Origin of the sequence: Chitinophaga sp. 22620 (genome assembly GCF_052044405.1) — a bacterium.
In the GTDB taxonomy this organism is placed as follows: domain Bacteria; phylum Bacteroidota; class Bacteroidia; order Chitinophagales; family Chitinophagaceae; genus Chitinophaga.
In genome coordinates this window covers 173,015-288,357 of sequence record NZ_JBQEMV010000005.1, presented here as the reverse complement: position 1 = coordinate 288,357, position 115,343 = coordinate 173,015, and the positions used below count along the sequence as shown (strand labels likewise).

Annotated in this window: 85 protein-coding genes and 1 tRNA gene (1 of these 86 cut by a window edge); 29 read left to right on the top strand and 57 right to left on the bottom strand. The window is 52.9% G+C overall.

Annotated elements, in window-relative coordinates:
- Nucleotides 1-275: 275 nt before the first annotated feature.
- Nucleotides 276-740: a response regulator gene (locus ACTJIK_RS23795; protein WP_346317727.1), complete on the top strand. Its 465-nt coding sequence runs from the start codon at nucleotides 276-278 to the stop codon at nucleotides 738-740.
- A 169-nt stretch (nucleotides 741-909) separates the two neighbouring features.
- Entirely contained in the window at nucleotides 910-2,283 is a 1,374-nt protein-coding gene (locus ACTJIK_RS23790) for a dipeptidase (RefSeq protein WP_440650044.1), read from the top strand.
- 101 nt (nucleotides 2,284-2,384) lie between these two features.
- Here the strand turns inward: ACTJIK_RS23790 and ACTJIK_RS23785 are convergent, their stop codons facing one another.
- On the bottom strand, nucleotides 2,385-3,581 hold the full coding sequence (locus ACTJIK_RS23785) for a phosphoglycerate kinase (protein ID WP_440650043.1): 1,197 nt from the start codon (nucleotides 3,579-3,581) through the stop codon (nucleotides 2,385-2,387).
- A 93-nt stretch (nucleotides 3,582-3,674) separates the two neighbouring features.
- On the bottom strand, nucleotides 3,675-4,691 hold the full coding sequence (gene gap, locus ACTJIK_RS23780; RefSeq protein WP_440650042.1) for a type I glyceraldehyde-3-phosphate dehydrogenase: 1,017 nt from the start codon (nucleotides 4,689-4,691) through the stop codon (nucleotides 3,675-3,677).
- A 143-nt stretch (nucleotides 4,692-4,834) separates the two neighbouring features.
- Between gap and ACTJIK_RS23775 the strand changes: the two genes are divergently transcribed.
- Nucleotides 4,835-4,906: transfer RNA gene (locus ACTJIK_RS23775), tRNA-Glu, on the top strand.
- A gap of 141 nt (nucleotides 4,907-5,047) precedes the next feature.
- Here ACTJIK_RS23775 and ACTJIK_RS23770 read toward each other — a convergent pair.
- The 5 genes from ACTJIK_RS23770 to ACTJIK_RS23750 all read right to left on the bottom strand — a co-directional run bounded on the left by ACTJIK_RS23770 (nucleotide 5,048) and on the right by ACTJIK_RS23750 (nucleotide 11,787).
- The gene (locus ACTJIK_RS23770) at nucleotides 5,048-5,761 is read right to left on the bottom strand and encodes a hypothetical protein (protein ID WP_440650041.1); all 714 of its coding nucleotides are present in this window, start codon (nucleotides 5,759-5,761) and stop codon (nucleotides 5,048-5,050) included.
- Nucleotides 5,762-5,811: 50 nt separating this feature from the next.
- Entirely contained in the window at nucleotides 5,812-6,603 is a 792-nt protein-coding gene (locus ACTJIK_RS23765; protein WP_440650040.1) for a hypothetical protein, read from the bottom strand.
- 17 nt (nucleotides 6,604-6,620) lie between these two features.
- Nucleotides 6,621-10,061, bottom strand: coding sequence for a carboxypeptidase regulatory-like domain-containing protein (locus ACTJIK_RS23760; protein ID WP_440650039.1), 3,441 nt, complete (start codon nucleotides 10,059-10,061; stop codon nucleotides 6,621-6,623).
- A 97-nt stretch (nucleotides 10,062-10,158) separates the two neighbouring features.
- Complete coding sequence (locus ACTJIK_RS23755) at nucleotides 10,159-11,115, bottom strand: FecR family protein (protein ID WP_440650038.1); 957 nt, start codon at nucleotides 11,113-11,115, stop codon at nucleotides 10,159-10,161.
- Nucleotides 11,116-11,208: 93 nt separating this feature from the next.
- The gene (locus tag ACTJIK_RS23750; protein WP_440650037.1) at nucleotides 11,209-11,787 is read right to left on the bottom strand and encodes an RNA polymerase sigma factor; all 579 of its coding nucleotides are present in this window, start codon (nucleotides 11,785-11,787) and stop codon (nucleotides 11,209-11,211) included.
- A 274-nt stretch (nucleotides 11,788-12,061) separates the two neighbouring features.
- On the opposite strand from ACTJIK_RS23750, the gene ACTJIK_RS23745 reads away from it, so the two are divergent.
- The 4 genes from ACTJIK_RS23745 (at nucleotide 12,062) to ACTJIK_RS23730 (ending at nucleotide 15,821) form a co-directional block, all read left to right on the top strand.
- The gene (locus ACTJIK_RS23745; protein WP_440650036.1) at nucleotides 12,062-13,948 is read left to right on the top strand and encodes a tetratricopeptide repeat-containing sensor histidine kinase; all 1,887 of its coding nucleotides are present in this window, start codon (nucleotides 12,062-12,064) and stop codon (nucleotides 13,946-13,948) included.
- Nucleotides 13,938-14,579 carry a response regulator gene (locus ACTJIK_RS23740; RefSeq protein WP_440650035.1) on the top strand — a complete coding sequence of 214 codons (642 nt, stop codon included), beginning with the start codon at nucleotides 13,938-13,940 and terminating at the stop codon, nucleotides 14,577-14,579. Before ACTJIK_RS23745 ends, ACTJIK_RS23740 begins: the two co-directional genes overlap by 11 nt.
- 171 nt (nucleotides 14,580-14,750) lie before the next feature.
- Nucleotides 14,751-15,176 (top strand): hypothetical protein, encoded by a 426-nt coding sequence (locus ACTJIK_RS23735; RefSeq protein ID WP_440650034.1) that lies wholly within the window; start codon nucleotides 14,751-14,753, stop codon nucleotides 15,174-15,176.
- A 33-nt stretch (nucleotides 15,177-15,209) separates the two neighbouring features.
- Nucleotides 15,210-15,821, top strand: coding sequence for an SIMPL domain-containing protein (locus ACTJIK_RS23730; protein WP_440650033.1), 612 nt, complete (start codon nucleotides 15,210-15,212; stop codon nucleotides 15,819-15,821).
- A 98-nt stretch (nucleotides 15,822-15,919) separates the two neighbouring features.
- Here the strand turns inward: ACTJIK_RS23730 and ACTJIK_RS23725 are convergent, their stop codons facing one another.
- From ACTJIK_RS23725 to ACTJIK_RS23705, 5 genes are read right to left on the bottom strand one after another with little or no spacing between them, the layout of a single operon-like run.
- Complete coding sequence (locus tag ACTJIK_RS23725) at nucleotides 15,920-16,327, bottom strand: hypothetical protein (RefSeq protein WP_440650032.1); 408 nt, start codon at nucleotides 16,325-16,327, stop codon at nucleotides 15,920-15,922.
- A gap of 19 nt (nucleotides 16,328-16,346) precedes the next feature.
- Entirely contained in the window at nucleotides 16,347-18,197 is a 1,851-nt protein-coding gene (locus ACTJIK_RS23720; RefSeq protein WP_440650031.1) for a RagB/SusD family nutrient uptake outer membrane protein, read from the bottom strand.
- A gap of 18 nt (nucleotides 18,198-18,215) precedes the next feature.
- The gene (locus ACTJIK_RS23715; protein ID WP_440650030.1) at nucleotides 18,216-21,305 is read right to left on the bottom strand and encodes a SusC/RagA family TonB-linked outer membrane protein; all 3,090 of its coding nucleotides are present in this window, start codon (nucleotides 21,303-21,305) and stop codon (nucleotides 18,216-18,218) included.
- 32 nt (nucleotides 21,306-21,337) lie between these two features.
- The gene (locus ACTJIK_RS23710; RefSeq protein WP_440650029.1) at nucleotides 21,338-23,134 is read right to left on the bottom strand and encodes a RagB/SusD family nutrient uptake outer membrane protein; all 1,797 of its coding nucleotides are present in this window, start codon (nucleotides 23,132-23,134) and stop codon (nucleotides 21,338-21,340) included.
- Nucleotides 23,135-23,158: 24 nt separating this feature from the next.
- Nucleotides 23,159-26,098: a SusC/RagA family TonB-linked outer membrane protein gene (locus ACTJIK_RS23705; protein ID WP_440650028.1), complete on the bottom strand. Its 2,940-nt coding sequence runs from the start codon at nucleotides 26,096-26,098 to the stop codon at nucleotides 23,159-23,161.
- A gap of 395 nt (nucleotides 26,099-26,493) precedes the next feature.
- Here ACTJIK_RS23705 and ACTJIK_RS23700 point away from each other — a divergent pair, with 395 nt between their 5' ends.
- Both ACTJIK_RS23700 and ACTJIK_RS23695 read left to right on the top strand, forming a co-directional pair.
- Nucleotides 26,494-27,510, top strand: a complete 1,017-nt coding sequence (locus tag ACTJIK_RS23700) for a LacI family DNA-binding transcriptional regulator (protein WP_440650027.1) — start codon at nucleotides 26,494-26,496, stop codon at nucleotides 27,508-27,510.
- Between the two features lie 54 nt (nucleotides 27,511-27,564).
- Nucleotides 27,565-28,296: a DNA-formamidopyrimidine glycosylase family protein gene (locus ACTJIK_RS23695; protein ID WP_440650026.1), complete on the top strand. Its 732-nt coding sequence runs from the start codon at nucleotides 27,565-27,567 to the stop codon at nucleotides 28,294-28,296.
- Nucleotides 28,297-28,359: 63 nt separating this feature from the next.
- Here the strand turns inward: ACTJIK_RS23695 and ACTJIK_RS23690 are convergent, their stop codons facing one another.
- From ACTJIK_RS23690 to ACTJIK_RS23595, 20 genes are all read right to left on the bottom strand, one after another.
- Nucleotides 28,360-29,094 carry a CHAD domain-containing protein gene (locus ACTJIK_RS23690; RefSeq protein WP_440650057.1) on the bottom strand — a complete coding sequence of 245 codons (735 nt, stop codon included), beginning with the start codon at nucleotides 29,092-29,094 and terminating at the stop codon, nucleotides 28,360-28,362.
- 119 nt (nucleotides 29,095-29,213) lie between these two features.
- On the bottom strand, nucleotides 29,214-30,185 hold the full coding sequence (locus ACTJIK_RS23685; protein WP_440650025.1) for an NAD(P)-dependent alcohol dehydrogenase: 972 nt from the start codon (nucleotides 30,183-30,185) through the stop codon (nucleotides 29,214-29,216).
- 268 nt (nucleotides 30,186-30,453) lie between these two features.
- Nucleotides 30,454-31,593, bottom strand: coding sequence for a redoxin domain-containing protein (locus ACTJIK_RS23680; protein WP_440650024.1), 1,140 nt, complete (start codon nucleotides 31,591-31,593; stop codon nucleotides 30,454-30,456).
- Nucleotides 31,590-33,173, bottom strand: a complete 1,584-nt coding sequence (locus ACTJIK_RS23675) for a S41 family peptidase (RefSeq protein ID WP_440650023.1) — start codon at nucleotides 33,171-33,173, stop codon at nucleotides 31,590-31,592. The genes ACTJIK_RS23680 and ACTJIK_RS23675 overlap by 4 nt, the downstream gene beginning before the upstream one ends.
- 3 nt (nucleotides 33,174-33,176) lie before the next feature.
- The gene (locus tag ACTJIK_RS23670; RefSeq protein ID WP_440650022.1) at nucleotides 33,177-34,646 is read right to left on the bottom strand and encodes a TlpA family protein disulfide reductase; all 1,470 of its coding nucleotides are present in this window, start codon (nucleotides 34,644-34,646) and stop codon (nucleotides 33,177-33,179) included.
- Nucleotides 34,647-34,664: 18 nt separating this feature from the next.
- Nucleotides 34,665-36,029: a RagB/SusD family nutrient uptake outer membrane protein gene (locus ACTJIK_RS23665; protein WP_440650021.1), complete on the bottom strand. Its 1,365-nt coding sequence runs from the start codon at nucleotides 36,027-36,029 to the stop codon at nucleotides 34,665-34,667.
- 19 nt (nucleotides 36,030-36,048) lie between these two features.
- The gene (locus ACTJIK_RS23660) at nucleotides 36,049-39,603 is read right to left on the bottom strand and encodes a SusC/RagA family TonB-linked outer membrane protein (RefSeq protein ID WP_440650020.1); all 3,555 of its coding nucleotides are present in this window, start codon (nucleotides 39,601-39,603) and stop codon (nucleotides 36,049-36,051) included.
- A 4-nt stretch (nucleotides 39,604-39,607) separates the two neighbouring features.
- Entirely contained in the window at nucleotides 39,608-40,639 is a 1,032-nt protein-coding gene (locus tag ACTJIK_RS23655; protein WP_440650019.1) for a FecR family protein, read from the bottom strand.
- Nucleotides 40,640-40,759: 120 nt separating this feature from the next.
- On the bottom strand, nucleotides 40,760-41,353 hold the full coding sequence (locus ACTJIK_RS23650) for an RNA polymerase sigma factor (RefSeq protein ID WP_440650018.1): 594 nt from the start codon (nucleotides 41,351-41,353) through the stop codon (nucleotides 40,760-40,762).
- A 158-nt stretch (nucleotides 41,354-41,511) separates the two neighbouring features.
- On the bottom strand, nucleotides 41,512-42,279 hold the full coding sequence (locus ACTJIK_RS23645) for a sterol desaturase family protein (RefSeq protein WP_440650017.1): 768 nt from the start codon (nucleotides 42,277-42,279) through the stop codon (nucleotides 41,512-41,514).
- A 7-nt stretch (nucleotides 42,280-42,286) separates the two neighbouring features.
- Nucleotides 42,287-43,777: a S41 family peptidase gene (locus ACTJIK_RS23640; protein ID WP_440650016.1), complete on the bottom strand. Its 1,491-nt coding sequence runs from the start codon at nucleotides 43,775-43,777 to the stop codon at nucleotides 42,287-42,289.
- A gap of 7 nt (nucleotides 43,778-43,784) precedes the next feature.
- Nucleotides 43,785-45,128 (bottom strand): MutS-related protein, encoded by a 1,344-nt coding sequence (locus ACTJIK_RS23635; RefSeq protein WP_440650015.1) that lies wholly within the window; start codon nucleotides 45,126-45,128, stop codon nucleotides 43,785-43,787.
- A gap of 4 nt (nucleotides 45,129-45,132) precedes the next feature.
- Nucleotides 45,133-46,422, bottom strand: coding sequence for a MutS-related protein (locus ACTJIK_RS23630; protein ID WP_440650014.1), 1,290 nt, complete (start codon nucleotides 46,420-46,422; stop codon nucleotides 45,133-45,135).
- A 12-nt stretch (nucleotides 46,423-46,434) separates the two neighbouring features.
- Nucleotides 46,435-48,756: an ABC transporter permease subunit gene (locus ACTJIK_RS23625; RefSeq protein WP_440650013.1), complete on the bottom strand. Its 2,322-nt coding sequence runs from the start codon at nucleotides 48,754-48,756 to the stop codon at nucleotides 46,435-46,437.
- A gap of 2 nt (nucleotides 48,757-48,758) precedes the next feature.
- Nucleotides 48,759-49,694, bottom strand: coding sequence for an ABC transporter ATP-binding protein (locus tag ACTJIK_RS23620; protein ID WP_440650012.1), 936 nt, complete (start codon nucleotides 49,692-49,694; stop codon nucleotides 48,759-48,761).
- An 11-nt stretch (nucleotides 49,695-49,705) separates the two neighbouring features.
- The gene (locus ACTJIK_RS23615; protein ID WP_440650011.1) at nucleotides 49,706-50,446 is read right to left on the bottom strand and encodes a hypothetical protein; all 741 of its coding nucleotides are present in this window, start codon (nucleotides 50,444-50,446) and stop codon (nucleotides 49,706-49,708) included.
- 31 nt (nucleotides 50,447-50,477) lie between these two features.
- Nucleotides 50,478-51,950: a RagB/SusD family nutrient uptake outer membrane protein gene (locus ACTJIK_RS23610; protein ID WP_440650010.1), complete on the bottom strand. Its 1,473-nt coding sequence runs from the start codon at nucleotides 51,948-51,950 to the stop codon at nucleotides 50,478-50,480.
- Between the two features lie 10 nt (nucleotides 51,951-51,960).
- Nucleotides 51,961-55,362, bottom strand: coding sequence for a SusC/RagA family TonB-linked outer membrane protein (locus tag ACTJIK_RS23605; RefSeq protein WP_440650009.1), 3,402 nt, complete (start codon nucleotides 55,360-55,362; stop codon nucleotides 51,961-51,963).
- 302 nt (nucleotides 55,363-55,664) lie between these two features.
- The gene (locus tag ACTJIK_RS23600; RefSeq protein WP_440650008.1) at nucleotides 55,665-56,840 is read right to left on the bottom strand and encodes a FecR family protein; all 1,176 of its coding nucleotides are present in this window, start codon (nucleotides 56,838-56,840) and stop codon (nucleotides 55,665-55,667) included.
- A 70-nt stretch (nucleotides 56,841-56,910) separates the two neighbouring features.
- Nucleotides 56,911-57,504 (bottom strand): RNA polymerase sigma factor, encoded by a 594-nt coding sequence (locus ACTJIK_RS23595; RefSeq protein WP_440650007.1) that lies wholly within the window; start codon nucleotides 57,502-57,504, stop codon nucleotides 56,911-56,913.
- Nucleotides 57,505-57,738: 234 nt separating this feature from the next.
- Between ACTJIK_RS23595 and ACTJIK_RS23590 the strand changes: the two genes are divergently transcribed.
- Nucleotides 57,739-58,557 carry a sialate O-acetylesterase gene (locus ACTJIK_RS23590; protein ID WP_440650006.1) on the top strand — a complete coding sequence of 273 codons (819 nt, stop codon included), beginning with the start codon at nucleotides 57,739-57,741 and terminating at the stop codon, nucleotides 58,555-58,557.
- A 74-nt stretch (nucleotides 58,558-58,631) separates the two neighbouring features.
- Here ACTJIK_RS23590 and ACTJIK_RS23585 read toward each other — a convergent pair whose 3' ends face one another.
- The 8 genes from ACTJIK_RS23585 to ACTJIK_RS23550 all read right to left on the bottom strand — a co-directional run bounded on the left by ACTJIK_RS23585 (nucleotide 58,632) and on the right by ACTJIK_RS23550 (nucleotide 71,007).
- A complete protein-coding gene (locus ACTJIK_RS23585) occupies nucleotides 58,632-59,831 on the bottom strand; it encodes a thioredoxin-like domain-containing protein (protein ID WP_440650005.1) in 1,200 nt (399 codons plus the stop codon).
- A 28-nt stretch (nucleotides 59,832-59,859) separates the two neighbouring features.
- Complete coding sequence (locus ACTJIK_RS23580; protein WP_440650004.1) at nucleotides 59,860-60,945, bottom strand: redoxin domain-containing protein; 1,086 nt, start codon at nucleotides 60,943-60,945, stop codon at nucleotides 59,860-59,862.
- Between the two features lie 17 nt (nucleotides 60,946-60,962).
- Nucleotides 60,963-62,171, bottom strand: coding sequence for a redoxin domain-containing protein (locus ACTJIK_RS23575; protein ID WP_440650003.1), 1,209 nt, complete (start codon nucleotides 62,169-62,171; stop codon nucleotides 60,963-60,965).
- Between the two features lie 11 nt (nucleotides 62,172-62,182).
- Nucleotides 62,183-63,646 carry a RagB/SusD family nutrient uptake outer membrane protein gene (locus ACTJIK_RS23570; protein ID WP_440650002.1) on the bottom strand — a complete coding sequence of 488 codons (1,464 nt, stop codon included), beginning with the start codon at nucleotides 63,644-63,646 and terminating at the stop codon, nucleotides 62,183-62,185.
- A 26-nt stretch (nucleotides 63,647-63,672) separates the two neighbouring features.
- Nucleotides 63,673-67,062: a SusC/RagA family TonB-linked outer membrane protein gene (locus tag ACTJIK_RS23565; RefSeq protein ID WP_440650001.1), complete on the bottom strand. Its 3,390-nt coding sequence runs from the start codon at nucleotides 67,060-67,062 to the stop codon at nucleotides 63,673-63,675.
- 315 nt (nucleotides 67,063-67,377) lie between these two features.
- Nucleotides 67,378-68,517 (bottom strand): FecR family protein, encoded by a 1,140-nt coding sequence (locus tag ACTJIK_RS23560; RefSeq protein WP_440650000.1) that lies wholly within the window; start codon nucleotides 68,515-68,517, stop codon nucleotides 67,378-67,380.
- A 93-nt stretch (nucleotides 68,518-68,610) separates the two neighbouring features.
- Entirely contained in the window at nucleotides 68,611-69,174 is a 564-nt protein-coding gene (locus tag ACTJIK_RS23555; RefSeq protein WP_440649999.1) for an RNA polymerase sigma factor, read from the bottom strand.
- Nucleotides 69,175-69,303: 129 nt separating this feature from the next.
- Entirely contained in the window at nucleotides 69,304-71,007 is a 1,704-nt protein-coding gene (locus ACTJIK_RS23550; protein WP_440649998.1) for an arylsulfatase, read from the bottom strand.
- Nucleotides 71,008-71,169: 162 nt separating this feature from the next.
- Between ACTJIK_RS23550 and ACTJIK_RS23545 the strand changes: the two genes are divergently transcribed.
- The 6 genes from ACTJIK_RS23545 (at nucleotide 71,170) to ACTJIK_RS23520 (ending at nucleotide 78,720) form a co-directional block, all read left to right on the top strand.
- On the top strand, nucleotides 71,170-71,754 hold the full coding sequence (locus ACTJIK_RS23545) for an RNA polymerase sigma factor (protein ID WP_440649997.1): 585 nt from the start codon (nucleotides 71,170-71,172) through the stop codon (nucleotides 71,752-71,754).
- A gap of 122 nt (nucleotides 71,755-71,876) precedes the next feature.
- Entirely contained in the window at nucleotides 71,877-72,863 is a 987-nt protein-coding gene (locus tag ACTJIK_RS23540) for a FecR family protein (protein WP_440649996.1), read from the top strand.
- A gap of 79 nt (nucleotides 72,864-72,942) precedes the next feature.
- A complete protein-coding gene (locus tag ACTJIK_RS23535; RefSeq protein WP_440649995.1) occupies nucleotides 72,943-74,079 on the top strand; it encodes a TonB-dependent receptor plug domain-containing protein in 1,137 nt (378 codons plus the stop codon).
- Entirely contained in the window at nucleotides 74,076-76,187 is a 2,112-nt protein-coding gene (locus ACTJIK_RS23530; RefSeq protein WP_440649994.1) for a TonB-dependent receptor domain-containing protein, read from the top strand. Before ACTJIK_RS23535 ends, ACTJIK_RS23530 begins: the two co-directional genes overlap by 4 nt.
- A gap of 30 nt (nucleotides 76,188-76,217) precedes the next feature.
- Nucleotides 76,218-76,976, top strand: coding sequence for a hypothetical protein (locus tag ACTJIK_RS23525; protein ID WP_440649993.1), 759 nt, complete (start codon nucleotides 76,218-76,220; stop codon nucleotides 76,974-76,976).
- Nucleotides 76,977-77,208: 232 nt separating this feature from the next.
- Nucleotides 77,209-78,720, top strand: a complete 1,512-nt coding sequence (locus ACTJIK_RS23520; protein ID WP_440649992.1) for a TlpA family protein disulfide reductase — start codon at nucleotides 77,209-77,211, stop codon at nucleotides 78,718-78,720.
- Nucleotides 78,721-78,798: 78 nt separating this feature from the next.
- On the opposite strand, the gene ACTJIK_RS23515 is transcribed toward ACTJIK_RS23520, so the two are convergent.
- Nucleotides 78,799-79,695 (bottom strand): class I SAM-dependent methyltransferase, encoded by an 897-nt coding sequence (locus ACTJIK_RS23515; RefSeq protein WP_440649991.1) that lies wholly within the window; start codon nucleotides 79,693-79,695, stop codon nucleotides 78,799-78,801.
- Between the two features lie 188 nt (nucleotides 79,696-79,883).
- Between ACTJIK_RS23515 and ACTJIK_RS23510 the strand changes: the two genes are divergently transcribed.
- Nucleotides 79,884-81,383: a flavin-containing monooxygenase gene (locus ACTJIK_RS23510; protein ID WP_440649990.1), complete on the top strand. Its 1,500-nt coding sequence runs from the start codon at nucleotides 79,884-79,886 to the stop codon at nucleotides 81,381-81,383.
- Nucleotide 81,384: 1 nt separating this feature from the next.
- Nucleotides 81,385-83,634 carry an ATP-binding protein gene (locus tag ACTJIK_RS23505; RefSeq protein WP_440649989.1) on the top strand — a complete coding sequence of 750 codons (2,250 nt, stop codon included), beginning with the start codon at nucleotides 81,385-81,387 and terminating at the stop codon, nucleotides 83,632-83,634.
- Here ACTJIK_RS23505 and ACTJIK_RS23500 read toward each other — a convergent pair.
- The 3 genes from ACTJIK_RS23500 to ACTJIK_RS23490 form a co-directional block, all read right to left on the bottom strand.
- A complete protein-coding gene (locus ACTJIK_RS23500; protein WP_440649988.1) occupies nucleotides 83,603-84,361 on the bottom strand; it encodes a LytR/AlgR family response regulator transcription factor in 759 nt (252 codons plus the stop codon). The genes ACTJIK_RS23505 and ACTJIK_RS23500 overlap by 32 nt on opposite strands.
- A gap of 40 nt (nucleotides 84,362-84,401) precedes the next feature.
- Complete coding sequence (locus ACTJIK_RS23495; protein WP_440649987.1) at nucleotides 84,402-85,151, bottom strand: sensor histidine kinase; 750 nt, start codon at nucleotides 85,149-85,151, stop codon at nucleotides 84,402-84,404.
- A gap of 155 nt (nucleotides 85,152-85,306) precedes the next feature.
- Complete coding sequence (locus tag ACTJIK_RS23490) at nucleotides 85,307-86,524, bottom strand: serine hydrolase (protein ID WP_440649986.1); 1,218 nt, start codon at nucleotides 86,522-86,524, stop codon at nucleotides 85,307-85,309.
- A 219-nt stretch (nucleotides 86,525-86,743) separates the two neighbouring features.
- On the opposite strand from ACTJIK_RS23490, the gene ACTJIK_RS23485 reads away from it, so the two are divergent.
- Nucleotides 86,744-88,036, top strand: coding sequence for a DUF2268 domain-containing putative Zn-dependent protease (locus ACTJIK_RS23485; RefSeq protein WP_440649985.1), 1,293 nt, complete (start codon nucleotides 86,744-86,746; stop codon nucleotides 88,034-88,036).
- A 29-nt stretch (nucleotides 88,037-88,065) separates the two neighbouring features.
- Here ACTJIK_RS23485 and ACTJIK_RS23480 read toward each other — a convergent pair whose 3' ends face one another.
- A complete protein-coding gene (locus tag ACTJIK_RS23480) occupies nucleotides 88,066-90,660 on the bottom strand; it encodes a cation-translocating P-type ATPase (protein WP_440649984.1) in 2,595 nt (864 codons plus the stop codon).
- Nucleotides 90,661-90,773: 113 nt separating this feature from the next.
- Here ACTJIK_RS23480 and ACTJIK_RS23475 point away from each other — a divergent pair, with 113 nt between their 5' ends.
- Genes ACTJIK_RS23475 through ACTJIK_RS23455 form a run of 5 tightly spaced genes read left to right on the top strand, consistent with a single transcriptional unit; the run spans nucleotide 90,774 to nucleotide 92,657 of the window.
- Nucleotides 90,774-91,007 carry a hypothetical protein gene (locus ACTJIK_RS23475; RefSeq protein WP_440649983.1) on the top strand — a complete coding sequence of 78 codons (234 nt, stop codon included), beginning with the start codon at nucleotides 90,774-90,776 and terminating at the stop codon, nucleotides 91,005-91,007.
- The gene (locus tag ACTJIK_RS23470; protein ID WP_440649982.1) at nucleotides 91,000-91,752 is read left to right on the top strand and encodes a DNA-formamidopyrimidine glycosylase family protein; all 753 of its coding nucleotides are present in this window, start codon (nucleotides 91,000-91,002) and stop codon (nucleotides 91,750-91,752) included. Before ACTJIK_RS23475 ends, ACTJIK_RS23470 begins: the two co-directional genes overlap by 8 nt.
- Before the next feature lie 16 nt (nucleotides 91,753-91,768).
- Complete coding sequence (locus tag ACTJIK_RS23465; RefSeq protein ID WP_440649981.1) at nucleotides 91,769-91,984, top strand: hypothetical protein; 216 nt, start codon at nucleotides 91,769-91,771, stop codon at nucleotides 91,982-91,984.
- Nucleotides 91,985-92,033: 49 nt separating this feature from the next.
- Nucleotides 92,034-92,342 (top strand): GNAT family N-acetyltransferase, encoded by a 309-nt coding sequence (locus tag ACTJIK_RS23460; RefSeq protein WP_440649980.1) that lies wholly within the window; start codon nucleotides 92,034-92,036, stop codon nucleotides 92,340-92,342.
- Nucleotides 92,343-92,351: 9 nt separating this feature from the next.
- Complete coding sequence (locus tag ACTJIK_RS23455) at nucleotides 92,352-92,657, top strand: GNAT family N-acetyltransferase (protein ID WP_440649979.1); 306 nt, start codon at nucleotides 92,352-92,354, stop codon at nucleotides 92,655-92,657.
- A gap of 18 nt (nucleotides 92,658-92,675) precedes the next feature.
- On the opposite strand, the gene ACTJIK_RS23450 is transcribed toward ACTJIK_RS23455, so the two are convergent.
- From ACTJIK_RS23450 to ACTJIK_RS23425, 6 genes are all read right to left on the bottom strand, one after another.
- On the bottom strand, nucleotides 92,676-93,968 hold the full coding sequence (locus ACTJIK_RS23450) for an eCIS core domain-containing protein (RefSeq protein WP_440649978.1): 1,293 nt from the start codon (nucleotides 93,966-93,968) through the stop codon (nucleotides 92,676-92,678).
- A gap of 105 nt (nucleotides 93,969-94,073) precedes the next feature.
- Entirely contained in the window at nucleotides 94,074-95,696 is a 1,623-nt protein-coding gene (locus ACTJIK_RS23445) for a SusD/RagB family nutrient-binding outer membrane lipoprotein (protein ID WP_440649977.1), read from the bottom strand.
- An 18-nt stretch (nucleotides 95,697-95,714) separates the two neighbouring features.
- A complete protein-coding gene (locus tag ACTJIK_RS23440) occupies nucleotides 95,715-99,494 on the bottom strand; it encodes a SusC/RagA family TonB-linked outer membrane protein (RefSeq protein ID WP_440649976.1) in 3,780 nt (1,259 codons plus the stop codon).
- 122 nt (nucleotides 99,495-99,616) lie between these two features.
- Nucleotides 99,617-100,669, bottom strand: a complete 1,053-nt coding sequence (locus tag ACTJIK_RS23435) for a FecR family protein (RefSeq protein ID WP_440649975.1) — start codon at nucleotides 100,667-100,669, stop codon at nucleotides 99,617-99,619.
- A gap of 72 nt (nucleotides 100,670-100,741) precedes the next feature.
- A complete protein-coding gene (locus ACTJIK_RS23430; RefSeq protein WP_440649974.1) occupies nucleotides 100,742-101,254 on the bottom strand; it encodes an RNA polymerase sigma factor in 513 nt (170 codons plus the stop codon).
- A gap of 127 nt (nucleotides 101,255-101,381) precedes the next feature.
- Nucleotides 101,382-102,011: a class I SAM-dependent methyltransferase gene (locus ACTJIK_RS23425; protein ID WP_440649973.1), complete on the bottom strand. Its 630-nt coding sequence runs from the start codon at nucleotides 102,009-102,011 to the stop codon at nucleotides 101,382-101,384.
- A 139-nt stretch (nucleotides 102,012-102,150) separates the two neighbouring features.
- On the opposite strand from ACTJIK_RS23425, the gene ACTJIK_RS23420 reads away from it, so the two are divergent.
- Nucleotides 102,151-104,559, top strand: a complete 2,409-nt coding sequence (locus tag ACTJIK_RS23420; protein ID WP_440649972.1) for an ABC transporter permease — start codon at nucleotides 102,151-102,153, stop codon at nucleotides 104,557-104,559.
- A 74-nt stretch (nucleotides 104,560-104,633) separates the two neighbouring features.
- Here ACTJIK_RS23420 and ACTJIK_RS23415 read toward each other — a convergent pair whose 3' ends face one another.
- Nucleotides 104,634-105,143, bottom strand: a complete 510-nt coding sequence (locus ACTJIK_RS23415) for a TlpA family protein disulfide reductase (protein WP_440649971.1) — start codon at nucleotides 105,141-105,143, stop codon at nucleotides 104,634-104,636.
- Between the two features lie 353 nt (nucleotides 105,144-105,496).
- Here ACTJIK_RS23415 and ACTJIK_RS23410 point away from each other — a divergent pair, with 353 nt between their 5' ends.
- Nucleotides 105,497-105,931 (top strand): hypothetical protein, encoded by a 435-nt coding sequence (locus ACTJIK_RS23410; protein WP_440649969.1) that lies wholly within the window; start codon nucleotides 105,497-105,499, stop codon nucleotides 105,929-105,931.
- A gap of 74 nt (nucleotides 105,932-106,005) precedes the next feature.
- The gene (locus tag ACTJIK_RS23405; RefSeq protein WP_440649968.1) at nucleotides 106,006-106,698 is read left to right on the top strand and encodes a DUF1345 domain-containing protein; all 693 of its coding nucleotides are present in this window, start codon (nucleotides 106,006-106,008) and stop codon (nucleotides 106,696-106,698) included.
- 195 nt (nucleotides 106,699-106,893) lie between these two features.
- Here the strand turns inward: ACTJIK_RS23405 and ACTJIK_RS23400 are convergent, their stop codons facing one another.
- On the bottom strand, nucleotides 106,894-108,468 hold the full coding sequence (locus tag ACTJIK_RS23400; RefSeq protein WP_440649967.1) for a beta-N-acetylhexosaminidase: 1,575 nt from the start codon (nucleotides 108,466-108,468) through the stop codon (nucleotides 106,894-106,896).
- A gap of 75 nt (nucleotides 108,469-108,543) precedes the next feature.
- Here ACTJIK_RS23400 and ACTJIK_RS23395 point away from each other — a divergent pair, with 75 nt between their 5' ends.
- On the top strand, nucleotides 108,544-109,584 hold the full coding sequence (locus ACTJIK_RS23395; RefSeq protein ID WP_440649966.1) for an aminotransferase class I/II-fold pyridoxal phosphate-dependent enzyme: 1,041 nt from the start codon (nucleotides 108,544-108,546) through the stop codon (nucleotides 109,582-109,584).
- A 2-nt stretch (nucleotides 109,585-109,586) separates the two neighbouring features.
- Here ACTJIK_RS23395 and ACTJIK_RS23390 read toward each other — a convergent pair whose 3' ends face one another.
- From ACTJIK_RS23390 to ACTJIK_RS23380, 3 genes are all read right to left on the bottom strand, one after another.
- A complete protein-coding gene (locus ACTJIK_RS23390; RefSeq protein WP_440649965.1) occupies nucleotides 109,587-110,411 on the bottom strand; it encodes an RteC domain-containing protein in 825 nt (274 codons plus the stop codon).
- A gap of 35 nt (nucleotides 110,412-110,446) precedes the next feature.
- Nucleotides 110,447-111,646, bottom strand: a complete 1,200-nt coding sequence (locus tag ACTJIK_RS23385; RefSeq protein ID WP_440649964.1) for a hypothetical protein — start codon at nucleotides 111,644-111,646, stop codon at nucleotides 110,447-110,449.
- 228 nt (nucleotides 111,647-111,874) lie between these two features.
- Nucleotides 111,875-112,723 (bottom strand): hypothetical protein, encoded by an 849-nt coding sequence (locus ACTJIK_RS23380; RefSeq protein WP_440649963.1) that lies wholly within the window; start codon nucleotides 112,721-112,723, stop codon nucleotides 111,875-111,877.
- 282 nt (nucleotides 112,724-113,005) lie between these two features.
- Here ACTJIK_RS23380 and ACTJIK_RS23375 point away from each other — a divergent pair, with 282 nt between their 5' ends.
- Complete coding sequence (locus ACTJIK_RS23375) at nucleotides 113,006-114,133, top strand: FecR family protein (protein WP_440649962.1); 1,128 nt, start codon at nucleotides 113,006-113,008, stop codon at nucleotides 114,131-114,133.
- A 170-nt stretch (nucleotides 114,134-114,303) separates the two neighbouring features.
- Here the strand turns inward: ACTJIK_RS23375 and ACTJIK_RS23370 are convergent, their stop codons facing one another.
- A protein-coding gene (locus ACTJIK_RS23370; protein ID WP_440649961.1) for a fatty acid desaturase family protein crosses the window boundary here: on the bottom strand, nucleotides 114,304-115,343 show its 3' portion. 55 nt of this gene lie beyond the right edge of the window; 1,040 of the gene's 1,095 nt are visible here — the last part of the coding sequence; its start codon lies off the right edge, out of view; its stop codon occupies nucleotides 114,304-114,306.

Genomic DNA, 115,343 nt, shown 5'->3' with positions numbered 1-115,343 from the left:
TAACGGAAAGCGCAAAACAAGGTTCAAACCGGAACGGTTACCCGTCAACTTCCAGCGGTTACCAATTACATGTTGTCGCTCAGCAGAAAGTTGAAAACCGAATGTTAAAAAATATCTATGTTTGATGCAGATTTCCCGTGGATGTGCGCGATTCCGGCATTACGGAAGAAGTTAATAGAGAATGCAGGCCTGTGTTTCGGTTTTTACACTTGCGTAACAGTTCCGTTGTTTCTAACTCATTTATTTTTATTAACTTACATTACTACTTCGTGATAATGAGTGCACAACACATTCACATCCTCTATATCGATGATGAAATACATAACCTGAATGCATTTAAAGCATCGTTCAGGAGGATTTATACGGTTCAGACGGCCGAATCTGCGGATGATGCTTATAAATTGCTGGAAGATCATGATTTTCACATCATTATATCGGATCAGCGTATGCCCAAAATGACGGGGATCGAGTTTTTTGAGAGTATTCTCAATAAATACCCGGAACCGATACGCGTTCTGCTCACCGGCTATGCGGACATTAATGCCGTGATAGACGCCATCAACAAGGGACAGGTATACAAATATTTCTCCAAGCCCTGGAACGACGAAGAGCTTCGTCATAATATAGAAAAGGCTTACGAGGTATACGCGCTGCGTAAAGAGAACAGGGAATTGACCGAAAAACTGCTGGACGTGAACGAAAAGCTGGAGTTTCTGCTCCGGCAGAAATTGATCTCGTAACATCATTCTCCCTATATTACTGGACTGGAAGCGCTTTTGGGCGCTTCCTTTTTTTATGCGCGGCGATCACGGCCGGCGCGCCCCGGCCATCATTTTTATGGGGTTGAATAATGCCCGTAGTGCATTTTCCTTTAAATTGCGTCCATTGTGAACGTTTAATAGCTCAATCATGCAAGTTTGGAAAGATTACCAGGCCCAGCACAAAGACCGTTTTTTGAACGAGCTGCTGGAACTGTTGCGAATCCCCTCTGTTAGCGCGGATTCCCGGCATAATGAAGACACGAAGCGCTGCGCGGAAGCCGTAAAACAAAGACTCACCGAAGCCGGTGCGGAAAAAGTGGAAGTATGCCCCACCGCCGGCCACCCCATCGTATATGGCGAAAAGATCATCGATCCTTCCCTCCCTACCGTACTCGTTTACGGCCACTACGACGTTCAGCCGCCGGATCCGCTGGACCTCTGGACCAGCCCCCCGTTTGAGCCGGTGATCAAAGACGGCAAGATCTTCGCGCGCGGCGCCTGCGACGATAAAGGCCAGTTCTTCATGCATGTGAAGGCTTTTGAGACCATGATCAAAACCAACACCCTGCCCTGCAACATAAAATTTATGATAGAAGGGGAAGAGGAAGTAGGTTCCAACAACCTTGGCATTTTCCTGGATGAGAATAAAGACCGCCTGAAGGCAGACGTAGTACTGATCTCAGACACTTCCATGATCAGCCTCGACACGCCTTCCATCGATACCGGCCTGCGCGGCCTGGCTTACATGGAAGTGGAGGTGACCGGCCCGAACCGCGACCTGCACTCCGGCGTTTACGGCGGCGCAGTGGCCAACCCGGCTACCATCCTTGCCAAAATGATCGCGTCGCTGCACGACGAAAACAACCACGTTACCATCCCCGGCTTTTATGACGGCGTGCTGGAACTGAGCCCTGCGGAACGCGAGAACCTGAACAAGGCTCCTTTCGACGAGGCTGAATACAAAAAAGACCTGGGCGTGGACGAGCTCTGGGGCGAAAAAGGCTACACCACCATCGAGCGCACCGGCATCCGCCCGACCCTGGAGGTGAACGGCATCTGGGGCGGTTATACCGGCGAAGGCGCCAAAACCGTGCTGCCAGGCAAGGCTTTCGCTAAAATTTCCATGCGCCTGGTGCCGAACCAGGACTGGGTGAAGATCTCCGACCTGTTCAAAGCACATATCGAGAAAATAGCGCCCAAATCCGTGAAAGTGAAAGTGACGGCGCACCATGGCGGCTCTCCTTATGTAACGCCTACGGACCACCTGGCGTTCAAAGCGGCCAGCCAGGCCATTGCCGCCACCTTCGGAAAAGAGCCGATACCCGTGCGCGGCGGCGGTTCCATTCCTATCGTGGCATTGTTCGAAAAGGTGCTGGGACTGAAAACGGTGCTGATGGGCTTTGGGCTGGACAGCGACAACCTGCATTCACCCAACGAAAAATACGACCTGGCCAACTTCTACAAGGGCATCGAAACCATTCCGTACTTCCACCAGTTCTTCGCGGAAGGGAGCAAAAAATAATACCTGCTGCGGCAAGTATCTTCAAAAGATAACAAGCCGGCACAAACGAAAAAAGGCGCCACGAGCAATCGCAGCGCCTTTTTTATGTGGTAAGAACCCGTTTATTCCTTGATGGCTGCGATGCCGGGCAGCACTTTTCCTTCGAAGTACTCCAGCATGGCGCCGCCGCCGGTGGATACGTAGCTCACTTTGTCCGCCAGGCCGAACTGGTTTACCGCAGCCACGGAATCGCCGCCGCCTACCAGCGAAAAAGCTCCGCTGGCAGTGGCTTTCACGATAGCGTCCGCGATAGCTTTGGTGCCGCCCTGGAAGGCCGGCATTTCAAACACGCCCATAGGCCCGTTCCAGAGGATGGTTTTGGAAGCCGCGATCACCTCGCTGAATTTCGCGATGGATTTAGGCCCGATGTCCAGGCCCATCCAGCCGGAGGGGATATTGTCGTTGGAAACCTGCTGTGTGCTTGCATCTGCGGCAAATTTATCTGCCGCTACAGAATCTTCGGGAATGAGCAGCTGTACGCCCTGGGCTTTCGCTTTGGCCAGCAGTTCCAGCGCCAGGTCCAGCTTATCGTTCTCCACGAGGGAGTTGCCGATCTCTTTGCCCTGGGCTTTCAGGAAGGTATACGCCATACCGCCGCCGATGATGATGTTGTCGGCTTTGGCCAGGAGATTTTCGATGATGAGGATCTTGTCGCTCACTTTGGCGCCGCCGAGGATGGCGGTGAAAGGTTTTTCAGAGCTGTGCAGCACTTTTTCGGCGCTGGAGGTTTCAGCTTCCATCAGGAGGCCGAACATTTTTTTGCCGGCCGGGAAAAATTCCGCGATCACGGCGGTGGAAGCATGGGCGCGGTGGGCGGTGCCGAAGGCATCGTTCACGTATACGTCGCCGAGCTTGGAGAGCTGTTCAGCAAAAGCCTTGTCGCCTTTTTCTTCCTGTTTGTGGAAACGGAGGTTCTCCAGCAGCAGCACTTCGCCGGGTTGCAGGCTGGCGGCGGCTTTTTCGGCCACTTCGCCGATGCAGTCTTCCGCGAACTTCACGGTAGCGCCGTCCAGCAGCTTCACGAGGCGGTTCACCAGGTGTTTGAGGGAGTATTTATCGGTGGGGCCGTCTTTCGGGCGGCCGAGGTGGCTCATGAGGATCACGGAACCACCGTCTGCCAGTATCTTTTTGATAGTGGGCACGGCGGCCTGCATGCGGTTATCGTCAGTGATCTCCAGCTGGTCGTTCAGGGGAACGTTAAAATCAACGCGGATAAGGGCTTTCTGGCCTTTGAAATTATGATCGGAGAACTTGCTCATGATGTGGAAGTTTTAGGAAAATAAGAAAAAAACCCTCCGGGTAGGCTGCGGAACAGCTTATCGCGGAGGGTTGGTAATATCTGTATGACCCGCTTATTTGCTGATCAGTCCTGCAAAATGTTTAACGGTACGTACCAGCTGGGATACGTAGCTCATTTCGTTGTCGTACCAGGAAACGGTTTTCACCAGCTGGAGGTCGCCCTGGGTCATTACCTTGGTCTGGGTAGCGTCGAACAGGGAGCCGAAGTTGATGCCGATGATGTCTGAGCTTACAATTTCGTCTTCGGTATAGCCAAAAGACTCATTGGTAGCGGCTTTCATGGTAGCGTTAATCTCTTCGGCGGTCACTTTTTTGCTGAGCACGGTGGTCAGTTCAGTGAGGGAGCCGGTGATGGTGGGAACGCGTTGTGCGTTACCGTCCAGCTTGCCTTTCAGTTCGGGCAGTACCAGGCCGATGGCTTTGGCTGCGCCGGTGCTGTTGGGAACGATGTTGGCTGCGGCGGCGCGGGCGCGGCGCAGGTCACCTTTGGGATGGGGAGCATCGAGGGTGTTCTGGTCGTTCGTGTAAGCGTGGATGGTTGTCATGATACCGGTAACGATGCCGAAGTTGTCGTTCAGCACTTTCGCCATGGGAGCCAGACAGTTGGTGGTGCAGGAAGCGCAGGAGATAACTGTTTCGCTGCCATCCAGGATATCGTGGTTTACATTGAAAACGATTGTTTTGAGGTCACCGGTTGCGGGAGCGGAGATCACCACGCGTTTGGCGCCTGCGGTAATGTGGGCTTCAGCTTTCGCCTTATCGGTGAAAAAGCCGGTGCATTCCAGCACAACGTCCACTCCGTGGTCTTTCCAGGGAATCTGGGAGGGATCTTTCTGTGCGTATATCTTCACTTCATCACCGTTAACAGTGATAGAATTGTCGCTATGCTTCACTTCCTGTCCAAATCTACCTTGTGCGGAATCGTATTTCAGCAGGTGCGCCAAAACCGCGGGGCTTGTCAGGTCATTGATCGCCACCACGTCGATGCCGGGCATATTGTAAATTTGACGGTACGCCAAACGGCCGATCCGGCCGAAACCATTAATACCAATTTTGAGAGAAGTTCCCATTTTACACTGTAGTTTGTAGATGAAAAATTGAAAAGCAAAATTACATGCTTAACGGGGATTAATCAACAGGTATTTAGGTTAAGTAAATTTATTTTGGAAATATCGAAATGGATTATACCTTTGCAATCCCAAATGAGGGACATGCCGCGTTGGTCAAGCGGTTAAGACGCCTCCCTTTCACGGAGGAATGACGGGTTCGATTCCCGTACGCGGTACAAAGGGTACAAGTTGAAATCTTTCTTCTTGTACCCTTTTACTTTTTGTACCCCGCCATTCAACAAATGTGCATGCCGGCAATAAAAAAAGTGTGCGGCGTTAGTGCCACACACTTCATAAATCCGCTATCAACGGCTTTGCTATTGTACTTTCGGCCTTTTGAATAAACGCATCACTTCGAGCTGAAGAGCGGAGGGCGTAACAAAGTAGGTGCGCACCAATCCAGTTTCTTCGCCTTTAGGAAAAAGCAACCCAGTCTCGCCAACCTTGCTTATTGCTTCAATATTCTCAAAATACCAGCTATCCGTGGTACCGGTTTTGGTGAAGCACAGGTCATAGCTGTTGCTTTTATCTTTAAAGCCTTCCTGCGGCAGATAACCGGCATATATCCAGGTACCGGGTTTTACGTTTTGCGCGATGTACGCTATTTGCCCGGCTTCATTCCTTAAAAAAATATCCAGCGCCTCCTCACTTTGCGGGTAATGGATATAAAAGCCCATTTTGTTGGCAGCGGGGTCCGCAACCGGTGATTCTATTTTCAACGCATTCCCGTTAATGAATACAAAAGGAAAGAACAGTTCCCGCTCGCTGCCGCTTAGGTTCAACTGTTGCCGGAACACCTCTTTGCCCGATGTTTTATCTTTTATTTTTAACAATGCTTCTTTTATGGCGAAAGGAAAGGTATATATCTTATTAAAAATAACCGGCTTATCGGGCAGCGTGGTGAAATTGCGGTAAATGGTGGTATCTATGGACGCTTCCAGTTCGGCACCGCCCACGTTATAGCCCCAAACTTCAACACCGATCGCTTTTACCGCTTCTTCTTCTTTATTGCAGGCGATAATCATATTCAAAAGGACAAGTAGTCCGAGTAATCTTATATTCAACATGATCTGTTTTATTTTTAATAATCCAAACGGGTAAAAAATCTCATAATCGTTCCACCCGGAGCTTCCGAAAATATATAGAGCTTAGACGAAGCTACAGACGCCACGGGTTTGGGCGCAGAAGTGGAAAGCTCGTTCCAGGTATATCCCGTACCATCCGTATAGAGCGTCTTGGTTCCCGTTTTGTAAATCCTCACCTGGAAAGAAACCGAGGTCATTACGCCGTTATATTCCTGCCTGGCGGTGGAAAATGTGGAAATCGTCGCGGGCTCGCTGAATTCATTCGGTTTCACGTTTTTGATCCGGGCAACTTCCTCGAATACCTTTGGCGTTACAAAATATTTACCAATCGCAAAATCCACGGGTTCGCTATAATTGGTAACCCCGGGAATGAACATGTATACAAGACTGATCTTTTCATCGGCAACGGCGGGCTTCTCCGGCATATCGCTTACCTTCCCGTCCATATACAGAAAACTTACGCTGGCCCGGCCGTCATCTTTCCTAAATTCCTTTTCGAGCACCGGCTTCCCTGTGCTTTTTTCACTGATGCTCAACTTCACCGTCTGCCGGTCTCCCTTGAAAGTGAAGGATTCCAACAGGTCAAATGCTGCCTGCAAACCAATTGTCTTCAATGAATTGAACGTATCCACTTTCACTGCAAGCGCTTCGCCGGTGGCGTTATATCCCTTAATGGTAATGGGCAATATCTGTTCGTTATAGAGATAATTGTTGTTGTCTTTATTGCAGGCAGCCGGCAAAAATGCCACCATGGCCAGCAAAAGCGCCCTTGTTGTATTCATTTTCATGTCTCCTGTTTTTCCTGTTAAAAATTATATGATACGGCTAGGCTGAACGAAGCTCCTGCTTTGCGGATAAAAGTATCCGTATCGCCAATACGGATTTTCCCTTTCCCGTCGGGGGTATCTTCATAATACCCTTCCTCATACTTTTGAGAAAAGCCATCCTTCCATGCATATACATCCGACCATTCCTTCATGGTCATGCTATTTGAACCCGGTTTTATCTGATAGGTATTTTTTCCATTGATGAAAAAACGGTAGGGGCTATTCGTAAGGTTGCTTATATTCAATCTTACCTGCAATTTTTTATCCTTCAGGAATTTGTAGCTCAATTGGGCATCTACCTGGTCGCGCGGCCGCTCCATTTCTGAATAATGCGGCTGCATGCCCACTGTAAAGGTTTTATAGCCCGAGTGATTGAAGGCAATGTTGGCGCCCAGCCGTTCGCCCGCATACTGCAGCCCTATGTTGTACAATACGGGCACCTGTCCATATAAAGGGCGTTTTTCCCTAAGGTATGTTTTCGTGCGGTAAGCATAACTTATGCCGTCGTTATCCTTGCCTCCGCCCATGGTTTCGTAACGGAAAGCGCTGGCCTGCACTTCGGAGTTTTGTATGGTCAGGTTTCCGCTGAAGTACAGGTCGTCTAAAAACTTCGCTCTTTTATAAATAAACCCAAGGCTCTTGCGCAGGTCCAGTTCCCAGCCCGTTACATCCGCGTAGTCGGAGTTGGCGGTGAGCAGATCCACAGCGCCGCTGGTATTGGTAATGTCCAGGTACATTTCTACCGGATTTTTGAAATGCTTCTTAAAATAACCGGCCGAGATCACCTCTCCCGGCGCAGGATACCATTCCAGGCGCAGGTCGTAATGCGTGATCAATGTAGAAACCACGCCGGTATTGCGTTGTATGCGGCCATAGAGGTAGTTGAAACGGGCGAAGCTGGAATTCTCTATCAATGCAGGGCGGATGGCAGATTGAGCGTAAGAAGCCCTGACGTTGAAGTTGGAGAACGGCGTAATGGTCAGGTTGCCTGAAGGCAGATACAGCCACTTTTTATCCTCAGCGCCGGCATCGAGCGTGGCGTGCACCAGCTTGCCGGTCTCCGGGTCTACAAAACGCGTCTTGTCCCAATTATCCAGGTTGGCCTGCGATGTCTTGTCTGCCGCCTCATCCAATATCTTTTCATATTCGTAATACTCTGCCCTGATGCCCCATACCAGACGGAGCCAAGTGGTAAAACGGTTATCCATCATGGCATATACGGCCTGGTTGTTGTTCCTGCCCGCATAACTATTGTTGTTGAAAGCAGCCGGGAAATAATACATATCGTTCAGCGGATCCGCAAAATCGATGCTCCATTGATGTATCGGCTTATGTCCATCGTTAAAGCCCCTGGCCACTCCGATGGGCAAAACGCTCCAATCGTAACGGCCCTTTTTTTCCAGGTATTGATAACCGGTCTTGAACACCTGTGGCAGCTTTCCAATATTAAAACGGTAGCTCAGCGCGGCATCGGCCGCCCAATTGGTTTCAACGTACCGGTAGGAAGAGCGGCTCAGCGTACCCGGGTTGGCGCTGACGCCGGGCTGAGGCATATAATTGTAACTGAAACCGTTCACCGTTGCAACAGGGCCCAGGTACGCATCTACCGCATCCAGCTCGTGGTTGGTCACCTCATTGCGGGCCGCGCTCCAGTCAAATTTAAACCGGCCGAAGTTATGCTCGCCGTTTATCCTGTTCTGCAGCAGATCGATAAACTTGGGCCTGTCGTATTCATTGATGGCAGGATGCTCATCAAACCCAATGTCTTCGCCCCAGCCCGTTATCCGGAAAAACTGGTTGGCAAATACCCTGGAATAAAAATTACGTGAAGTGACCTGGTGATTTTTACCATGCCATCCCCCATTCAGCAATGCGCCCCAGCTGGTGGTGAAATTGTATTGCCCGGCCTTTGTCTCATTGATCTCCTCACCCGTTTTCAGGTCATACAAATTATTGCCCACCTTACTGAAGGCGCCGCGTTCAAAATGCAGGATGTCATCTATGGCCTGTTCGTTACGGTAGCTCAGCGACCCCACCAATCCTACGCGTCCGTTCCTCAGGTTGTAGCTGCGCCCAAGGCTGAACTGGTAGTTCTGCCCGGGAGCGGCTTTATGGGTACGGGTGCCCAACCTTTCCAGGCCTCCTATCCTTTTATTCTGAGCCGCAACCATTTCCGGGGTGATCTTTTCCACGCCGGCAGGCGGGATATGGTTGTAAGGATTTGCGGGGTCGTAGTTCCCCGGTGTAAACGTCATAATTTCTTTGGGGAAACGATCCCTGCCCCCGTCATCGAATCCCAGGTAATCACTTTTCCCGCGCTGGTAGCCCTGGAAATCCCTGCCTGTACTGCCACTGATGTATTTGCCCCCGAAGCCGACCGTCATGAAGTTATTATTGGGAACGGCCATGGTATTGATCTGTACCATTCCGCCCCCGAAACCGAAGCCCATATCGGGCGTAGCAGTTTTGGATACGATAATGTTATCTACAAGGTTACTGGGAACGATGTCAAATTCAAAGTCGCGCACCTGCACATCGGTACTGGGCAGGGCAGCTCCGTCCATCATGGCTATATTATACCGCTCGGCAATGCCGCGTACCACCACCCGCCTGTTGTCTGTTGTGCTTACGCCGGAGATACGCTTTAATGTTTCCCCGATGTTTTTATCGGGCAACACTGCCATCTGCTCGCGGCTGATGCCATTGATGATACCGGCGTCGTTTTTTTGACGGAGGTACAGCGCTGCCGCGGATTCCTTTCTGACAGAAGACTTGACCACCACCATCGCCAGGTTCCCTTTCTTCCTTTTCAGCGTGGCATTTAAGGTAAACGTTTCACTTTCATTTATCGTAACACCGCTAACCTCCTTGGAGCCATAACCCATTGAACTGATCATGACTGTATAATTTCCTCCGGGCAACGGCAGTGAAAAATTGCCCGAGTCATCTGTAACCGATCCTGCGGCGCCAATACGAATGGTAGCTCCGATCACCGCTTCCCCGTTCTCTTCGTCTATAACCCTGCCGGCAATACGCCCAGGGTCCTTTTTAGCAGGAGCAGGAACTGCATTCTCTTTTTCAAACAATACAATTCCTCCGGCCACTTCTTTATAACCGACATTTGTTTTCTGCAATAAATAGTGCAGGATTCCGGATAAATCAGCCTGTTTAAATTCTTTCGGGGAGATGTTCCATTTTGCCAACCCTAATTTACCGGCATCGTACGCTACATTTACCGGGCTGGCTTCTTTCAATTGCTGCATGGCCACATCCAACGCGACATTTGCAAACCTGATAGATAACTTTACCGTTCCGGGCGACTGCGCTTTCAACCCGGAAGCCGCCAACATCAGGCAACACAGCGTTAACATGAGCCTTAGTTGGGTGGAGACCAATGTCCCCTTTACTTTTTTTTCCATACCTTTATGATTGCTTTTTTTACATGGTAATGTTGCTTTCGTCAAAAATGGCATTACCAAAATGTTTGGCAAATCCCGTTACCAGCGGGATTTGCTTTTAATACAATGTGATTGTTTTTCCCTGTATCCTGTACCGCATGCCGTGCACCTCTGCGATGACAGCAATAATATCGTCCACTGAAGTTTTGTGTATAAAGAATTTGGCATCATAATGCTGACCATGTATCGCTGCATCAGATGTAACCAGCGCCACGCCATATATTTCCTTTAACTCAGCAGCCAGCTCTGAAAATGTAGCGGATTCCAACAGCAGAATGCCCTGTTGCCAGGCCAGGGCCTGTTTCCAGTCCAGGCTGTCGATACGGGAATGGCCGTCTGCCCGGTCCCATTGGAATCTCTTTCCTTTTGAGAGTTCCGTTAGTACCCGCATACTGTCGCTTACCAGTACCTTCCCGCGCTGTACCCATACCTGAATGGACGGGCGGCCGTTGTATGCCTGTATATTGAAGGCCGTACCCAGCACTTTGGTTTCCAGGCATCCCGTTTTTACGATAAATGGCCTCAAATCGTCTTTCCGCACCTCAAAAAACGCTTCTCCTGCCAGTTCCAGGCGCCTGGCCTGCTTTCCATATTGGGAACTGTATTGCAACGTAGTGCCGGACTTCAGCCATACCCGCGTGCTGTCCGGCAATAACATTTGCCTGATTTCACCCAAAGGGGCAGTTATGGTAATATATGTTATGGGTTCTCTGTGGCGGTTAACCAGGAAAAGCCAGGAACCGCCGAGCAGCAACACCACAATACAGGCAGCGGCAGCCAGTCTCATCCGCAGGGGGATCACCTTCGCGCCGGCCGTATTATTTATCCTTTCCCATATATACAATTGAATTTCCCCTTTGACGGCGCTCCTTTTCCCTTCCTCTTCCCAAAGCCCGAGCGGCTTTGTATCATCCACCGAATGATACCAGTCATCCACAAGCCTGCGCTGATCTTTATTTATTTTTCCCGATAAATAATGCCGGAGTAGTTTTAACCGGTTGTGTAGTTTCATCATATAACAGTCCTCCTGTTATATACATACCGGTGGGGTGGTGCAGTACTATAACTTCAATGTTACCGAATTGTGAATTCTTAAAACGGGGCCTGGCTAGAGGATAAAAGGCAGGAAAAACGCCTGGCCCTGCAAGCGGTAACGAAGCCGTTTAAGGGCGTTGTGCAACTGGTTTTTAACCGTTTGCTCTGAAATGGACAGGCGCAACGATATTTCCCGGATGGAAAGTTCCTTTTCATAACTAAGTGTAAAGACTTCCCGCATCTTATCGGGCATGGAGGCAATTTCCGACTGGACCTTTTCCTTTAACCTGTCAAATTCGTAATGCTCCTCCTTTCTTTGTTCCGTTTCGTCGGGCAGGCTGTATATAGATAGCGGCAGATCCGTTGTGCCCTGTTTGGCCACCCGGTATATATGGCGGATAAGACTGTACTTTAACGCAGTAAATAAATAGGGGCTTAACTTATCCTCAACGGTGATCTGCTGGCGGTTTTCCCAGGCATGGATAAAGATGTTCTGCACAAAATCCTTGGCTGTGGCTTCATCAGCAAGCCTCCGGTAGGCCATGGAAAACATCTCGTCCCAATACCGTTCAAACAAACAAGTAAATGATGCTGTATCTCCCTGTTTTACCTGCTGCCATAACGCAGCATCATTTAAAGTGTTTTTATCCATACAAATTACCATGCGGGGCAAAGATATGGTTACAATTTTATCAAAATGTTATGCCGGGGGCAGTCCCGGTTACCGGGAATATTCCGGCGGATCGCAAAAAACAGTAAAATCCCGTAAGGCCCCTGATCGGGCTACGCAAGTGGAATAGCGGGAAAATGAGGCTCCTGTCTCTTCATTGTAGCAATGAATTATTTAAATCATTAACTTTCCCGCACGAACAAAACCCGCCCTCCCATTACCACGGAAGGGAAATACATCAAACACAATAAACCGAATGAGCAAAAGGGCGCTGCTTTTTATATGCATGCTGATCGTTTCTTTTTCCTGCCTGGGCCAGGACCAGGGAGGCTTTACGGCGTATGGCGATCTTCCTGTCAAAACGCCTGATTCTTTATTACGGAAACTGGAACTTGCCGGGGATTTCAAAGAGAAAATGCTGGCGGCACAACCCCTGATGGCGTTCCATAACGCCCATGGCACCACGGATTCCGTTATTTTTTATTCGCGGCAGCTGATCGATGCATTAAACAAAAGTTCCCTCCGATCCGGTGAGAAACTTCCTTACCAGTCTACCTTATACCAAACGTTGGCGAAAGCTTACCACGACAAAGGACTGCATGAAGAAGCCCTGCGTTTTTACCTGGAAGGCGCCAGGGTGGCGGAAGCGCTGGGCGACAAGGCTGCCGTGAACGACAATAAGCTGGGCATAGCCGATGTATATTTTGCCCGGAATGAACAAAACAAAGCTATTGCGGCGTACAACGACCTGCTGGCAACATCCCGGGACGAACAGCTGAAACATATTGTATTTAAACAACTGAGCGTAATTTACCTGGACAGGAAAGAACTGGTCCTCGCGCAACAATACGCCGAAAAGGCGCTGTTGTTCTTCCGGCAGTCGAACCAGCTGAAGAACGAGCTTCAGACCAAACTGACCCTGGGCATTATCGCCGAGCTTGATCAACAGACCGAAGAAGCGTTCTCCATTTACAACGAAGTAAAAAACAATGCGCAGCAGCACCAGTTCTTTGATATCTACATCAATGCAGGCCAGAGAATGGGCGACCTGCTTATTGCAAAGCAGGATTATGAAAATGCCAAAAGGCTGCTGTCCATGGTGTATGCCAACGCCATTCAATGGAACGACCTGAACGCGCAGCTGAAAGTGCTGAACAGCCTGCGCACCCTGCATGCCACAACGGGCGACTATCAAAACGCCTATGCGCTCATGACCCAGTACATGGGCATTTCCAGGGAAGTGCTGGACATGCAGAACAAAAAAGAGATCAATGAGCTGGAAATAAAATACCAGACCGCCCAGAAAGAAAAGGAGATCCTGAACAAGGAAAATGAATTAAATCACCAGGAAACGATAAAATACAGCCTGCTGATCGGCTTCCTGGCTATCCTGCTGCCGGTGATCGGGCTGCTGTATATGTATTACCAGAAGCTGCAGGCGCAAAGCAAGCTGAACGCCACCATGGAAGAGATGAACCAGCAAAAGATCACGGCCCTGCTGAAAGATAAAGAACTGGCCCTGCTGAAAGCCTCTGTGAGCGGCCAGGAAAAAGAACGGAAGCGGATTGCGGGAGAATTGCATGACAGCATCGGGGGCAATCTTGCCGCTATCAAGCTCCAGCTTTCCAACCAGGCCCATGCGAACGGGTTAAAAGAGCTGATACAGCAGGTGGACGACACTTACCACCAGGTGCGCGATCTTTCCCATGATCTCGTTCCGCAAAAGTTCACCAATACAGGGTTCACCGAACTGATCGCGGGTTATCTCCGGCAATTCGACATCCCCGGGAACGCCAGGATATCTTTCCAGGCTTATCCCCCGGAAGAAATAGACCTGATCGGCACCACGCTGAAGGTGGAGATCTATAAAATAATGCAGGAACTGATCACCAATGCGCAGAAGCACAGCCAGGCATCGAAAGTTGAAATACAGCTGACGCAGATCGACGGGATGCTGAAGCTGCTGTTTGAAGATAACGGCAAAGGTTTTTCCACGGAAACGACCCGGCACGGCATCGGGCTCCAGAATATACGGGAGCGGCTAAAATTATTCGACGGGATGCTTTCTATTGACTCATTCCCCTCGAAAGGCACGGTAATTGACATCGAAATACCCTTAAAACCGGCATGGTATGAAGCATAATATTATCCTGGCAGACGATCACAAGCTGTTCCTGGAAGGATTGATGAGATTAATAGAAAAGGAGGCGGACCTCCATGTGCTGTATTACGCCCATAACGGGAAGCTGGTCATGAATTACCTGGATCAGCACCCGGAGGAACAGGTGGACCTGGTCATTACAGATATCAGCATGCCGGATGTGGACGGTATTACGCTCAATAACCACATCAAGGAAAAAAGACCGGAAATAAGCACGCTGGTGGTAAGCATGCATACAGACAGCAATATGATCGATGCGCTTGTGCAGCATCATGTAGACGGCTTCTTATCAAAGAACGCGGACTCAGACGAGTTGCTGGAAGCCATCAAAACCATCCTGAAAGGCGGAAAATATTTCTCGGAAGCGGTAAAACAGGGCTATCTCAACAGCGTTTTCAACAAGGAAAAAGAAACGCTTGAGCTGCTGACCTCCCGTGAAAAGGATGTATTGAAGCTGATCGCCGAAGAATACACGACCCAGGAAATTGCCGACAAGCTCTTTTTAAGCAAGCACACCATTGAAAGTTACCGCAAAACCCTTATCCTGAAACTGAAAGTGCGTAACCTGGCCGGCCTCACAAGGTATGCCGTCAAACTGGGCCTCCTCAGCTAATCCCCTGAAAACAGGGTATTGATTTTCACTGGATACGATGTAGTTGCCCCCATCGTGCCGGGTTACCTTTGTTGTAACAAAACGGAACGATCGCGCCAACACAATACGGCTCAACGTTTCCGCCAGTTTCAACTCCGGTAAAAATCAATTTTAACCAAAAAAACAAACATTATGATCTACGGAATTACCCTGATCCTGTTAAGCATCATCGCCGTGCCCTCTCTCATCTTATCAAAAAAACCCAACGCAAAGGAGCTCCTGGAAAAAGTGGAACCCTACCAGGGATGGATCGGGATCATTTTCTGCTTCTGGGGAATATGGGGCATCGTATCCGCCGTATTGAACCTTGGCTGGCTCACCACCGCCCCGGTTTGGTGGACAACTTTAGCAGCCGGCAGCCTGGTAGAAGCGTGCCTCGGATTTTTGCTAGGCTTCCCGCTCATCAACAAACTTTTCCTCTCCGAAAGCGTAAAAGCCCGTGAAAAGGCCGCGCAGATCAGGGCGAAAGTAGCCCCGAAGCAGGGCGTACTCGGCATACTGGGCCTCATTGTAGGCGCGTGGATGATCGTAGCCTCCTTCCTGTTTGCGATCGTTTAAGAATATCATTTCCAGCAATTCAAACAAAACCCGATGAAAAAAATATTACTGGCCGCCATCGTATCGCTGACGGCGTTGAACAGCTTTGCCCAGGCAAAGGAAACCACCATCGAAGTGAGGGGTGTTGCCAAAATAGACCGGGAGATCGCATCCTACCTGATCGATTTCGCCTTATCCGTGGAATATGGAGAAATCGAAGGCGGGAAATCTTTCGAAGACCTGAAAAATGCCTTCTTCACCAAAGCCAAAGCCGCCGGCTTCGAAGAGAGCCGGTTCAAAGAAGACAAAATGGGATACCAGGCACTGCAACTTTACAGGGAAGGCAGCTTGTACACACTTGAAACCCATTCCCCGGAAGAACTGCTGAAAGCGGCCAAACTTGCAGACGGAGGCGGTGTGATCAGCATTACGGGCACCCGGTTAACGTTCAAGGGGCAGACAGACAATCAGAAACTTTTCGATGCTGCATTCCGCAACGGTAAGGAAAAGGCGGCCGCCATCGCAAAGGCCACCAACAAAAAACTGGGGGATGTGCTCATGATCACGGACTACACCCCGCTTGATGAAGCTGCTGAAAATTATTTCCATTTCAAGCAGGTTGCAGATGAATATTTCTACCTGGCGCTGAAATTCGCAGCAGAATAGCCGGCCCGTCATTCATTTTTAACCCGAAAACAGTTAGTAATTATAAAAAGGGCTGCCTCCGGTGATGGAGACAGCCCTTCCTGTATTTATCCAGGTTTCTATGGCGTCACTTTAACCGTAAAACTGCGCACCGTATGATGGTCTTTCATATCCGCCGCATCAATCCTGATCACGGTTTCCGCGGTGATGTCGGTCAGCACGTAATTCACATGATACACGGTGGGCGTCAGCTGGAAGTCCGTATAAGTTTCCACCAGCTCTTCGCTTTTCCCTTTTTCCGTCTTATACATTTTGATCTCCTTCAGCTTATTCGGGGCGCTCACCCTGCATTTGATATTCCATTCGGTAATGCCTGCAGCCAGCGTAGTGGAAACAAAATCGGCATTTTCCACCTTGTCCTTTTCGTAGTACAACACTTCAGGCACAAACCTGTCCATGAAGTCATCCTTTTTGCAGCTGCTGAATACAGCCAGGGTCATCACGAGTAAAACCAGTATTTTTTTCATGTCAGTTCTTTTTTTGTTATTACCAGCCCGGGTTTTGCAGCATGTTAGGATTATTGTTCACCTCAGACTGCGGGAGCGGCAGCAGGTTGTGCTTGGACTGGAATACCCTTCTCTCCCACACTTTAACGGAGTACACAAATGAGCCGTCCGGTTTTTTCAGCACGTCATGTTCGTATACAACTTTCTGTGTTTGTTCACCTATCAGCCAGCGGCGGATATCGAAGAAGCGGTGCTCCTCGAATGCCAGCTCGATCCTGCGTTCGTTGCGTATGAATTTGCGCAGGTGTTTCTGATCAGCGATGTTCCAGCCGTTGCGGCTGAACGTTGTGGCAACATCCGGCATATCCGCACGCGCCCTGATGAGATCCAGCGTCTGGATCACTTCCGTGCGGGCTGCGCCGTCCGGCAGGAACTCGTTCATGGCTTCCGCATAACCCAGCAGGAATTCCACGTAACGGTAGAGGGGGAAGTTGTGATTGGTTTGCCCGGTCACGCCGTTGTTCAGTGAAATGTTCTTCGGGTCCATGAACTTGCGGAGGAAAAGGCCGGTATGGCCATATCCGTTCAGGAATTCCTGGCCCGTGGAACCATCTTCCGCCCTCCAGGTATTAAAGGTAGTGCCGCCGAACATCGCGCCATTGTACCAGAGGGAATGATAGAACCGTGAATCCCGGTTGGCATACGGTTGCTGCGGGTTAAAGCCTGAGGCCGGGTTTACGACGAACTCGCCGTTGTTCATCAGCGGCACGCCGTAGTCGTCCGTCTGGAAAATGGGATAACCGTCTTTCGTTTCGAAACAGGCGGCATAATTGTAAGTAGGCAAAGTAAAAGAAGCATCGCCCGCTTTCTGCATCGCACCCGGGAGCTGCCATTTATCCAGTTCATTGGTCATGCCTTTTTTGCCGTAGCTGAGGATGATCTCCGTATTCACACGGGTGATGAACACATCGTACCAGCCGATCGCGTTCAAAGAGCCGGGATAGCTGTTCTTATTACCGAAGAAGTTGTTTGCGCCGGTTTTTACCACCAGCTTATACACCGGTGCGCCAGTCTCATCCTGGTGGTCTATCACCTCCTTAGCCGCATCTGCAGCATCTTTCCAGCGGCTGGCGTCGTAGCCGCCCCATGACCATGGGCTTACCGGGCCGGATGCGGTACCATTGAATATAGGACTGGCCAGGTGCAGCAGCAGGCGGGCTTTAATGGATTTGGCCACCCCGCTGGTCACCCGCATATAATCCACCCCGGTTTGCCGCGCAGGAAGATGCGCCGCGGCAGTATCGCAATCCGCCAGGATGAACTTCTTAATTTCTTCCAGGCTGGCGCGGGGAGCCATCAGCTCGGGGTCGCCGCGTTCCGGCACCGTGGTGATAATGGGCACGCCGCCATACCAGCGGACCAGTTCTGTATAATACAATGCTCTCAGGCAGAGGGCTTCATATTTCAGGCGCTCCCTGATCTCTTCTGTTGACATGTATTGCTCCGGGTCCACGGGCACATTGTCTATCTTGCTCAGGAAGAGGTTACAGGCGCGGATAGCCGCGTAATAGTTGGCCCAGCGCTTGAACTTGTCCGGCAGGCTGGTGGGATTGTAGGCGCCAACGTGCACAGTATTCACCCAACCCCACCAGGGACGTGATTCTCCGTCGTCGGTAGCTGCGTCGAGATAAACGTTGTCGTCCCAGCCGTAGGGGATGCGGCGGTAGATATCCGTGAGGAATTCCTTGGTGTATTTCGCGCTGGAAAATACCCTTTCCTCATTCAGCTCACCTGACTCCGCCTTGTCCAGCAACCCGGCCCCGTCTTTTACGCAGGACGCGAACGTTGCGGAGATGGCAAATGTGAACAGTATATATTTTAATCGCTTCATGTTTATGGTCTTTTAAACTTACAGGGTAACTTTTATACCAAAATTCCAGGTTCTCAGCTGGGGATAGGAATTGCCGGTTTCACTGGCGGATTCCGGATCCCAGTTCAGCATTTTATCCCAGGTGACCAGGTTCGTGCCGTTGATGAATATCCTGGCGCTCTGGATCTTTACCCTGGACAATAAAGCTTTGGACATATTGTAGCCAACTTCCAGGTTCTTCAGGCGGATGTAGTTCCGGGAGTATAACCAGTAGCTGGATTTACGGTGGTTGTTGGTATTCTCTGAAGGGTGCAGCCTCGGGTAGGTCGCATTGTCCCAGGACGAAGGATCATCAGGATTGTAGCGGCCGAGGTGATGCTGCATCACTTTACCCAATTGGCTGAATTCCCATACCGCATCCTGCTGGAAGTACATGTCCGCACCACCCGCGCCCTGGAACAATACATTGATGTCGAAGCTCCTGTAGCTGGCGCCGACCGTGATACCGTAAATATATTCGGGTACGCGGCCTTTACCGATCGCGCCCACGTCGTAGCTGTCTATCTGGCCATCGCCGTTGAGGTCTTTGTAGCGGATATCGCCGGGATACACCACGCCGAAGGACGGAACGGCCACATCTTTGCGTAGTACAGGGAAACCGCCTTCCAGCAACAGGTTCCCGTTGCCGTCCTTCTCAAAATCGTTGTTGGAATAAAGACCTTCGGCGGTAAGGCCAAAGTGCTGCCCGATGCGTTTGCCTTCTATTTTCTGCCAGTCGTACCGCTTGCCTTCTTCGTCTATCTTTTTGATCACGTTACGGGCGAAGGTGAAGTTGCCTTTGATGAAGTACTTCACATCGCCGATCCGGTCGTTGTATCCCAGTTCAAAATCGATCCCTTTATTGATCACCTGCCCGATGTTTTCGGGCGGCAGGCCCTGACCGTCCGCCCGTTCCGTACCCTGCGGGTTGTTCATACCGAAAAGCAGGGGCACTGAATAAGGTATGGCAAGAATGTCGCGGCGTTTTTCGTAGAACACATCCACCGTTGCGTTGATCCTGTTCTGCCACATCCTCGCATCAAACCCGATGTTGGATTTCTGCGCCCTCTCCCAGGTCACCAGCAGGTTGCCCGGCTGGCCTTCAATGATACCCCGCTCTGCAAACGGGTTTTCGCCCCACACATACCGCCAGCCGTCTTCATCTCTTGCATAGAGGTAACGCTGCTCGTAGAGATAATTAAAGTCGCCGATCTTGTCGTTACCGATCTCACCGTAGGAACCTCTTATCTTCAGGTAATTGACAAAACCGATATTGTCTTTCCAGAAATTCTCTTCGGAAGGCACCCACCCTGCGGACATGGCCGGGAAAAACCCGTATCTCCTGCTGGCCTCAAACTGCATGGAACCGTTATAACCGGCATTTACTTCAAACAGGTATTTATTCCTGTAAGCATAGGTGGCGCGGCCTACCCAGCCCAGGTACCCGGTCGGGACCTTTGCTTCGTCATAATACTGGCTCTGCTGGTAAAGCACCATGGCCGTCACTGCATGATCGCCGTCGCCAAAGGAGCGGTTATAATTCAACGCGCCTTCGAAAGACTGCCTGCGCCTGCCCGGGCCTCTGCCCGTGGAGATGGATATTTCGGTAGGGCTTTTATTCAGGCTGTAATTGCCAAAGCGGTTGTATTCGTACAGCTCCGGCTTCTCTACGATATCGCGCCGGGATTCATAGCTGCTGTTGAAACCTATCAGCGTTCTGAACGACAGGCCCGGCAGTATCTTACCAAGGTCCTGGTTGAGCTTGAAGGCACCTTCCAGCACATTGGTATTACGTTCCCTGTTCCCGAACTGGGATAATAATGCATAAGGAGAAAGCCTACTCTCATCGGAACGGCCACCGATCGTACCGTCTGGATTGATATAAGACTGCCAGTTGGGCGGAAGCCTTCTCAGCTTGTCGTACAGATCGTCCCCGAAGTTCGGCTGTTTCCTTACTTCAAATCTCCCGGTAAGGTCCACTCCCACTTTCAGCGAGGGGTTCACGGTGAAGTCCAGGTTGGAGCGGAAGCTGTACCGTTCGAAATTGGAGTTGGTTTCGTATCTCGCGTTCGGGAATTCCCTGTACAGGCCTTCCTGGTGGAGGTGGTTCGCGGAAATGAAATAACCGAGCACGTCGTTGCCGCCCCTTACGTTGATGTTGGACATCTGCTGCCAGGATGCATCGCGGACGAAGTCGTTGTAATAATCATTGTCCGGGTGGGTGTAAGGGGAATTCTTCAGGCGGTAATGTTCCAGGTCGCTGGCGGTATATTCCAGCGGTTTGCCTTCATTTTTCAGCGCCTCGTTGGTTAGCATGGCAAAGTCGTACGAGCCGAGGTACTGGGGCTTGCGGATGGACTGCTGCACGGCGGCCTGTGTGGAAATACTCAATACCGGCCGGCCTTTCACGCCGCGTTTGGTGGTAATGAGGATCACGCCGTTCGCGCCCCGTACCCCGTAAGCAGCGGTAGCGGAGGCGTCTTTCAGCACGGAGAATGTTTCAATATCCACCGGGTCTATCTGCCGCCATTCCCTTTCGATACCGTCCACCAGCACCAGCGGCGCCGTGGAGTTGGTGGTAGCCATGCCGCGCACATATATTTCGGCATTATCCGCTCCGGGTTTGCCAGCGCCCATGATCGTCACCACGCCCGATACCCTGCCGGCAATGGCATTGGTAAGGTTAGGGGTGGAAGACTGCTGCAGCTCTTCTGCTTTTACCTGCGAGATAGCGCCTACCACGCTGGCTTTCTTTTGCGTGCCGTAACCAACGATCACGGTTTCCCCGAGTTTGGTAGCGTCCGACGAAAGGGTGATCCGGAGGATGGACTGATTTTTTACATTCACCTCCTGCGCGTTGTACCCGATAAAAGATACCAGGAGCACGGCATTGGGGCCGGATACGTTCATTTTGAATTCCCCCTTGGGGTCTGTGATAGCGCGGTTGGTACCACCTTTTTCTATAATGGTGGCGCCGATGAGCGCTTCTCCCTCACTGTCCGTCACCTTACCGGCGATAGCCCTAACCTGTGCATATAATTGCGGCAGGGATAAGAGGAGGATTATAAGAACTAAGAATATTTTTTTCATCCTGTGGGATTTAATTGTAAGCATTGAACAGTTTACCATTGCGGATTCTGTTTCATATTGGGATTCCGGTTCACTTCTGTTTGCGGAATGGGGAAGAAATAATGTTTGGTTTCAAACACCTTGGTTTCCACCTGCACATTCGGGTCGTAAGTGAAGCTGCCGTCCGGTTGTTTGGTAATCACGCAGCCGCGGATAAACTTCGGCAGCTGTTCAATGATCATCCAGCGGCGTATGTCGAAATACCGGTGGTCTTCAAAGGCCAGTTCCACACGGCGTTCGTTCCGGATAAATTCCCGCAGGTTCTCTTTGGTTAAAGGAATGCCTCTCCTGGCAAAGGACGTCGCTACATCCGGCATCCCCACGCGGTCGCGCACCAGGTCCAGCGCGGCTACCGCGGTGAGCGGGCTGCTGGCTCCGGGGGCGGTATAGGAGGGCCCGCCGGCTTCATTGGCGGCTTCCGCCAGGTTGAGCAGCACTTCCGCATACCGGAAATAATGCCAGTTGTGATAAGCCGTACCGGTTCCCTGGGCGGGGTTCACATTGGTATAATCCATGAACTTGTTCAGGTAATAAGAGGTTTCGGTTTTGGCATTGCCGGTGGCGTTTTCGCCGCCTGTGAAGGTCTGGAAGGTATAGTTGGTCTTGTTGGCGAATTTCGCATACTTCGCGCCGTTGTAGATAATGCTGGCATAAAAGCGCGGGTCCCTTTTCAGGTAAGGGTCTTTCGCCTGGTCCGGGTTTGCCCAGCTGAAAACGGTGCCGTCTTCCATTTCATAGGCATCCACCAGGTCCTGCGAAGGACAGGTGCCGCCTTTGGCGTTCGTAAATCCAGCCGGGAAGTTATCATTCTCCGTATCGCGGTTGGGCCCTCTTAAGCGGCCGAAGATAAATTCGCGGTTGGTGGTACCGGCGCCCCATGCGTTGAAAAATTCCTTGTAGTTGCGCTGCCCGTTGGCAGTGGGTTTGTACAGCGTGTACCAGTTGAGGTCCACCAGGTCCTGCGCGGCCTTGGCTGCCAGCGCCCAACGGTTGGGGTCCGCGTTCATCATCGAGGTGAGCGAATCCGTACCGGCCCTGTTGTACAGCGGGCTGGCGGCATACAGCAATACCTTCGCCTTCAGCGCCATGCAGCTGCCGCGGTCCGCCCGGCCTACTTCCGTGGGTTCCGTGTAAGGTTCCGCCGGTAATAATGCAATGGCTTCGTCGCACTGCTGCACGATAAAGTTCACCACCGACTGCACCGAGCTGCGGGGCAGCAGCACGTTGTCGCTGGCTTCGAACGACCTGTCCACGATCGGTATACCGCCCCATCTCTGGAACAGGAACCAGTGATAAGCAGCCCGGAGAAAAAGAGCTTCCCCGCGCATTCTTTTCCTGAACCTTTCGCTAGAGGTGGTTGGCAGCTTATGAAGGTTAGCGAGGGCGGTGTTGGCCTTCCTGTTGCCGTGATATCCTCCGTATTTCAACCAGGAACCTATTTCACCCGCCCCGTCGCTGGCGCGCCAGTAGCGCATGTTGGAGGGGTTCCAGTTGCCTGCGCTCATGCGCTGGGCGGCGGAAGGGGATGTTTTATTGGTGGATACGTGAATGGCTTCGTCGGTGGCGGAGGCAAGCATGGCGTTTCCATCCAGCCAGTTGTAGCTGTTGGAAACGTCCGCCGGCAGGTCCGTGTAAGCATTGTTGATGAACAGTTCCGCCCGCGCGGAGTCTGTAAACACGTCATCCGCGGACTTGAACTCGACCGGCACCACGTTCAGCGGCTTCATGCAGCCGGCTGCCGCGCCTGCCGCAAGGGCCGCTATAAAATATATTGAAGTAGATCTTTTCATGATTTCAGGTTTCAGTTAACTGGATTAAAAAGTAACACTGAGGCCGGCGTTGAGGATACGCTGGATAGGGTACAGCACGTAGTGCGACGACCTTGCTTCCAGGTCCATCAGGTCCGAGCTGGACCAGGTGAACAGGTTATAGCCGTTCACATATACCCTTACTTTTTCCATCCTGATCCTTTTACTGAGATTTTCCGGCAGGGTATATCCCAGCTCCATCGTTTTGAGCCTTACCATGGCCGCGTCTTTGAGCCAGTAGGTAGAGGTGCGCTGGTTGTTGGCCTTGTTGGAAAGGGATAAGCGGGGATAGGTGGCGTTGGCCCAGCTGCCCGGGTCGTCCGGATTGTAGCGGCCCAGGTGATGTTCGCGCACGGTACCGTTGTCGTGGAACTCGTACATGGCTTCACCGTTCATGTGCTGTTTGGTGCCGGACTGGCCGGTGAACAGTACGTTGAAATCAAAACCGCTGTAGCGGAGGCCCAGCCCGGCGCCATACTGGAGGGAAGGGAAATTGCTCTGGCCGAGGTATACTTCGTCATACGCGTCTATCACATCGTCGCCGTTCTGATCCTTATACCTGATATCGCCGGGTTTAACCACCCCGAAAGATTGCCTGGGGCTTGCGTCAATTTCGTCCTGGTCCTGGAACAGGCCCAGGGCTTCGAGGCCATAAATGGCGTCCAGCGGTTTGCCGGTGCGGGCCTGGTATTCGAAACGCTGCTTTTCTTCTCCCCTGTTCAGCACTTTATTCTCCGCCCTGGTAACCGTACCGTTCAGCGTCAGCTCCAGTTTCCCGAACTTCTGGGTGTAAGCCAGAGCGGCATCAAAACCTTTGTTCTCGATCACGCCGATGGGAAAGTCAGGGAAGCGGATACCCATGATATTAGGCAGCGCGGGCTGTATCATAATGTCTGTGTTCTTTTCATAGAACCAGTCAAAACTGAAGCTCAGCTTATTGTTCAGCACTGTCGCGTCGATGCCCACATTGGTCTTTTTCACTTTTTCCCAGGTAACGTTGTTCAGCGCGAAGGCGGACTCGTTCCAGCCGGTGTAGCCCAGGGAGGTATACCCGAAGTTCACGCCGCCGGAGGAAGCGTATTTCTGGTACCATAAGAAATACCCGCCGATATCGTCGTTGCCCGTGAGCCCGTGAGACGCGCGGAGCTTAAGGAAGTTCACCCATTTGTTATCCTTCAGGAAGTTTTCCTCGGAAGCTACCCAGGCAACTGATGCGGCGGGGAAGAAACCGAACTTATTCCCGGGGAGGAACTGCTCGGAGCCCTGGTAGCCGAAATTAAATTCAGCGATATACCGCTTGTTGTACACATAGGTTGCCTTGCCGTTTGCGCCGAGGTATGCGCGGGGAATGTTGCCGTTGTTTTCGCTGGAAATGATCCGCTGCGCCATGGCAACATAGGCAGATACCGCGTGGCGGCCGAACTCACGGTCATAATTGAGGGATGCGTCGGTATTAAATATCCTTTGTGTGGAAGGGTATTCCACGCCTGAGGACATTTGTGTGTTGGAGCCGGTCTCCACGTACCTGATGCTGCCGTCCGGCTTGTATTCCACTTCGCCGTTGGCCTGGCGCAGATCGTACACTTTAAAGCTTTTGCTGCGGTTGGTGACCATATCGTACCAGCTGTCGAAAGCCACGTTGGCTTTGATGGCGAGGCCTTTGGTGATAAAATCAAGGTCGTGCTTCGCGCGGAAGGTGGCGAACATGCTGCGCACGTAGTACAGGGAATACCCCTGGTTGTTCAGCAGACCGTAGGGATTGCCCGTAAAGTCTTTGGTGCCGCCCAGGTTACCGTCCGGCGTAAATACGGGGAAGGCGTTGGGGGGCGTTTTATAGAATGCGCGGAACACACGCAGCGCTGCGTCTGTCCTGGAGCCGGGCATGGTCTGTTGCTCCTGCCTGCCGGCGATATCCAGCGTCATGGAGAAACGTTTGTTCACCTGGATATCCACGTTCGATCGCAGGGTGATCATGCTGAAATCTGCGTTCGTATTGTAAGTGTTCGCGTTTTCGTCCACTTTATACAGGCCGCTGTTGCGGGTGTAACCGGCGGATACAAAATATCTCGCCGCTTTATTGCCCCCTTCGATGTTCACGCTGTAGCGTTGCTGCCAGGTGGATTTATTGACGTACTGGTCGTACCAGTTGATGTCCGGATAAAGGTAGCGGTCCAGGTCATTCTCATAAATACCCCGCGATGCTTTTTCATATTTGTCCAGGTCCTCATCGCTGTACTTCGGGGCGGATCCGTCGTTGGTGAGCGCCTCATTATACAGCGTTGCATAGTGGTATGAGTTAAGAAGCTTTGGCGTGGTGGTGGGGGATTTAACACCGGTGCGGGCGTTGAAGGTGATGCGGATGCGGCCTTCCTCCCCCCTTTTGGTGGTAACGAGAATGATGCCGTTTCCGCCACGAAGGCCATACTGCGCCGTAGCTGCGGCATCTTTTAATACGGTGATGGATTCAATTTCGTTGGGATCCAGGAATTCCATGCTTCTTTCATAGCCGTCTACCAGGATCACCGGCGTATTGCTGCGGAAGGTCCTTTTGCCGCGCATCAGCACACCGGCAGATTCATCTCCGGGCTCGCCGTTGTTCTGCATGATAAAGACGCCCGGAAGCAGGCCCTGCATTTTGTTCAGGTTATTGATCACGGGGGTGTTCTCCACGACGGGGCCATACATGGTGGAAAATGCGCCGCTGGCGTCGTGCCGTGGCTGCCGGTTGTTAAAGACCTGGATATAATCCTTTTTAATTCCGGTGACCCTGACTTCAGGCACACTGTCTGCCGGTTGCGCCTGGTAAGGCGTACGGGCGGCTGCAGCGTTTGTACCTGCCAGCGATAGGCACAGGCAGCAGAACATTCCGGCGGCGCTCTTCAGGTATAGCAGGTACCTGCCCGCCTGCGCGGAATGATGCGGGATCTTTGTTCGTGTTCTTTTCATAGCGTAGATTTCAAAAAAAAGGTAACGGATTGGATCAGGCATAAACGCGCCCGCTCTGTGCAGAGTGCACAAAGTTTTCTGTGGAACTGTATAGACATAATAAAGCCGTTTCCTTTTTCCGGAAAGGATTTACGGGTGGTTCCCTGACCCTGTCTGCGATTAAAAAAGCATAGCGATTACGATACTGGCTGTACTGTTGGTTTCATTATTTTTGTTTTTAGACCTGGGTAAAAACTGGCGTGGAACTGTAAACTGGAGCGTTAACTTATAAAAAAGAATGCGTGTTTCTGCATAAATGCGCTAATATTTACGGAAACGTTTCCGTGAATTTGGAAACCATTTGTTGTTTTTATTAACTAATAATCCTATTATTAGTAGGTGACCGGGAGAGTTTCATGAATAAGATAAACATCAAATACCTGGCTAAAGAGCTGAATCTTGCCATTTCTACAGTATCACGCGCATTAAGGGATAGTCATGAAATAAGCGCTGCAACCAAAGCAAAAGTATTCGCTTTAGCGAAACAGTTAAATTATGAACCTAACCCCAATGCAAGCGGCCTTCGCGGACAAAAAACCAAGATGATCGCCGTTGTGATACCAGACATGGTGAATGACTTCTTTTCTCTTGTTATCAGCGGTATTGAAAAGATCACACAAAGCAAGGGCTACCACATCCTGCTTTACTTTACACATGGCGATCATGAACTGGAGGTTTCCTTTATTAAAACATTGGCGAACGGCAGGGTGGACGGGGTATTGCTGTCTATGTCCAGCGAAAACAACGATCACCATCACCTGGGAGAGCTGGAAAAGAATGGCATCCCCCTCGTGATGTTCGACAGGGTATCCGATAAGATGGAACATGTGGTAAAGGTCACTTCCGATAATTATGAAAGCGCAATTGTGGCCACCCGGCACCTTATTGATGCGGGCTGCAAAAAGATTGCTTACCTGCAGGTGCATAAAAATATCCCCGTCGGAAAGATCCGCATGAAGGGTTACCTGGATGCGCTCCAGCAATATTCCTCCCAGGCAGCGCCGCTCGTCATTGAATCCGCCAACGATAACGAGGAGACCTTCCAGTCCCTCAAACAAATGCTCATCAGGGAAAAACCGGACGGGATCTTCGCATCCATAGAGAAGCTGGCGGTGATCTGTTACCGGGTATGCGAGAAGATCCGGCTGAAGATCCCTGAAGATATCAAAGTGATCAGCTTCTCCAACCTCCAGACCGCTTCCCTGCTCAACCCTTCCCTGACCACCATCACACAGCCCGCTTTCGATATCGGCGAAACGGCCGCAAAAGAACTGTTCGATCTCATCAACAGGAAAGACAAACCTCCTGCGGCGGAAAGAAACGTGGTGCTGAAATCAAGATTGATCAAAGGCCGTTCCACTGCCCGGTACTGATATTCCATACGGTGTGATTCTTGCTCGGTATACCCGGAACAACAACGCAAGATCATGCCAGAAGGGCCGTCACTCGTCATATTAAAAGAAGCGCTTGCCCCTTTCAAAGGTAAAAAGGTAACAGGCGTGGAAGGTAATACACGCATCCTGCTCCCCGACATCAAAGGGAAAAAGGTAACTGCCATTAAAACCTGGGGGAAAGAATTGCTGATCTGTTTCCCGGAATTTACCATCCGGGTGCACTTCCTGCTGTTCGGCACTTACCGCATCAACGAAAGGAAAGACATGGAGCCGCGGCTAAGCCTGGCGTTCGGGAAGCAGGAAGTGAATTTCTACACCAGCTCTATCCGCATCCTCTATGAGCCGCCGGACGACATTTACGACTGGAGCGCAGATGTTATGAGCCCTGGGTGGTCTCACCGCAAAGCCATGGCCAAGCTCCGCCAGATACCGGACACCCTGGTTTGCGACGCGATCCTGAACCAGCGCATCTTCGCAGGCGCCGGGAATATCATCAAAAACGAAGTGCTGTTCCGCATCCGTGTACATCCCGCCACACGCGTCGGGCAGCTCCCCGCCAGGAAAAAGAGCCAGCTGGTGAAAGACGTGGTGGATTACAGCTTCCTGTTCCTGGAATGGAAAAAAGCATTCGTATTAAAAAAGAACTGGCTTATCCATACGAAAAGAACCTGCCCGCGCTGCCACATCCCGGCCCATAAAGAGTACCTCGGCAAAACGGCCCGCCGTACTTTCTTTTGCAATAATTGCCAGGTGCTGTACGGTTAATGGCACCGGCAATGCATACCGGAACAATAACACTCCCGAATCCCAAAAAGGCAAGGCAGCATATTATTGATCTGATCGGGGAACAGGAAATATAACTTTATCCCAAAAACCATTACCGGCGGCATGAATAGCTTCGCCCGCCTTATCCTGATCCTTCTGCAACCTGCCGACCTTAGCTTTATTCCCGGCGTCCCCGGAAGCCAGCAGCCTGACGGCCACAGCCGTATCATGCCATTTGCCGATATCATCCTGCAACTGGTCCAGGTAGATAGTATTTAATTTCAAGCTCTCCACTAATTGTTTGTGCAACATCCCATGAACATACAGGAGGGTCTTGATGTTCTTGCGGGCATCATGAAGCTGGTCTATGGATGACGCGGTGATGCCTGTGGCTATTCTTTTGAGCTGCCTTGTGAACCAGCGCCTGATATCGCTGTTCCGGACGGAGTGTATCGCACGCAGAAGAGACTCGACCGTATTCCGGATGCGTTTATCATTACGGGCGGCATGTAAACGGAACTTCTCTGATTCCTGCTGAAGCGTATGGGTTGTGTCCGCACTAAATGCGGGATCCTTAATATGATATTGCTTCATCATTTGCAGGTTGATATTGGCTTCCCGGATAGTTCCGGCGGCGTGGAATACTTTCTTTATGCCTTTCAGCCGCACATCTTCCTTCTTTTCATCAAATGATGTGGTGAATTTTTCTACCGCTCTTATTTTCTTGATCTCCACGCGTAGCTTGTGCAGCGCTTCCTGGCTTCCGGAACCGGCAAAAGCATGCAGCTGGCGCCGCATCTCCAGGCATCTTTTAACGAGGTATTTTTGTTGCCTCTTCTTTTTAAGCATAGCGCAACTTTCCAGTTAAAGTTAGCGCTAATTTCTTACACGACTTCCGTTTACAGGGCTGAAATAAGCTAAATGGTAATAACGATCTTTCCCATCACGCGCCCGGTTCCAAAATACCTGAATGCATCGGCCACCTGGTCTAAAGGGTAATGCCTGTCTATCACAGGCATAAGCTTCCCTGCTTCAAAAAGTTGCGTAAGCTGGTCGAGATCTTCCCTGTTCGGCCGGTATCCCATAATACCCAGTTTCCTGCCTGTAAACCTGGAAATAACCGGGCCCAGGACCATCAGCTGCAGCAACAGCCCGCCCATGGAGCCGCCTATCATGGCAAAGGTACCGCCTGGCTGCAACGCGCGTTTATAATCAGATACGGACCGGTGTGCAATCACATCCAGGACCTTATTATATTGCAGGCCATTCCGCGTATAGTCTTCAACGTTATAGTCAATGAGATGATCGGCGCCCAGCGAACGCAGCATCTCGAATTTCTCACTGCGGTCCACACAGGTCACTTCGGCGCCCAATGATTTTGCATACTGCAAAGCCAATGTGCCTACCCCGCCGCCGGCGCCGTTGATCAGTATTTTCTGGCCGGGCAGCACGGCGCCGTGATAGCGGAGCCCCTGCAAAGCAAGAAGGCCTGCCTGGGGTAATGCGGCCGCCTGTTCAAATGTCATCTCCGGCGATTTGCCGGCCAGCAACTTCTCCGGAACAGCTACATACTCTGCAAAACCGCCAAAACCGCTTTCAGCGATATCGCCAAACACCTCGTCTCCGGGTTTGAATTTTGTAACATTTTTCCCGGCCGCTTCTACCCGGCCTGCCATGTCCGCACCGAGCACCGTATGTTTCGGTTTCCTCAAACCGCCAATGATCCGCACCAGCAGCGGTTTGCCCCACAACAGATCCCAGTCCCACGAATTGACCGATGCGGCATGCACCTTTACCAGCACTTCACCATCTTTGGGCACAGGTTTCTCTACCTCCATTAAATGGAGTACTTCAGGTGAGCCATATTCTTTATAGACGATCGCTTTCATGCTGGTTTGCTGTGGTCAAACAAGACAGGGACACGGCAGCCTGCTGACATCGGAGTTTTTTCTTCTCTGTTACTTTGACCGGGATAAAACACTGAATGTATGCAAGTAGTAATATAATAAAATATCTCCATCCGGCAAGTACGCGGAAAATAGCAACCTTCTTCATTTTACCGCCACAAAAAAACCATTTGCGAAACAATTGTACGGCATTGCCGGCTGTTTCGCAAATGGTTTATGGTTGGGTTTTGACAGGAAATATCTTCAGCGTTTAGTGGAGCACTTTTTTCAACTGCGCTTCCAAAGCCTCTCCCCTGAGGTATTTGGCGATGATCTTCCCCTCGGGGCTGATGAGGAAATTCATCGGGATGGCATTCACTTCATACAGCTTGGCTACTTCACTCTCCCATGCTTTAAGGTCCGATACCTGGGTCCACCGCAGCCCGTCTTTCCGGATGGCTTCCAGCCATTTGTCCTTGTCCCCGGGCTTGTCCAGCGAAATGCCGAGGATAGTGAAACCTTTGTCTTTATAAGCATCATAAGCCTTTACAAGATTGGGATTCTCCCGGCGGCAGGGGCCGCACCAGGAAGCCCAGAAATCGAGCAATACGTATTTGCCGCGGAAGTCGGACAGTTTTACGGGCTGACCGTTCACGTCGTTCAGTGCGAACTCCGGCGCGGGGGAGCCTTCCTGTGTTTTTTTCACTTTCAGGATTTTTTCCAGCACCGTTTTGCCCAACTCGGTGTTGCGTATATTTTCGTTCAGCGCCAGGAAATCTTTCTCCGCCTGCACGGCGTCGAACTCCGGCGGAAGGGTAGAATTGAAAGCCATCAGCGATATGTATTTGCCGGGATTGGCTTTTACGTACTTCATTTTCACACTGATGATCTCCTTCGTGATTACGTCGGCCCTTTTCTCAAGGCTGGCAATGTATGCGGAATCTTTCTGCATATTCTCCGGCTGTTCCTTGAACTCCCTGTTCAGCAGCTCGTACCTGTCATAGTAGGGTTTCAGCATAGCGGTCACCTTCAGGTTATCGTCCTGCGCCGGCGACCCTTTTATCACGGCGTTATGAATGGAGTCGTTAGCGCTGATCGTTATAACTTTATCTTCCAGGAAAAAAGCCAGCACATCCTCTTTCGGGCGGGTTACCGGGTTGTGCTCTTCGTTGTTGTGTTTCACAAGGATGTGCGCTTCCCTGGTATCTACCACTTTGCCGCTGAACCGGAACTGCCCGTTTTTGATCTCCGCGGAGTCCAATATGCGTTCGCCGTTCACTTTGTAGGCGAGATAAGCTTTTGCCGGCGGGTTCAGTTTGCCGACAGTGCCTTTGATGGTATATGATTGCTGGGCAGCGAGCGGCAATGGCGCGCCGACCGCCGCCAGCATGAGTATGCGATAGATCTTCATGGTTTCAGATATTTTGTGTAAAGTGATGGCCGGGCCAGTATCCGCAGGGCTTCCTGCAGGCTGGCATTGTCTGTATTAAGCACGCGCAGGAAATAATCGTTCCCTGCATACAGCTGGCTGGCCAGTTGTGCTTTCATGTCGAGCGCCAGCAGCTGAACGGCCCTGTTCTTACTGCCGGGCTGCAGCGGCATACCCGATCTTCCGGCGGCGCCTGTTACTGTTTCCAGCACGCCGGGCGGCACGGTGAAATTTTTGTTGAATGCGTTGAAATCAGGATATGCTTCGAGCAGTTTCGCGCGATGGTCGTCCAGGTATTCAAAAGTGTATTTGCCGGTGATGCCTGCGGCTGAAACAGCCTGCAGCCAGCCGCTGTACTCCACAGTATCGATAGGGACATATACATCCGGCATGATGCCCCCTCCGCCGTATACGGTCCGTTTGTGCAGCAGGGTGGTATATTTCAGCGAATCGGGGAAGTGAATGGCACCGGCATTGAGCAGTTCACCGCTTTGCAGGCGTGTTTGCACATTATCGTCGTATTGCGCGCCATGGTAAGGCTTTTGAATGGACCGGCCGGAGGGCGTAAAGTAACGGGCGCCTGTGAGCTCCAGCACAGAACCGTCGAACACCGGCACGGGGCGTTGCATCAGGCCCTTCCCAAAACTCCTTCTGCCTATGATCACCGCCCGGTCCCAATCCTGGAGCGCGCCGGTGAGTATTTCGGCAGCGGAGGCCGTAGACTGGTCTATGAGCACCGCCAGCCCGCCTTCGGGGAATTGGCCGAAACCGCCGGTGTAGTAATAATCCTTGCCTTTGTCGCGGCCCACGCTGTAGAACACCAGCCTGTCCTTCTGCAGAAATTCGTCCGCCACGCCGATAGCGGCTTGTACATACCCACCGCCGTTGCCTTGCAGGTCGAGCACCAGGCTTTGCATGCCCTGCTGTTTTAAGGCGATCAGCGCCCGGTCCATTTCCTGGCGGGTGGTTTCATTGAATATGCGGAGGGAAATATAGCCGGTCTTATCATTGAGCATATAAGCCGCGCGCACGGAATGGTCCGCCACAAAATCACGTTCCAGCTGCTTTTTAAAAGGCGCCGGTGTATACCTGCGGAAGATCTCCAGCGACACGGTCGTTCCTTTCTGCCCGCGGATCTTCTTCATCACGGCATAGCTGGTTTGCCGGCTACCGGCCACGCGGTCACCATCTACCGACAGGATGCGGTCGCCCGCCTGCAGGCCTGCCTTTTCAGCAGGGCCGCCTGCGGTCACCTGCGTGATGTACACGCTGTCGTTCTCCATCATGAACTGGATGCCTACGCCGGCAAAACGGCCTTTCATGGCCTCCTGCTGCTCTTCGGATTCCTGTTTGCCGAAATAATGCGAATGCGGGTCCAGTACCTTCATCATACCGGCAATAGCGGCTTCCACCAGCCGGTCTTCTCCCAGCGAGTCCACATAATGTTCCTCAATAGCCTTCAGCGTCTGCCAGAGCTTTTCTTTCGGGTTTACCTGCGCTTTGAGCGTACCGGTAAAACTTGCCATCACCGCAACGGCAACGGCCATTCTTCTCATTCTCATAACCTATTGCTCATTTTTTAAAATTTCTATCGCCACAGACAGCTCTTCCGCCAGTTTGCTGGGGCTGCCGGAGTAACCTTCCGATGTATAACGCATCACCCCGTCTTTCAGGATCACTTTCCTGGGAATGGCGGACGACTGGAAGAAAGGCACGAATGTTTTGAACACCTCGTCCTGCCCGCCGGTCGATTTGCTGATATTATCATGCAGGAGGTTGAAACGGAATCCTTCCTTTTTCACATAACCTGTGGATTTCCCTTTGTAATCCCCTGTTTGCATAGTACCCATGAGGTATACCGCCACTTTATCATCCTTTGCATATTTATCTGTCAGCAGCTGCATGCCAGGAAAGGCCATGATACAGGGTTTGCACCAGGTAGCCCAAAAATCTATCACCACTATTTTATCGCCCCATTCGCTGGAACGTACGATATTGCCATCTGCGTCTTCCACCGCAAAGGGCATGAATTCCTTGCTGGTCATATGTTCCTTCACGTATGCCTTCATGGCTTCCAGCTCTGCGGGAGAGCGCAGGGAGGCGAGGTACTGGTCGTATCCGTCCGTGCTTCCCTGTTTCTTCGCATACTGTTTTTTCAGCTCGTCCAGCATGCGCGGGGTCATGGTATTGGCTTTCACGCATTGCTCCAGGAAGGGGCGTATCGCCGGTTCGTCGCTGGTTTGCAGGAGTATTTCCAGGCGGGTGTCGTTCAGCTCGGCGGAGCCATAGGCGCCTTTGGGAGACAGGTGTTTGAAATATGTTTTTGCTTCCTCGTATTTCTTCATATCGCGCAGCAGGCTGATGTAAGTGCCGAGCTGGTTGTCCAGCTGCTCGTCCGCATTGGCCTGCGCCTGTTCTTTGTTGAACACGCCGCCTTCCTGGTAGGAGCCGTCTTTCACTTTTTTCACCAGCTCGTTGATCATGGGGGTGGCCACGTTGTACAGGGTATCCTGCCCCAGCAATTTGAACGCATACGCCCGCATGATGTTCCAGCGGAAGATCTCATTTTCCGTTTTATAATCCAGCGGCGTGCACATGGCCAGGAATTTATCGAGCTGCCTGGTTTCGAAATAGGCTGTGCCCAGCATGCGGTGGGTGTTGTAGTAAATGAAAGACTGGCCATTGCGGTTGGCGCGCCATTCTTCATAAGGGAATGCCTGCAGGAAGCGCTCTCCTTTATTGATCAATTCCTCATTGTTTTTCCCGGTGCTGGCCTTTTGAAAGGCGTTGAGCCGCGCAAAAGAGCCCTTGGGATATTTGGCGATGATCAGCTGCTCCAGTTCGGATGCTCTTTTATCGTCTTTCAGCTCGAAGCGGAAATACCGGTGCACGGCTTCCAGCTCCTGCTGCGAAAGGTCTTTATTTTTGACCAGTTCTTCCGGAGCCGTGTTCTTATACTGTTCATAACGCTGTGCGTGCACAGCCGTGATGCCCAGCAACAGCAGGCTCCCGATCAGGGTGATTTTTTTCCTCATATCATTCATCATTTTTTATTATCGCTGGTTCTGCGTCAGTTCCGGGTTGAGATCAATATTTTTCGGCGGGATGGGATACACATAGCGGTTGCCCGGCACCAGCGTATAGGTATTGCCTTTGAACACGCGTGTTTCTGTTTCCGCAAGCGCTGGTTCAATGCTGAGCCTGCGCTGATCGTACCAGCGCAAGCCGGTGCCGAACAGTTCGCGCCTTCTTTCATCCAGCACGATGCGCAGCGCCTCGTTGGCGTTGGCGGCGGCGAGCTCCACGTAATCAGCCGGGCGGAAACGTTTCTGCCGCAGGGCATTCACCAGGTTCATGGCCGGCCCCGCCTGACCGGTTCTCGCCAGGCCTTCCGCCTGTGTGAGCATCACTTCCGGTACGGTAATGCCGGTGGTAACGTTATCGCCCGCGAACAATCTTGCACGCCAGGAGCCGCGGCCGGTAAAGGCCGGCTGGAAAGTGCTGCCGGCGCGCGTGTACAGCTCATAACGCAGATCGTTTGTTTGAAATTTCTCCAGCAGCTCATTGCTAAGCGGCAGGTTGTGGTTGCCAGGCATGTTGGTCTGCCTGGCCAGGATTACTTCCGGGTTGTCTAGCCGCCGGGGGAAAGCCGTACCGGTAGCGTAGGCATTCAGGTCCAGCACGGTGTTCCTGTAGCCTAATGCCAGCCCTGCCTGCTGCGCAGCTTCAGCGAAACTTTGCATATACAGGTATGTTCTGGCCAATGTAGCATGCGCCGCTGCTTTGGCCGCATGAATATTGTTGGAAGGTTGGGCAGGCAATGCGGGCAACGCTTCGGTGAGGTCTTTGATGATCTGGTCGTACACCGCCTGCACGGAAGCGCGCTCCAGGCTCACGAACAGGTCCGGCGTGAGCAGCAGGGGCAGGCCCGGGTCCGAGGATGCAGTGGTTGCGTTATAGGGCCTGGCATACAGGTTCACCAGGGTGAGGTATGTATAGGCGCGCTGCACTTTGGCTTCAGCCTGCGTGCTGTTCTTCTGCGCGTCCGTGCCGCCTTCGCTGCCCTGCACGTTGACGATCACCTGGTTGCAGACATATATCTGGTTGTATAGCTGGTCCCAGTTCACATCGCTCTGGTCCGCAGTATAATAATTCGCACCCCAGATGTATACGCTGTCGCTGCCGCTGTTGAGCAGGTTTTGTGTACTGGCGTTCGCATCCAGGTTGATGTCATCAGCGGATAACATCGGCTGGCTGGCCGTTCTTTCGAATACGGTCCTGTCGCTCAGCAGGCGCTGGAAGTCCGTGGTGTATCTGAATAAACGCTGGTTCGGCTGTTCCACTTCCACAAATTTGCGGCAGGCCGGTGCCACCATTGCAATGGCCAGGAGTGTTATATAGAAATTTCTCAGTGTCATGTCGTCATTCTTTTTCCGGTTAGAAAGAAGCATTCAGGCTCAGGTAAAATGCCGGCGCGGGCGGCAGGTTGGTATAGTTCGTGGAAGCCACATAGCTCGGGTCTATGCCGGCTTTGTTCTTCTTCCAGATGATACCCAGGTTGCGGGCGGATACGCTCATGCCCAGGGACTTTACCGCTATGCGGGATAATGCCTGCGGAGGCACCTGGTAACCCAGGGAGACCTGTTGCAGCCTGATGTGGCTGCCGCTTTCCACCAGCAGGTCGGAGAATTTATAGCGGTTGATGTTGTTGGTGCTTACGTTGGCCAGGCCCGGCACATTGGTCGATGCCTCGTCTCCCGGTTTGCGCCAGCGCAGGGCCAGGTCTTTCTGGCTGCCGATCAGGCCGAAGTAGCTGCCGGTGAAAGTGGGATAGTTCTCGATGGAATAACGGCGGATCACATGCCCCATTTCATAACTGATGCGTATGCCCAGGGTGAACGCCCGGTACCTGAAATCGTTGAAGAAACCGCCGAAGTACGGCGGTGTGGTGCGGCCCATATACGCGATATCGTCTGCCGTGATCACGTTGTTGCCCTCATCGGCGGTAACGATCTTACCGTTTTTATCAAATATCTGTGAACGCCCTTTGTTGTCCAGGCCGGCCCAGCGGTAGGCATACATGGCGTCCCGGGGCATGCCTTCCACGAAGTTGCCGGCTATGAGCTGTATGCCGGAAGGACGTTTGAAACGCGCGTCCGTTACCTCATTGGTGTTGTAGGAAATATTGAAAGTGGATGACCATCCGAAGTTGACACCGCGGATCACCTCTGCGCGGAGGCCCAGTTCATAACCATGGCCTTTCATGGAAGCGGCGTTGTACGACAGCGTGCTCCAGCCATAGGTTGAATTGATGGGGAAGGTCCACAGGATGTCTGTTGTTTTTTTACGGTACGCATCCGCGCTCACGTTGAGGCGGCTATTGAGCAATGAAAAATCAAGCCCGAGGTTGCCCGTGCGGGTCAGTTCCCAGCTCACCTGGTTATTGGCCGGGCTTTGCACAGAGCCGACAGGTTCCATCGTAACCGGGTCTATACCGCCCAGGCTCAGGATGGCGGCGTTGCTTGCGCTGGTGGGCACGGAACCGCCGGTGCCGTAAGTGAGTCGTACGTTCAGGTTGGAGAGCCAGCTTACACTACGCATAAAATCTTCCGAGCTCACGTTCCACTTCACACCGGCAGACCACAGCGGCTTGGCGCGCTGGCTGCGGGAAGCGCCCAGCAGGTTAAAATCGTCGAAACGCATGCTGGCGGAAACGATATAGCGGCTGTTCAGCATGGAGAAGGCCGCATTGCCGTAGTAAGACAGGAAGCGGCTGATGCTTTTGGTAATGACGCCGTCGTTGTAGCTCAGGGTATTGGTCCATCCGTAGATGGTCATGTAAGGATCATTGGGTTTCCAACTGGCGGCGGAATAGGTATCCTCGTCGAAGCCATAACGGGTCTGCGGGTAGCGGTCGCCCGTCTGCTCGCGGATCTCGGTACCGGCCACCGCATTCAGGCCGTACCTGCTTCCCCATGATTTATTGACATTCAGCTGTCCGCGCAGCGACCAGGCCGATTCGTTATAGTTTTCACTTGTTAATTTGCCGCCGTAGGGTACACCGTATACCAACCGGCCATTTGAGCCCACGGTGGTGCCGGTGTTCACCAGCACGCGCGTGTCGTAGCTGTTCAGCTCGCCAAGTGTATTGCTGCTGCCGGTATTACGCTGCAAGGAACCGGCCACGCTCAGATCGGCCCAGCTGGTGAGCTTGGTAATGACGTCCGCATTAAAACGGAAGCGATTCTCTTTGGTTTTGACGAAACCGTAATCCAGCTCCTGCAGCGCGCTGTACGTCCAGGGCAGGTATCCTTTGGCCAGGAAGTCCGCCGCCACTTCATCGCGGAAATCGATGGAGCGGGCGATAGTGTTGCCTTGCGCATCCTGCAGCATTTCGTACGGACGCAGCCCCAGCCTGCCGTTGCCGATCGCGTTCAGCGCGGCCATGTTGGAGCTGGTGTTGGCGTAGTTATAATTGATGCCGGTGTTGACGGTCACTCTTTTATTGAACAGCTCGTTGCTCATGTTGGCGGTTACAAAATAGGCTTCGCCTTTATTGCTCCTGAATACCGGTATATCCTTCGTGTAGTTGGTGGAAAGATAATAGGTGCTGTTCTGACCGCCGCCGGAGAACGACAGGTTATATTGCTGGGAAACGGCGCGCTGCAGCAGCAGATCCCTCACCTGGCCCCGGTTATCCTGGCTGCCCAATGCGGCCAGCGCGGAATCCCGTTGTTTCGCGGTAGCCTGCCCGCGGTCCGACCGGAACATCCATTCCAACGCCTCGCTCACAGGCCTGTTCTGGTTGAAGGTCATCCAGCTGTTGTCCCACACGGCCGGATCGGTGAAATACCCCAGGTCCTTCATTTCCTTTTCCAGCTCAATGTATTGCGCACTGTTCATCCGGTTCAGGTTCTTCATATTGGAGGGATTGGAAATGCTGAGGTTGGTGCTGAAATTCAGCTGGGAGGAGTTTTTCTTTCCTCTTTTGGTAGTGAGCACGATCACGCCGTTGGCGGCTTTGGCGCCCCAGATAGACGTGGCTGCCGCATCTTTCAGGATAGTGATCGATTCAATGTCTTCGGGATTATAGCGGCTTAAAATGGTGCCAATGGAGGCGCCGGCGTTCTCGCGCTCAGACAGGTCCTGGTCCACGGCGGGAAAGCCGTCTACCACGATCAGCGGGGTGCTGGCGCCGGATGTGCTGAGGGTATTCATCCCCCGGATACTGATCCTGTTATTCCTTACATCAAAGCGCACGCCCGGCACTACGCCTTCGAGGCGTTCCAGCATGTTCACGGCGGGAACGCTGCGGATGGCTTTGGCGTCTATGACCTCCACTGCGCCCGTGGCCCGTTCTTTCGGTATTTGCTGGTAACCGGTGGATACCACGGTCACTTCATTCAGCTGCTTGACGTCTGTTTCCAGCTTCACGTTGATGACGGAACGCCCGTCCACTGCCTCTTTACGCGGCGCCATACCAATGAAGCTGAACACCAGCGCATTGGTCCTTTCCCGCAGGTGCAGCGTATAGCGGCCATCGCTGCTGGTGGTTGCGCCCCAGTGAATGGCATAACCTTCGGGCAATACGGTAACACCTATCAACGGTTTGCCGTCTGTATCCGTTACAAGACCGGAAATGGTCTGCACATACTCCCGGGCCTGCGGCTGCTCCTCTCCTGCTTCGCCAGGCTGGGATTTGGGGCGGTTATCTTTAATGATGGTGTAATAATTTTCCTGGATGTAGAGAAAGAGGAAACCCTTGCTGTACAAGAGGTCTTTCAGCACGCTTTCCACCGGCTCCTTTTTGTTGAGTGCTTTTTTTGGTACGTAGACATTGTCCAGTAAATGTTCTTCGTAAGAGAACTTGGTGCCATACACGGCCTTTACTTCGTCCAGCGCTTTCTTAAGCGGCACCTGTTGTTGCGCATACAGGCTGATCGGCAGCGTAACCCAAAGGAAACACATGGCCACTAGCAATTTTTTGCTCATCTGTCTAATTTTGGCTGATAGTTAAATGTTTGTTTTCCTGGTCGATCTTCAGATCGAATACTTTTTTCAACACGAATAAAATGTCTTCGGCATTCTGTGCCGGAATAGTGCCCGTCAATCGTTTTTCCGCCAGTTCCGGCGCCTGCAGGGTGATGCTGTATCCATAGGTATCCTGCAGCACGTTGAGGATTTCGCGGAGCGAATAGCCGTCCAGGTCCAGTTCGTCATGCGTCCACGACTTGCTGGCGGCCGGTTTCCGTTCCATTTCCCGCAGGCGGAGCTGTGTGCTGTCCCACACGAAAGCCTCACCCGGTTTGATGATCTTTACAAATGCGCCCGTGCCCGTTCTCACGATCCGCAGGCTGCCTTCCAGCAGCGATATTTCTGTATGCCGGCGGCGGTTTTTAATATTGAACCGGGTGCCGAGTACGGTAAGTTCGAGCCCTCCTACATGCACATGAAAGGAATCCGATTGCTGCAGCCGGTTGCGGACGGCTACATGTTTTACTTCGAAATAGGCTTCCCCGGTCAGCCATATTTCCCTCGGTTTATCGGTCAGCCACGTCCGGTCGTAATGTATGCTGGAGTTGGCGTTCAGCGTAACAACGGATTCATCCGGCAGCACGATCTGCTCACGCTTGCCAAAGTCTGTGGCATAGGTCTTTTTCCCCTGCGCGGTAAATTCGCGGATGGCGATCATCAATAGCAGGCTGGCCGCCACAGCGCCCGCCCACCGGGCGGCAATTCGCAACGGCCGGTAGTACTGCTTCCGGCGCCCGTGCGCGGCGATATTGGCTTCGATCACGGCCCATACATCCGATGCCGGTACTTTCGGCCGGTAAGGCGCCTGCTTATTCAGCGCCCATATCCACAGCCGCGCTTCTTCCATTGCTTCCGCCTGCTGCGGATGCTGCCGGGCTACAGCCTGCCAGTAGGCGGAAGACGCATCGTCTCCCGACAGTACATGCCTGACAAACAGATCATCTGTAAAGAAATCTGTTGTAGTAAATTTGCTGTAGTCCCTGTGCTGATCCATGGTTTATATTATCACACGATGTTTTGCTTTTTTATCCCCTTCCGGGAACAAAAAGTCAACAATTTTATTTTCAGGCCGGATTATTGAATATTATCTAATAACGACCCTTCCCACAAGCTTTTAATAGATATTTTTCAAGGACAGTAAGGAGTAGAGGATAAACAGGTCTTTCCGGCTCAGGTGCTGCCTGAGCGTATCGATGGCCTTGTATAATAGTTTGTAAGTGCTGGACGGAGACAGCTGCATGATGACAGCGATCTCCTCATATTCCAATTCCGCATAATATCGCAGGTGGATGATCTCCCTTTGCCGCGGCGTCATTTTCTCCAGCGCGCGGGCAAGGTTGGAACGTATGGCTTCCAGGCGTTCCCGACTGATGATGGTTTCGTCGTAACCGAACTCCGTAGCGGAATGGGTCATTTCCACCAGGGGCGAGAATTCATATTTCTGATGCTGCACTTCCAGCATGCGAAGCAGCACCCGACGGAACGATTTATAGAGATAGTTCCTGACAGATCCGGTTTCCCGGATGTTTTCCCGGTTCTTCCAGAGCTTGGTAAACAGCTCCTGAAGCGCGTCCTGGATGAGGTGATCGTCTGCGGAAAATTTGTGGCCGTAATTAAATAGAGGAGTGTAGTATTGTTCAAAGAGCATTTTGAAGGAGGATTCGTCCCCGAACCGGAAGGTATCCCATATGAGTTGCTCATCCTTCATGTATGCAGTAAGTGTTGCTGGTTTAGATGCGAAAGTGGCGAAAATGTGGGAGATTTTCAAAACCCGGGGGAAGAAGGAGGATAGGCCATCTGATCGCAGGGCCCAAAAATCAAAAGGATTGCCCAATACAGGCAATCCCTTTTTTATGGTTGGCGGGGCTATTTTCCGAATCTCCGCTCCTGCACCCGGTCGTATTCCTTTACATAATCCGGGTGCTCGGTTTTCATGAGCCGGTCCCACCACCGGAAGTACAGCCCGTAATTCCCTTTGAACCTCCGGTGGTGCAGGTTATGATGGCAGGAAGTATTGATGATCCCGAACCAGACCGAATGCCGGAACCACCGGGGCATGATCTCGTACCCCAGGTGGCCGTAAACATTGATCAGGAAAGAAACCAGCGTAAAAGCCAGGATCGTGCCGGGGTGGAGCGGCAGCACCAGTGCCAGCACAATGATGACGGCCCCTTCCAGCAGGGCTTCCACCGCATGGAAGGAATAGGAGGCCCAGGGCGAGGGATTCACGCTACGGTGGTGCACCAGGTGCACATACCGGAAGATGCGTTCATGATGTATCAGCCTGTGCATCCAGTAAAAATAGGTGTCGTGAATAACCAGCGATAATCCCAGGCTGACAGGTATCCACCACAACGGGTACGCACGCACATCATCGTATATCAGCGTATAACTCCGCAATGGCCCCGAGATCACAACGTACGCTGTAACCGCCAGCATAAGCGTGGACACCAGCGAATGCCGGATCTCCTGCCATATGCCGGCAGCGGCAACAGCCCTCGCCTGGATCCTGGAGCTGGTCATCCTTGCCGACAACCATTTATAAACGATCAGGAAGGCGGCGCCTGCAATAACAAAATACCGGCAAACAGCGAGGAGAAATATAGACGCGATTTCGACAACTGCCTGTTTCATACCGCCGTTATTTTGCGTCTCCTTTTTTGATCACTTCCAGCGCATAGCTCAGCTCCGGGTCCTGGCCCTCACGCGCGAACGAAATGAACTGCGGCAGCGGCACTTCCTTATCCGGTATCACGCCCCTCCCGCTGTCTGTTGTCGCATTAAAGAAATATAGCTCAGACATGGGAACCGTCAATACCGACTTCGTTTTGGGCAGCATGTACTTCAGGAACCACGCCGCCGTGGTGGCCTGCTCCCCGCTGCCCGTCTCTTTCCCGATGATCGTGCCGCGTTTGTTCTTCTGCACCAGCGAGGCGAAATAGGTAGCCGCGGACACAGTGCCGCCACCGGTAAGCACGTACACATCGCCGCTAAAGGCGTTTTTGTCCGGAGGAAAATTCTCCAGCTGCCCTTCTTTTAAACGGGCATTGCCGACATAAAATCCCGTAGCGCTGTCTTTATCAAAACGCTGGTAAAGAAAATTGACGGTGTTGTTGATGTCGTTCTCCGACAGCTTCCTGCCGTAGTCATCAATGGCGTATTCGGAATAGGCGATCTGTGTGGTCTTGGTCCGGTAGTTGTATTCGTTGCGGAACGGTTTGGCAGACAGGAATGAATACAACAAGGCGGATATAGCCGGGTTGCCGCCGCCGTTGTTACGGATATCTATGATCACATGCTTATAGCGGCGCTTGTTCACTTCCTTGAAGAATTCACTGAATTCCTTGTAGGCGTAAGGCTCCTGCAGGTTGAACGAATTCACGGTAAGGATGCCGGTTCCGCTGGCATTATCATAATCCCTGTAGATGAAATAGCTCCGCTGAAGCAGGTTGCAGGGCAGTACGGCCTGGGATTTGGACTGAAACGCCTTTTGCGGCGTGGCGTACGGAAGCGTTATATTGCGTATGCTGTTGTTGCCGGGTAAACGATAGGCTACATCGAAGGTTTTGCGTGTTGCGTTCAGCATGCTGAAGCGCAGGGGGAAGTCCGCATACACCCTGTCGATACCCGTCTGGATGTTGCCGTCGCTGTAAACGGAGCTGGCAATTGCATCGAGCATTTCGTTCACCGGCATCTGGTTGATGCTGACGATCTCCGCCCCGAACGGTATCGTTTCTCCCTTGATATTCACCAGCATCTTCCCCCGCTCCACGATCACCGGGAAAGGCAGGAAATTGATCCTGCTGTACAGCTCACGGCCATTGTCATCTGAATAAGCGATGCTCGTATGCACGTCGCGGACCAGCTGTATGGGTGAATAGCGGCTGCATCCCGCCACATCGGCGGCTCCCGACATAAGTTTCAGGAGCGAGTCCACCTTCCGGGTGTAGGTGGCGGAATCGATAAATTTATAAGGATGCGGATGCTGCGCTTTCAGGATGTCCATGGCGAGCCTGAAGTCCGCAACCAGGTCTTCTTTGGTAAAGCCGGTAAAAGCATGGTCCTGCGCCGCCGCCGTAAGTCCTGATGATAGCAGGATGGCAGCGATGCCAGTCTTGAGTCTGAGTTTCATTTTAATTTTATTTGATGTGGGTGTTTTCCTGGCGGCGGGACCTGATCAGCTCCAGTATTCCTTCGTTCCGGATGATCATCATACCCTGCCGGTCTTCAGTAATTCCTTTTTCCAGTTTGTAAGTGTATTTCGGCATCATGCCCTCCATCACGGTCGGCATGTAAGTGAACTGGATATTGCTGTATCCTTTCAGGGCCTCCCCTACTTCGATGATGTGGGTGGATACAATGAACAGGCAGTTGCGGTATTCGGCAAAAGCCTCTGTCACGGCCAGTGTACCGTCATAAGCGTCTTTTACGTTGGTGCCTTTAAAAAGCTCGTCGAACATGAGCAGCAGGTGCCTGCCTGTAGCGGTAGCATCAGCGGCATCTTTCACGCGCACCACTTCCGCATAAAAATGACTGTAACCCAGGCTGATATTATCTGCTACGTTGATGCTGGAAAAGATGCCTTCCCTCACGGAGAACGTCATTTCTGCCGCCGCCACGGGGAAGCCGATATGCGCGAGGTACATGCCGATGCCGATGGACTTCATCCAGGTGCTTTTCCCCGCCATATTCGCCCCGGTCAGGAATACCACATTGCTGCCGGCTTCCAGGCGCAGATCGTTGCCCACTGCTGCCTCCAGGCAGGGATGCCGGAGGTCTTTCGCATCCAGCATATTGGCCACCGCAGGCAGCGCGCGGGCAAAAGTGAATCCCCGCAGGTTGGCCACCTCGGCCACGGCCATGTTCACATCGCATTCCGAAATGAAACGCAGCATCTCCTGCAGCTCAGGGTTCAGACGGTTGCGCACGAGATGGTCGAAGCGCGCGGTTTCCCGGATGGACATGGCGTGGTAAATATCCACTTCCAGCAGCTCCCGCAATTGCGGATGCGCCAGTATCCTTGTTATTTCCAGCGCCCTTTCGCGGAAAGGCCCGGCAGATGCAGACAGCGTTTCCGCGAAAGCGTAGCATCGTTTCATGGTCATGATCGTGGCCTGCAATCCCTGTATCAGCAGCTTGAAACGGTCGTCGTGCGTGAGTACGGAAAGCAGCTTCCGCGTGAGCACGGCGCCGAGGGTGGCAAGCATGCCCTGCTGGTTCCCCGCATCGATATATTCGCGCATGATAGACACCTGTTGCGTATCGAAAGGAAAATCCAGCCTGGCCTCCCGGAAAAACCGGAATACGGCCGTGCGTTCGTTGATCGCACCGGGCTCAATCAGCGGCTTTTTGAACAGGACGTCCAGCAGCTGCTCCCCTCCCCGCGTTCTCACACGGTTGAACAGCTGGTATACAGAGCCCTGGCGGAATTTACCCGTCAGGTTCAGCTCGTCCAGCGATTGTTTGTCTATAATAAAATCCATATCTCTAATCCTTTTTGCCGTTTTTCAGTGTCTCCAGGATGCCTTCGTTCCGGATGATGATCATACCGTGCCGGTCGTCTGTAATGCCCTCTTCCAGCTTGTAGGTATACTCGGGCACATTGCCGTTCATGCGGGTGGGCAGGTAGCAGAACCCGATATTGGGTTTCTGCCTGAGGGCATCGCCGGCTTCCACGATGTGGGAAGAAATGATGAACATGCTGTCCCGGTTATCGGCGAAGGCATGGGTGATCGCCACCGTTCCTTCGTGCGCGTCCTTCACGTTGGTGCCGCGGAATAGCTCGTCGAACAGTACGAACAGGGCTTTCCCGTCGTTCAGTGTGGTGGCGATCTTTTTAACGCGCAATACTTCCGCATAGAAATGGCTGGCGCCGATACCCAGGTTGTCCGGCAGGTTGATGGTGGTGTAAATACCGTCCAGTACCGGGAACTCCATATAGGAAGCCGCCACCGGGAATCCCATGTGCGCGATATACACCGCTGTGCTGAAAGAACGCAGGAACGTGCTTTTCCCGGCCATATTGGCACCGGTCAGGAACAGCACATTCTTATCCCGGTCCATGGTCAGGCTGTTGGGAACGGGCTGCTTCAGCTCGGGGTGGTACACGCCTTCAATCCTAAGCCTGCCGGATTCGCGGGGAAGCGCAACAGGGAATACAAACTGCCGCTTCGTGGCCACATGCGCCACCGATATGAACACGTCTACCTGGTAAATGAACTGTAAAACCGCCAGCACCTTGTCTTTTTCCCGTGCGCGGATGAGCACGTCGTAAGCGGTCACCGCCGCGAAAGACAGCTTGTTCCTGGGCTGGTCCTGGAACACGGGCGCAAGCGCCGGATGCCGCAGCAGGTCGGTAATTTTCTTCCGCTCCTTTTCCAGCTGGGGTATGCGGGGCAGCCCCTCGCCCGTTACAAAGTCCCTGACCTTATGCAACAGCTCGATAACGGCGGAAACGCCGCCGGCGATTTCCTTTTCGCCCGGTGCATGCTTGTGCCCGTCCGCTTCCTCTTCGCCGTGCAGCAGGTATTTTTCCACCATGTCCAGCACAGCCCCTTCAAACGGGAACCTTGCGTTCATGGCGGTAAATGCGGCGATGATGCCCGCCCTTTCGGCGATAGCCTCCTGGTCGCACAGGGGATGGTGGAACATTTCCTGCATCAGCGCTTCACCTCCGCGCGTATACGTGTGGTTATAAATATCCATGATGCCCGGTTGGTCGCGTTTGGGGAACAACCGGAGATCGTCTATTGTCTGTTCATCCGTCTGCAAAAACATCTCTACGAATTTTTATTTACGCTTCCTTCTTGTAAGAATAATAGTGCCTGCCAGCAGGATCAGGCCCGGCAGTATGTAAACGTAGCTGAGCCATAATACTTTTGCCTGGCGTTTGCCGATGCGCAGGAATGTGTCTTTGGGCTTGGGTGTGTTATGATAAACGGGATATTCGTTATCAAGCAGCCAGCTGTACCCGCCGCTGCCAAAGCTGCCTCCTTCCTGGCGCAGCGTGGTCATAAAGTCCCCGTCGCCGGTAACGATGATGCGCTGCTCGCGGTTGTTGATCTTGCGGACAAGCCTGACCGCGGTCACATATTCATTCTTTTTCACGTCGCCTTCCACTTTTGAGAATATGGGCGCTGCGGAATCCGCCACGAACACGCCGTTCTCCATCCAGGTTTTACGATTGCCCTTGAACTTGAAGACCGGCTCGATCCTGAACCCGTTCGTTTCCCTGTAGCTCAGGTTAGCCGCCCCTACATGGCTTACGATCCCCGGCGCTTTCTGGTACACCTGGTAATCGAACATATAAGGCTCGGCCGCCATGTAGTGGGTGTTATGCAGCATGGTGCCTGCCAGGTAATGCGGTTGATCGTGCAGGTTATCGGTAACGATGATCCCATTATCCGCCTTAACACCTATCGCCTGCAGGATGGGATTCAACATCTGCTGCTTGCCTGCTTCTGCATAAAGGATCGCATCTTTTCCGCTTTCGAGGTAAGCCACGATCTTCCGTTGTTCAACGGTATCGAGGGCGGACCTGGGATCGGCCACCACCAATATATCCGTGCTGTCAGGAATGTCCGAACGCAAAAGAGAAACGGTGTCTGCATCCACTCCTTTATTGACCAGGGCGCCGCGGTTGCTGATGTTCCGGGTATGTGAACCATAATCCCGTTCGCCGAATTTATAGGGGCTCCTTTCGTAGTGGCCGGTGGTGAACAGCATGGCGGGAACGGTGTCCCTGGCCAGCCGCCTGATAGAGCCGGAGATATGGTTCTGGTCGGGCCATACCCTGTCGTCCTGGTAGGTACGCAGGAAAGTGCGTTTCCCTTTGTATTCCAGCAACATCACCAGGCCGTATTCTTCTTTGCTCAGGTCGATCTCCTTGCGGATCTCTTCGGGCCGTTTGAATATCGACAGGCGCGCATCGAGTATCTCGGCCACCTTTTCGGCTACCTCGTGAATATCCTTTGCGTTGAGGCCTTTGATCGCGGAGCTGTCTCCATCTTTGAAATCATAATAGTATTCGTACTGTAGATCGATATTGGGATAGAACCTCCTTATCGATTCCCAGAAATGCCAGACATACTGGTTGCGCATATTGGGGAAGCCGGACCTTGAATTCTTGCCCAGCAGGTTCGTGTACAGGGTCACCTTCAGCGGTGAGCCGTCTAATTCCTTTATCACGGCCTGCGTGGCGGGATGCAGGGTATTCATCTGGCGTGCGGTCACGTCCAGGTAACCTACATAACCGGGCCTTGAGGTAAAATATCCGATCGCGAGCACCAGCATAAAAACGCCGGTGTAACGCAGGAACGATACGCGCCAGGGCCGGGACTCCTGCGTGCTTTTCAGCTTGATGCAGGCGAAGCTGAGGAACATCGCAATGATCAGCACGAAGTACGCCAGGTCGCGGGTGGTGATCATACCGCTCAGCATTTGCTCCGTCCGGTTCGCAATAGACAGGAACCAGGTAAGGTCGCGGAAAAAGTCATAGTCCTGCCACAACCACTGCACGGCTTTCAGCGCGAAGAATACCGCGAAGGTCAATACGCCGGCCAGTATCTGGTAACTGGTGAGGCTGGACAAAAAGAGGCCGATGGCGGCATAGGTATTGGACAGCAGGAAGATGGCCAGCAAAGCCGACAGGAACACTTTGTAATCAGCATTAACAATGCTGAACCATCCCGTTACCAGCAGCAGTGCAAGGCTGATAAGCAATACCATATTGAATCCCATGAGTCCCAGGTATTTCCCGAGCACAATCTCCCGCGTGCGGAGCGGCGATGAATATAACATCTTGATGGACCCGGACTGTATCTCCCTGTTGATAACGCCCATCGTGAGCAACGGCAGGAACAGGTACAGGTTTTCCACCACCTTGTTATACGTGCCGCCAAACATGTTGAAAGACAAGCCGGAAATGTCGTCGAAACCTAGCCACTTCGGATCACTTTGCTGCATCACGTCCTGGATGCGGGAAAATATGACGATGGGGTTTACAAACTGGATGCCGCACACTACGAAGAACACTACGGTCAGAAACCAGGCGATCGGTGAATAGAAAAGGCTGCGGAGCTCCGCTTTCGCAATTTTTAATATAATTCCCATAATTAATTGGCTCGTTTGGATTGAATAGACAATTGTTTGAACACATCATCAAGCAGCGATTTTTCCAGCTGGATCTCCTGCAGGCGCCAGTTCTGCTGCATACTGGCGGCAATAAGGCGCTCGGTGATCTCTGTGTTCCCTGTGAAATAGATCCGGCATTGGCGGTCGGAGAGGTATTGTACGCGGTTAACGTCCTGTATTTTCAGCAGCTCGGCTTCAGGCGGCATATTTTCCATTCTTGCCAGCAGTGACTGCGGCTTCAGGTAGTTATTAAAGGCTTCCATGGTATCGGAAAAAACGATCCTTCCACCTTCGATCATAATTACCTCCCGGCAAAGGAGGTTGATCTCGGAGAGCACGTGTGAAGACAGCAGCACGGTATGCTCCGTGGCAATGTCTTTGATCAGCTTGCGGGCCTCGATGATCTGGTTGGGGTCCAGGCCGTTGGTAGGCTCATCCATGATCACGATCTCCGGGTTATGGATGATCGCCTGGGCAATGCCCACACGCTGCCTGTAGCCGCCGGAGAGGTTACGGATCAGCCGGGAGCTGAAATGCGCGATGTTGCATTTGTCCATTGTTGCGTCAACGGCCGATTTCACCTTCATTTTGTCAACAAAGCGCAGCTCCGCCGCGTAGCTCAGGAATTCGCGCACGGTGAAGTCCGGGTACAAAGGCGGTGTTTGCGGAAGGAAGCCCAGCTGCCTTTTCGCTCCCAGGCGGTCGGTATTTTTATTGATCCCGTTGACGTATACTTCTCCTTCCGTCTGGCTCAGCACGCCGCAGATGATATTCATCGTGGTCGATTTACCTGCGCCGTTAGACCCCAGCAGGCCTACAATGCCGTGCCTGCTGATCTCGAAGTTGATATCCCGGATAGCCCAGGAGCTGGTGTACCTGTGCGACAGGTTTTCTACTTTCAGAATTGTTTTTGTCATATTTATCCGTTCTATCTGTTATCCACTTTTGAAATACTCAGTTCATTCACTCCCGTGCCGCCTGGTTTCCCTACCAGTACCAGCATCCACGACATGTTCAGGTAAATGTTCGGCCCCAGTGAATAATCATTCACAGAAGGTGCCAGGAAAGTGCCCAGCAGCGCGCCGGTAGCAGCATCGCGGAACTCGAATTCGTACTGGCTGACCGATTTGTCCGCCTTCAGCGCGGTAAAGGCGGATACTTCTTTGAACGGCAGGCTGCCCAGCAGGGAGCCGGGAGGATTTCCTTTCAGGTTGACGCTTACCGGCTGGCCGTTGCTCATATTGGCAAAACGCACATTGGTTACGCTGTCGTCCGTTCTGAAAGGGGGATACTTGTTTTCTACCAAAAGGTGGCCTGGCTTTGCCTGTTCCCCGAAAAGAAAAAGGGAATACAGCTTGCCGCTTTCCAGCTGAAGCTCGCGGCTCCAGGCGGGCCTGTTCTCCGGCAGGGTGTCCTTACCGCCGTAAAAGGCCAGCGGCTGGATGTTCCCTGGAAGGGTCATCCTGGCGGACCGTTTGTTGGTGATGAGCAACGCATTTGAATAAGGTATTGGATGTATACCGCTCAGGTTTGCATACAGCTCAACGCCGTCTTCCAGCGCATTAAAAACCTGCAGCACGGCGGGATTGCCTTCGGGCTCCTTTTGTTTTTTGCAGGAAAGCGAGGCTGCTGCGAGAAATACGAGCGCAGCAAAATATTTACGCATCATGTTCATATTTTTTTAAGCCGGCAGGCCAGGTTTACTGATTATTATATTGCGGGTTTTGAACGAGGTTGTTGTTATTCCTGATCTCTTCTTCCGGGATGGGATACAGCAGCTGGTAATCTCCTCTCCATGGCTGCTTGTGAGGCATGGCGGATAATACGGATGAGGCCTTGCCCGTTCTTTTAAGGTCCAGCCAGCGGTGCCCCCATTCGGCGAACAGCTCCAGCTGCCTTTCTTTGGCCACGGCGTCCGTCACCTGCTGCGCGGTAAGCGTTTCGGGGAGCTCGCCGGCGCCGGCCCTTCTCCTGACCTCATTCAGGTCTTTTATGGCATTTGCAGTATTGGCGCCTGACAGGCGTACGCTTGCTTCCGCGCGCACGAGGTACATTTCCGCCAGCCGCATCACAGTATAATATTCCGTCTGCTCACCCATGTATACGGCATTGTAATTGCCTGTTTTGTATTTGCAGGGATAAAAAATGCCCGCCATGTGGGCGATCCAGGAGGTTTTGCGTTTATCCGTTTCTTCGAACATATCCAGCAGGGCACTGTTGATGTGGAATCTCGGCGGAATACCGGTTTGCCAGGGATTAAATGACATTCCTTCCGGCGTGGCATTTTTTAATCCTTCGTTGGTATGGGTCTGTTTGAACTGGAGAATGGCTTCCCGGCTGTTCTTCAGGAACACGTTCGCCACATCTCCCTCGAGCCCGAACAAGCCGGTTTCGCTGATCACAGCCGTGGCGCTGGCTGCCGCCTGCTGAAAGTCGCCGGTGTAAAGGCTTACACGCGCCAGCAACGCTTCCGCGAACCATTTATTAACACGCACCCGCTCTCCCTTTCCCACGGCGAAATCGGCGGACAGCAACGTTTTTGCAAGCCTGAGATCGGCAGCGATCTGTTCGTATATCCTGCCGGCGGGAGCGCGGGAAAGCCCCGCTGTCTGGTTGAAATCCACTGTCAGCACCAGCGGCAGGTCGCCAAAGAAATTGACGAGATAGAAATAGGCAAATGCCCTGAGCGCCAGCGCTTCGCCCGTCAGTTGTTTCCGGACGCTGTCCGTCAGCTGGTGAGAATCCGATCCTTCAATTCCCTCAATTACCCCGTTGGCATCAAAAATGGTTTTGTACGCGGTAGTCCAGAGCTGGATGGTGATGCCGCTGGTCTTTACCGTCAGGCTGTTGGAAGACAGGCGCAGGTAGTCGCCGGAAAGCAGTGTGGGGCTTGGCGCAAATTCATCTGCAGATACGCCGCCCAGTATGGTGGGGAGGCCTGAACCGAAATTACTTTCCGCGGCGTTGGAAATGCTTACGGTCTCCATCCCGTTGATAAGCTTGCTGTATACAGCGGCCATTGCCCATTCGGCTTCCTTGTTGGAGGAGAACATTTCCCCGGTGGTGATCGTGTCTATGGGCGGATCTATCTCGATCCATTTTTTACACCCAGCCAGCAGCAGCGCCGGAAATGCGGTGTATATAAAAAGGCGGATGATTTTTTCAGCAGTCATAAAACCGGTTTTAAAAATTAAACGACAGGTTGGTGGTAATGATCCGCGGGATCGGCGTAGCCAGGTTGTGGTTCCGGACCTCGGGGTCGATACCTTTGAAGGAAGTGATCGTAAACAGGTTTTGCGTTTGCACGGAAAGGCGGCAGTTCTGCATCCTGATCTTCTGCAATATCCTGCCGGGAAGGTCATAGGAAAGTGTAAGCGTGCTCAGCTTCACGTAAGAAGCGTCTGTAATGCCGCCGTCGGACTCAGCCATATGTCCCCGTGTCAAGTTGCCATTCACCGAATACCTGGGATAACGCGCGTTATCGCCCGGGTTTTTCCAGTGATCCTGCGCCACCTCTGCCGGGAGCAGGCCATTGTTCATCCTCCCCAGTTCCAGCGTAATGAACGGATCTTCCCCCATCTGCCTTTTGTATATGAAGTTGGCCGATAACCAGAGGCCCTTATAACTTACATCTGTGCTGAAACCGCCCGTATACCGCGGGTTAAGGTCCACCTCGATGTAGCGGTCGTCCCAGGCATTACGGGGAACGCCGGTATTATCCATGTGAAGCTTGCCGTCCTTATTATGGTCTTCAAAAGTGTAGTCGCCGGTAAGCGGGTCTACACCGGTATAATGCAGCAGATATTTTGTCTGGAGGGATTTGCCGATGATATAGTTATATGCGTACGGGGAATATTCAAGTCCCGGGTAACCTGCGAGCACGTTCCTGTTCATGGAGATATTGAAGGTTGTTCTTACCATCCAGTCTTTTGTTTGCAGCACTGTTGCCATTAAAGATGCTTCCAGGCCGGAGTTCTGGATCACGGCACCCCAGTTGGCGGTAACGCTGGTAAAACCGGTGTATGCGGGTGTGGGAACGGATGTCAGCTGGTTGCCGCTCCGTTCGCGGTAGTAACCTGCTTCCAGGTTTACCTTATTGCCAAAGAGCTCAAGCTGCAGTCCGGCGTCGAATTTTTTTGTGGCTTCCCACTGGAACTGCTGGTTCAGCGGGCGTACGATATGAAATGCCGGTATGCCGTTATATTCGGAGAGTTTGTCGAAGGTACTTCCAAGGGTATATGCGCTGGACCAGCGGGAGAGATATTCATAATCGCCAATGCCGTCCCTGCCGGTGATGCCATAACTGGTCTTGAACTTTACAAAGCTGATCCAGGCGGGCAGGTTCTTCCTGATCCATTTTTCTTCGGATGCGATCCAAGCCAGGCCTACGGATCCAAAATTACCGAACTGCTTACCCGGCCCGAACCGGGATGATCCGTCGCGCCGTGCGTTCAGGTTCAGCACATACTTATTATCCCAGCGGTAATTGAGGATACCGAAAAGGGCCGCATACCTGTACTCGCCCATCGCGTCGATATTCGTAACGAAGCCGGCGTTGTTGACGCTCCTGATAAGGTTGTCGTTCGGAAAACCCTGGGCCACCGCTGTGTTTCCTTTCGTGAGCACTTCCTGTATATTCCCGCCCACCTGCACGGTCAGATCACCTTTCCAGATGTGGGTGTTGTATTCCAGCCTGGGCTCAGCGGTCCAGGTGCTCCTGGAGGAATTCCCGAAAATAGCGGAGGCCATTGCAAAGTAAGCAGCGTCGTAGGAGGCGGCGGGTGAGTAGTTCGCATTATCATTCTGGCCGTAATTATATCCCCCGGTAGCATTAAGGGTCAATCCCCGGAGCAGCTCATAACGGATGCTGAGGCTGTTGGTCAGCGCATGCGTTTTGCTTTCGCTGGGTCTTTTAAGGCCGGAGAAAGGGAATAGGCTGCTAAACTGTCCGCGCCAGGGCGCAAAGTTGAATTCGCCGGGCTCCGCATAGATAGCAGGGGCATTCGGCGGAATACCGGTGATGTTCTGAATGGAATATGCTTCCACATCTGTGGCTGAAAGGCGGCTCACCACCGTCACATTCAATTTCTGGTTGAGGCTCGTATGACTCAGGCTTACAAAAAACGAGCTGCGTTTGGTTTTCCCGTCGTTGTTCTGCAGCTCCGTCTGCGAATGATGACTGACGCCAATGGTATAGGCCGTTTGCACAAGACCGCCTGACAACCTTGCGTCTATGGTAAGCTGGTTACCTGTGCCGATCAGCTCACGCTGCCAGTCGGTATAACGTGTGGAGTCCCACAACATCAGGTCCTGCGCGTTATAGACAGTCGGTTCCACGCGGTCGTTCCGGAAAGCTTCGCGGCGCATGGCAAGATATTCCGGCGTTTTCATCAGCGGCAGGTACCGCGGCACAGAGGTGGTACCCCGGCTGATGGAAACGGAGAACCGGGTGGGGCCGGGCTTATTCTTTTTGGTGGTGATGAGGATAACACCGTTCGCGGCCCTGGACCCATAAATGGCGGTTGCGTCGGCATCCTTCAGAACATCTATGCTTTCAATATCGCGGGGGTTCAGGTACAGTAAGGGGTTTTCGCCGGGCGTGTTGGTATAGCCGCTTTGCACAAAACCGACAGACACTTCTCTTTTGGTGATGGGGTTTACTTCAAGTATGTTCAGCGGCACGCCGTCGATAACATACAGCGGGTCGGAGAGCGCCAGCGGGTTGAGGGAACGCCTGCCCCTGATCTCCACTCTCATGGGAGCGGCGGAATTGCCCGTGAGGGCTGTAAGGTTCAGGCCGGGCACTCTCCCTTCCAGCGCCTGCAGCACAGTGGTCACCGGTTGCCTTTCGATGTCCTTTGCTTTTATGCCCGCAATGCTGCCGGTGGCAAACCGCCGGGATGTTACGCCGTAGGGCACGATCTGCACTTCGTCCAGCATAGACGTAGCGCGGCCCAGGCGGATGATCGGGCCCGATACATGCGATACCAGTAACATGCTCTGCGCTTCCTGTTTGCCCTTACCGCCTGCTTTGGCCGCAGGCAGCACATGGAAATCGTTACCCAACAGTTTCACGGTGACCGTTTCATAACCGATAGCCGTTACCTGCAGCTCATCTCCTTCATTAAGGCTTAGTGAGAACATGCCGCCCATTCCCGCGGTCACACCTTTATTACCGCCCTTCACACGGATGGTCACTCCCGGGAGCGGCTGGTTATCCTGGTCTACGATCCGCCCGTTAACAGGCGTCCCTTCAGTGATTTCTGCGGGCGGGGCGGCCTGGGCGGATGACTTTTTTCTGGAAAGGATAATGGTTTTATCCTGGATAATATATTCAACAGGCTGTTCGCTGAACACGATATCCAGCAATTGCTGCAATGGCATGTTCTGCGCCGCCAGCGTGACTGTTTTGGTTCCCGCGAGCATATTGCGGTTATAGAACACTACATACCCCGTCTGTTGCTTGATGGCGGCAAACACCTGGGTAAGGGAAAGGTCTTTGCCCGAGATGGTCACAGACTGTGCCGAACCCGAGGCATGTACCTGTAAAAAGAAAATAGTGAGGAGCAGCGCGGTTAGTTTCATCGCCAACATGATTTTCTTTCCAATGGCGCGATGGTATCTCTCTTCGTTCGATCTCATCGCAAGAACAATTTTTCTCAGAATTAGCAAGATCTTGGTGATAGGGCGCCATGGTTCCGGCGAGTAGCCCGTTGCTACCGGAAAAAGCTCAGGCGCGCATGCAGTTTTTTGCATACCTTTAAGCAGTTTTTGGTTGTTACAATTAGGATTCAGCTCCATTTGGATCAACTAAACTATCCGCCGGAAGTGGTACCAACACTTCCGGTTTTTTGTTACGTTGCATCCTGTTTTTCTTTTTTTGCTGATCAGGGAAGAACGATCAGCTTTCTGCCTTCCAATCGAAAATTCACATCAGATTTTTCCAGTACGATCAATAAACCCTGCAGGGATATATTCTTTGTCATTTCCCCTCCGAATGCTATGTCAGGGATACTTCCTGCATATACGACTTCTATATCATACCAACGTTCCAGTTGTTTCATCACTTCTTCCAGCGAAGCGCCCTCGAAATTGAAGAGCCCGTTTTTCCATGCTACCGCCCTGCCCACATCTGCCATGGCCACTTCCGTTGCCTGGCCCGTCGCAAGCGCGCGCTGGCCCGGTTTTATCTTCACCCCGTTCACCCTCACGCTGCCTTCCAGCAAAGTGGTGTTCACCGCCCGGTCGTTGTCATAGGCGCTTACATTGAAGTGCGTTCCCAGCACTTCGATCTCCGCTCTCCCGGGCACATTCACCCTGAACGGCCTGGCCGCGTCCTTCACCACTTCGAGATATACTTCCCCTTTCACCTCCACTTTCCGCTCATGATCCGCAAATACGGTCGGGAAGCGGATGTAGCTGGCCGCATTCAGCCATGCCTTTGTTCCGTCGGGCAGCGTAACCTGGAATTGCCGGCCTTTGGGGGTGGACAATATGTTGTAGGAAATGCGGCCGGTAGCGGCGCTGTCCGGATCATAAGCCAGGCGGCCGTTCTGAAGGATTGCCTTTGAGCCGTTCTGCGAGGCTATCACGCCATTGCGCAGGCTGTCCAGCACCAGCTGTGTTCCGTCGGCCAGCACCAGTACGGCGCCGCTTTTCCCGGGCTGTATCTCCGGCCCGCTGGGCAACTGGTCCAGCTGCGCGGTTTCACTGCCTTCTTTTGTAATGCTTACATACAGCACGCCGATCAGGCCTGCCAATAATAATATTGCCGCCGCGTACCGCAGCCAGGTTGAGCGTATGAAACGCAGCCCGCCGCTGTTGAGGGTTTCTGTCGCTTCACGGCCCGCGAGTATGCGCTGGTATACGAGGTCCCAGTCCGGCTCCGTTTCCGGTGCCTGTTGGGCGTCGTTATCCAGCAGCAGGGTGACGAACTCCTCCGGCACGTCGTCTGCCTGCGCGGAAGCCAGCCATGCCGTGAGCTCGCCGCGCTCTTCCGCGGTGGCAGTGCGTTCGCCGTAGCGATGCAATAGATATAATATGCGTTCCTGCTGCAGATCCATAAGTGTTCAATAAAGTAAACGGGAGGGTTTGCAGGATGTACTAGAAAAAATGAAAAAAAATTTCCGGCGGCTATGATTCCGCCATGGACAGGAAAAAGAGAATGGCCATTTCGAGGTGCCCGTTCTTTGCGCGCAATACCCTGGTAGCTTCGGCCAGGAGGTTCCTGACGGTATGGGGGGATATGCCCAGGCGGCCCGCGGCCTCGTTGCGGCTCAGCCCTTCCAGCCTGATAAGACGGAACACGTTGGCCTGCTGCGGGGTGAGATGCCGGAGAGATTCCTGGAGCAACGCCAGGCGGGCTTCAAGACGAAGCTTTTCTTTCACGCCTTCGTCCGCTCCCGTTTCATAATAGTCCAGGATAGCGCCCATGGCCTTCCGTTCCGCGGCCATATGCCGGAAATATTCGAACAGGACGTTCCGGAATATCCGGTAGAGGTATGCCTGCGCCTTCTCCAGGTTCCGTAAATGCTGCCGTTTTTCCCATATGCGTATGAAAGTTTCCTGCACCACTTCTTCCGCCACTTCCCGCGTGCCGGACAGCTTCATGCAGACCCCGAAAAAAGGAGAACGGTAGCGCTCGAATAAACTCTGAAAGGCTGCTTCATCTCCGTCTGCAACCCTTGTTAACAGTTCCCGGACATCATATGAGAAATCGGTTGACAATAGTTAATGATCTAATGTATGTGATATAAAGGTGTACGGTGGTATAAAGGGGAAAAAACACTGGAGGCAGGAACAGCTTCCCGGAACCGCGATGAAGTGTGCACGTAGCTGTTATGAACAAATATAATGATTTTGGGGCTTGGTAGGGAGCGGCTATTTTTTTACTAACGATGGCCTGCTATCTTTGTTCTGCCCGTTATACCATTTCAAAACAGGAAACCGTCAACCGAACACATGAAAAGAAAACAATCACCTTTCCGGATGCTGGCCCTGCTGGTATTGGCAACGCATGCGCTGTACGCCCAACAGCAGCCTGTCATCCCGCAAAACAGGGAGAAAGCAGCGATCAAAGTATCCGCCAAAAAATTCCATGTATACCTGCTGGCCGGGCAATCCAATATGGCGGGCAGGGGCATCCCGGAGCCGCAGGACACTATCGGCAACCCGCGCATACTGGCGCTTAACCGGGACGGGGAATGGGAGATCGCCAAAGACCCGGTGCATTTCGACAAAACTGCGGCCGGCGTAGGCCCGGGCTTGAGCTTCGCCCGTGAAATGATAAAATATGATCCTGATATCGTGATCGGCCTGATACCCTGCGCTGCGGGCGGCTCGGGCATGGAGTACTGGCTGCATGACAAGTTCTGGGAACAAACGCGCAGCTTCCCCTGGAATAACGCCATCCTGCGAGCGCGGCTGGCCATGAAAGACGGGGTATTAAAAGGTATCCTCTGGCACCAGGGCGAAGCAGACACCGCGCCGGATAAAGCCGCAGCCTACAGCGGCAACCTGGCGCAGCTGGTGAATAAATTCCGGCAGGCCTTCCGGATACCGGACCTCCCCTTCGTTGCCGGCGAGCTGGCGGACTTCCACAAAGGCGCCGCTACGCTGAATCCCACCATCCATGATGCCGCTAAATCGTTACAATTCTTTGCGGTCGTGCGCGCTAACGGCTTTGCCGCGCTGCCCGACGGCATTCATATAAATGCCGCATCCCAGCGGGAATTTGGCAGGAGATATGCCGTGGCCATGCGCTCCCTTGTAAAGCGCTGATAACACTTCAACATAAAAAAGAGGGTATCTCCCATGTTTGCCAAAACAGGAGATACCCTCTTTTTTTAATAAGATCAGTTCCCGAACACTTCGGCCAGCTTCTTATCCATCGCCTCGTCATTCTCTCCTCCTCCGCCGTATCTTCCTACGATCATCCCTTTGGGGTCGATCAGTATTTTGGTGGGCAGGGAATGGATGCCGTAGCGGTCGCTGATATCTTCAGGGTTGGGTTCTTTCTTTTGCCTTTTCTGCATGTCCAGCCCCCGCAGCACATGCTTCCAAATGCCTATCCCATCCTGCGACACGGCTTTTTTCCACTCTTCCGGGCGGCTGTCGTCGTCAGAAATACCGATGATCTCCAGGCCTTTGCCTTTATACTTTGCGTACAGTTCTTTCAGATGGGGATTGCCTTTCCTGCAGGGCACGCACCAGCTCGCCCAGAAATCGATAAGCACATACCGGCCTTTGAAATCCTGGAGGCTAAGCGGCTGGCCGTTGATATCGGTCTTGCTGAAAACAAAGGCCTCGCTGCCGGGAGAGCCGCTGCGCAGGCCGTCCACTTCTTTTTTGATCTCCCTTCCAAAGCTGCTCTGCTGCAGGGCCGGCGGCATCCGGTTGTAACAGGCTTCCGCCTCCGCGAGTGGCATGCCGCTGATGCGGAAACGGAGCAGGTAAGCGCTGGCATACGATGCCGGATGTTTTTCTATAAAATCCTTATCGATGACCTCCATCTTTTCGTAATAAGGTTCCATTTTTCCTTTTACTTCTTCCAGCTCATCCAGCATCCCGGCCAGGGTGGCGCTGTCTTTCTTTGCTTTGCGGGCGGCGATGTATGCCAGGTTCAGCCTGTTGTAAGTGGCGGACAGCGGGGCAAGCCCGGTCATAACAGGCTTCCTGGCTGCATTCAGCAGCTCCATATCGTCCTGCGCTTTGGAGCCCTTTAAGACAGCCTCTTTCAGATGTCCTTTTTTCAGGGAAGCCGTCATGGCGCCCGGCTCAAGGAACAGGGAAGCTATATCATCGTCAAACGACATGGGAGAAGGCCTTTCCAGGGACAGGCCGCTCATCGAAGGCCCGTCGATATTCCCGTTGAAGGTAAACCGGCCTTCGCTCAGCTTCGCGCTGTCCATCCGGTAATTGCCATCACTTCCGGGGTAGTTTAAATAGATGTATCCCGAGGGTTTGCCTTCCACCTGCCCGGTGAGCGTGAAAGACTGGGCCTGTACGACCAGTTGCATCATGCAGGCGGCGGTCAGCAGCGAAATTTGTTTCATGACTGATGATTGAGTGAATGTAGAAAAGTTAGTTCAGCAGTTCTTCCAGCTTTTTATGCAGCGCTTCGCCCCGGAGATCCTTGGCAATAATCACACCCTCCGGGTTCACCAGGAAGGTGGATGGGATCGCCTGGATGCCGTATTGCGAGGCCACTTCATTCTTAAATCCCTTCAGGTCAGACAGCTGTACCCAGGGCATGCCGTCCTCTTCGATCGCCTTGCGCCACTTCTCGCCGCTATCGTCCAGCGACACGCCTACTACCGTAAAATTTTTATCCTTGTAGGTATTGTATGCTTTCAGCACGTTGGGATTCTCCGCCCTGCAGGGTCCGCACCAGCTGGCCCAGAAATCGAGCAGCACATATTTTCCCCTGAAGTCGGACAGCTTCACAGGCTTGCCGTTTACATCCGGCTGTGCAAAGTCTATCATCGGCTCCCCGATGGCGCTCTTCTTCAATATGGCGATCCGTTTCCCAAGGCGCCCGCCTACGGCCGTCAGCTGCGCGGATGTATCCAGCATTTGGTACAGGCTGTCCAGCTGCTTGTATTCTCCTGTCACGGCCATATCCGAAAGGAGGGAAAGGCTTACAGGACTTTTAGGATGCGCGGTGATGTAGTTCATCGTTTCCTTCCTGCGCTGCTTGCGGAGCACATCCAGCTGTCCTTCCCATGCGGCCTTGGCAGAATCATTGCCCTTCACTTCTTCGTATTTGCCATACAGCTGCTCTTCCTGGTCGGTGATGTGTTTGATCGAAGCCCTGTAGGCCAGGTGCTCATCGTGGCTTGCAGAGCCGGCAACCCTCAGCTTATTCAGCGAATCCGCATGCCCGGAGATACGGATGTCCGCGTTCTCAAGGAAAAAATCAAAAAAACGGGTAGGGAACATCAGGTAGACTTTTACCGGTTCGGCAGTCTCGCCGGCCCAGGTGAATTTGCCGTCTTTGACAGGAATGGTGTCTGTTTTCGCCGAATCGGCCACGGGTATGGAAAGATATACCACTGTGTCTTTAAGACCGGTGATATCGGCCGTAATGGTCGCCTTGTGGGTTTTCGCCGGTCCGCAGGCATATAGGGCGGCGGCGGAAAGGCAGAAGAAGATGCTTTTAATATGCATAATGATCGGTTTGTGTTTTATTGTTTCGTAAAGAGGTCGCCGTACATGTCTATCAAAGCGGCGTCCATCCAGGAGCCGCGCATATTCCGGGTCACCAGCTTTCCTTCGGGGTCGAACAGCAGGCAGGAAGGAATGCCGCGGATACGGTAGGCTTTGGCCAGCTCGCTGCTAAAGGCTTTCAGGTCCGACAGCTGCGTCCATTTCATTTTTTCTTCCCGGATGGCCTTCAGCCATTTTTCCTTATCGTCGTCCAGGGAAATGCTGACGATCTCGAATCCTTTTTTATTGTACAGCGCATGCACCTCCCTGAGATGGGGAATGTCTGCCCGGCAGGGGCCGCACCAGGACGCCCAGAATTCGAACAGCACGTATTTGCCTTTGCCGATATAATCTTTCAGGCGGTGTTGCGCGCCGGTAGTATCCTGCAGGGTGAAGTCCATTACCATCGAGCCTACTGCGGCCTGTTTGTTGGATTCGGCCTTTTCCAGGAAATGTTGGGTGAGCGTACCTTTTTCCGTTATACCCGCAAAATGCTGCGTCAGCCGGTCGATCTCTTCTATATTGATGCTGCGCTGCTCTACCGCCTGCAATGCGATGAAGGCCAGCACTTCGGAAGGTTTGTTCTTCAATATAAAATCCTTCATGAATGCTTTCCGTTCCTTATCCACCGCGTCCATCTTCCTGCACAGGTTCATGCCTACTTCATGCGGCCCTTTCTCTTTCCCTTTCCCGGGATTCAGGTAGGCGATGTAACCGTCAAAATACCGGTTATTCTCTTCGTCAAAAACGTTTTTCTGCCGGTAATACTGGAGGAAAAGATCGTTGCCGGCGCTGCCGCTGACTGTTGCCGCAAGAGAGGTCCCGCCGCCGGAATAAAGCTCTATTTCCTTTTTCAGGCTGTCGTACACCGCGGCAACGCTGATGTTGTCGTTGTTTGCGGCGAAAAGGTTGATCACACGGTCTTGCAGCACCCTGTCCGTAGGTTCGTCATTTTTGATTACAAGGGAATAGAACCGGGGCGTGGCCGCTGTTCCGTTGAAGGCAAACTCCCCGTTATGGATCACGGCGCTGTCCAGGATGGTTTTGGAAGGAATGTCCGCATACTTCAGGTACACTTTTTTGCCTTCCACCTGGCCGCTGATCTTTCCTTTTATCCGGAAGCCGCCGGGCTCGTGAGCGGACAGGAGCGCAATGGCGATGGTTGCGAGAATGGTTTGTTTTATCATGGCTGGTTGGGTCAGTTTTTAGGTATTTCAAGCACTACTTTCGGGTCCGTGGGCTGAATGGTCAGCGCCGTGCCGTTATTGTCCGCAGCCGTCCTTGTCATGGGCAGGCCGTTCCGGAAATAATCGAAGCTGTTATGGCCTTCAAAAGCCAGCTCTATCCTTCTTTCTTTCAGTACGGCGGCCAATACGTCCTGTGCGGCCAGGTTGTCCACATCCGACGCCGGCAGGCCCGCACGGGTATGGATCGCTTTCAGGCTTTCCTTTGCTTTGGCAGTGTTGCCCAGCTTGGCATACGCCTCGGCCCTGTTGAGGTACAGCTCGGCCAGGCGGAAATAGATATACGGCGCGCGGGTAAGCCAGGCTTCGGTCAGCACCAGGTATTTGGTCGTTTCCACGAAGCCGGAATTGGGATTCAGCTTCAGAAAAGCACTCCTGGCATCGCCGGGCGCCAGCAGGCTTTTAAAGCTGGCGGAAGGGAGGAAAGTGGCGCCCACACCGTAAATAGCATCGAAATGATAGAATTCGCCGATAGAGCTACCGCCGGCAGCGTTGTCGTATGCAAAGATCAGCTCCTTGTTCGTAGTGCCATTGGCACGGCCGATGCTTCCCAGCTCATCGTCGGCAAACATCTTGTTATAGGCATCGCCTTGCAGCAGTATATATTTCCCGGCGGTATGATCTATTACGCTATCCGCATAATCGGCGGCGCGCTGGTTAAAAGCGGCGTCCGGCGCGGCTATGCTGCCGCCCATGTAGAGATATGCGCGAGACAGCAGCGACCATGCGGCGGCCGTGTTGCCAAAAGCGTTGGTTTTCGTTACAGGCGCCTTCATCAGCTGCGCCGCGGCCTGCAGGTCGCCGATGATAAAGTCGTACACCTCTTTCACAGTGCTCCGTTCCGGTACATCCTTAATGTCGCTGCTGGTTTTGATGATCACAGCAGGACTTGTGGCGGCTGACTGGTAATAAGGCTTTCCATACACCCTTACGAGATTAAAATAAACCAGCGCACGGAGGAAAAGGTTTTCTCCTTTGGCATAAAGGAACCTGTTCTTTTCGGCTTCAGTCAAAACGGAAAAGGTTGTCTTCTCCATGGCCGCAATGCCTTCCAGCGTAGTGTTGACGCTCACGATAACCTGGTAGGCCCCGCGGTAAAAATCCACGCTGTTGCCCTGCGTCGGGCTGGAACTGTTCCTGAAAAAGAACGCGTCCGTAGTTTTGGCGGCAGGCCCCCAGGTTTGCAGGGTAACATTATTGCCCCGGCTTTCCGCAAAATCGTGCATGGGCACATCGAAGTTATTAAACCCGCTGCCCTGCAGCAGGATATAGTTGCCCACCGTTGTTTCTTCAATGCCGGCGAGCGAGGCCAGTTCCCCTTCCTTGTCGATCTTCGTCAATGGCCGCACGCTGTCTATCTGCTTGTTGCATGCGGTTGCCAGCAGGCCGGTGAGTATAATTATGATAGTGTATCTCATTTTTTTCAAGATTTGAATCCAAAAATTTAAAACCCAACCTGCAAGCCGAACACATAGCGCCGCGGGATACCGATGCCGGACCCGACAGAGCCGCCGAAGTCCTGCGCATGCCCTACAGACGGGCCTTCAGGGTCGGAAGCAATAATGTCTTTGGAATAAAGCGTGTACAGGTTATCGCCGCTGACATAAAAATTGGCCTGCGAGAGGTTCAGCTTTTTCAGGAAGGTTTTGGGCAGCTCGTATCCCAGGCGGACGCTGCGCAGGCGGGCATGGCTGCCATCGTGCATGTATTTGCTGGAACCGAAATAGCTCGTGTTGGCATGCGTGTACAGCTCCGGCTCGGTTGCATCTGTTTGCCCGGGCGTGGTCCACTGCTTCTGATGCTTGCGGTAAGCAACCTGGTTATAGCTGGTGATATTGGAGCCCTGCATTTGCTCAGCCAGGTCGTCCGTGATCACGTAGCCGTATGCATAAGTGATCAGCACGTCCAGGGAGAAATTTTTGTAGGTGAAAGTGTTGGTAAGCCCGCCATAGAATTTCGGCTGGAAGCTGCCGATGTACTGGAACTGCCGCGGGTCGGCGGCTGCGCCAACCTCGTCTGCGGAATTCACATATTCAATGCCGGTTGTCTGCCCCTTGTCGTCGAAGATCAGCTTTTCAAACCTCGGCTTGCCCGTTTCGGGATCTATCCCTGCATATTTCACAGCCTTCAGTGAATTGATATCGTCGCCGGGGAACAGGTAAAAGCTGTTGGCATTATAGAATCCCTGCCGCAGGGAATCGTTGGCTACGCTGATGATCTTGTTCTTGTTGAAGCTGATGTTGAAGGATGTGTTCCACCGGAAATTATTGCCGCTGATATTGTCTGAATTGATCAGCACTTCCCAGCCCCTGTTCTGCACGGTGGCCACGTTCTGCCATTGCGTGGGGAAGCCGCTGATGGCATCGAGGGACACTTTCTGCAAAAGGTCTTCGGAACGGCGCTGATAGTAGTCTACGCTGGCGGTAATTTTATTGAACAGGCCGATGTCCGCACCCGCGCTGAAGGTTTTGGTGATCTCCCATTGCAGCTCAGGGTTAGCAAGCACGGAAATGGTAGCCCCGGCCTGCCCGCTGTAGGTATAACGCGGATCGTACAGTGTGCGGGTAAGGAAATTGTCCCCCAGCTGGGAACCGCTGGTGCCATAGTTACTCCGCAGTTTCAGGTTGCTCAGGAAACCGAGGCCGCTGGCAAACTGTTCGTTGCTGATCACCCAGGCGCCGCCGATGGAATAGAAGGTGCCGTAACGTTTGTCTTCCCCGAAACTGCTGGAAGCATCGGTCCTCAGCGAGGCGCTGATGCTGTACCTGTCATCATAGGTATACCCGGCTTCGCCGAAGGCGGAAAAAGACGCACGGTCTTCCTTACCACCTTCTATGTTACCGTTCTTGGTGGTGGGAATGCCGTAGATGGAATAATCGTACCTGCCCCCCACGAGTCTGCCCAGCGATATCACCGGGTAGCCGGCCCTTACGTTGTTCACGTTCACCAGCATGTTCTCCATTTTCGTCCGGCCGTACTCCGTAGCCGCTAAAGCGCGCAGCGAATGTTTGCCGAGCATTTTATGGAAGTTCAGCTGGTTGGAGGTAAGGAAGGCATTGATATAATTGGTAGTGGTGCCCAGGAAACCTTTGGAGGAAGTGGCAGTGCCGGAACCTGCATAGCTCCGGGCGTCTATATACCTTTCGTCTTTAGTATAGTTGAGGTTGGCGGAATTGGTGCTGGAAAAGCTGAGCCATTCGGTCAGCTTATAATCCGCTTTGATAGAGCCGGAGAAACGCTGCGCCTTGGGATGGAAGTAGTTAAACTGGTTTTCGAAAATGGGATTTTCGCGTTTCTGCATCCTGCCGTTCAGCTTGTATTCCAGTACAGGCTTCGGAGAGCCGTCGGCGTTATAGGGGTTTACCCAGGGGATCATGCCGTATAAAAAAACGCCGCTGTTGGAGTTCTCTCTCCTGCCGTTGTCGAAAATACCATTGAGCGATATGTTGGTGGTCAGTCTTTTGGTGAGCCTGGTTTCCAGGTTGATGCGAAAGGTGCCGCGCTTTAAACCGTTATTAACGCCGGTGGACTGCTCGTCGTAATATGTGCCGCCCACGTAGTAGCGGGTGTTTTCCGTGCCGCCTCGGGCGGAGAGGTTTACCTGCTTGGTGTTGCTGTTGAGGAAGGCATATTTTTCCCAGTCGTAACTGTTCTGTACATCCGCCATATCGGGCAGGCGGTTGTCCAGGTATGCCTGCAGCGTTGGGTATTGCGGGGCGAGGCTGCCGTTGTTGACGCGGTAGTCTTCCGTGTAGTAGCGCTTTTGCACTTCATATAATTCCGGGCCGGAAAGGAACCGTATCGACCCGCGGTTGGGTACGTTCAGCCCATATTTTACTTCCGCCAGTATCTGCGGTTTGCCGGCCATTCCTTTTTTGGTAGTGACCACAATTACGCCCGCCGCGGCGCGGGAACCGTAAATGGCCGTGGCGGCGGCATCTTTCAGTATGGTGAGGTTATCTATGTCCTGCGGGTTGATCAGCTCCTTGAGGTTCTGGTTAGGCATGATCACGCCGTCCAGCACGAGCAGCGGCCCGTAGTTCTGGGTGGGCATTACAAACTCGTTCGCCTGGTCTACGCCTACTCCCACAATACTGCTCTGCCCGCGCACAAATATCTGTCCGCCCGGGCTGGTGGGGTCGCCGGCGCCCTGTTCGGAAATATACAGGCCGGTAGCGCGGCCTTTCAGCAGGGAAACCGGGTCCGATGTGGTGATGCCTTTCCGCAGCTGGTCGCCGCTGATCTTCTGTACCGCGCCGGTCAGCTCGCCCGTTTTTTTGGCGGAGTAACCGGTGATGATCAGTTCATCCAGCTTTGAAGTGCTGATGGAAAGCAGGATGGTCAACGGCTGGTTGCCGGCTGCTTTTACACGCTGTGGCTCATACCCGATAAAAGACACTTCCAGCATTACTTCGCGGGCATCCGTTTCCAGCTCGAACTCGCCGCTGGGATTGGTAACCGTGGCTTTGGTGGTGCCCCTGATCTGTATCGTGGCACCTATCAAAGGTTTGCCGGTGACAGCATCTTTCACCAGGCCGCTGATCTTTTGCGGCGGCTGGGGAATAAAGGGGAGCTGTGCCTCTTTTTTAAGCACGATCGTTTTCCTGATGATGGTCCATGTGAGGTGACGGCCACTGAGACAGGTATTGAGCGCCTCCTCCAGGGAAGCGTTCTTCAGGGCAATGCTCACCACATCGCCGGAAGGCAGCGTGCCTTCCTCGTACCAGACCTGGTACCCGCTCTGCCGCTCGATTTCATCGAGCACTTTTTCCAGCGGCGCATTCTTTTGCGAAATGGAGATCTTCTGAGCGGACACGGCGGCGCTTACATGCATTGCCCCGAGTAAAAAAATGATAATTGACAGCTTCACGGTGATCAATCTTTTTGTGAACGGGCGCAGCCCGGATTTGGTTGATAGGCATAACCTGCCTTGCCTCTTTGGGCAAAAGGTAGTTGAGATCATAAAACTGGTTGGTTAATGATTTAAATAAAATTCTATCAGAAGCTGGTGTACGATTTTGGTCTTTGTATTTTTTTTAGTTTGGTTTTTTAATGGTAAAACAATGCTCTTTTTCGTCATGTCTAAGCTCGTACCAGCCTTTTATTGCGGCGTTCCGGCAAAGCTCCTGTATGCGGTTCGGTCTCTCTTTTATGGTAAAACGATAATATTCTTCCCTTCCTGCCTGAAATGCAGGTCGCTGGCCTCCAGTATGGACAGTGTTTCAGCGAGGCTGTAGCTGCGCGATACCTTCCCGGTAAAACGGCGGCGCGTAAGCGGCCCTTCATGTTTTATATCCACGTCGTACCAGCGGCCGATCTCCCGGAGTATAACGGCAATTTCCGCGTTCCTGAAAGCGAAGAAACCTTCTTTCCAGGCAATGGCCTGGCCAGGATCGGGCTCCCGTGTGATGCAGACGCTGTGATCTGCTGTTACTTTCGCCAGGTCTCCCGGCTTCAGCAGGCTGCTTTTTCCATTTGCCGTTACTATTTTCACGCTTCCTTCCAGCAGGGCGGTATTGATCGTGGATTCATCTGTATAAGCTTTCACGTTAAAATGCGTGCCCAGCACTTCTACGCGGAGACGGGCGGTCTTAACGATAAATGGCTGGTCTGCATCCGCCGCTACTTCAAAATAACCCTCGCCGTCCAGCTCCACTACCCGCTCCTCGCCGGGAAAAGCAGTCGGGAACCGCAGTTCGCTGGCGGCATTCAGCCATACCTTCGTGCCATCGGGCAATATAAGCCTGTATTTGCCGCCCCGCGGCACCGTCAGCTTGTTGATAGCCGGCTGAACCGTGCCATTGCCCGCGTCATAAATCAATAAAGCCTGTTGTTTGTTGACCGTAGTGCCTTCCTGTTCCGCAATAGCGCCGTCTGTGCCTGCGCTGAGGTCCACCACGGTACCGTTGCCCAGGGTAAGCATGGCCTTGTTGCCCGCCGGGGGGACGGGTAATACTGCCGTTGGCTTCTCCTGTTTATCCGGCTGCCGCAGCAGGTAGGTGGCAGCTAATATAATGAAAGCGGCAGCGGCCACCCAAGGCAGCCATTTCCGGCGCATGGGCCGCACCGGGGCCGGTGCGGCTTTTTTATCCCGGGCGATCTGCTCCTGCAACTGGCGCAGTATCCGCGCTTTAGCTTCCTCCGGTGTATCCGGCCGGGCGCTGACAACGATTTCCGTTTCGCCCTCGTTCACCTGGTCGTACCATGCATGCAGCGCTTCCTGCTCAGCGGCGGTTGCCGTGCCATCCAGGAATTTTTCTGCCAAAACACTGATCTGCGCTGTATCCATTGAATGCATTTAAATAATAAACTATGCCCCTCTATATACATAGAGCATTGCCAGATGAATTCACACGCAAAAAAGGAGAAAAAAAATTACGGGTTATTTGATCAGCATAAAAATCATGGCCAGGGTAAGGTACTCCCGCCGCTGGCGCATCACCTGCATCACGCGGGCAATATACCCTTCGGCGGTGCGTACCGATACGCCCAGTTCGCCGGCCACCTCTTCCAGGGGACGGTCCAGCAGCTTGTGCTGCAGAAAAACGATACGATGTTTGGCTGGTAGCTCGTTGGCCAGTTTGTTCAATATTTCCAGCAGGAATTTATTGTCGATGTCAAAAGCGGGAGATTGTTCAGCGGTAATGGCATGCAAAGCGCCCGTCTGTTCCTTTTTGCGCTGCAGGTTGGCAAAATGGCGGTAAATAGCATACCGCACCATAGCCGCCAGGTAAAACGGAAGGGACTGGATAGACAGGGATGCTCTTTTATGCCAGAGCGTCAGAAAAACCTGCTGAACGATTTCTTCCGCGTCCTGCGCGGATTGCAGGCGTTTGTGCGCCATGAAATATAGTGGCTCCCAATACTGGTTGTAAATTTCGGTAAAAGCAGTTTCATCCCCGTCTTTCAACAACGCCAATAAAGCCATATCATTGGTATCTCGCATAAGTAACTGAGACAGCAGCTCATAACTGCAACCGCATAAATTTACAAAAAGGGGCTGAAACCCGGTCCGCTAATTTTCAGGACGTTGTCCGGCCATGCATTCGCTGGAAACGCACCGGCATTTGATCGCTCATTCCTGTTCCTTCCGCTGCTTCGGCAGCACGCGGTTCTCCCGCGCCCACTGATACCACCTGTTCCGAAGGTCTTTCACCACTTCAGGGTATTTCGCCGCCAGGTCGTTCAGCTCCGTCTCGTCCTCATGGATCCTGTAAAGGCGCCAGGTACTGTCCTTCGTCAGCGAAACCAGCTTCCATTCAGGTGAACGGGCATAACGCGCGTTCATATGTTCATTAAAAAGATAATCATGCCCTTCGCCCTTCTTTCCTTTCAAAGCGGCCGCCAGGCTCCGGCCCTGCATGGGCAGGATGGTATTGCCTTTGTACGAGGAGGGATATGCCGCGCCGGACAGCTCCGTGAATGTGGCCATAAAATCCATCACATGACCGGTTTGCACGGATATTTTACCCTTGCTCCTGATCCCTTCGGGCCAGAAGGCGATCATGGGCGTGCGCACGCCGCCTTCATATGATTCCATCTTGGCGTATTGATAGGGCGTATTGGCTACATTGGCCCAGCGTTCTCCGATGGAGGCAAAGGTGGTCTGCGGCCCGGGCATCGTTTTTTTATCCCGGGGATAAACGATCTCTTTCCCGTCCCGGGTTTCGCCCGGCCTGTCGAAGCCTTTACCGTAGCGGGAGCAATCTTCAGGGCTCGCGCCGTTGTCGCTGAGGAAAATGATCAGCGTGTTGTTCAGCTCGCCTGTTTCTTTCAGCGCAGAGATGATCCTCCCGATCCCCTGGTCCATACAATCCACCATAGCGGCATGCACTGCCATGGCATGGGCGTCCCATTCCTTGTCCGGGTTATTTTCCCAGGCCAGCTCGTTCTTCATGCGGGGTGAAAGCGGGGCTTTCGCAGCGTCAACCAACCCGGATTTCACCAGCTTTTCATACCGCGCTTTCCGGATAATGTCCCAGCCCGCTTTGTAGGTGTCCTTATACTTTTCAATATCGCCTGGTTTGGCCTGCAACGGCCAGTGCGGCGCATTGTGCGCTATATAGATAAAAAAGGGCTGCTCTCCTTTGCTGAACTCACGGACGTATTGCGCCGCGGAATCGTTGATGGCGTCCGTATGATAATAATCCTGCGGCACCTGTTTAATGGGCACCGTTCCGCTCACCAGGCTGAAAGGATCAAAAAAATCGATCACGCCCCAGATGGTGCCGAAATATTTTTCAAAACCCCTGTTCACCGGGTATTGATCCACCGGTGAAAAAAGCGGCCGGTCGGTCTTATGGTTCAGCCAATCCAGCTGCGCCTGCGGGGTAGGCTCTTCTATTGTATTGGACACATGCCATTTGCCGGACATGGCCGTGCGGTATCCCGCGTCCTTCAGCACTTCCGCAATGGTTACCACATTCCTGCCCAAGGCGCCGCGGTAGCCGGGCATCCGCCTGTCCGTGGTCATTTCGCCTATTCCGGCATTGTGGTTGTACATTCCGGTGAGCAGGGCCGCCCTGGTGGGGCAGCAGCGAGAAGTATTGTAAAAACTGCTGAAACGCAGGCCCCGGGCAGCAAGATAATCGAGGTTCGGCGTGCTGATCTCTCCGCCGTAACAACCAAGGTCCGAATAACCAAGGTCATCCGCCATAATGAGAATGATATTGGGCCGGGGGGGTTCCCCGGCCTGGGGGAAAGCCTTTCCGCCCGTGAGCACAGCGCTTGACAGGAGAAGGCAAGAAAAGATGATACGGCAGTGGCAAACAATTCGCATAAATTAAAGATAAATATTCTTGCTAGATGCCTGTTTGCTAAAATAACAGGCAAAACAAACAAGTCCCTTTAGCAGGTGATCGCGGCATTGCTGTTACCGGGTCTCTTCATATTATTTTAACAAAGATTGCCTTTCTTTGTGACCTTAATAGCCTACAGTACTATGTCCGACGAGGATATTTCAGACCGGGAATTATGGCAGCAGGTAAAGCAGGACGACAGATCTGCTTTTGAAACGCTGTACAGGCGCTACATGCGGCGTTTGTATTCCGTTATTTACAAATGGGACATAGGAAAAGCTGACGCTGAAGATATCTTGCAGGAAGTTTTCCTGGACGTTTGGGAAAAGCGCCGGGATATAGAGATCGGGCAGCATGTATTCAACTATTTTTATACTATTGCCCGTTATAAAGTATTCGATCATTTAAAGGGTCGGCAATTGAGCGCACAACAAATAGCCGCCTGGGAACAGCTTTCCGGGCCAGCCATACAGCCCTTAGCCGAGATCACAGACACACCCCGATCATTGCTGGATGCCGAAGTAAGCCAACTGCCCCCTCAGATGAAACGCGTGTACCAGCTCCGTTTCCTGGAAGAAAAAAGCATCCGGGAAATTGCAGATGAATTGCTGCTATCTCCTTCCACTGTAAAAAATCACCTGCAGCAGATCCGCAAGCGCCTTCATACGCTGATTGCCCGTTTAGCCCCGTTTTTGTTTTCCTTATTCTCCCTGCTACCTGTCCTGTGACTCTTTTTGAATCCCTCCAATATTACCAAAAGGTTAATTCAGTAAGAATACCGTTCCCCGGATAGTTCTTTTCAGGCGCTTTTCAGACTATCATATTGACCTGGTTAAAAATGGGTCTTGACATGTCATCGGAAGCATCTATTAAAAAACTCCTGCAACGTTATAAGGAAGGCGCCTGCACACCAGAGGAAATAACACTGCTGGAAGCCTGGTTCAGGCAGGTGCAGCAGGAAAGCAAGGCCAGCGGTTTATTGTCTGCGGCTGACGAAGAACGCCTGGTGCAACGGCTGAAAGAAAATCCCCGGTTCAGGGAACCGGTTCCTGTTATACCCCATCCGGCAAGCCCGGGTTGGTGGAAACGGTTTGCCCGCATGTCTGCAGCCGTATGGATAGGTATCTTCCTTGCCACGGGAAGTATCACTTACTTTCTCGTGAAAAACAACCGGCATGGCCAGGTACGGGAACCGCTGGCTTTCCGGGAAGTCTCCACCGCATCCGGGCAGCGCCTCAAACTGGTATTACCCGATAGTTCGGTAGTATGGCTGAACAGCTTGTCCAGCTTAAAGTACCATCCCGACTTCAGCCGCCACCGGGAAGTGCAGCTGCAGGGCGAAGCGTTTTTCGACGTTACGCACGATACCGCACACCCCTTCACCGTAAAAGCAGGCGCCGCCCTTACGAAAGTATATGGTACGGCCTTCAACATACAGGCCTACGGGCAAACTGATGAACTTAGAATTTCGCTGCAACGGGGCCGTATCGGCATCCGGTACGGCGGTGTTTTGCCTGATAAAGAAAAAATACTCTCTCCGGGCCAGCTCCTGATCTACCGGGACGCCGGCAAACAATCCCGGATCATTCCGGAAAACCCCGCCAACATGGGCGCCTGGGTATCGGGCAAGTTAATTTTCCGGCAGGTTCCGTTGAAAGAAGTATTGGCGCAGCTGGAAAAACAATACCATGTCGCTTATAGCTATCCACCCACATTAAAAAATGTATCAGTTACGGCACAGTTCGACCAGCCTTCACTGGAAAAGGTGATGCGCCACCTTTCCTTCGGTTGGGATATAGAATTCAGGCGTAGAGGAGATACGATCTATGTAAAATAAAATAATGACACTGTCCTTGCAGGGACAGTGTCATTTTGTAATTGTTTCATCGCTTAATAAAAACAATCTAATCAAAGTTATGACAAAAAATGTACACCGGAAGGGTTCGGGACGCCTGCTGGAACGGTCCGGGCTCAGGCTGTTGCTTATTGGCTGCCTGCTTTACGGCGGCCAGCTTACGGCGCAAACCGTCCGTATCAACCTGGAAAAAACAAATCTGGCGCAGGTAGTTGCCACGCTGAAAGAACGATTTCCACAAACTAATTTTTCCTATAACCTGGAAGCATTTGAGAAGGTAAAGCTGGAAAAGGTGCAGGCCGAAGCCGGAAATTTAAAAGAGATGCTGGAGGTGCTTAAAAAACAAACAGGCCTTCACGCGCTGGTGGATGGCAACAATATTACATTCAGGCATATTCCTCCCGCTCTCCCAAAAGAGGCCGGCCGGGTTGCCGGGAAAGTGTTAGATGAGGAAAATGGCCAACCCATTCCCGACGTCAGCATCCGCGTCGGGAACATGGGAACGGTGAGCGCCATTGACGGTTCCTTTAGCCTGAACCTGCCCGGAGGCAGATACGAAGCCGAAATATCCTCTCTAGGTTACGGAAAAAAGGTCATTACAGATATTGAAGTGGGCAGCGGAACCTTTGAGCTGAACGTTGCGCTGAAAAGACAGAAAGGCCAACTGGCCGGGGTGGTCGTGAGAGGAACCGCCCGGAAAGAAAGCATCAACGCTTTATATGCCAGGCAGAAAAATAACGCCGCCGTCAGCGACGGCATCACTGCCGAACAGATCAGCCGGACGCCGGACAATAATGCGGCGCAGGTGCTGAAAAGGGTCAGCGGCCTGCAGGTAACAGACAATAAATATGTGGTGATCCGCGGCCTGAGCGACCGTTATAATAATGTGCTGCTGAACGGCGCCATGTTGCCCAGCAGTGAACCGAACAGGCGCAATTTTGCTTTCGATATGGTACCCAGCGCCCTGCTCGACCGGATCATCGTAAACAAAACCGCCACGCCCGACCTGACCGGTGAATTTGCGGGCGGACTGGTGCAGGTGGAAACCAGGGACATACCCACCGAAAATTTTTTCCAGGTATCAGTAGGCACGGGATTCAATACACAAAGCACCGGAAAGGATATGATCGGCCTGGATCGTGGGAAAAATGCCTGGATCGGGCTGGCGTCCGATGTACACAAAAACCGGCGGGCATGAGCTTTGGGGAATACAGCGCACTGGAAGCCACGGTGCCGCGAACCGCGCCCGCTACCGATCCTGCCCGCCGGCAAATGCATCAGTTCCTGTCAGGCATACCTGATAACTGGACGCTGAGGAAATACACCGCATCCCCCACCCAAAACTACCAGGTACAACTGGGCCGTGTTATACCCTTTAAGAACGAAAGCCGTTTAGGAGTGATAGCGGCGTTAACGTATCGCAACGAGCAGGATATTGAGAAACGAAGCCTGCATACCATTTACGGCAATCATTTTGAAGGCGCCAATAACCACTACGCCACTACGCTCGGCGGCACGCTGAACCTGGGTTATCAGCTCAGCCGGCATAAGTTTACCCTGCAGAACACCTACAACCGGAAGTTCAGCGATAATATGTGGAAATACACCGGCGTTGATGGCGATAATAGCAATATGCGGCACGACAGCTACAACAATGTCACGATCATCAACCAGCTGTTCCAGTCTCAATTGGGCGGTGAGCATGCGCTGGGCAAACGCAACATCAAGGTGGACTGGTTCGTTTCGGCGGCCCGCACGGACCGCGACCAGCCCTATAGCAGGCTGGTGGCCCGACTGAATGGGCAGGAGCAGGACCATTATCCCCCGGATTATTTCTTTTATGACCTGGGAGACCTTACCCTGAAGAACGGAAATATCTTCTATGCCGAACTGAATGAAAAAATGTACAACTGGGCGGCCAACGTTCAGCTCCCTTTCAGGCTGTTCGGGTTGGGCCAGATCATCAAAACCGGGTACCAGGGAAAACGCCGCACCGCGGATTTTGGCTCCAACCTGTTCAGGATATTTTCCTTTAACGGAAGTAATGCGGCTGCCGCCGGCTTGCCTTACGACCAGGTCTTCAGCAGCAACAGCTTTGCCAATGACCTCTATCTGCACGCCATCAGCGGACAGGGAAGGGAACGTGCGAATGCCGGGTCTTCCGAAGGATATGACGGCTCGCAGCATCTGCACGCCTGGTATGGAATGGTGGATATGAAACCCCTGAAACAATTGCGTTTTATCGGAGGGGTGAGAATGGAAAGCAATGACCAGGGAGTATCGGACTACGTCTGGAATGAAGCCACGGCTGCCTCTGAGCTGAAGCTGATCAAAAATAAACAGACGGATTGGCTGCCCTCCGTGAATGCGATATATAGCCTGACGGACAAAATAAATTTACGCGCCGCCTGGTATAAAACTGTAGCAAGACCGGACTTCAGGGAGATGTCTTCATTCAGTTACTGGGACTACGATTTCTTTGCGCCTGTCACGGGTTCCCCTCTTAGAACGACCTACATAGAAAATGCGGATCTCCGGCTGGAATATTACCCCTCACCGGGAGAGGTCATCAGCCTGTCTGGCTTTTATAAAAAATTCAAAGACCCGATTGAGCTGATGTATATCGGTACATCAGGCGGCACCGCTTATTATTACAGGAACCTGGAAGGAGCGCTGGACAAAGGCATAGAATTTGATTTCCGCAAAAAACTGGATTTTATCGCCCCCGCTTCCGTATTTTTTCCCCACATGTATATATCAGGAAACCTGACATTGCTGGACGCAAGCGTGACCTTTTACCCCGATGATGCCATAGATGAACAGGGGAACCGGGTACACCCCAAACGTGACAGGCCGCTTTCCGGCCAGTCGCCCTACATCATCAACGGCGGCTTGCTCTATGCCGGAAATTCCTTCGGCGTGAATGTATCTTATAACCGTTATGGAAAGCGCATCGTATTCGCTTCGCCCGACCGGTCGATGGATGAATATGAAAACCCGCGGGATCTGCTGGACCTGCAGATAAGCTATAAATTCCTGAAAGAAAAAAAGGCGGAGCTTAAACTGAACCTGAATGACGTTTTGAACCAGGAACAGCTTTTTTATCAAAACCGTTTTAACGAAGGAAATCCATTTGGTTTCGATCCAGGATGGACTTCTGTGGAAAGGTACCCCGGCGTGGGATCCGGTTTTTTACCGGAACATAAAGATCCGAAAGGAACTTCCTACAATAAGGACTATGATACGGTAGTGCGCCGGTATAAGTTCGGCACCACTTATACCATCAATTTTTCGTATCGTTTTTAATCACCCGTCATAATCAGAAGAATGAAAAATATGCTGTTTTTATATGTGGTCGCGGCATTGCTGACTGCATCCGCTTCCTGCCAGAAGGGAGAGGAGATCAGGGGAATAGGATTTGGACAGCTCAAGGTCTCCTCGGTATTTTCCGGCGATGCTTCGCCTTTGCTGCTGCAGGTAGACGGTGAAATAAAGGATACGCTCACCGTCTCAAAACCTGCAACACTCCGGAATATTTTTTTGCCGTCCGGGCAATATACCGTGCGATTGGTGAATCAGCAGACAAAAGCCGTTTTGCTGGACACCGCGCTCACCATCGAAGCGTCTAAGATCACCCGCCTGCCGGATTTTTTTTATTTGGGCACTGCTGCCGTATTCGACGACTTTAGTGCAAAGCCGGACACAGACAGCATGCTTGTACGGTTTATTACGCTGGACCCCGCACTGCCGGATGAGATGGATCTTACCTTCAGCTTTTACGATTTCGATCAGATGAATATCCCGTTAGCGGAAAAAAGGATCAACGGGATCAGGAAAGACAGGTTCAGTAGTTTTGTACAACTTCCTGATCCTGCTGTTCTTTTCCCCGATGCACCGTTTATCGTGTATGCCATCGAAGGTTATAAGGCCGGCACCAATGAAAAAGTGATGGATATTGCAAACGGCACCTATTCTTATATTGCGCTCAATGGCTTCCAGTTCTTTATAGCCAACGGAGTCGGTTCAATGGGGATCGGGCCCCTGGAAAGCGGGATCCACTCGCCTGTAGAGATATTTTTCCATCTTGCAGATTAAACAAATATTCAATGGCTGCCGGTCTTTAGCCATCACCGGGCCTCCCGGCCGGCAGCCAATTATTTTAAAACCTGAAGGTCACAGCCCCCCGTCAGCCTCCGCGGCATTGTGGCCGGCGTTACCGTGGCGCTATTCCGCCGGTTCGTCACAATTTTTACGGCATCCGTCACTTCTTCTGGAAAACTCCGCACAGGTTGAATATTTTTATCCCGTCACCCAAACGCCTGTCAAAATGAAAACAAGCCTCTATCTGCTTTTCTTCCTGCTCATTTCAGCCCATGTTTCCGCCCAGTTCGAATTGAAGGGCCGGGTAACGGGTTACAGCGGGGAAACGGCAGTGACCGTCAATATCCCCATGGTGCACGGATTCTATAAAGAAAACAGCATCAGCATACCGGTGGCGGCCAACGGCACTTTCAGCATTACCTTGCCCGTCACGTCGCAGAAATTTGTTTCGCTGATCTTCCAGCGGCGGTTCTTTACCTTATTACTTACAGGCGGAAAGGACCTGACCATAGCGCTGAATGGAAAAGACTCCTCCATCAGGCTTATTTCCGGTAAAGCGCTCGCCGAGAACAAGCTCATGCGGCAGATCGACCCGGACAAACAGCCTTTCTTTTTCTCAGGCGCTGAAGCAGATTCGTTAAAAGCCCTTCCCCTGGCAGCGCTGAAAAGCAGGGTGATAGAGCCATTCCTAGCGCAGCAACGTGAAAAGAACGCCGCCATACTCGCTTCCGGCCTTTCATCCGCGGATAAAAAACTGATTGCCGCCGAAATCCGCTACCTGGGCTACAATTATCTCAACGACTTTGCCAGGACGCAGCTCAGCGACAAAGAAACCGTGCAGGATTTTGTGATCCATGTATTTGACCAGACCGTTATTGAACCGGAAGTATTTCCCGCCGGGCCGCAGTACTACACGTTTGCGGACAACTACCTCCGTTACCTGGAAACCAAGGCATTCGTAAAGATCAAAAAAGAAAATATCAAACCATCGGAACCCATTCCTTATTACCACATCAGTCTCGACAGCGCCAACGTTCTCGTTAAAAAATATGGAAAACCTTACTGGCGCTGGGTAGGCAGCCTGCACAACTTCCCGCCGGCCGTTACGGAAAATTATACGTACCAACAGATCATTAACCAATATAACTCCCGCGATCTCAGCCAGGCACGAAGCCTCGCCGATGCTTTCACACAACGGTTTCCCGCCAGCAGCTTCAATCCCCGCATCCATGAAATGATGGATACGCTGAACCGTATGCTGGCGCAACAGGCCGGCAATAAGGACATCGTGGTGGTGAAAGCCTACGATAAAGTGCAGTCCATTTATGAAGTGATCAAAGGGCTGGAAGGGAAAGTGGTATACCTGGATGTATGGGGCACCTGGTGCGGGCCTTGTAAAGAAGAGATCAAATACCTTCCGCAGCTAAAGGCTGCTTTCAAAAACAAAGACGTCGCGTTTGTATACCTGGATATGGATACGGACGACCGGGACGCGCTCTGGAAAGAGTTCATACAAGTGAACGAGATGACGGGCGTCCATTTGCGCAAGACCCGGGAAACCATCGCGCCGTTCTGGAAAGAGCTGCTTGCCCATCAACCTGACAAAGCGGAATATTACCCGCAGTATTTCCTGTTCGACCAGAAAGGGAAACTGGTGGTGAGCAAGGCATTGCAGCCCAGCCGGCAGGAGGCTTTGTATCAACAGATCAATAATATACTGGAAGGAAAAGCAAAATAGGCAATTATAAACACACAAAAGGTTACGGGCCTCAGCGCCCGCAACCTTTGCTCATTCACAGGTTCGTCGTGTTATTGGTCAGGCCCGCACATGCAGGAAAAGGTTCACCCCTTCCTCCTCTTGCCTGACACTTACAGCCGCGGGGCTTGCTCCGGCTTCCAAGGCCATGGTCATTAACTCTTCTGCGGAACGGTGGTGCAGGTACCACTCCCCGATCAGCTCCATATAATTGCGGGTGGGATTATGATCCCCGAAATTGCCGATGATCACTTCCCCGCCGGGTTTCGTCCAGCTCATAAATTTCTGCAGCAGCCTGATGAACACATTATCTTCGAAATAATCAAACAGGCCGGCGCTCCAGACGATATCGAACTGCTCCTCCGTCTGGAAGCGGAAAATATTCTTATGTACAAATGTTATCTGCGATACATTTTGTTCGTTCAGTTCCTTCGCATAATTGATGGCATGCTCGTCCGCTTCTACGCAAACCGCTTGTAGTAAAGCGGGATCGACGCAGGCGTATGCCTCCGCCAGGTCTCTCGCGGGGCCGCTGGCTACATTCAGCAGGCGCATGGGCGCTTTGCGCTGCAGCATTTCGCGGATGGTGCGGATAAAATAGCTTTTACGGTTGCGCACCGCTTTACAGGCCGGCTGTTCGTGCCAGAACTGGTCCCATTTCTCAAAACGTTCGTCAGCCGTAACATGCTGGCGGTAGATCTTGTCGATGATCAAAAAATCGCCGGCATACCCGAAAGGTTTGCTGCGGCAATGGCCCAGGATGGTTTCCATGCCTGCCTCCTGTTCGTAAAAGCTGGACTGGAGCATGGCCAGCTCGTCCTCGCTCAGGCTGCCGGATTTGTAAGCGGTGGTAATGTCTGCAAATACTTCATGCAGGGTTTCGTACTGGGGCGCTTCAGGGCCGCCGTTCTCGATCACTTCCTTCAGGAAGGCCAGGGGTTCTTTGCTGCGTGTCATTGGGGTTTTAGTTTTTAATTGTTCGCGGAATGTGTTTTAACGCTGTAAAATTGGCGCAGGAACGGGGATAACGGAACACGCAATTAACGGAAACCGGAATTGGGTTAACCAAAATGCCGCATACATTAATTCGGCATGCGGGGGCATGGGCGGGGAAAGTAATTTCACAGGCATAAACCCCACCCACTATGAAACATATAGGAATCATCGGCGCCGGCCTGAGCGGCCTGGCCACAGCAAAAGCCTTTCTCCGCGAAGGTTTTCACGTTACAGTCATAGAAAAATCGGCTGAAGTGGGCGGCGTTTGGGAAAAAAGCAGGAGCTACCACGGCGTATCCACCCAAACCACCCGCGACGAATATGCCTTTTCCGACTTCCCCATGCCTGCCCATTACCCGCAATGGCCTTCAGGCCAGCAGGTGCAAGAGTACCTGGCGAACTATGCGCATCATTTCGGCATACTGCCCGCTATCCGTTTTAATACAGCCGTTACCAACCTGCGGTACGAGAACGGCGTTTGGGAAATGGAGATCTACGATGCGGCGGAAGATTATACAGATACCCTGCGGTTCGATTTCGTGGCCATCTGTACCGGCACTTTTCACAAACCGCACATCCCGGCGTTCAAAGGCATGGAAAGCTTCACCGGCCAGGTGCTGCATACCAGCCAGGTGGCGGATGCCGGCATTTTAAAAGACAAATCCGTTGCCGTGGTTGGTTTTGCCAAATCCGCCACGGACATAGCCACGCTGGCGGCTGACGTTGCCACCGAATGCCAGCTGCTGTACCGCAAAGCGCAATGGAAAGTGCCGCGTTATTTCGGCAACCTTATTAATATGCGTTACCTCCTGTTCTCCCGCTTTTCCGAAGCATTCTTCGATGCGCCGTATAAAACGGGCTTTCAGAAATTCCTGCACAGCGTGGGCAGGCCCATGGTTTGGGCGCAATGGCGTGGGCTGGAGCTGCTGCTTAAAAAACAATTTTCCCTCAAAGCCTGCGGCATGGTGCCGGAGCACCGCATCGAAGACCAGATCAGCTGCAGCCTGGGCGTGGCTCCCGAAGGGTTTTATGAAAAGGTGAAATGCGGCGCCATCAGGGCCAGGCAAACGGAGATCAGCCATTTTGAAGGCAGCCGCGTATACCTGCAAAACGGCGTGGTGCTCACGCCCGATGTAGTGGTATGCGGAACGGGCTTTACCCAGACCATGCCTTTCCTCGGCGAGCCGTACAAAAGCGCGGTCATGGATAAGAACGGCGGCTTCAGGCTTTTCCGCAACATCGTGAACCCGGAAGTGCCGCAGCTGGGATTTGTAGGTTTCAACTCCAGCCTTTTTACCACCCTTACTTCAGAAATTGCCGCGAACTGGCTGGTGAAATACGCGCAGGGAACCTTGCAGCTTCCTCCAAAAGAAGAGATTAAAAAAGATATGGATTACATGGCCCAATGGCGCAAAACCAGCCGTCCCATTTCCTCCGAGTTCAGCGGCACCTGCATTGCCCCGTTCAACTTCATGCACCTGGATATGCTGATGAAGGATATGGGCCTGAAAACCAGGGCCAGCCGCTGGCTGCCATACGAATTTTTCAAGCCCATTAACCCGAAAGATTATCGTATTTTGCTGCAAGCCGCTGTCCGGAAGGCCCCCCAACACATCCCGGTGTATCAGCCGGCAGAAATCATCCAGTAAAATGAAAAACGCGAAAAAACCAGCAGCATCGGCCTCCTATCAACCGTCAGTAAAAGTGCCGCCGGAAATGGAAGGGCTTTTCAGGAAAGCGGAAGAAAATGTACGGGAATATTTTTCCAACATGCACTTCAAACCTTCCGAAGGCACTATCGAGATCAATAATGAAAGGTATGTGCTCATCAGGGCTTCCGCGCTGTCCAAAGATTTCCTTGACAGCATCCTCAAGCTGTATGCGGACCGTGGGGAGAACGAAGCCTTTAGCATCGGGCGCAATTTCCTGTTCGACATTTCCCATGCCCTCGGCATGAACGACGCCAAGGCCTTTCACGCTAAAATGCATGTAACGGACCCATTGTCCAAGCTCTCAGCCGGCCCCGTGCATTTTGCGCATACCGGCTGGGCGTTTGTGGATATTCTCCCGGAAAGCAATCCCACGCCCGACGATGATTATTACCTGGTATATCATCATCCTTTTTCCTTTGAAGCAGACGCCTGGGTTCGCTCAGGCGCTGCATCCCGTTTCCCTGTGTGCATTATGAACACCGGCTATTCATCGGGCTGGTGCGAGGAAAGCTTCGGCATACCGCTTACCGCCGTGGAAGTAAGCTGCCGCGCCCAGGGCGACGAGCAGTGCACCTTCATCATGAGCCCGCCGCACCGCATCGAAGAGCATATCCGGCAATTCGTGAAAACGCACCGCAAACAGCATATCAAAAAAGCGCCGCCGGAGATCCCGACTTTCTTTTTGCGGAAAACGGTGGAAGAGCAGATGGAAAAAGCGCGGCAGCTGGCGGAAGAATCTTCCCGCGCAAAGTCCGACTTCGTGGCCAACATGAGCCATGAGCTACGCACCCCGCTCACGGCCATTCTCGGCTTCACCGAGCTGCTGAAAAAAACGAAGCTCACCGCCCGCCAGGCGGAATACCTGGAAGCCATCTGCGCCAGCGGCAGCAACCTGCTCAGCACCATCAACGATATCATGGACCTCAGCAAGCTGGACGCACGTAAGATCAGCTTCGAATCCGCTCCTATCGTAATCCCGGAGCTGCTGCAGTCCATAGAGTTGATGCTGGCTTCCAAGCTGCGGCACAAACAATTAATGTACACCTGCGATTCCGGCAAGGCATTGCAGAAGCCTGTACTGACGGACAGTGCGCGGCTCACACAGATCCTTCTCAACATTATCGGCAACGCCATCAAGTTCACCGAAAAAGGCGGCATCACCATTACCGCCGAGGCGGAAGAAGAAACTGCGCAGCACATACAGGTAAAGATCAGCGTGCGGGATACCGGCATCGGCATACCGCCGGCCAAACAACAGAGTATTTTTGAAAGGTTCACGCAGGCAGACACCGCCATTTCCCGCAAATATGGCGGTTCCGGCCTCGGGCTGGCCATTACGCGCGAGCTGGTGGAACTGATGGGCGGCACGATTTCCGTGAGCAGCAAAACCGGCAAGGGCTCCGAATTCACCGTGCGCCTGCCTTTCGCGAAAGCGGGCAAACGCGGCAAAACCAAGCAAACGGCCGCGCAGGCCGTGCATGGCAACGGCATGCATGTGCTGGTGGTGGAAGACAATGTGCTGAACCAGAAAATGACGCGCATCATGCTGGCCAACAACGGCTTCACCGTAAGCGGCGCCAACAGCGGCACCAAAGCCGTGGCATTGCTCAGGAAAGAAAAAGCGGACATCGTGCTGATGGACCTCCAGATACCCGGCATGGACGGCTACCTCACTACCCGTAAGATCAGGGAGGAACTGAAGCTGGACGTGCCCATCATTGCCATCACGGCGCACGCCTTCAACGGCGAAAGAGAAAAATGCATCGCGGCCGGGATGAACGACTACCTGCCCAAACCCTTCCGGGAACAGGAACTGCTGGCCACCATCGCCAACTACCAGCGCGCATCGGTGATAGACCTCGGGTTCTTAAAAGAACAGACCCGCAACAACATCCCTTTCATCAAAGACATGATCCGCACCTTCATCCGCCAGGCGCCGAAAGACCTGGATGCGTTGCAGAAAGCGGTGAAGCAGAAGAACGGGGAACAGGTCTACAAAATAGCGCATACGCTCAGCACCTCGGTGAGCTTCTTCGGGTTAAAAACGCATATCGGGGAAGAGCTGTCGCGCATGCAAAAGGAGAAGCACGCGGAGCCGGAGCAGCTTGAAAAAGTAAAACGGATATGTAACCAGGCGATCAGTGAGCTGCAGGAGCTTAAACCGTCCGCTTTGTCATCAGCAACATAAATTCATCTTTCTTCTTCGGGGAAATAGCCACCATTGCGCCGTCGCTCATCACGGCGTAGCCCCCGTCCGTCCGTACCCAGCGTTTCACATCCTTCAGGTTGATCATATTGGAGTTGTGGATGCGGAAGAACCCGTGTTCCTGCAAAGAGATCTCATATTCCTTCAGGTTTTTGCTGACCATGATCTGGCGGCCGTCTTTCAGGTAAAAGATGGTGTAAGGGCCTTTTGCTTCCAGGCGGATGATGCCGGAAAGCGGGATGAAATCCACCCCTTCGGAGGTGGAAAGGCTGATGCAGAAATCTTCTGCGGCGGTTTTATTGAGATTTTTCAGCAACAGGTCCAGCCGGTTGTCCGGCGTTGGCCCTTCCATTTGTTTAACCGCCTTGCCCACAGCCGCTTCCAGCTCGTCTACATTGATGGGCTTGAGCAAATAATCCACCGCGCTGAACTTGATGGCCTGGATCGCATAATGATCAAATGCGGTGGTGAAGATCACGTGAAAGTTATGATGCCCGGCCTGCTGCAACACATCGAAGCCGGTGCCGGTCTGCATTTCTATATCCAGGAAGATCAATTGCGGGGAATGGGTGCTGATGCGTTGCAGGGCCTCTTCCACGTTCGATGCAACGGCCACCAGCTCAAGCTGCGGACAATATTCGCGCACCATGTTAGATAAAAAATCCCTGCTCAGCGTTTCATCCTCCACAATTAAAGCCTTGAATTTCATATGAGGGTTTTGAGGTGATAACAATATAAGGAAATTTCATTTACCTGATGATGATGGCAGCCCGGTTCAGCCGCCCCTTACCGCTTTCCACGGCACTGCGCTGCTCCAGGCTGATCCTGCGCTGGCCCAGCGCATTGAACTGATCGATGCGGTGGCTGAACAGCACGGCCCGTTCGTCCAGCCCGGGAGAAAACTCACCGCTTACGCCATTATCAGTTACCTCCAGCTCCAGGCCGCCTTCTGTGGAACGCAGCGCTACGGATATCTTTCCTTTCTCTTCTTTCCCCAGGTGCAGCACACCTTTGTACAACGCTTCTTCCAGCAGGCCGTGGGTGAGGAAGGGCGGAATGTCTTCCAGGCAAAGCGCCTCAGGCAGATCTATATCGTATTCGAACCGGTCAGGGAAGCGAAACTGCTCCAGCACCAGGTAGTCCCTGATCAGCTCGGCCTCGTCCTGCAAATGAATAGAGATCTCATCTCCATAATTGATCATTTTGCGGAGAAAGGCGGAAAAACGGCTGATATACTGCAGGGAAGTTTTCCGGTCGTCTGCGCTGATGAAATACTGGATGGAATTAAGGGAATTGAACAGGAAATGCGGGTTGAGCCTTGCCTGCAATATTTTCATTTTCAACAGGGTGGTCATCTGGGATAGCTGCTCTTCCTGTTGCTGTATTTGCCTTTCCCGGCCAGCCAGCCGGGCGGCCAGCTGCTTTTTTTCCTGGTATAGGCGGTAACTGCATACGGCAGCAACGATCACTATGATACCTGTTATCCATCCTAAGATCATAACCTCTCCTCTGCTTTGGGGGTAAAGTTGGCAAAATAACAGCAGTTTAGCGGGATAAATTAACGGATGCCGGGTTTGACTTAACGAAAACGGCCCCCGGCTGCATGAGCAACCAGGGGCCGGCTGAATAACAGTAGCAGGTATCCGGTTTTAATTTATTTAGGTACCCATGCTTTATCGTAGGCATTTACCAGGATCATCGGGTCGTTGCCTATTTCGCTGGTGCCGGAATTGGCAAATACGGCCACCTGCGTTTTCCCGAAATCGAAGATCATGGTTTCGTGGTTGTTGGCGCCGCCGTTCTTGAAGGTATAACGGCCATGCGCGCCGATGCGGAAACCGTCGAAGCCAAGAAGCCTGTCGCGCATCGCTTTATAACCCGCCGTGCTGACGATCTTACCCTGTGAAGCGGCCAGCTGGACCTTCGCAAATTCCGAAGCGCTGATATACAGGCCGCCCGCACCGCCGTTCGGCCGGCTGTCTCCCTTCTGTGTGCCTTTCTCGGCGCCGCTAACGGTGGTATAGCCGAGTGTGCCGGTAGAGGGATGAATAGGACCGTTGTTGTTCCAGGTGGTCCAGTCCATAACGCCGTAATGGAGCAGGCCTGCTTTTTTAAACACGTTCACCCGCGCTATGCCGATGAAACGCTGGCCAAGGCCGTTGTACAGCGCAGTGGGGTTGCCTTCCAGCGATTTGAGGGCAAGGTAGTCCAGCGGGGATTTCTTTTTCGCGTATACATAAGGCAGTATAAAAGCGGCCAGCGTGAAGTTCACGTTGTTGTAAAGCCTGGTCTTCGCATTGAAGCGGACCATATCCACACCGTCTTCCACGGTACGCTTCAGGCCGGCATAATCACCGCCGAGATTGATGAGGCCGCAGCTGTGGGAAAGCAGGCGCTCAAAGTCCAGCTGCTTGAATTCCGCCGTGGGCTTCCAGTTGGAAGGAAGGTAATGGTAAAGCTTTTCATTCAGCCCGATGCCGCATTGTTCCAGCATAGAAATGGTAGCCAGCGCGGTCACAAATTTGGTGCTGCTGGCAATGCCCTGGCGCACCTGGGCGCCATGCAGCGTGGCCGGCGCGTCCTGCGGCTTGCGGGAATAACCGCCGCCGCCGTTGCCGATGTAATAAGGCATGCCTTCATGGTAAATGGCGTAACCGTAGCCGGACACCTTTCCCTGCATGTAATTTTCAATGTTCTGGGCAAATTTCATCCCGTCGAACTCGAGGATGGCGAGGTCGCCCAGGCCGGAAGCTTTATTGAGGTCAGCCGAAGATAGTGGCTCGGCAAGCTGGTTTTCTTTTTTACAGCTTACAGCGGATAATGCCGCACAGGTTAACATGCCGAACACGACAGTTTTGAGGTTCTTTTTCATAACAGTTTTTAATTTTCTGATGGGGTTTAAAATTGTTTTTTGATTGCGGCCACAAACCTACGGCGTGGAATGCCCTTTCAGCATGCCCGTTTAACGGAAACAGGTTTTGAACTGACGGATGAGGGCCGTGGGTTAATTACAACCATTTCTTTTCATGTTGCGGCTTTAACATGCCAAGAAATAAATTTTATTTATTTTAATCACCAATCTAGTTGCAATATGAAGATCAGAACCTTGCTTTTTACCCTGTTCCTTTATTTTTCAGCCTCAGCCCAAACGGCGCAGATCGTTTTCACATCAGACATCGACCGTTTCTGGCAGGCCTACGACAGCGTTCAGACTACCAAAGACAGCCTCCGGCAGTTACAATACATTCAAACGCTTTATCTCGACAAAGGCACGCCCGGCCTGAAAGCCTTTATGGCAGCTCGGAATTACAATGCGCCGTTGTATGTGAACCGCATCCGGCAATACCCGGCGTTCTGGGCGTCCATCCGCCCGAATACATTCAGCGTAAAGCAGTATGTACCGCAAATAGAGCGCAGCATTGAGCGTTTCAAAGAACTGTATCCCGCGCTGAAAGATGCGAAAATGTATTTCACGGTAGGCGCCCTCCGCTCCGGCGGCACCACCAGCGGCAACCTGGTATTGATAGGCACGGAGATCGCGACCGGAGACAGTACCATCGATGTATCCGAATTCCCTTCCAAATGGCTGGCGGACGTATTTTCCAAACAGAAGCCCGACAACATCGTGTCGCTCAATATTCATGAATATGTACATACCCAACAGAAGGGCGAGCCGAAGGACCTGCTGAGCCTCGCCATCCAGGAAGGTTCCTGCGATTTTATCACAGAGCTGGTGCAGGGCAGGCCGCTCCTCACCAGTTACATCGTTTATGGCGATGCGCATGAGGCCGCGCTGAAAGAAAAATTCAAGCAGGAAATGTTCTCAGACGGCTTCCAGTCCTGGATGTATGAAGGCAACAACGCCGCTACCATGGCCGATCTGGGGTATTACATGGGGTATACCATCTGCCGTTCTTATTACAAGAACGCGAAAGATAAAAAGAAAGCCGTTGCGGAAATTATAGAGCTGGATTATGCGGACAGCCTGGCTGTTCAAAATTTCCTCGTACGCTCAGGATATTACAAAGAAAAGCTGGACAGGCCTGCGCTGATGCAGGCCTATCAAAAAAAACGCCCCGTCGTGGAACGCATAGAACCCTTTACCAACGGAGATACCACGGTGAGCGCGGATACCAAAGAGATCAGGTTCGTGTTCTCCACTGTTATGAGCCCCGCCCGTTATTCCTTCAGCCAGGGTTCTGGCGGGAAAGAGCAGTACCCGGAAGCGGAGAAACCGCAATTCGCGGCAGACAACCGTTCGATCGTGTTAAAAGTGAAGCTGGAGCCGGGGCGTAATTACAACCTGACCCTTACGGACCTCGGGTTTAAATCCGCAGACGGCTACCCGCTCGTGCCTTACGAAGTAAAGTTCAGGACGAAATGACCAATGCGGGAACTGCCCGGTTCCCGCTGTCAGTCCCTTCTCCCGAATATCGCGGAGCCCAGCCTGATGACGAGCATGCCGGCCAGGCTGAAACCGCCTACCAGCAACCAGTCCAGCCGTGGCATCATTTCCAGCCGCAGCGCTTCCTTCACCGGTGGAATGAACAGGCACAGCAAGGTAACGCCCGCGCTCAGCACCATGGCGCCAATCACATAAGGGTTGCGCATCACCGGCCCGCCGAGGAATTTTTCCTTTCCTTCTTTCATGTTCAGCGCGTGCAGCAACTGTGAAAGGATGAGCGTGTAAAACAGCACGTTGTTGGCCGCATGCACATCTATATCTCCCTCCCTGAAATGCTCCGCCGTGAAAGCCGCACCCAGCGCGCTTGCGCCGATCACTGCCGAATAGAACCAGATCACGCCCCAGGCCTTTTTGCTGATGATCGGATGCCGCGGGTCCAGCGGTTTGCGCTGCATCACGGTTTGGTCGCCCTCCGTGAAACCCAGTGCCATGGCGGGGAACACGTCGGTGATCAGGTTGATGAACAATATCTGGATGGCGGCCAGCTGGAACGGCAGGCCAGCTGTGGCCACCAGCCCTATTACCAGCAGCTCGCTAAGGTTGCAGGACAGCAGGAACACGATGAACCGCCGGATGTTCGTAAAGATCACCCGGCCCTGGCGCACCGCCGTTACGATAGATTCGAAGGCGTCGTCTTTCAGCACCATATCGGCCACTTCCTGCGAAACCTGCGTACCGCGGATGCCCATAGCGATGCCGATATCCGCTTTTTTGAGCGCGGGCGCATCGTTCACACCGTCGCCCGTCATGGCCACGATCTGGTGGTCGTCCTGCAAAGCATTCACGAGGTCCAGTTTTTGTTTGGGGCTTACCCGGGCAAAAACTGCGAGTTCAGACCAGGCGTTACTTTCGGCAGTAAGGTCCTTGCCCGTCACCACGTCCTTTTCATCTTTGCTGATGCCCAGCTGGTGCGCGATATGCGCGGCGGTGGCGGGGTGGTCGCCGGTGAGCATGATCACCCGGATGCCCGCCTGGTGGCATTCGCCGATAGCTTCCTGGATGCCTTCGCGGGGCGGGTCCATAAAACCGGTGATGCCGAGAAAAACAAGGTCTTCCATGAACTGGCCGGTTTCACTGTCCAGCTCACGGTAGGCGTAGCCCAGGGTTTTGAGGCCGGATGCCGCCAGCTTTTCTGTTTCCTGCATCCACCTGTCGCACTCTTCCTGCGTCAGGTCCTTTGCCGAGCCGTCGTGCAGGGATTGTTTGCATATCTCCAGCAGGTTTTCGACGGCGCCTTTGGCAGACACGAGGTATTTTTCTTCGCCTTTATGCAAGGTGCCCATTACACGGGTATCCGAGTTGAAGGGGGCTTCTTTGAGCTTGTGGAATTTTTCCCTTATCTGCGCAACATCCGCCCCGGTTGCGGCGGCGAAGCTGAGCAGGCTTACCTCTATCGGGTCGCCGATGCCTTTATCGCTATCCAGGGAAGCGTTGTTGCAGAGGATGGCCACCCGTTGCAGGCAGCGGAAAGATTCTTCATCGGGCGCTTCTTCTTTCTGACGCCATTCAACGGCGGGCAACAGGGCGTCCGTCACTTCCATCCTGTTTTCCGTGAGCGTGCCCGTTTTGTCTGTACAGATCACCGTGGTGGCGCCGAGGGTTTCCACGGCGGAAAGTTTCTTCACGATCACATTCTGCCTTGCCATCCTGATCATCCCTCTTGCGAGCGCCAGCGTTGCCACTACAGGCAAACCTTCCGGGATGGCCGCCACGGCCAGCGCAATGGACGTTTTCAGCATTTCGAGCACCGGCTCCCTGTTCAGCAGGCCCGCGCCGAATATCAGCACTACGATGCCCACGGTGATGCCTATCAGCCGTTTGCTGAAGCTTTCCAGCTTCTTTTCCAGCGGGGTGGCCGCTTTGCGGGCGCCGGCCACCATATGCGCGATATGCCCCAGCTCTGTTTCCATGCCGGTGGCTATACATAATATTTTACCATTGCCGTTGCGGATGAACGTGCCTTTGTAGACCATATTCGTTCTTTCGGCCAGCTGCGTGTCGGCTTCCAGTTCGCCGGGCAGCTTGTCTACCGGCAGCGATTCACCGGTCAGTGCGGACTCGTCCGACTGCAGGTCGGTGGATTCCAGTATCCGGCCGTCCGCCTGCACCATGTCTCCCGCTTCGAGCAGCATGATATCGCCCGGAACGATCTCTGCCGAAGGGATCTCCTGCACTTTGCCGTCGCGCAGCACGCGGGCAGACTGGGAGGTCATCTTTTGCAAAGCTTCCATGGACCGTTCCGCCTGGAATTCCATGATGAAACCGATCACGGCGTTCAGCAGTATCACCACGGCAATGGCGATCGCGTCCAGCCATTCCTGGAAAAAGAGGGACAGGCCCATGGCCAGCAGCAGCAGGTATACCACCGGGCTTTTGAACTGGTGAAGGAGGATCATGAGCGGCGAAATGCGCTTGCTGCTGCTGATCTCGTTGGGACCGTGCTCTTCCAGCCTGCGGCGGGCATCTTCGGCCGCCAGGCCTTTACCCGCGTCCGAAGACAATTCATTCAGTATCTCCTGCTGTTTGCGTTGATGTGCTTCCATTCGTCTTGATTTACTATTGATTGATTACAATCCGGATACCGTTTTTGTTCCTCTTTCTTCAAACAACCGTACACTGGCATGGTATATGGGGCCAGACAAGATAAACGGAATATATGGCAAGCACTGCAACGAGCGCCCGCCCCGCGAGGAAAAAGGCAACAACAACCCGGAAAAAGGCAGCTGCCGTTCCCCGCAAACCCGCTAAAAAAACAGCGGCGCGCCGGAAAAAAGAAGCAAAAAAAGACCTGGCCAAAACCGACAACGAATTTAAGGAATTTGAAGGGCAGCATTACACCGGCATGCGCGTGGGCCGTTCCTATAAACGAATAAACCGAGGATATGCCTGAATTACCGGACCTGGAGGTGTTCAGCAAGCACCTTCAGAAAAAACTAAAAGGAAAGAAGCTCAAAGCCCTTTCCAAAGCCGGCAGCTGGAAAAAGGACTTCCTGCGCCAGCCGCTCAAAAAAGTGTACCGCGAAGGCAAGGAACTGCGCTTCCTTTTCGGGAACGGCCACATCCTTGGGCTGCACCTCATGCTGCACGGCAAGCTGGTATATGAGGAAAAAGACAGCAAACCGGCGCACACCGTCTTCTCCCTGCAATTCGACGATGGCTCCACGCTGTCCGTAACAGACTGGCAAAAGAAAGCCCGCATCACCCCTGACCCGCAGCTTTCCGAAGTGCCTGACGCCCTGTCGCGCCAGTTTTCCGCCGCCTATCTTAAAAAGCTGCTGGCAGGCTCGCGCGCAAAAGTGAAAAAGCTGCTCATCGACCAGCATGTGATCCGGGGCATCGGTAACGCGTATGCGGACGAGATACTTTATGAAGCGCGGATCTCACCCTTTTCCATTGCGGAAAAAATACCGGAAGAAGCGTCCGCCCGGCTGGCGAGGGCTATTAAAAAAGTGCTGAAAGACGCGGTGAAAAAGATCGAAAAGGACCACCCGGACATCATTGCGGGGGAAGTGCGCGATTTCATGCGGGTGCATCAGCATGGGAAAGAAAAAAGCCCGGGAGGTAAAAAGATCGAGCATGCGGAGATGAACGGGCGCACGACATATTACACCGAAGAACAAACAGAATACACATAACCTAAAAAATATTGCCATGAAGCAACCCATCCAGCAACCCGATACGGAAACGCAAAAGAAGCACGAAGAGCAGGAAGGCCGCGAACATTCTTCCACCGGCGGCAAAATAAAAAAAGACAATCCTGAAGGCTCCGATGAAGCAACGGGCGGGCTCACCAAAGAAAACCTGCCGGACAGCACCAACGAATCCACCGGCGTGCCGGGTACCGGCCAGCGGCAGGATTCGAACTGAAACAAAGTAAGTTCCCCGGTATTATTATATTTGAAAAAATACCGGAGACATGAAAGAAGAATACAAGCCGCTGCCATTGGTGAAAAATGAAGCCATCCATCACTTCGAACTGGCGGTGGACGGGCATACGGCGTTCATCGACTACAAGCAAAGCGGAACCAAGGTGTGGCTGATCCATACCGAAGCTCCGGCAGCGCTGGAAGGCAAGGGCGTGGCAACTGCGCTGATCGAAAAAACGCTGGCTTACCTGGAAGAGCATCATTACACGCTCGTGCCGCTCTGCCCGCTGGTGCATGCCTACCTCAAGCGCCACCCGGAATGGCAGCGCCTGCTGGACCCTTCAGTGAAACCATTTTAAACTCCCAGTATGAGCGATGCAACTTACGAGGTGGTGAACAACCGGGAGAACCAGCAGTTCGAGGTGCGCCTGGACGGCGAGCTGGCGCAGCTTACTTACCGTTATTATAAAAAGGATATCGCATTTATGCATACCACAGTGCCCCCGGCCATGGCCGGCAAAGGGGTGGCTTCCGCGCTGGCGAGGGCGGCATTTGCTTTCGCGGCCGCCGAAAAAAAGCTGGTGATGGTGTATTGCCCGTTCGTGGCGGGTTTCATCAAGACCCATCCTGAATACCGCCATCAGCTGGACCCGGCTTATTACGGGAAAGCGTAAACGAATTAGCCGGTAACGTTATAAGGTCACTCTTTTTTCAAAGAAACGTTTTGCATGATCTTTCAGCATAGCATCCTGGAAAGCGGCGAGATTGGGATCGCCGCGCCTCTTCTCCATCAGCTGCGCCCATTCCTTTTGCACCTTGAGATAATCCGCGGCTACCTGCGCATAGTCCGAAAGCTCTATCAGGCCGCTGGGCGCTATGAATTCCTGGAACTGGAGCGTGTTGCCCGCCTTCACTTTTTCCCAGATCTTTCCCGCCTTTTCATCATCAATGCGGTCTTTGGCTTTCGCTTCCTGCAACCGCCAGGTGAAAAAGAGGTTTTCGATATAGGTCATGCCCAGGCCGGGTGAAAATTCCTTTTTCACCACATCGGGATCGGTAGAGGCTGCCGGACCGAAATTCATGGAGGGCTTGGCTTTCGCGATGCCCGAGATAATTTTTTCTTCATCCGCCCTCGTGGAGGTTTCCTCCTTCAAACCCGCCGCTATATGGTCTGCCAGCGTAGCCGGGGCCACACCGCCCCCGCCCGTGATATGGTTGCGCGCATGAATGGACTCGTGCACGGCCTGGCGGATAAATTCCTCGCCGCTGGTGGAATTGATGATGATCGCATCGCCGGACACGCTGCTGGAAGGCGCTTCTTCCGGTTCAAACAGGGCACCGGTTCCGCCACCTACTACCATCAGTTCCTTTTTCCCTTTGAACGGGGCCGACTTGTTGGTAATGCGGTTCGAGGCATCGTATTCCAGCGCTTCCTGGTGTTTCCTTTCCCAATTGAAGCTGGTGGTGCGCCACACATAATGCCTGTCCAGCGCGACAGCCACTTTCATAAATTCAGCGGACCCGGCCAGCAGGCGGATCAGCTTGTCCGGCACATTGTGGATCCTGGTATATTCTTCCAGCGCCTTCCCATATTCGCCGTTGGTAACGCGGAGGCATTGGATAGAAGGCCCTTTGCCCCGTTGCTGCACCACGTGCGTGAGCTCATGCGCCAGTATGCGTTTGCCGTTGCCTCCCGAAGGGTCATAGCGGCCTTTGTTGAAATAAATATCGTTGCCGTGCGTGAAGGCATGCGCGCCGAGGCTGCGGTTCATTTCCGCCGCACGGTCGTCCGTATGCACGCGCACATGGCTGAAATCGCTGCCAAAGTGGTGTTCCATTTCACCGCGCGTACTTACGGGCAGTGCATGACCGCCGCTTTTGGCGGAAATACCGGTTCCGCTGTCCGGGTGAACGGAGGGTGTGAAAAAGTTACGGCCTGGTTGCCTTTGTATGGGCGCCGGCGTATGCGGGGATTCTTTTTTCATATCCGCAGGATTTTGGGGGTTATCTAAAGTTACGGATAAATCCCGCAAAAAAGCGTTCCCGCCACGAAGGGCGGGAACGCGCACACAGGGTTTGATCGCATGCAGTTACTGCATCCAATATACTTTCACAGACACCTGGTCGGTAGGCGATTTACCGCCTGACGCTTTCTGCCAGTTGTCGTGGTTATTTACATTTTCATCGTCGGGGTAAGGCATACGGTTGATGGATAACGGCGGCAGGGCAGGATCGCGCGGGGTGAGCTGCGTTCTGCGGGCAATGGCCCAGGCTTCCCAGGGCTGGAACATCGTGGCCAGCCACGCCTGCGTCGCGATCTTCCTCAGCGCATCGGCATCGTTGGCGCCGTTGTACAATACCTTGGGATTGGCGAGCATGGCTGTGATCTGCAGCGCTGTTGGCGCGGTGGGCTTCGTCAGCCATATGGTGGATTGTTTTACGTATTCGTACCAGAAGTCCACGGACGAGCGGATGCCCGCTTCATATTCCGTTTTGGCCTTTACAATGTCTTTCGCCACGCCCATGCCCCGCTGGTAGATCTCCGCTTTCAGGAAATGCACGTCCGCCTCCGAGATCACGAGGATAGGGTAAAAAAGGCGGTCGTAGGCGATGAAGTAATTAAAGCTGGCGAACTTGTTGGTCGGGTCGGTGCCGAAAGGCCTGCGCACAGTGGTTTCGCTCCGGTACGGCGTACCGCCCTCCGCCTGTGAGCCGTCCTGCGGCTGGGGTACCCAGCGGTTGGCGTCGTTCGTCTGGAAAAACACGAAACACCGGGGATCAAAAATACCCGAGCCATCGCTGGCGTTGGTGGACGACATCTGGTTCCATACATTGCTGCTCATTCTTATGTTGGAGATAGACAGCTCGTGGTAGGAGTCCCATTTGCTGGCAAGCGCATCTTTGATAGTGCCTGCGGGAGCTACCAGGTTGGGCCAGAAGCCGAAATTATCCTTTTGCATAGCGCCGTGCTGCTGGTTGTTCGGCAGGGGCTTGTTCCCGTTGATGATCTCTGTAATAATAGCGGAAGCCAGCGCATTTTCTTTATTATAAAGTCTCACCGCGTAACGCAGGCGCAAAGCGTTGCCAAACTTTCTCCAGGCAACCAGGTCCTCGCCGAGATAACTTTCGGAAGAGCCGATGCTCACTTGAGAGGGGGCGGTCACAAGTCCATCCACCGCTTCTTTCAGGTCGCTCAGCACACTTTTATACACATCCGGCGCGGCATCGTATGCCGGCCTGTAATTGGCGCTTCCCTCGCTGGCCCTTGAGGCCTGGGTGTAGGGAATATCGCCATAGTAGTCGAGCATCCGCAGCGTTTTTGACGCGAGCAGTATGGTCGCCATATATTTCACATTGTTAAAAGAAGCGGGGTCGGTTTGTTCCGAGATCTTCTTCAGCAGTGCGCGGTAAGTATTGAGATCCGGGTAATACTGGCTCCAGAAGCCGCCCGCATAATTCACGAATGGAGTAGCGATATTCTGAAAGGCTTGCTGGTTGGCCGTGGGATACAACACACCTACGTTCAGCACATCATCGCCATACTTCCCGAGAGACGATACCAGGCCATTGTACAAACCGGGTATGGAAGCAGTTTCTTCGATGGCGTCTTTGTAAGGCTGGTTGATCTCGTCAAAATCTTTCCTGCAGGCGGCTGCACTCAGCAAAACACCGCAAACAAGAGAAGTATATAATATGTTTGGTACTTTTTTCATCGTCGGTCTTTTTAAGTTTTAGAGAGCGGCTTTTACGGTGAAGCCGAATGAGCGGATGCGCGGCATGGAAGAATATTCAATACCCTGCATGTTCCCGATACCGTTCACCCCTTCAGGATTCAGGCCTTTGGGGATGGTGGTGAAGATGTAGAACAGGTCGCGGCCGATCAGCGACAGGCTCAGGTTCTGAAAGATCTTTGTTTTGCGCACCAGGTCCTGGGGAAGTTGGTAGGTAAGCGCCACTTCGCGCAGTTTCATCCAGGTGTTTTCAAAAACAGATGCAGAACGTGGTACACCAACGTGGTTCCAGGAGGTGTAGGTGCCGAGATATTTCCACTGGTAGCCAACTACGTCGGTATTGGGTTTACCATCCGCGAATACACCGTCGAATATCACACCGGTGTTAGCCGTGGTGCCGTCCGGATAAAGGTAGGGAAGGCCGCCGCCATCTCTTTCTTTCAGCGTTTCCTTGAGCAGACCGTTGCCCATTGCCGCGGCATAGGTACCGAAGTACGTGTCGCCGCCGAACTTGCCGTCGGCCATTACATACAGGCTGAGCGACTTGTAGCGGAAGGTATTGGAGATGCCGCCGGTGAGGAAGGGCTGCGAGTTGCCGATGGGCACTTCGCTGCCGGTGAGCACCCATTGCGTGCCAGCCACGTGACGGTTGCCGTTCACTTCATAATACAGTTCCTCCTTGGTTTCAGGGTTAATAGCCCTCTGCACCACGCGTTTGCCGTTCAGGTAAGTGTAGTCCTTGCCATAGATCGTTCCGTAGTTCTCTCCCACTTTCACACGCTGTGAAACCCCGCTGCCGCCAAAGAAGCTTCCAAGCGTAAGTTCTTCCACGCCTTCATCCAGCGCCAATACTTTGTTCTGCGCATGTGCTCCGTTCACCGCTACGCTCCAGCTGAAATTTTTGGTGCTTACAGGGGTGGCGTTGATGATGAACTCGATCCCTTTGTTGCCCAGCGAGCCTTTGTTCAGCTGGATGCTTGTGTAACCTGAAGACTGGGGCAATGCATTGGTCAGTATCTGGTTGAATGTTTTCATGGTATAGGCCGTCACTTCCAGGTTCAGGCGGTTGTTGAACATCCCGAGGCTCAACCCTATCTCGTACTGACGGCTCCTTTGCGGCTCAATGCCGGTAAACTTCAGCGTGGATGGATAGGTTTGTGCCGCCTGGCCGTTGAAGTTCACGGTGTTTAGCACGTTGAAAATGGAATACGGATCGGTGTCGCTGCCGGTTTCCGCGTAGGAAAGACTCAGCTTACCGAAGCTCAGCCATGGTAAAGCATTTTGCACGGAGGTAATGCCGTCGGTGAATACATAGCTCAGGTTCGCGGAAGGGTAAAAGTATGCGTTATTGTCCTTGGCCAGGGTAGACGACCAGTCGTTGCGGCCCGTGAGCTGCAGGAACAAATAATTTTTATAGGACAGGTCAAGGAAACCGAAGCCGGAATTGATCTTTTTGGTAAAACGGAGCTCCTTCGCGGGGTCTGGCGCCTCGGAACCATTGTCGAGCGTGAAGATAAAGGGTTTGATGAACAGCCCTTTCGTACGGCTGCTCACCGTATAATCATTGCGGTAATATGATTCCACCCCGCCGGTAAGGCTTGCGTTCAGGAATTTGCCCCAGAGATTGTCTTTATACACCCTTACCATCGCATTCATGTTGCGGCTGAGGTTGCGCGACGTGGCTTCTTTGTAGGCGCCATTCGTTCCCTGGATATTTTTAGGATATTCCCTGATCTCTGTACCGTCTGAAGAATTATCCACGCTTCCCTGGGCGGTAACCGTGAGCCAGTCCGTCACATTGGCCGTCAGTTTCAGGCCGCCGATCAGCTGGTTGCGGTTGAAGGTGGTATTGTTCTGGTAAATATTCCAGTACGAATTGGCCATATAAGAATAGTACGGATAAGGCGGGGTATTCGCGGGAAATTCACCCCGGGATGTAACATCACGCTGCGAGCCGTCTGCCTTGGTATTGTTCAGGCGTTCCACGTCGGAACGGTAATCTCTCGTGGCCGCGTAGGAAAAGCCGGCCATAAAAGCGCCGGCTCCTACGGGCGGGGTGTTCAGCCGGGTATAATTCACATAGCTTGCTGTGATGTCTGCGGACAATATTTTACTGATCTTGATGCTGGAACCAAGATTGAATGTGTTGTTCTTGTAGTTGCTGTTGAGGATGTTCGCCTTGCTGTCGTCTCTCGTGTAGGAAAAGCGCACGGTACCCACGTCGCCGCCGCCTGATACGGAGATATTATGCTGGTTCACGTTCCCGTCGGGAAAATAATCTTTCCAGTTGTCCGGCTGTGCGGAATAAGGCCTTTGTACGCCATCATACCAGAGTATCGGCTGGTTATCGAAGCGTGGCCCCCAGGAAAGGCCGCTGGGGAAAGAAAAGATATTCCATGCCTGCGTGGTATTGGTATAAGGCAAAAACCCCCAGGCGCCGGTCTTGTAATCACCCGCGGTAAAACTGCCCGAGTAGGTGCCGATCTGCATGCGCTGGCCGTTCACATTCGTGGGGAATTGTTTCTGCTGGTCCGCCGTCCACATAGAGCCCACCAGGCCGGAGCCGTAGGAGTTCTGGAAATCGAGGAACTCATAGACCTGTGTTTTACGCGTGGAAAAGGAATAATCCACCCCGAGCCCTTTACGCTTCTCGCCCTTCTTGCGGGTTACGAGGATCACGCCATTGGCGCCGCGTGCTCCGTATAAAGCTGCAGCAGCGGGACCTTTCAGCACGGTCACGTCTTCGATGTCTTCGGGATTGATGAAGTTGAGACCCGTGCCCCAGTCGTTATATCCGCTCACATCCGCGCCCTGCTGGGTGCCAACTGCGCCGCCTCCGCCATTGTTGTCGTTGTTGTTCACGGGGTCGTTGTTGATGGCCACACCGTCCACGATGATGAGCGCGCGGTTATCGCCTGTCAGCGAAGTGTTGCCGCGGATCACCAGGCGCGAAGAGCCGCCTTCCACCCCCCCGGAGGCATTGCTGATGTTCAGGCCGGCCACTTTACCCATCAGGCCCTGCGCAATGGTGGGGGCCTGCGCGATGTTGATATCGTCGCCGGTCACTTTCTGTACGGAATAACCAAGCGAGCGGGGAGAGCGTTTCACGCCCATTGCGGTTACCACTACTTCTCCCAGCGCCTTTTCATCTGTTTCAAGCGTTACGGCGTAAGTGGTTTCCGCGGTTACATGCAGGGAAACGGTCTTGAACCCGATGGCCGAAAACTCCAGCACATCGCCGTCTTCCGCGTCCAGTTCAAACCGGCCGTTCGCATCGGTGCTGGCGCCTTTACGGGTGCCTTTGATCACGACGTTAACGCCGGGAAGGGGAATGCCCTGGTTGTCTTTCACGGTGCCCGTTACTTTTTTGAATGCAGCGTTTTCGAGTACGGCGGCCATCTGGCGCTCGCTCTGCAGGATGCTCAGCAGGCGGCTGCGTTTCAGCACCACCTGGCTGCCGATGGCTTCAAATTGAATATCATAAGGCTGAAACAGCTGGGCAAACACGCGCGCCAGCGTTTCATCTTTTGCCTGAAGGCTCACCTTTTCCTTTTCAGGAATGGTGTTACGGGTGTAGGAAAATTTCACGCCGGCCTTCCGGCTGATCTTTTCCAGCACCGTCCGGAACGCTTCATTTTCCACGGTCAGGGATATTTTCTTGTCTAAGATGCCTTGTCCGTTTGCAGGAGCGGCAGTTGCCACCACGGAAATAGCAAGTGTCAGAAAATAATGTACCAGTGCGGCCTTCATAAAAAACGAAGTGGAATAAATTTTCTTCATTGCTGAACGATTTAGTTGATAAAACATAGCTTCATTCGGGCACAGGAGCGCCCGGGCCGGGTATGACGGCCTTTTTCCTCAATTTTGGTAGTATATAGCGATTGATTGTCCCTCTTTACTGTTTACCTGCAGCCTTTACCTTCTATCGTTATGCCATAGCTGCTCATACTGTACGATGCATCGACGGTTCTGGTGATCACTTTTAATATCTCTTCCAGGCTCTCATCTCCCAATGATATAGTGATATAACAATTATCAAACGTGTCGGAATTATAGTTCACGGGGATAGCATACATTTTTTCCAGTGTTTTTAACACGGCGCCGAGCGGCGCTTCCTGGAAATCGTAGCTGGTTCTTTTCGGCAGCGTAATAGCAACCGGGGGCTCGCCGCTCCACTCACGGGTGGTCAGCGCCCGGAAATCTTCCGTCAGCGAAACCACCTGCTTCGGCAGCACAATGCGGGCGGCAGACTGCTCAAGGTCCTGCCCTTTCAGGTATACGGATACTTTCCCGGTGCTCACCGCCACGGATTCTTTCCCGCCGGAGGCGTTCACCCTGAAACTGGTGCCCAGCACCTTTACCACCACATGCTGCGTATAGATATAAAAAGGCTTCTGGGGGTTGGGCGCCACATCAAAAAATGCATCGCCGGAAAGGGTGATCTCCCTTTTATCACCATTCATTAATAAGTTGTAGGAAATACGCGCGCCTTTGGACAAAATCACTTTCGACCCGTCGGGCAGGAACAGCAGCTCGTCTTCCTTATTGCCATTGTAGCGCACCACATCCGTCATCTGCATTTCGGTTGCGGCTATTCCCAGGCTGCTTTTCGGGGTGGAGAAAGGGAAGAATGCCACTGCAACGATAGCCCCGGTGATCACCGCGGCGACCATCCAGTACCACTTCTTCGCGGAACGGCCAGCCGGCGCGATACCCGCTTTGATATTGCTGAGCATCCCGTCCAGCTTGTCTTCCGGCACATCTTCGGGCGCTTCCTGCCCTGCCATCCTCATTTCGAGGATGAAACGGCGGGCTTCTTCAGCCACAGCGGCATTGCCGGCCTCCGCCGCTATCCATTGCAGCCAGTATTCGGCATACGGGCTCTGGGGGTTCACCACCCAGTCTATGAACCGGTTGTCCAGCAGTAAGGCGTGTATGTGCGCTTCGTTATGCATCGCGTATATAAGGTAATGGAGCGTTCCGTCACTATATACTCACTTTGGCAGGATAATTTTAAAAAAAGTTTTCTAGAACCGGTCCGGGCGGGCGGCGTAGGCTTTGCGCAGGGCTTTGAGGGCGCGCTGCATGAGGTTGAGCACAGACTGGTAGTTCATGCCCATCAGCTCCGCGATCTGCTCGTAGGGGAAATTGTGGTAAAAACGAAGATGGATCACTTCCTGCTGGCGGAGCGGCAATTGTTCCAGCAAATGTTTGAGGGTATTGCGCGTTTGGACTTCCACTTCCCGGGCCATTATTTCCAGCTCCACGTATTCCACCTGCAGGCTGTCTGAAGCGAGGCGCAGCTCGGATTCGCTGATGAAAGACTGCCGGGAATGGGCTTTGGCGAGTTTGTTGCGCAGGGCGCGGAACAGGTAATATTCAGGGTGGGTGGTTTCGGAAAGGTTCCTGCGGTTCTTCCACAGCTCGATGAAGAGGTCCTGTATGCTGTCCTGTATCAGGTCCAGGTTGTGGGTGATCTTGCGGCCATACCGGATCATGGATTTCACATGGGCGCGATATATTTCCTCCAGGGCATGCATATCCCCGTTCTTAAACTTTTCCCAGATAATATTGTGTTCCCCCGGAGGCAAGTAAAATGTGTTAAGCTGTTGCAGCGAATTTCATTGTTCTTTACCAAGTTAGAACTTCCCACAGGTATTTCCTAATTTATATTTTCCGCTCCAGCACCGAGCCCTGCAGGTATTTCATCTTCACAAACGAGTCCGTTTCTTCAAAACCCGCATCCAGCCAAAGCTGCCGGCAGCGAGGGTTGGCATACAGCACTTTCAGCGGGCGGCTTTCCCGGCCAAGGCTTTCCATTACCTTCTGTATAAATGCCTGCATCACCGTTTCGTCGAAAGGATTAAAAAGAAAGATGACGCCGATGTGGTCCGGCACATCATAATACCGTGCATCCATGCAATGAACGGTATAGCGGCCTTGCGGAATGGCTTTGCAAAGCCGGGGAGAGATCTCTATTCCTGTTACCGAACTGAACCCGTATGCCGCCGCAATGGCCAGCACCCGGCCTTTTCCGCAGCCCACGTCCAGGAAACCGGTGTTTTTTTCTTCCGCCGTCACACGGTCCATCAGCCACTCGGCGGAAAAATAATTCACCGGCTCGTACATAGTGATATGCACGCGGTCTTCAGCGGGCATGATCCCTTTCAGGTTATCGGTGCCGGTAGTATTGATACCGTACCGGCGCTCCCCCGCGATCTCGCGCTTCACAATAAAAAAAGCAAGAGGGAGGTTCCAATACCAGGCAACATACAGGAAATGGATGAGGTACTTCACTTACCGAATGTACGAAGTGTCCGCTAGCGGACAATCGCCGACCGGGAACGGACAGCCTCCGGCAGAAAAAGCATTGGTTATCAGCAACATAAACACCGGCACCTTTTTCGTAATTTTAGGAGCGGTCCAATTCTTTCTTATGTTTTCGAACTATGTTAAAATAGCCTGGCGCAACTTCCGCAAGAGCCGGTTCTATGCCGCTGTGAATGTACTGGGGCTTTCCGCGGGTATCGGGTTCGCCTTGCTGGTGGCGGCTTTTGTGTGGAAAGAACTGAATGTGAACAAGAACCTGAAGAACGCAGACCGGCACTACATTATCCAGAGCCGCTGGAAGGAAGAGAACCAGGGCGGAGAGCTGACCACGATCGGCATGCTGGCAAGGGCCATGAAAGAAGAATATCCGCACCTGGTGCGTAATTTTTACCGCTGGGACGGCGTGACCACCACGGTAGCCCGCGGCGATAAAGCTTTCAGGGAAGGGATACACCTGGGAGACAGCACGCTGCTGGATATGTATGGCTTCACCCTTGCGCAGGGCGATCCTAAAACGGCACTGACGGCGCCCTACAGCGTTGTGATCACGGAGAAGATAGCGAAGAAATATTTCGGCAAAACGAACGTGCTGGGCGAAACCCTGGATATTTCCAATTTCGGCGGCACCAAGCAGGCTTTTACTATCACCGGCGTATTGGAAGACCTGGCAGATAATTCCATCACCAGCCTGGACCCGGACGATATCAACCAATTCTTCATCTCCACCGGCAACATGCCGTTCTTCAACCGCGATATCAACAACTGGTTCACCAAATACACGATCGGCTATGTAGAGCTGCAGCCCGGGATAACGCCCGGCTCGCTGGCAAAACCCATGAAAGATCTCCTGAAGAAGAACGCCCAGGCCAATATATCAGAGAACCTCACGCCGGTATTGGTTTCGCTCAGTCAATACCACCTGGATGCCAACAACGGCATCGTGCGGAAAATGCTGTATGCCCTTTCCGCAGCAGCACTCTTCATTCTTTTTATGGCCATCATCAATTTCGTGAACCTTTCCATCAGCAAATCCTCTTCGCGCATGAAGGAGATCGGTGTGAGGAAAGTATTGGGCGGGCTCAGGAAACAGCTGATCCTGCAATTCCTCACGGAATCCACCATCACCGTTACAGTGGCCACTTGTTTCGCGTTCCTGCTCTACCTGGCCGGGCGCAATTATTTTTCCAGGATGCTGGGCACCAGCATTCCCGGCCTGACGGACTTTCCTCTTCATTTTATCATTTATCCTATACTGTTTATCCTGTTCACCGGCCTGCTGGCCGGCATCTACCCGGCTTTCATGCTCTCCTCGCTCCAATCGGTGGATTCGTTGAAGGGCAGGCCGGGAACGGTGAAAGAAAATATCTGGATGCGGAAAGCGCTGATCACTTTCCAGTTCTTCACCGCCGCCGTAGTACTGATCGGCGCCCTCATCATCAGCCAGCAGATCGGGTTCCTGTTCAAGAAAGACCTGGGCTACGACCGCGAATTCGTGATCGCTGCGCAGCTGCCCCGTAACTGGTCGCCCGAAGGGCTGCAGAAAATGTACAGCACCCGCGACCAGCTTGCCACGCTGAACGATGTTGAAAAAGTGAGTCTTTCTTACGAGATACCTGACGCCAATTATTCCGGCACTCGCCCTTTCTTTAAGCCCGGCACCGATTCCACTTCCGCCATTTCTTCCATGACCATTTTCACCGATCTCAAATACGCTTCATTGTACAACCTGCACATGAGCGCCGGGGATTATTTTACGAAAGACGTGAAGCTGGCGGACCCGCTGAAGGTGGTGGTCAACGAAACCTTTGCAAGGTCCATGGGCTGGACGCCGCAGGAAGCGCTGAACCAGGCCATCCGAGCGGCAGACGGCGATCAGCGCGTATATCACGTGGCAGGCGTGCTTAAAGATTTCCACTTCAAGACCATGCACCAGAAGATAGAGCCTATGATGATCCTTTCCATTGATCTCGCAGTGATGTACCGGTACATGTCCTTTAAGCTGAAGCCCGGCTCTCCTTCCGCCAGGATTGAAGCTGTGCGCAAAAAATGGGCGGAACTGATGCCCGGCGCGCCATTCGAATATACTTTTATTAACGACCGGCTGAAGAGGCTCTATTCCGTGGAAATGCAGCTGAAGAGCGGCACTTACATTGCAACCGGGCTGTCGCTGGTAATCGTGCTGCTGGGCATACTGGGACTGGTTTCCCTGAGCGTGCAGAAACGCACCAAGGAGATCGGGATACGCAAGGTATTGGGAGCATCCGTGGGCGGTATCGCCGCGCTGTTCATGAAAGATTTTCTCTGGATGATCGTGGTTGGCGCGATAGCGGCCATTCCGGTTGCCTTCCTGCTCATGCGGAAATGGTTGGGAAATTATACTTACCGGGTGGATATTACGGCCCATCCCTTCGTGCTTACCATACTGATCCTGGGCGTTGCGTCTATGCTGCTGATAGTGCTTCAAACATTAAAGGCCGCTGTGGCCAACCCGGTTAAGAGCCTGCGGAGCGAATAAAAAATTACCGGCATAAAACAGTGAAGCCCCGGCCTTTCCGTGCCGGGGCTTCCTTTCTCTGCAAATGGTACCCGTTAATGTTGTAAGACCTGCTCCAGCTGCAGCCGGAGCTTCGTTTCCACTTCAGGGCCTTCGAAGCCAATATTGCCGAAGCGGATATTTCCATTCCTGTCGATGATGTAGGTGGCAGGTATGATGTTGAACCTGAACTTCTCCCCCACTTCCGGGTCGGTATTGTAATATACGGGGAAGGAATATTGCCTGTGGCCTTTCCAGCCCTGCGCATCCGCGAGGGTATTGCGCGCACCGCTGTTCACGATCATGAACACCACATCGGGATTACTTTTGTACTGGTCGTACAACCGCTGCACATAAGGCATTTCTTCCATACAGGGAATGCACCAGGTAGCCCAGAAATCGATGAGGATCACTTTGTTCTTCAGTGCTTCTGTTTTCACCGGGTTGCCCTTCATGTCCACGAAAGCGGCAAGGGAAGGCGCGGGACGGTTGATCTGCTGCGCCGCGATCTTTGCCGCCAGCTCTTTTTCGCGGAGCGCATTCAGTGCCGCCAGTTCTTCCCGCATGCCGGCCTGCTTGTAAAACAGCGCTGCATTGTCCTGCGGTTGGTTTATGGCCTTAAAAGTACCAAAAATCGTCCGCTTTTGAGATAAAGTGTCCGCTTTTGAAAATCACCGTTTTCCCGGAACCGGTTGTCACTGTACCGGTTATACGGCTTCCGGGAAGCGGTGTATGCACCGCTGCCGTCAAACCCGCCACAGATACCGGTGTCCGCATAAATCCCAATTCCGGACAATGGCCGCTCAACCACTCCATTAATACCTATTCGCTTGCCTCCCGCCCTGCATGGAGCTAATTTTACACCATCAAACAACGCAAACACAAAACAACATTTCAAATCCAAAAAAACTCTATAATCATGAAAAAGCTCATCCTCCTCGCCGCTATCGTTCTTTCAGCCGCCGCATCTTTCGGCCGCGATATCGATAACCGTAAAGTACAGCTCGCCTTCGACCGCGTGTTTGCAGGCGCCGCCAATGTTCAATGGTACGAAACGGACAACAACTACATGGCCAAGTTCACCCTCAGGGCCAGTAAGGTGACCGCTCACTTCAATAAAGACGGTACCCTCCTCGCCACTTCGCGCATCATCACCGATACAGAGCTTCCGCTGGAAGTGGTCTCCACCCTCATCCGCAAATTCCGCGACCAGAAGATCCACAGTGTAATGGAATACGTGGTGGATGGCAACACATACTACGCCATCACCCTGGAAAGCGCAACGCAATGGACCGTGCTCAGGACCAACAGCATCGGCGAAGCCATCGTGATGAAAAAACTTCAGAAAGCATAATCCTCTACTTCCGCCAGCGAAAAAACTGAAGCGTGTGCCAAACGGGTACACGCTTTTTTTGTGTAACTTTAGCCATGCCTCTGCATGAGCCTAAAAATAAATTCCTGCGCCTGCTGCTGCAATTGCATCCTTTCCATAAGGTGCTGGCGGGCGCCCTGGCGGCCCTTATTGTTTACCTGCTGGTGCGTAATGCGCAGCTGAACGACCTGGTGCTGTATATGCTGCTCTGGGAAGCGTTCGGACTTACCTACATCCTTATTACCTGGAGCATATTTTTCACCCGCTCTATAGACGAGATACGCAAAACAGCCCGGGTAGACGATGGCGGGCGGACCTTTGTATACAGTTTTATTCTCGTCGCTTCTCTCGCCAGCATGATCATCGTGCTGCTGCTGATATTGTCGAACAACGCGGGAGGCACAGCCATGGCGGTTTACCTGCCCGTGGCCATCGGCGGGATACTTATCTCATGGTGGCTCGTGCATACCACGCTCTCCATCCACTACGCCAATCTTTATTACGACGACGATGAGAACGACGTTACCAGGCACGCCGGCGGACTGGATTTTCCTCATACCAAACAACCGGATTACCTGGATTTCGCCTACTTCGCGTTCGTCATTGGCATGACCTTCCAGGTGTCCGACGTACAGGTGGTTTCGCGGAAGATCAGGCGGGTGGCGCTGGTGCATGGCCTGCTTTCTTTTTTCCTGAACACATTTGCAGTGGCGCTTACCGTAAACCTGATCGCGGGCATCCGGAATTAGATCCATAAAAAAAACTTTCTCCGGCAGCAGCCAGCGAAGCCCGTCATTGCGAGAAGCAGCGGGCGTTTGTGCTGGAGCCGCGACGAAGCGATCTCCCGATATCAGCGTGCGTCACTTCAATGAAGGAGGCTGCTTCGGCGCCCCTCCCGCCTGGCCCTGCTGCTCCTCGCAATGACGGCTTTTCATGCATCTGCTCTACCGGATAGGCTCCGGCGTCAGCTTCGGCGATTCCATGTAGTAGATGCCTTGTTCCTTCAGCAGCGGCAGGTGCTGTTTCAGGCGCTGCTCGAACTGTTGGAAATCCCTGGCAGCGGGGGCCGTCCAGGCGGCTTCGGCGAAGGCGATGAGGCGCGGGAAGGTCATGTAGTACATTCGTTCGGTAGTTCTCACTGTTTCCGTCCAGAGGTTGGCCTGGATGCCCTCTACCTGTGAGAGCCTGCCGTCCACTGAAAAAGGAAGTGTGGCGAGGGAGAAGTCGTATACGCGTTTGAGGGGATTGAACCCGCCCTGCCAGCGGCGGCCCGCTATATTGGAGCTGTCCTGCACGAAGTCAAAATAAAAAGGCAGGCGGGGGCAGAGCACCACTTTGTAACCTTTATCCAGTGCGCCTTTCAGCTGATCCGCTTTGTCGTGCCGCCACCAGAACACGATGGTTTCTTTGGCGGGCAGTGCCGCCGCCGTCACCTCGTCCCAGCCCAGCACTTTGCTGTTCAGCTTCAGCAGCGTATCGGCCATACGTTTGATGAAATAATGTTCTACCTCCAGCAGGCTGCTGTACCCTTTTGTTTTCATCAGCTGCTGCACGGCGGGATCGGTTTTCCATTTTTCCGAACCAAAGCTCACTTCGTCGCCGCCGATGTGGATCATTTGCGAAGGGAACAGCACGTTCACTTCCTTGAGGATATTGGCCAGGTATTGATATGTTTCCTCCTTGCCGGGATTGAACGTGAAGTCGGGATACTTCGCGGAGCCGCCGCCGCTGAATTGCGGATAGGCTTTGTTGGCCGCGGTGGCGTGGCCGGGCATGTCTATTTCCGGGATCACCGTGATGTGCCTTTCTTTGGCATAGGCCACGATCTCTTTTATTTCATCCTGGGTGTAGTACTGCGCCGGCGCGGTAGAATCGCCGTGCACACCGATGCCGCCCACAAGGGAAAGGCGCGGGTATTGTTTTATTTCCAGCCTCCAGCCCGGCTCGTCCGTCAGGTGCCAGTGGAAGCGGTTCAGCTTATAGGAAGCCATTTCGTCCAGCAGCTTTTTCACCACGGCCTTGCCGAAGAACTGCCGGGATTCGTCCAGCATAAAACCGCGCCAGCCGTACAATGGCTTATCCGTAATGTTCCAGCAGGGCACCTGTGCGGCAGCCTGTTTGGGTTGCGCGGTACGCACCAGCTGTACGAACGACATGAGGCCGTAGAACAGGCCTTCATCGCCCCAAGCGCTTATGGTTACCTGCGTGCCGGTCATTTCCAGCGTATAGGCGGCAGGGTTATCGCCTTTCACCCTTTTCAGCAGGATGCCGTTGCCAGGAGCTTTGGCAGCCAGGGCCAGCCGGATGCCGGCATATTGCAGCAGCTGCTGTTGCAGCATATTGGCGGATGCCAGCAGCGAAGGCTCGGAAACGGCCAGCGGCGTCTGGTCGGTCAACGGGAATACAGCCTTTACGGCCGTGCTCTGCGAAGGAAGCGGTATCACAGGGCAATTTTGCTGCGCCCGGGAAAGGAGGCTGACGCACACTAAGGCCAGCACCGGGAAAAGAGATCTTATCATACAGGACTACAAGTATTTTATGAAGTTTTAAAGATAATAATCTTCGCGAAAGCATCATATTTCCTAACTTTCAGGATGCTCAATCTTAGTCTCAACTACCCCTCCGTACCACGGGAAATGGAAGTATTCCTGGAATTCTGCCGCCACCTGCCGGCCAGTCAGCAATATGCGCTGCTGCACCCACCTTACCAACCGCTGGACAGCCAGGCCTTAGCTACCCTGGGGAAATGGCTGCATTTCACACCGGGTGATCATACCATCACCATATTGCCCAGCGCCAACGGGGGCCTGGCCGCCACCCTTACGGGAATGAGGGGGAAAACGGAGGAAATTGCCGTGGAGCCCTTTACCTTCCCGGGTTTCAGGCAGTGCGCGGAGATGGAGGGGTACCGTTTCAGGGTGATCGAAGCGGATGAAGAAGGCATGCTGCCGGAAAAGCTGGCGGAGGCGCTGGAAAAATATCCCTGTAAGCTGGTCTACCTCCAGCCCACTATTCATAATCCCACCTGCGCGGTGATGTCGTTAGAAAGAAGGAAAGCTATTGTGGAGGTGGTGCGCAGGTTTAAAGACGTTCATATCCTGGAAGACGACGCCTACCGCTTCCTGCACGCTTCGCCCCCGCCCTCTTTCCTGGCGCTGGCGCCGGAACGCACCATCCATCTCTACAGCCTTTCCAAGGCATTCAACCCGATGCTGAAATCCGGTTACGCCATCCATCCGAAAAACGTATTGCCTGAAATGGGCAATATCGTGAGAATGCAAAGCAGCGGCGCCTCGCTCCTGTTCCTGCATTTCGGGCTGCACCTTATCGAAAGCGGGCTGCTGCAAAAGATCATGGAAGAAAAACGCGCGGTGGCCGAACGCAGCGCGGAGATGTGGAAAGATATCTTCAACGGCGCGGATTACCGCACGTTCCCGGGCAGCTTTCATTACTGGCTGGCCTGCAAGGATCCCGGCGCAACCGTACAAAAGCTGCTGCAGCAAAACATCGATATCTCTCACGGGGGAATGTTCAGTTTAACGGGCGACAACCAATATGTTCGCGTGGCGCTGGGCACCTGCTGGGACAAACAAGAGCTGCCGGACGCATTGCGTCGCGTGGCGGCTGAGCTGTAAGCTCATTCCATTTCCTCTATTCTTTTTAGCAGGCCGTCTTTCAACCGGGTCAGGAAAGAAGCCGTTTCTTTTTTTCGCATCCTGATGTCGCGGAAGTTGCTGTATACATTGCCGAAATCTATTTCCAGCGAATTTTCCAACCATTCGAATATCTGCTTCAGGTCCGCGGAGCCGTTGTTGAAGCTGCCGTTGAGGTGAAGGGCGTACACCAGTTCCACCAGGTCGGTTTTGGATTCGGTCCAGCGGAGGCGGGGTTTATAGTGAAGGTTGCGGGGCAGCGCGTAGATCTGTTCCAGCTTGCCGATAATGTGCTTGCTGACGTCTTCCAGCGCGATCAGCTCCGCGAGCTTAAAGGAGGTGACGGTGCAATAACGCGTGTCCAGCACGCCGTCAAGGTCTGTAGGGTATTCGTTGTTGTAGAGGCTGCCGCGCAGGAAATACTGTGGGTCTTTTTCGGTGGCGCCGCCGCGGAAGTAGAGGTAAAGCGCGTTATGAACCTCGAAGAACATCGTGATGCGCTGCAGTTCCTGGTCCAGGAATTTTTTATAATCGTCGCGCACACTTTTCGGCCGGTCTGCCTCTATCCTGAAAAGCTGGCTGTAATAGATCTTCCGGCTCAGTACCTGCGGCTGGATGTTCTTGAAAAAATAGATCTCGGTGGCGGTGCTGCTGAACCGTTCCGGCACGGCGCCCTTTAATTTGGCGGCAGCCCGGTCCGCAAGCTGCGCGCCTGTTTTATATCTTTCCAACACGTTCGGGATGCGGGTCTCTATCTCTGCCAGGTCCTGTTCCAGATTTGCGAGTATTTGCGTAAAAAAACTTTTCATTTCAGCTTGATTTTTTCCAGGATTTAATGTTGACTTTAATTGTCGATATATGCGCGCATCTGGTCCTCATAATCATTTAACCTGTCCAGCACCCTGTTGAGCCAGCTTTTGCAGGTCATAACAGTTGCGAGGCTGGGGTTGAAAAACTTTAAACGGAAAACGTCTTCCATCCCGGCATCTGTTTTTTTCAGCTGCAGCATACCGGCCACCGTGGAAAATATCTGCTGGATGGAAGCGGACCGGATGATCCCTTCTTCCATGTACACTCTTGCCATGAGCGCGGCCTGCGGGATGGTGAGAAAGGCGCGCATCTTTTCTTCTTCCGCATGCCCGGCGGGTTTGGCCATCATGGTTTCCATCACGGTGCGGATGAAGATCCTTTCTTCTTCCAGCCATGCGCCCAGCTGGTCTTTGACCGGGAAGCCGCCCGCACGGAAGCCCCTGCCATTATGCAGCATCGGGATCGCTTTCACTTCCTTGATGCACCAGGTGAGGGTATTGATCCTGTCCTGCATGTCAGTGAATTGTTTCAGCCATTTGCGCATGCGGCTGGTGCAGTAAAGGAAGTATTCCACGGAATTAAAGTTGAGATGCACCAGCAGGTAATGCACCTGGAGGTTGAACTGGTCCGCCGGCACGGCTTCCAGGCTGGCGGCGCTGCACAGCTGGCTGACGAGCTCGCGGTAATAGACCAGTTCGCGGAAACTGAGACGTACATCCGCATCATCAATAAATACTTTGACGGGCGCCAGCAGCAGCTCCAGCAGGTCAGGGTCCAGGCCGTTCTTTTTCAGCAGGCGTTCCGCATCCTTTATGCGCGGCGCCAGCTGCTGCCTGGCCCTTGCCGCGTAACTCAATGGCAGCGGCAGTTCCGGCAGTAGATGATCCTTGAAATGTTGTTCCAGCCCCACAAGAATAGCTTGCAGCATTTCTTCCACCGAGCCGTAAAAAAGATCGATGCCGTCCGGCTCCGCGGATGCGGTAAGGGTAGCGCGGTGGCTGAAGCGAAAACGGTGCAGCGCTTCCAGCAGCTCCACACACATCCCCTGCCATTGCTGCACGATGGTCGCATGTTCTTTTTCCTCGGCGGGCAATGAAGCCAGCTCGAGCAACTGACCGGTGATCCGCAGTTTTTCTTCCTGTACACGGCTGAGGTAGGCGGGCAAACTGTCTGTATTGCCAGCCAGCGTTTCGGGACTTAGCTGTACCGTTACAAATTGGTTAAATGTTTTCATATTGCGGGGAAATAATTATTATCTAATCTTTCCAGCGGGCCGACGACAACGGGAAGAACAGTATTGTCCTGTTAAAAATGAAGAACTATAAAAGTACACGCACATATCATCATAAAAGTCCGGCTATAATTTTGAAAGATTTTACATCATCGTCACAGGTGTGAGAATTATTTTTTCGTAACCGGATGTGTCGGGATTTTTCAGGGGTCAACCGCACGTGGTGGCATTCTAGGATTCCCAGGTGGTGAACAGCGTATGCAGGAATAATTTCTCTTCGTTCATCCATTCTTCGAGCTGGCTCCGGATGGAACCTTTTCCGCTGTACAAGGCGTATTCATTGGCTGGCATATTCTTCAGCTCTTTCCCGTACCATATCAGCAAGGCTTTTTTCTCCTGGAGCGTGCGCAATTGCGATACTTTTTGCCGCAGCATCCGGGTGGAATACCGGAACAATTCCGGAGAATTGAAATTATACGCGTACAGGATATGATGGATCCGTTCGTCTATATCCATATGCCGCGGCGCCTGCCGCAATTGCAGGTCGCTGATGAGCCGCCTGTAATACATGGCCATACCGAAGGTAAGCTGCGTATCAGGCTGGCGCAGGGGTTTAAAGATCAGCCGCACGAGCTCACGGTCCGCTTTTTTGTCGAGCAGGGACTTCTCCACGGCGCGTACGCGTGGTTCCAGCTGCGCGATGACGTGGCGGGCATAGGCTTCTGGCATGTAAATGTCTTTGGCAAGGTATTCAGGAAAATGCTGTTCCAGGGCGATGAGGATATCCAGCAGCACGCAGGCGGCTTCCCCGTAAAAGCCGTGCAGCGACTGGGCTGCCTGCTGACGGAAAAGTTGCAGCACATCCAGCATGGCCACCGTTTGCATTTGGTATTGCCGCAGCGCGCGCGCATTGGCTTCCCAGCTTTCGTTTGCAGCCTGCTGGTCTATGTTCCGGAGGTCCGCCGTGATCCTGAACTTCTCGCTCCGTAATTCTTTCAGGTACACCGGCATCTGCCTTTCATCGCAGATCAGGTCGCCGGGAGCGAAACGTACATACACCAATTGATTTAGCCTGTTCATGTTCACACTGATTTCCTTTCTATAAGATGCTCGTATGGTTTAAAAAGGGTGAAAATGTGACACTCAATTTTATAACCCCGTATGCATTTATGATGCGGCCTGACAGGATAACGGAACTGCGGTGTGAATGCGCCTATTTTTCAACAAACATGTCTGTGCCTGTGTTTTAACGGTGCGGGGAGCGGCATTAACAAAGCGGAGGCCGCGCTGCGCCAACGTTAACAAATTTATTTTGCGGTTTGGTTCACCCTACCCCCTCCGATAACGTATCTTATATTCAGAATGGAAAATGAATTTCAAATACGCATTCTCCTGATCAAGGAAATTTTTGGTACGCTTACTCCTGAAGAGCAGGAGAAGCTGGACCAGATACTCGCCGCCAGCGAAGAGGCCCGCGCCCTGCGTATTGAAGTGAAGAACAATACCATTACAGCGCCCCGGAAGGATTATTATACAAGGGACATGGAAGCCGATTTCCAGGAGGTGCTGCGCAGGCACCGCGTTATAAAAGTGCGGCGCGTGCGGAACAGGCTGTTGACCGGCTTTGCCGCAATTTGCCTGCTGGCGTCTATATACTGGGCCTGGCCCCGGCTTCCGGAGGCCATGCCGCCGCGGTCCATCATGCCTCCCCGCAGCCATGCCATGATGCTGGAGTTTGCCAACGGGGAAACCATCAGCATGCAGGAGAACGGCATGCAGAGCTATAAGATCGGCAGTACCACTGTTTATAAAGACAGCCGCTTCCTGCGGTTCCAACCCTCCGAAGCGGATGCTTACGGGTGGAATGCGCTGACCATACCGCCGCGCAAAGAACAGCGGCTGTTGCTCAGCGACGGCACGGAAGTATATCTCAACAGCGCATCCAGGCTGCGGTTTCCTTTCCGCTTCCAGGCCGGCGGCGTAAGGGAGGTGTACCTGGATGGGGAAGCATATTTTATCGTGAAGGAAGACGCTGCCCGGCCGTTTATCGTACATGCGGGGCAGGCCGATATCCAGACCACCGCGGGCGCATTCAACGCCAATGCTTATACAGCAACGGACGTGCTTGCTTCCATCGTAAGCGGCGAAGCTACGGTATCGGCGGGAACGCAGCGAAGCAGCCTGCGGCCCGGGGAACAGTCGAGGGTGGCTACAGAGCAGCCCATTACCACCACCGCTTACGATCCGCGTTATACGACGGCATGGATCCATGGTGAGATGTATTTTAATGAAATGACCGTGAAGGATTTCGGAGAGCTGACCAGCCGGTGGTTCAACACCACGCTGTATATCGACTCACCGGAAGCAGGCGAAAAACGGGTGAGCGGGAAAATGTTCCGCAACCAGCCGCTGGACGACCTGATAGAGCAGGTCAACCAGCTGCAGACAACGGAGCTTTACTGGAAGAACGGCATGCTCCACGCAAAGTAGAACTAATGTGTAGATTTATGATAGCATCCAGGCTAAGACAAATCGTGCGCTCCAACTAAATAAGTGATGTGTAGATTAATGATAGCGACTCCATCACGCTGAGACATTAAAAAAAGCCGCTCCCGTAAGAGCGGCTTTTTGAGTGATGTTATATCCTTGTATTGATAAAGTTATGCTACAGGCACAGCAGCCACAGCGGGTTTCATGCCCAGCATGCGCATAAACCTGAAGTGCGAGCGCACGGCGCTCATCATGGTTGGCATGCTGTTGTACTGCAATCCAAACTCCTTGCATTTCGCTTCCACGATCTTGCTGATGGCGGGGTAATGCACGTGGCTGATGCGGGGGAACAGGTGATGTTCTACCTGGTAATTCAGCCCGCCCACGAACCATGACACTACTTTATCGTTCGGCGAAAAGTTCGCGGTGGTTTTGATCTGGTGTATCGCCCATTCATTTTCGATCAGCTTATCATCTTCGCCCACTACTTCAAAGGAAGTTTCTTCCACTACGTGCGCCAGCTGGAACACGATGGCCAGCGTGAAGCCCATTACCAGGTGCATGGCGATGAAGCCCACCACCCAGGCCTGCGCGCCCACCAGCATAATAGGCAGCACGATGTAGAACAACACGTACAGCACCTTGCTGCCCCAGAACACGAGATGGTCCTGCAGCTTCATTTTCTGCAACGGCGTTCTGTACACCTTGCTGGAAAAATATTTCACGAAGTCCATGATAAAAACCCAGGCAAAGGAAGAAATGCCATAGATCAGCACCACGTAAAAATGCTGGATCCGGTGCATGGGCACCCATTGCTGGGTACTGCACTGGCGCATCAGCGGGCTTTTGGCGATATCGTCGTCCACACCGTCCACATTCGTGTATGTGTGATGGATAATGTTATGTTTCTGTTTCCAGATGAACGCGTTACCGCCCAATGCGTTGAGGGTGAGCCCCAGCGTGTCGTTCACCCAGCTCTTATTGGAATAGCTGCCGTGGCAGGCGTCGTGCATCACGTTGAACCCGATGCAGGCCAGCGTAAAACCGAGGAGGGCACTCATAAGGATGCCGGTAGCCGCATGTAAGGGAAATACCAGCAGGCATACATAAAGCAATATGGCCGCAGGGATCAGCACCGCCGTTTTGAGATAGAGGTGCAGGTTACCCGTTTTTTGTACGTTGTTGGTTTTAAAATACTCTTCCACCGACG

Coding starts and splice junctions, on each gene's coding strand:
- ACTJIK_RS23795 (WP_346317727.1), top strand. CDS start 276: ATGAGTGCACAACACATTCACATCCTCTATATCGATGATGAAATACAT.
- ACTJIK_RS23790 (WP_440650044.1), top strand. CDS start 910: ATGCAAGTTTGGAAAGATTACCAGGCCCAGCACAAAGACCGTTTTTTG.
- ACTJIK_RS23785 (WP_440650043.1), bottom strand. CDS start 3,581: ATGAGCAAGTTCTCCGATCATAATTTCAAAGGCCAGAAAGCCCTTATC.
- gap (WP_440650042.1), bottom strand. CDS start 4,691: ATGGGAACTTCTCTCAAAATTGGTATTAATGGTTTCGGCCGGATCGGC.
- ACTJIK_RS23765 (WP_440650040.1), bottom strand. CDS start 6,603: ATGAAAATGAATACAACAAGGGCGCTTTTGCTGGCCATGGTGGCATTT.
- ACTJIK_RS23760 (WP_440650039.1), bottom strand. CDS start 10,061: ATGGAAAAAAAAGTAAAGGGGACATTGGTCTCCACCCAACTAAGGCTC.
- ACTJIK_RS23755 (WP_440650038.1), bottom strand. CDS start 11,115: ATGATGAAACTACACAACCGGTTAAAACTACTCCGGCATTATTTATCG.
- ACTJIK_RS23750 (WP_440650037.1), bottom strand. CDS start 11,787: ATGGATAAAAACACTTTAAATGATGCTGCGTTATGGCAGCAGGTAAAA.
- ACTJIK_RS23745 (WP_440650036.1), top strand. CDS start 12,062: ATGAGCAAAAGGGCGCTGCTTTTTATATGCATGCTGATCGTTTCTTTT.
- ACTJIK_RS23740 (WP_440650035.1), top strand. CDS start 13,938: ATGAAGCATAATATTATCCTGGCAGACGATCACAAGCTGTTCCTGGAA.
- ACTJIK_RS23735 (WP_440650034.1), top strand. CDS start 14,751: ATGATCTACGGAATTACCCTGATCCTGTTAAGCATCATCGCCGTGCCC.
- ACTJIK_RS23730 (WP_440650033.1), top strand. CDS start 15,210: ATGAAAAAAATATTACTGGCCGCCATCGTATCGCTGACGGCGTTGAAC.
- ACTJIK_RS23725 (WP_440650032.1), bottom strand. CDS start 16,327: ATGAAAAAAATACTGGTTTTACTCGTGATGACCCTGGCTGTATTCAGC.
- ACTJIK_RS23720 (WP_440650031.1), bottom strand. CDS start 18,197: ATGAAGCGATTAAAATATATACTGTTCACATTTGCCATCTCCGCAACG.
- ACTJIK_RS23715 (WP_440650030.1), bottom strand. CDS start 21,305: ATGAAAAAAATATTCTTAGTTCTTATAATCCTCCTCTTATCCCTGCCG.
- ACTJIK_RS23710 (WP_440650029.1), bottom strand. CDS start 23,134: ATGAAAAGATCTACTTCAATATATTTTATAGCGGCCCTTGCGGCAGGC.
- ACTJIK_RS23705 (WP_440650028.1), bottom strand. CDS start 26,098: ATGAAAAGAACACGAACAAAGATCCCGCATCATTCCGCGCAGGCGGGC.
- ACTJIK_RS23700 (WP_440650027.1), top strand. CDS start 26,494: ATGAATAAGATAAACATCAAATACCTGGCTAAAGAGCTGAATCTTGCC.
- ACTJIK_RS23695 (WP_440650026.1), top strand. CDS start 27,565: ATGCCAGAAGGGCCGTCACTCGTCATATTAAAAGAAGCGCTTGCCCCT.
- ACTJIK_RS23690 (WP_440650057.1), bottom strand. CDS start 29,094: ATGCGGCGCCAGCTGCATGCTTTTGCCGGTTCCGGAAGCCAGGAAGCG.
- ACTJIK_RS23685 (WP_440650025.1), bottom strand. CDS start 30,185: ATGAAAGCGATCGTCTATAAAGAATATGGCTCACCTGAAGTACTCCAT.
- ACTJIK_RS23680 (WP_440650024.1), bottom strand. CDS start 31,593: ATGAAGATCTATCGCATACTCATGCTGGCGGCGGTCGGCGCGCCATTG.
- ACTJIK_RS23675 (WP_440650023.1), bottom strand. CDS start 33,173: ATGAGAATGAGAAGAATGGCCGTTGCCGTTGCGGTGATGGCAAGTTTT.
- ACTJIK_RS23670 (WP_440650022.1), bottom strand. CDS start 34,646: ATGAGGAAAAAAATCACCCTGATCGGGAGCCTGCTGTTGCTGGGCATC.
- ACTJIK_RS23665 (WP_440650021.1), bottom strand. CDS start 36,029: ATGACACTGAGAAATTTCTATATAACACTCCTGGCCATTGCAATGGTG.
- ACTJIK_RS23660 (WP_440650020.1), bottom strand. CDS start 39,603: ATGAGCAAAAAATTGCTAGTGGCCATGTGTTTCCTTTGGGTTACGCTG.
- ACTJIK_RS23655 (WP_440650019.1), bottom strand. CDS start 40,639: ATGGATCAGCACAGGGACTACAGCAAATTTACTACAACAGATTTCTTT.
- ACTJIK_RS23650 (WP_440650018.1), bottom strand. CDS start 41,353: ATGAAGGATGAGCAACTCATATGGGATACCTTCCGGTTCGGGGACGAA.
- ACTJIK_RS23645 (WP_440650017.1), bottom strand. CDS start 42,279: ATGAAACAGGCAGTTGTCGAAATCGCGTCTATATTTCTCCTCGCTGTT.
- ACTJIK_RS23640 (WP_440650016.1), bottom strand. CDS start 43,777: ATGAAACTCAGACTCAAGACTGGCATCGCTGCCATCCTGCTATCATCA.
- ACTJIK_RS23635 (WP_440650015.1), bottom strand. CDS start 45,128: ATGGATTTTATTATAGACAAACAATCGCTGGACGAGCTGAACCTGACG.
- ACTJIK_RS23630 (WP_440650014.1), bottom strand. CDS start 46,422: ATGTTTTTGCAGACGGATGAACAGACAATAGACGATCTCCGGTTGTTC.
- ACTJIK_RS23625 (WP_440650013.1), bottom strand. CDS start 48,756: ATGGGAATTATATTAAAAATTGCGAAAGCGGAGCTCCGCAGCCTTTTC.
- ACTJIK_RS23620 (WP_440650012.1), bottom strand. CDS start 49,694: ATGACAAAAACAATTCTGAAAGTAGAAAACCTGTCGCACAGGTACACC.
- ACTJIK_RS23615 (WP_440650011.1), bottom strand. CDS start 50,446: ATGATGCGTAAATATTTTGCTGCGCTCGTATTTCTCGCAGCAGCCTCG.
- ACTJIK_RS23610 (WP_440650010.1), bottom strand. CDS start 51,950: ATGACTGCTGAAAAAATCATCCGCCTTTTTATATACACCGCATTTCCG.
- ACTJIK_RS23605 (WP_440650009.1), bottom strand. CDS start 55,362: ATGAAACTAACCGCGCTGCTCCTCACTATTTTCTTTTTACAGGTACAT.
- ACTJIK_RS23600 (WP_440650008.1), bottom strand. CDS start 56,840: ATGGATCTGCAGCAGGAACGCATATTATATCTATTGCATCGCTACGGC.
- ACTJIK_RS23590 (WP_440650006.1), top strand. CDS start 57,739: ATGAAAAGAAAACAATCACCTTTCCGGATGCTGGCCCTGCTGGTATTG.
- ACTJIK_RS23585 (WP_440650005.1), bottom strand. CDS start 59,831: ATGAAACAAATTTCGCTGCTGACCGCCGCCTGCATGATGCAACTGGTC.
- ACTJIK_RS23580 (WP_440650004.1), bottom strand. CDS start 60,945: ATGCATATTAAAAGCATCTTCTTCTGCCTTTCCGCCGCCGCCCTATAT.
- ACTJIK_RS23575 (WP_440650003.1), bottom strand. CDS start 62,171: ATGATAAAACAAACCATTCTCGCAACCATCGCCATTGCGCTCCTGTCC.
- ACTJIK_RS23570 (WP_440650002.1), bottom strand. CDS start 63,646: ATGAGATACACTATCATAATTATACTCACCGGCCTGCTGGCAACCGCA.
- ACTJIK_RS23565 (WP_440650001.1), bottom strand. CDS start 67,062: ATGCATGTAAGCGCCGCCGTGTCCGCTCAGAAGATCTCCATTTCGCAA.
- ACTJIK_RS23560 (WP_440650000.1), bottom strand. CDS start 68,517: ATGGATACAGCGCAGATCAGTGTTTTGGCAGAAAAATTCCTGGATGGC.
- ACTJIK_RS23555 (WP_440649999.1), bottom strand. CDS start 69,174: ATGCGAGATACCAATGATATGGCTTTATTGGCGTTGTTGAAAGACGGG.
- ACTJIK_RS23550 (WP_440649998.1), bottom strand. CDS start 71,007: ATGCGAATTGTTTGCCACTGCCGTATCATCTTTTCTTGCCTTCTCCTG.
- ACTJIK_RS23545 (WP_440649997.1), top strand. CDS start 71,170: ATGTCCGACGAGGATATTTCAGACCGGGAATTATGGCAGCAGGTAAAG.
- ACTJIK_RS23540 (WP_440649996.1), top strand. CDS start 71,877: ATGTCATCGGAAGCATCTATTAAAAAACTCCTGCAACGTTATAAGGAA.
- ACTJIK_RS23535 (WP_440649995.1), top strand. CDS start 72,943: ATGACAAAAAATGTACACCGGAAGGGTTCGGGACGCCTGCTGGAACGG.
- ACTJIK_RS23530 (WP_440649994.1), top strand. CDS start 74,076: ATGAGCTTTGGGGAATACAGCGCACTGGAAGCCACGGTGCCGCGAACC.
- ACTJIK_RS23525 (WP_440649993.1), top strand. CDS start 76,218: ATGCTGTTTTTATATGTGGTCGCGGCATTGCTGACTGCATCCGCTTCC.
- ACTJIK_RS23520 (WP_440649992.1), top strand. CDS start 77,209: ATGAAAACAAGCCTCTATCTGCTTTTCTTCCTGCTCATTTCAGCCCAT.
- ACTJIK_RS23515 (WP_440649991.1), bottom strand. CDS start 79,695: ATGACACGCAGCAAAGAACCCCTGGCCTTCCTGAAGGAAGTGATCGAG.
- ACTJIK_RS23510 (WP_440649990.1), top strand. CDS start 79,884: ATGAAACATATAGGAATCATCGGCGCCGGCCTGAGCGGCCTGGCCACA.
- ACTJIK_RS23505 (WP_440649989.1), top strand. CDS start 81,385: ATGAAAAACGCGAAAAAACCAGCAGCATCGGCCTCCTATCAACCGTCA.
- ACTJIK_RS23500 (WP_440649988.1), bottom strand. CDS start 84,361: ATGAAATTCAAGGCTTTAATTGTGGAGGATGAAACGCTGAGCAGGGAT.
- ACTJIK_RS23495 (WP_440649987.1), bottom strand. CDS start 85,151: ATGATCTTAGGATGGATAACAGGTATCATAGTGATCGTTGCTGCCGTA.
- ACTJIK_RS23490 (WP_440649986.1), bottom strand. CDS start 86,524: ATGAAAAAGAACCTCAAAACTGTCGTGTTCGGCATGTTAACCTGTGCG.
- ACTJIK_RS23485 (WP_440649985.1), top strand. CDS start 86,744: ATGAAGATCAGAACCTTGCTTTTTACCCTGTTCCTTTATTTTTCAGCC.
- ACTJIK_RS23480 (WP_440649984.1), bottom strand. CDS start 90,660: ATGGAAGCACATCAACGCAAACAGCAGGAGATACTGAATGAATTGTCT.
- ACTJIK_RS23475 (WP_440649983.1), top strand. CDS start 90,774: ATGGCAAGCACTGCAACGAGCGCCCGCCCCGCGAGGAAAAAGGCAACA.
- ACTJIK_RS23470 (WP_440649982.1), top strand. CDS start 91,000: ATGCCTGAATTACCGGACCTGGAGGTGTTCAGCAAGCACCTTCAGAAA.
- ACTJIK_RS23465 (WP_440649981.1), top strand. CDS start 91,769: ATGAAGCAACCCATCCAGCAACCCGATACGGAAACGCAAAAGAAGCAC.
- ACTJIK_RS23460 (WP_440649980.1), top strand. CDS start 92,034: ATGAAAGAAGAATACAAGCCGCTGCCATTGGTGAAAAATGAAGCCATC.
- ACTJIK_RS23455 (WP_440649979.1), top strand. CDS start 92,352: ATGAGCGATGCAACTTACGAGGTGGTGAACAACCGGGAGAACCAGCAG.
- ACTJIK_RS23450 (WP_440649978.1), bottom strand. CDS start 93,968: ATGAAAAAAGAATCCCCGCATACGCCGGCGCCCATACAAAGGCAACCA.
- ACTJIK_RS23445 (WP_440649977.1), bottom strand. CDS start 95,696: ATGAAAAAAGTACCAAACATATTATATACTTCTCTTGTTTGCGGTGTT.
- ACTJIK_RS23440 (WP_440649976.1), bottom strand. CDS start 99,494: ATGAAGAAAATTTATTCCACTTCGTTTTTTATGAAGGCCGCACTGGTA.
- ACTJIK_RS23435 (WP_440649975.1), bottom strand. CDS start 100,669: ATGCATAACGAAGCGCACATACACGCCTTACTGCTGGACAACCGGTTC.
- ACTJIK_RS23430 (WP_440649974.1), bottom strand. CDS start 101,254: ATGCATGCCCTGGAGGAAATATATCGCGCCCATGTGAAATCCATGATC.
- ACTJIK_RS23420 (WP_440649972.1), top strand. CDS start 102,151: ATGTTTTCGAACTATGTTAAAATAGCCTGGCGCAACTTCCGCAAGAGC.
- ACTJIK_RS23415 (WP_440649971.1), bottom strand. CDS start 105,143: ATGCGGGAAGAACTGGCGGCACTGAATGCGCTCCGCGAAAAAGAGCTG.
- ACTJIK_RS23410 (WP_440649969.1), top strand. CDS start 105,497: ATGAAAAAGCTCATCCTCCTCGCCGCTATCGTTCTTTCAGCCGCCGCA.
- ACTJIK_RS23405 (WP_440649968.1), top strand. CDS start 106,006: ATGCCTCTGCATGAGCCTAAAAATAAATTCCTGCGCCTGCTGCTGCAA.
- ACTJIK_RS23400 (WP_440649967.1), bottom strand. CDS start 108,468: ATGATAAGATCTCTTTTCCCGGTGCTGGCCTTAGTGTGCGTCAGCCTC.
- ACTJIK_RS23395 (WP_440649966.1), top strand. CDS start 108,544: ATGCTCAATCTTAGTCTCAACTACCCCTCCGTACCACGGGAAATGGAA.
- ACTJIK_RS23390 (WP_440649965.1), bottom strand. CDS start 110,411: ATGAAAAGTTTTTTTACGCAAATACTCGCAAATCTGGAACAGGACCTG.
- ACTJIK_RS23385 (WP_440649964.1), bottom strand. CDS start 111,646: ATGAAAACATTTAACCAATTTGTAACGGTACAGCTAAGTCCCGAAACG.
- ACTJIK_RS23380 (WP_440649963.1), bottom strand. CDS start 112,723: ATGAACAGGCTAAATCAATTGGTGTATGTACGTTTCGCTCCCGGCGAC.
- ACTJIK_RS23375 (WP_440649962.1), top strand. CDS start 113,006: ATGGAAAATGAATTTCAAATACGCATTCTCCTGATCAAGGAAATTTTT.